Origin of the sequence: Simplicispira psychrophila DSM 11588 (assembly GCF_000688255.1) — a bacterium.
In the GTDB taxonomy this organism is placed as follows: Bacteria; Pseudomonadota; Gammaproteobacteria; order Burkholderiales; family Burkholderiaceae_C; genus Simplicispira; species Simplicispira psychrophila.
Genome location: NZ_JHYS01000006.1, coordinates 1 through 111,536 on the forward strand (window position 1 = coordinate 1; position 111,536 = coordinate 111,536).

At 61.0% G+C, this 111,536-nt stretch carries 110 protein-coding genes, 1 tRNA gene and 2 pseudogenes (1 of these 113 running past the window's edge); 52 read left to right on the plus strand and 61 right to left on the minus strand.

Annotation, left to right across the window (positions count from 1 at the left end):
- Positions 1-154: 154 nt before the first annotated feature.
- Positions 155-1,097, minus strand: a protein-coding gene (locus Q390_RS17945) for an IS5 family transposase (protein ID WP_156949847.1) whose coding sequence is annotated in 2 segments (ribosomal slippage) — positions 155-940 and positions 942-1,097 — 942 coding nt in all. Because the reading frame shifts where the segments join, the coding sequence is not laid out codon by codon here.
- 192 nt (positions 1,098-1,289) lie between these two features.
- Between Q390_RS17945 and Q390_RS17950 the strand changes: the two genes are divergently transcribed.
- From Q390_RS17950 to Q390_RS17955, 3 genes and pseudogenes are all read left to right on the plus strand, one after another.
- Complete coding sequence (locus Q390_RS17950; protein WP_051603123.1) at positions 1,290-2,537, plus strand: Y-family DNA polymerase; 1,248 nt, start codon at positions 1,290-1,292, stop codon at positions 2,535-2,537.
- 121 nt (positions 2,538-2,658) lie between these two features.
- Entirely contained in the window at positions 2,659-4,221 is a 1,563-nt protein-coding gene (locus Q390_RS0107700) for a methyl-accepting chemotaxis protein (RefSeq protein WP_027995532.1), read from the plus strand.
- Positions 4,222-4,314: 93 nt separating this feature from the next.
- Positions 4,315-5,899 (plus strand): annotated as a pseudogene (locus Q390_RS17955) (methyl-accepting chemotaxis protein).
- 12 nt (positions 5,900-5,911) lie between these two features.
- On the opposite strand, the gene queF reads toward Q390_RS17955, so the two are convergent.
- The 4 genes from queF to Q390_RS0107725 form a co-directional block, all read right to left on the minus strand.
- On the minus strand, positions 5,912-6,763 hold the full coding sequence (gene queF, locus Q390_RS0107710; RefSeq protein WP_027995533.1) for an NADPH-dependent 7-cyano-7-deazaguanine reductase QueF: 852 nt from the start codon (positions 6,761-6,763) through the stop codon (positions 5,912-5,914).
- 116 nt (positions 6,764-6,879) lie between these two features.
- Positions 6,880-8,868: a methyl-accepting chemotaxis protein gene (locus tag Q390_RS20505; RefSeq protein ID WP_027995534.1), complete on the minus strand. Its 1,989-nt coding sequence runs from the start codon at positions 8,866-8,868 to the stop codon at positions 6,880-6,882.
- Positions 8,869-8,929: 61 nt separating this feature from the next.
- Positions 8,930-9,718, minus strand: coding sequence for a peroxide stress protein YaaA (gene yaaA / locus Q390_RS0107720; protein ID WP_027995535.1), 789 nt, complete (start codon positions 9,716-9,718; stop codon positions 8,930-8,932).
- A gap of 278 nt (positions 9,719-9,996) precedes the next feature.
- On the minus strand, positions 9,997-13,257 hold the full coding sequence (locus Q390_RS0107725; protein ID WP_027995536.1) for an Rne/Rng family ribonuclease: 3,261 nt from the start codon (positions 13,255-13,257) through the stop codon (positions 9,997-9,999).
- A 577-nt stretch (positions 13,258-13,834) separates the two neighbouring features.
- Here Q390_RS0107725 and Q390_RS17960 point away from each other — a divergent pair.
- From Q390_RS17960 to tatC, 11 genes are all read left to right on the plus strand, one after another.
- Positions 13,835-14,866 carry an RluA family pseudouridine synthase gene (locus tag Q390_RS17960; RefSeq protein ID WP_425423941.1) on the plus strand — a complete coding sequence of 344 codons (1,032 nt, stop codon included), beginning with the start codon at positions 13,835-13,837 and terminating at the stop codon, positions 14,864-14,866.
- A gap of 9 nt (positions 14,867-14,875) precedes the next feature.
- Entirely contained in the window at positions 14,876-15,544 is a 669-nt protein-coding gene (locus Q390_RS0107735) for an HAD family hydrolase (protein WP_027995537.1), read from the plus strand.
- A gap of 8 nt (positions 15,545-15,552) precedes the next feature.
- Positions 15,553-15,954, plus strand: coding sequence for a Rieske (2Fe-2S) protein (locus tag Q390_RS0107740; protein WP_051603125.1), 402 nt, complete (start codon positions 15,553-15,555; stop codon positions 15,952-15,954).
- Position 15,955: 1 nt separating this feature from the next.
- Positions 15,956-16,996 carry a S49 family peptidase gene (locus Q390_RS0107745; RefSeq protein ID WP_027995539.1) on the plus strand — a complete coding sequence of 347 codons (1,041 nt, stop codon included), beginning with the start codon at positions 15,956-15,958 and terminating at the stop codon, positions 16,994-16,996.
- A gap of 46 nt (positions 16,997-17,042) precedes the next feature.
- Complete coding sequence (hisI, locus tag Q390_RS0107750) at positions 17,043-17,441, plus strand: phosphoribosyl-AMP cyclohydrolase (RefSeq protein WP_211250430.1); 399 nt, start codon at positions 17,043-17,045, stop codon at positions 17,439-17,441.
- Positions 17,442-17,449: 8 nt separating this feature from the next.
- The gene (locus Q390_RS0107755; protein WP_037472552.1) at positions 17,450-17,854 is read left to right on the plus strand and encodes a phosphoribosyl-ATP diphosphatase; all 405 of its coding nucleotides are present in this window, start codon (positions 17,450-17,452) and stop codon (positions 17,852-17,854) included.
- Entirely contained in the window at positions 17,851-18,243 is a 393-nt protein-coding gene (locus tag Q390_RS0107760; protein ID WP_027995542.1) for a DUF4870 family protein, read from the plus strand. The genes Q390_RS0107755 and Q390_RS0107760 overlap by 4 nt, the downstream gene beginning before the upstream one ends.
- 84 nt (positions 18,244-18,327) lie before the next feature.
- Positions 18,328-18,672, plus strand: coding sequence for a histidine triad nucleotide-binding protein (locus Q390_RS0107765; RefSeq protein ID WP_027995543.1), 345 nt, complete (start codon positions 18,328-18,330; stop codon positions 18,670-18,672).
- Between the two features lie 110 nt (positions 18,673-18,782).
- Positions 18,783-19,025 (plus strand): Sec-independent protein translocase subunit TatA, encoded by a 243-nt coding sequence (tatA, locus tag Q390_RS0107770; protein WP_027995544.1) that lies wholly within the window; start codon positions 18,783-18,785, stop codon positions 19,023-19,025.
- A 20-nt stretch (positions 19,026-19,045) separates the two neighbouring features.
- Positions 19,046-19,519 carry a Sec-independent protein translocase protein TatB gene (gene tatB, locus Q390_RS0107775; protein ID WP_027995545.1) on the plus strand — a complete coding sequence of 158 codons (474 nt, stop codon included), beginning with the start codon at positions 19,046-19,048 and terminating at the stop codon, positions 19,517-19,519.
- A gap of 53 nt (positions 19,520-19,572) precedes the next feature.
- The gene (gene tatC, locus Q390_RS0107780; RefSeq protein WP_027995546.1) at positions 19,573-20,358 is read left to right on the plus strand and encodes a twin-arginine translocase subunit TatC; all 786 of its coding nucleotides are present in this window, start codon (positions 19,573-19,575) and stop codon (positions 20,356-20,358) included.
- Between the two features lie 109 nt (positions 20,359-20,467).
- On the opposite strand, the gene Q390_RS0107785 is transcribed toward tatC, so the two are convergent.
- Positions 20,468-21,619, minus strand: coding sequence for a trypsin-like peptidase domain-containing protein (locus Q390_RS0107785; protein WP_027995547.1), 1,152 nt, complete (start codon positions 21,617-21,619; stop codon positions 20,468-20,470).
- 100 nt (positions 21,620-21,719) lie between these two features.
- Here Q390_RS0107785 and Q390_RS0107790 point away from each other — a divergent pair, with 100 nt between their 5' ends.
- Entirely contained in the window at positions 21,720-22,478 is a 759-nt protein-coding gene (locus Q390_RS0107790) for a Nif3-like dinuclear metal center hexameric protein (protein WP_037472515.1), read from the plus strand.
- A 128-nt stretch (positions 22,479-22,606) separates the two neighbouring features.
- Entirely contained in the window at positions 22,607-23,632 is a 1,026-nt protein-coding gene (gene pdxA, locus Q390_RS0107795; RefSeq protein WP_027995549.1) for a 4-hydroxythreonine-4-phosphate dehydrogenase PdxA, read from the plus strand.
- A gap of 67 nt (positions 23,633-23,699) precedes the next feature.
- On the opposite strand, the gene mscL is transcribed toward pdxA, so the two are convergent.
- The gene (mscL, locus tag Q390_RS0107800; protein WP_027995550.1) at positions 23,700-24,128 is read right to left on the minus strand and encodes a large conductance mechanosensitive channel protein MscL; all 429 of its coding nucleotides are present in this window, start codon (positions 24,126-24,128) and stop codon (positions 23,700-23,702) included.
- 168 nt (positions 24,129-24,296) lie between these two features.
- Between mscL and petA the strand changes: the two genes are divergently transcribed.
- The 6 genes from petA (at position 24,297) to Q390_RS0107830 (ending at position 28,523) form a co-directional block, all read left to right on the plus strand.
- Positions 24,297-24,896, plus strand: coding sequence for a ubiquinol-cytochrome c reductase iron-sulfur subunit (gene petA, locus Q390_RS0107805; protein WP_027995551.1), 600 nt, complete (start codon positions 24,297-24,299; stop codon positions 24,894-24,896).
- An 11-nt stretch (positions 24,897-24,907) separates the two neighbouring features.
- Positions 24,908-26,344 carry a cytochrome b gene (locus Q390_RS0107810; protein ID WP_027995552.1) on the plus strand — a complete coding sequence of 479 codons (1,437 nt, stop codon included), beginning with the start codon at positions 24,908-24,910 and terminating at the stop codon, positions 26,342-26,344.
- A gap of 15 nt (positions 26,345-26,359) precedes the next feature.
- Positions 26,360-27,118: a cytochrome c1 gene (locus Q390_RS0107815; RefSeq protein WP_027995553.1), complete on the plus strand. Its 759-nt coding sequence runs from the start codon at positions 26,360-26,362 to the stop codon at positions 27,116-27,118.
- Positions 27,119-27,215: 97 nt separating this feature from the next.
- Complete coding sequence (locus Q390_RS0107820; RefSeq protein WP_027995554.1) at positions 27,216-27,827, plus strand: glutathione S-transferase N-terminal domain-containing protein; 612 nt, start codon at positions 27,216-27,218, stop codon at positions 27,825-27,827.
- Between the two features lie 37 nt (positions 27,828-27,864).
- Positions 27,865-28,392, plus strand: a complete 528-nt coding sequence (locus Q390_RS0107825; RefSeq protein ID WP_027995555.1) for a ClpXP protease specificity-enhancing factor — start codon at positions 27,865-27,867, stop codon at positions 28,390-28,392.
- Positions 28,393-28,447: 55 nt separating this feature from the next.
- Positions 28,448-28,523 (plus strand) — tRNA-Thr (locus Q390_RS0107830).
- Between the two features lie 89 nt (positions 28,524-28,612).
- Here the strand turns inward: Q390_RS0107830 and Q390_RS0107835 are convergent.
- Positions 28,613-28,918, minus strand: a complete 306-nt coding sequence (locus Q390_RS0107835; protein ID WP_027995556.1) for a hypothetical protein — start codon at positions 28,916-28,918, stop codon at positions 28,613-28,615.
- Positions 28,919-29,161: 243 nt separating this feature from the next.
- Here Q390_RS0107835 and secA point away from each other — a divergent pair, with 243 nt between their 5' ends.
- From secA to Q390_RS0107855, 4 genes are all read left to right on the plus strand, one after another.
- On the plus strand, positions 29,162-31,921 hold the full coding sequence (secA, locus tag Q390_RS0107840) for a preprotein translocase subunit SecA (RefSeq protein WP_027995557.1): 2,760 nt from the start codon (positions 29,162-29,164) through the stop codon (positions 31,919-31,921).
- An 87-nt stretch (positions 31,922-32,008) separates the two neighbouring features.
- Positions 32,009-33,238 (plus strand): bifunctional glutamate N-acetyltransferase/amino-acid acetyltransferase ArgJ, encoded by a 1,230-nt coding sequence (argJ, locus tag Q390_RS0107845; RefSeq protein WP_027995558.1) that lies wholly within the window; start codon positions 32,009-32,011, stop codon positions 33,236-33,238.
- Positions 33,239-33,282: 44 nt separating this feature from the next.
- Positions 33,283-34,155, plus strand: a complete 873-nt coding sequence (locus Q390_RS0107850) for an ATP-binding protein (RefSeq protein WP_027995559.1) — start codon at positions 33,283-33,285, stop codon at positions 34,153-34,155.
- A gap of 4 nt (positions 34,156-34,159) precedes the next feature.
- Positions 34,160-34,609, plus strand: coding sequence for an NUDIX domain-containing protein (locus Q390_RS0107855; protein ID WP_027995560.1), 450 nt, complete (start codon positions 34,160-34,162; stop codon positions 34,607-34,609).
- 70 nt (positions 34,610-34,679) lie between these two features.
- Here the strand turns inward: Q390_RS0107855 and Q390_RS0107860 are convergent, their stop codons facing one another.
- The 7 genes from Q390_RS0107860 to Q390_RS0107890 all read right to left on the minus strand — a co-directional run bounded on the left by Q390_RS0107860 (position 34,680) and on the right by Q390_RS0107890 (position 41,263).
- Entirely contained in the window at positions 34,680-34,910 is a 231-nt protein-coding gene (locus Q390_RS0107860; protein ID WP_027995561.1) for a DNA gyrase inhibitor YacG, read from the minus strand.
- 20 nt (positions 34,911-34,930) lie between these two features.
- Entirely contained in the window at positions 34,931-35,686 is a 756-nt protein-coding gene (gene zapD, locus Q390_RS0107865) for a cell division protein ZapD (RefSeq protein WP_027995562.1), read from the minus strand.
- A gap of 84 nt (positions 35,687-35,770) precedes the next feature.
- Positions 35,771-36,391, minus strand: coding sequence for a dephospho-CoA kinase (gene coaE / locus Q390_RS0107870; protein ID WP_027995563.1), 621 nt, complete (start codon positions 36,389-36,391; stop codon positions 35,771-35,773).
- Positions 36,388-37,263 carry a prepilin peptidase gene (locus Q390_RS0107875; protein ID WP_027995564.1) on the minus strand — a complete coding sequence of 292 codons (876 nt, stop codon included), beginning with the start codon at positions 37,261-37,263 and terminating at the stop codon, positions 36,388-36,390. Before Q390_RS0107875 ends, coaE begins: the two co-directional genes overlap by 4 nt.
- Complete coding sequence (locus Q390_RS0107880; protein WP_027995565.1) at positions 37,263-38,480, minus strand: type II secretion system F family protein; 1,218 nt, start codon at positions 38,478-38,480, stop codon at positions 37,263-37,265. Before Q390_RS0107880 ends, Q390_RS0107875 begins: the two co-directional genes overlap by 1 nt.
- 23 nt (positions 38,481-38,503) lie before the next feature.
- Positions 38,504-40,243 carry a type IV-A pilus assembly ATPase PilB gene (gene pilB, locus Q390_RS0107885; RefSeq protein ID WP_027995566.1) on the minus strand — a complete coding sequence of 580 codons (1,740 nt, stop codon included), beginning with the start codon at positions 40,241-40,243 and terminating at the stop codon, positions 38,504-38,506.
- Between the two features lie 90 nt (positions 40,244-40,333).
- Entirely contained in the window at positions 40,334-41,263 is a 930-nt protein-coding gene (locus Q390_RS0107890; RefSeq protein WP_027995567.1) for a polyprenyl synthetase family protein, read from the minus strand.
- Between the two features lie 252 nt (positions 41,264-41,515).
- Here Q390_RS0107890 and rplU point away from each other — a divergent pair, with 252 nt between their 5' ends.
- The 4 genes from rplU to proB all read left to right on the plus strand — a co-directional run bounded on the left by rplU (position 41,516) and on the right by proB (position 44,613).
- A complete protein-coding gene (gene rplU / locus Q390_RS0107895) occupies positions 41,516-41,827 on the plus strand; it encodes a 50S ribosomal protein L21 (protein ID WP_027995568.1) in 312 nt (103 codons plus the stop codon).
- Positions 41,828-41,842: 15 nt separating this feature from the next.
- On the plus strand, positions 41,843-42,103 hold the full coding sequence (rpmA, locus tag Q390_RS0107900; protein ID WP_027995569.1) for a 50S ribosomal protein L27: 261 nt from the start codon (positions 41,843-41,845) through the stop codon (positions 42,101-42,103).
- Between the two features lie 170 nt (positions 42,104-42,273).
- A complete protein-coding gene (cgtA, locus tag Q390_RS0107905; protein ID WP_027995570.1) occupies positions 42,274-43,347 on the plus strand; it encodes an Obg family GTPase CgtA in 1,074 nt (357 codons plus the stop codon).
- A gap of 114 nt (positions 43,348-43,461) precedes the next feature.
- Positions 43,462-44,613: a glutamate 5-kinase gene (gene proB, locus Q390_RS0107910; RefSeq protein ID WP_037472519.1), complete on the plus strand. Its 1,152-nt coding sequence runs from the start codon at positions 43,462-43,464 to the stop codon at positions 44,611-44,613.
- Between the two features lie 107 nt (positions 44,614-44,720).
- Here the strand turns inward: proB and Q390_RS17965 are convergent, their stop codons facing one another.
- Positions 44,721-45,443, minus strand: coding sequence for an RNA pyrophosphohydrolase (locus Q390_RS17965; RefSeq protein ID WP_051603126.1), 723 nt, complete (start codon positions 45,441-45,443; stop codon positions 44,721-44,723).
- Between the two features lie 91 nt (positions 45,444-45,534).
- On the opposite strand from Q390_RS17965, the gene Q390_RS0107920 reads away from it, so the two are divergent.
- Positions 45,535-47,277 (plus strand): proline--tRNA ligase, encoded by a 1,743-nt coding sequence (locus Q390_RS0107920; protein WP_027995572.1) that lies wholly within the window; start codon positions 45,535-45,537, stop codon positions 47,275-47,277.
- The gene (locus tag Q390_RS0107925; RefSeq protein WP_027995573.1) at positions 47,274-47,927 is read left to right on the plus strand and encodes a lytic transglycosylase domain-containing protein; all 654 of its coding nucleotides are present in this window, start codon (positions 47,274-47,276) and stop codon (positions 47,925-47,927) included. The genes Q390_RS0107920 and Q390_RS0107925 overlap by 4 nt, the downstream gene beginning before the upstream one ends.
- Here Q390_RS0107925 and paeA read toward each other — a convergent pair.
- From paeA to hemA, 5 genes are all read right to left on the minus strand, one after another.
- Positions 47,924-49,234 (minus strand): polyamine export protein PaeA, encoded by a 1,311-nt coding sequence (gene paeA / locus Q390_RS0107930; RefSeq protein WP_037472557.1) that lies wholly within the window; start codon positions 49,232-49,234, stop codon positions 47,924-47,926. The genes Q390_RS0107925 and paeA overlap by 4 nt on opposite strands.
- A gap of 134 nt (positions 49,235-49,368) precedes the next feature.
- Complete coding sequence (gene grxD / locus Q390_RS0107935; protein WP_027995575.1) at positions 49,369-49,692, minus strand: Grx4 family monothiol glutaredoxin; 324 nt, start codon at positions 49,690-49,692, stop codon at positions 49,369-49,371.
- Positions 49,693-49,729: 37 nt separating this feature from the next.
- Positions 49,730-50,578, minus strand: coding sequence for a peptide chain release factor N(5)-glutamine methyltransferase (gene prmC, locus Q390_RS0107940; RefSeq protein WP_211250431.1), 849 nt, complete (start codon positions 50,576-50,578; stop codon positions 49,730-49,732).
- Between the two features lie 73 nt (positions 50,579-50,651).
- The gene (prfA, locus tag Q390_RS0107945; protein ID WP_027995577.1) at positions 50,652-51,740 is read right to left on the minus strand and encodes a peptide chain release factor 1; all 1,089 of its coding nucleotides are present in this window, start codon (positions 51,738-51,740) and stop codon (positions 50,652-50,654) included.
- 57 nt (positions 51,741-51,797) lie between these two features.
- Entirely contained in the window at positions 51,798-53,096 is a 1,299-nt protein-coding gene (hemA, locus tag Q390_RS0107950; protein ID WP_027995578.1) for a glutamyl-tRNA reductase, read from the minus strand.
- A 71-nt stretch (positions 53,097-53,167) separates the two neighbouring features.
- On the opposite strand from hemA, the gene Q390_RS0107955 reads away from it, so the two are divergent.
- Complete coding sequence (locus Q390_RS0107955; RefSeq protein WP_027995579.1) at positions 53,168-53,446, plus strand: hypothetical protein; 279 nt, start codon at positions 53,168-53,170, stop codon at positions 53,444-53,446.
- 9 nt (positions 53,447-53,455) lie between these two features.
- Here Q390_RS0107955 and ftsY read toward each other — a convergent pair whose 3' ends face one another.
- Positions 53,456-54,664 (minus strand): signal recognition particle-docking protein FtsY, encoded by a 1,209-nt coding sequence (gene ftsY, locus Q390_RS0107960; protein WP_027995580.1) that lies wholly within the window; start codon positions 54,662-54,664, stop codon positions 53,456-53,458.
- Positions 54,665-54,692: 28 nt separating this feature from the next.
- Between ftsY and Q390_RS0107965 the strand changes: the two genes are divergently transcribed.
- From Q390_RS0107965 to coaD, 4 genes are all read left to right on the plus strand, one after another.
- A complete protein-coding gene (locus Q390_RS0107965; protein ID WP_027995581.1) occupies positions 54,693-56,138 on the plus strand; it encodes a M16 family metallopeptidase in 1,446 nt (481 codons plus the stop codon).
- A gap of 22 nt (positions 56,139-56,160) precedes the next feature.
- Positions 56,161-57,513, plus strand: a complete 1,353-nt coding sequence (locus Q390_RS0107970) for a M16 family metallopeptidase (protein ID WP_027995582.1) — start codon at positions 56,161-56,163, stop codon at positions 57,511-57,513.
- Positions 57,510-58,178: a 16S rRNA (guanine(966)-N(2))-methyltransferase RsmD gene (gene rsmD / locus Q390_RS0107975; RefSeq protein ID WP_027995583.1), complete on the plus strand. Its 669-nt coding sequence runs from the start codon at positions 57,510-57,512 to the stop codon at positions 58,176-58,178. The genes Q390_RS0107970 and rsmD overlap by 4 nt, the downstream gene beginning before the upstream one ends.
- A 97-nt stretch (positions 58,179-58,275) precedes the next feature.
- Positions 58,276-58,764 carry a pantetheine-phosphate adenylyltransferase gene (gene coaD, locus Q390_RS0107980; protein ID WP_027995584.1) on the plus strand — a complete coding sequence of 163 codons (489 nt, stop codon included), beginning with the start codon at positions 58,276-58,278 and terminating at the stop codon, positions 58,762-58,764.
- 86 nt (positions 58,765-58,850) lie between these two features.
- On the opposite strand, the gene Q390_RS0107985 is transcribed toward coaD, so the two are convergent.
- The 5 genes from Q390_RS0107985 to Q390_RS0108005 form a co-directional block, all read right to left on the minus strand.
- A complete protein-coding gene (locus Q390_RS0107985; RefSeq protein ID WP_027995585.1) occupies positions 58,851-59,165 on the minus strand; it encodes a BON domain-containing protein in 315 nt (104 codons plus the stop codon).
- Between the two features lie 140 nt (positions 59,166-59,305).
- Positions 59,306-59,854 (minus strand): ferritin-like domain-containing protein, encoded by a 549-nt coding sequence (locus tag Q390_RS0107990; RefSeq protein ID WP_027995586.1) that lies wholly within the window; start codon positions 59,852-59,854, stop codon positions 59,306-59,308.
- 50 nt (positions 59,855-59,904) lie between these two features.
- The gene (locus tag Q390_RS0107995; protein ID WP_245606882.1) at positions 59,905-60,336 is read right to left on the minus strand and encodes a hypothetical protein; all 432 of its coding nucleotides are present in this window, start codon (positions 60,334-60,336) and stop codon (positions 59,905-59,907) included.
- A gap of 53 nt (positions 60,337-60,389) precedes the next feature.
- Positions 60,390-60,554 (minus strand): DUF1328 domain-containing protein, encoded by a 165-nt coding sequence (locus Q390_RS19435; RefSeq protein ID WP_027995588.1) that lies wholly within the window; start codon positions 60,552-60,554, stop codon positions 60,390-60,392.
- A 192-nt stretch (positions 60,555-60,746) separates the two neighbouring features.
- A complete protein-coding gene (locus Q390_RS0108005; RefSeq protein ID WP_027995589.1) occupies positions 60,747-62,084 on the minus strand; it encodes a sensor histidine kinase in 1,338 nt (445 codons plus the stop codon).
- A gap of 119 nt (positions 62,085-62,203) precedes the next feature.
- On the opposite strand from Q390_RS0108005, the gene Q390_RS0108010 reads away from it, so the two are divergent.
- Positions 62,204-62,836 (plus strand): response regulator, encoded by a 633-nt coding sequence (locus Q390_RS0108010; RefSeq protein ID WP_027995590.1) that lies wholly within the window; start codon positions 62,204-62,206, stop codon positions 62,834-62,836.
- 14 nt (positions 62,837-62,850) lie between these two features.
- Here the strand turns inward: Q390_RS0108010 and Q390_RS0108015 are convergent, their stop codons facing one another.
- The 4 genes from Q390_RS0108015 to gpmA form a co-directional block, all read right to left on the minus strand.
- Positions 62,851-63,252: a response regulator gene (locus Q390_RS0108015; protein ID WP_027995591.1), complete on the minus strand. Its 402-nt coding sequence runs from the start codon at positions 63,250-63,252 to the stop codon at positions 62,851-62,853.
- A 112-nt stretch (positions 63,253-63,364) separates the two neighbouring features.
- Positions 63,365-64,111 (minus strand): HesA/MoeB/ThiF family protein, encoded by a 747-nt coding sequence (locus Q390_RS0108020; RefSeq protein WP_027995592.1) that lies wholly within the window; start codon positions 64,109-64,111, stop codon positions 63,365-63,367.
- Between the two features lie 86 nt (positions 64,112-64,197).
- A complete protein-coding gene (locus Q390_RS0108025; protein WP_027995593.1) occupies positions 64,198-65,640 on the minus strand; it encodes a S41 family peptidase in 1,443 nt (480 codons plus the stop codon).
- Positions 65,641-65,772: 132 nt separating this feature from the next.
- Positions 65,773-66,516: a 2,3-diphosphoglycerate-dependent phosphoglycerate mutase gene (gene gpmA / locus Q390_RS0108030; protein WP_027995594.1), complete on the minus strand. Its 744-nt coding sequence runs from the start codon at positions 66,514-66,516 to the stop codon at positions 65,773-65,775.
- Between the two features lie 71 nt (positions 66,517-66,587).
- On the opposite strand from gpmA, the gene Q390_RS0108035 reads away from it, so the two are divergent.
- The 4 genes from Q390_RS0108035 to Q390_RS0108050 all read left to right on the plus strand — a co-directional run bounded on the left by Q390_RS0108035 (position 66,588) and on the right by Q390_RS0108050 (position 68,948).
- Positions 66,588-66,995, plus strand: a complete 408-nt coding sequence (locus Q390_RS0108035) for a rhodanese-like domain-containing protein (RefSeq protein ID WP_027995595.1) — start codon at positions 66,588-66,590, stop codon at positions 66,993-66,995.
- Between the two features lie 47 nt (positions 66,996-67,042).
- Complete coding sequence (grxC, locus tag Q390_RS0108040; RefSeq protein ID WP_027995596.1) at positions 67,043-67,303, plus strand: glutaredoxin 3; 261 nt, start codon at positions 67,043-67,045, stop codon at positions 67,301-67,303.
- 117 nt (positions 67,304-67,420) lie between these two features.
- Positions 67,421-67,891 (plus strand): protein-export chaperone SecB, encoded by a 471-nt coding sequence (gene secB / locus Q390_RS0108045; RefSeq protein ID WP_027995597.1) that lies wholly within the window; start codon positions 67,421-67,423, stop codon positions 67,889-67,891.
- A 49-nt stretch (positions 67,892-67,940) separates the two neighbouring features.
- A complete protein-coding gene (locus Q390_RS0108050; RefSeq protein ID WP_027995598.1) occupies positions 67,941-68,948 on the plus strand; it encodes an NAD(P)H-dependent glycerol-3-phosphate dehydrogenase in 1,008 nt (335 codons plus the stop codon).
- A gap of 126 nt (positions 68,949-69,074) precedes the next feature.
- Here the strand turns inward: Q390_RS0108050 and proX are convergent, their stop codons facing one another.
- The 15 genes and pseudogenes from proX to Q390_RS0108130 form a co-directional block, all read right to left on the minus strand.
- Positions 69,075-70,097: a glycine betaine/L-proline ABC transporter substrate-binding protein ProX gene (gene proX, locus Q390_RS0108055; protein ID WP_084153826.1), complete on the minus strand. Its 1,023-nt coding sequence runs from the start codon at positions 70,095-70,097 to the stop codon at positions 69,075-69,077.
- Positions 70,098-70,230: 133 nt separating this feature from the next.
- The gene (gene proW, locus Q390_RS17970) at positions 70,231-71,454 is read right to left on the minus strand and encodes a glycine betaine/L-proline ABC transporter permease ProW (protein WP_084153827.1); all 1,224 of its coding nucleotides are present in this window, start codon (positions 71,452-71,454) and stop codon (positions 70,231-70,233) included.
- Positions 71,455-71,469: 15 nt separating this feature from the next.
- Positions 71,470-72,735 carry a glycine betaine/L-proline ABC transporter ATP-binding protein ProV gene (gene proV, locus Q390_RS17975; protein WP_051603128.1) on the minus strand — a complete coding sequence of 422 codons (1,266 nt, stop codon included), beginning with the start codon at positions 72,733-72,735 and terminating at the stop codon, positions 71,470-71,472.
- Positions 72,736-73,191: 456 nt separating this feature from the next.
- Positions 73,192-73,491, minus strand: coding sequence for a hypothetical protein (locus Q390_RS17980; protein WP_245606883.1), 300 nt, complete (start codon positions 73,489-73,491; stop codon positions 73,192-73,194).
- A gap of 205 nt (positions 73,492-73,696) precedes the next feature.
- A complete protein-coding gene (gene rnk, locus Q390_RS0108080; RefSeq protein ID WP_027995600.1) occupies positions 73,697-74,107 on the minus strand; it encodes a nucleoside diphosphate kinase regulator in 411 nt (136 codons plus the stop codon).
- Between the two features lie 76 nt (positions 74,108-74,183).
- A complete protein-coding gene (locus tag Q390_RS0108085; protein WP_027995601.1) occupies positions 74,184-75,908 on the minus strand; it encodes a phosphoethanolamine transferase in 1,725 nt (574 codons plus the stop codon).
- Positions 75,909-75,964: 56 nt separating this feature from the next.
- Positions 75,965-76,831 carry an S-formylglutathione hydrolase gene (gene fghA / locus Q390_RS0108090; protein WP_027995602.1) on the minus strand — a complete coding sequence of 289 codons (867 nt, stop codon included), beginning with the start codon at positions 76,829-76,831 and terminating at the stop codon, positions 75,965-75,967.
- Between the two features lie 121 nt (positions 76,832-76,952).
- A complete protein-coding gene (locus tag Q390_RS0108095) occupies positions 76,953-78,062 on the minus strand; it encodes an S-(hydroxymethyl)glutathione dehydrogenase/class III alcohol dehydrogenase (protein WP_027995603.1) in 1,110 nt (369 codons plus the stop codon).
- A gap of 94 nt (positions 78,063-78,156) precedes the next feature.
- A complete protein-coding gene (locus tag Q390_RS0108100) occupies positions 78,157-79,467 on the minus strand; it encodes a citrate synthase (protein ID WP_027995604.1) in 1,311 nt (436 codons plus the stop codon).
- Positions 79,468-79,549: 82 nt separating this feature from the next.
- Positions 79,550-79,837: pseudogene (locus tag Q390_RS17985) on the minus strand (FAD assembly factor SdhE); the annotation flags it as partial.
- A 23-nt stretch (positions 79,838-79,860) separates the two neighbouring features.
- A complete protein-coding gene (locus tag Q390_RS0108110) occupies positions 79,861-80,565 on the minus strand; it encodes a succinate dehydrogenase iron-sulfur subunit (protein WP_027995605.1) in 705 nt (234 codons plus the stop codon).
- 26 nt (positions 80,566-80,591) lie between these two features.
- Complete coding sequence (gene sdhA, locus Q390_RS0108115) at positions 80,592-82,397, minus strand: succinate dehydrogenase flavoprotein subunit (RefSeq protein WP_027995606.1); 1,806 nt, start codon at positions 82,395-82,397, stop codon at positions 80,592-80,594.
- 36 nt (positions 82,398-82,433) lie between these two features.
- A complete protein-coding gene (gene sdhD, locus Q390_RS0108120; RefSeq protein WP_027995607.1) occupies positions 82,434-82,799 on the minus strand; it encodes a succinate dehydrogenase, hydrophobic membrane anchor protein in 366 nt (121 codons plus the stop codon).
- Positions 82,800-82,863: 64 nt separating this feature from the next.
- Positions 82,864-83,298: a succinate dehydrogenase, cytochrome b556 subunit gene (sdhC, locus tag Q390_RS0108125; protein WP_027995608.1), complete on the minus strand. Its 435-nt coding sequence runs from the start codon at positions 83,296-83,298 to the stop codon at positions 82,864-82,866.
- A gap of 155 nt (positions 83,299-83,453) precedes the next feature.
- Positions 83,454-84,245, minus strand: coding sequence for a GntR family transcriptional regulator (locus tag Q390_RS0108130; RefSeq protein ID WP_027995609.1), 792 nt, complete (start codon positions 84,243-84,245; stop codon positions 83,454-83,456).
- A gap of 224 nt (positions 84,246-84,469) precedes the next feature.
- On the opposite strand from Q390_RS0108130, the gene Q390_RS0108135 reads away from it, so the two are divergent.
- From Q390_RS0108135 to ccoG, 5 genes are all read left to right on the plus strand, one after another.
- Positions 84,470-85,456 carry a malate dehydrogenase gene (locus tag Q390_RS0108135; RefSeq protein WP_027995610.1) on the plus strand — a complete coding sequence of 329 codons (987 nt, stop codon included), beginning with the start codon at positions 84,470-84,472 and terminating at the stop codon, positions 85,454-85,456.
- A 5-nt stretch (positions 85,457-85,461) separates the two neighbouring features.
- Positions 85,462-86,451 (plus strand): HpcH/HpaI aldolase/citrate lyase family protein, encoded by a 990-nt coding sequence (locus Q390_RS0108140; protein WP_027995611.1) that lies wholly within the window; start codon positions 85,462-85,464, stop codon positions 86,449-86,451.
- A gap of 24 nt (positions 86,452-86,475) precedes the next feature.
- Complete coding sequence (locus Q390_RS0108145) at positions 86,476-87,102, plus strand: hypothetical protein (protein ID WP_027995612.1); 627 nt, start codon at positions 86,476-86,478, stop codon at positions 87,100-87,102.
- Positions 87,103-87,172: 70 nt separating this feature from the next.
- Positions 87,173-89,758, plus strand: a complete 2,586-nt coding sequence (gene acnB / locus Q390_RS0108150) for a bifunctional aconitate hydratase 2/2-methylisocitrate dehydratase (protein WP_027995613.1) — start codon at positions 87,173-87,175, stop codon at positions 89,756-89,758.
- 197 nt (positions 89,759-89,955) lie between these two features.
- On the plus strand, positions 89,956-91,401 hold the full coding sequence (gene ccoG / locus Q390_RS0108155; RefSeq protein ID WP_051603129.1) for a cytochrome c oxidase accessory protein CcoG: 1,446 nt from the start codon (positions 89,956-89,958) through the stop codon (positions 91,399-91,401).
- A gap of 6 nt (positions 91,402-91,407) precedes the next feature.
- On the opposite strand, the gene Q390_RS0108160 is transcribed toward ccoG, so the two are convergent.
- A complete protein-coding gene (locus Q390_RS0108160) occupies positions 91,408-92,823 on the minus strand; it encodes an aminotransferase-like domain-containing protein (protein WP_027995615.1) in 1,416 nt (471 codons plus the stop codon).
- A gap of 104 nt (positions 92,824-92,927) precedes the next feature.
- Complete coding sequence (locus Q390_RS17990) at positions 92,928-93,566, minus strand: DUF5610 domain-containing protein (protein WP_156949856.1); 639 nt, start codon at positions 93,564-93,566, stop codon at positions 92,928-92,930.
- 154 nt (positions 93,567-93,720) lie between these two features.
- On the opposite strand from Q390_RS17990, the gene Q390_RS0108170 reads away from it, so the two are divergent.
- Positions 93,721-94,347, plus strand: coding sequence for an FMN-binding negative transcriptional regulator (locus Q390_RS0108170; RefSeq protein ID WP_027995616.1), 627 nt, complete (start codon positions 93,721-93,723; stop codon positions 94,345-94,347).
- Positions 94,348-94,393: 46 nt separating this feature from the next.
- Here Q390_RS0108170 and trhP read toward each other — a convergent pair whose 3' ends face one another.
- The 9 genes from trhP to ribBA all read right to left on the minus strand — a co-directional run bounded on the left by trhP (position 94,394) and on the right by ribBA (position 102,071).
- Entirely contained in the window at positions 94,394-95,764 is a 1,371-nt protein-coding gene (trhP, locus tag Q390_RS0108175; protein ID WP_027995617.1) for a prephenate-dependent tRNA uridine(34) hydroxylase TrhP, read from the minus strand.
- Positions 95,765-95,825: 61 nt separating this feature from the next.
- Positions 95,826-97,004, minus strand: a complete 1,179-nt coding sequence (gene tolA, locus Q390_RS0108180) for a cell envelope integrity protein TolA (protein ID WP_027995618.1) — start codon at positions 97,002-97,004, stop codon at positions 95,826-95,828.
- Between the two features lie 24 nt (positions 97,005-97,028).
- A complete protein-coding gene (locus Q390_RS0108185; protein ID WP_027995619.1) occupies positions 97,029-97,454 on the minus strand; it encodes an ExbD/TolR family protein in 426 nt (141 codons plus the stop codon).
- A 16-nt stretch (positions 97,455-97,470) separates the two neighbouring features.
- The gene (gene tolQ / locus Q390_RS0108190; protein ID WP_027995620.1) at positions 97,471-98,175 is read right to left on the minus strand and encodes a protein TolQ; all 705 of its coding nucleotides are present in this window, start codon (positions 98,173-98,175) and stop codon (positions 97,471-97,473) included.
- Complete coding sequence (locus Q390_RS0108195) at positions 98,172-98,588, minus strand: YbgC/FadM family acyl-CoA thioesterase (protein WP_027995621.1); 417 nt, start codon at positions 98,586-98,588, stop codon at positions 98,172-98,174. The genes tolQ and Q390_RS0108195 overlap by 4 nt, the downstream gene beginning before the upstream one ends.
- A gap of 17 nt (positions 98,589-98,605) precedes the next feature.
- Positions 98,606-99,790: a pyridoxal phosphate-dependent aminotransferase gene (locus tag Q390_RS0108200; protein ID WP_027995622.1), complete on the minus strand. Its 1,185-nt coding sequence runs from the start codon at positions 99,788-99,790 to the stop codon at positions 98,606-98,608.
- Positions 99,791-99,871: 81 nt separating this feature from the next.
- Positions 99,872-100,483 carry a transcription antitermination factor NusB gene (nusB, locus tag Q390_RS17995; protein WP_051603131.1) on the minus strand — a complete coding sequence of 204 codons (612 nt, stop codon included), beginning with the start codon at positions 100,481-100,483 and terminating at the stop codon, positions 99,872-99,874.
- Complete coding sequence (gene ribH / locus Q390_RS0108210) at positions 100,480-100,944, minus strand: 6,7-dimethyl-8-ribityllumazine synthase (RefSeq protein WP_027995623.1); 465 nt, start codon at positions 100,942-100,944, stop codon at positions 100,480-100,482. The genes nusB and ribH overlap by 4 nt, the downstream gene beginning before the upstream one ends.
- 5 nt (positions 100,945-100,949) lie before the next feature.
- The gene (gene ribBA / locus Q390_RS0108215) at positions 100,950-102,071 is read right to left on the minus strand and encodes a bifunctional 3,4-dihydroxy-2-butanone-4-phosphate synthase/GTP cyclohydrolase II (RefSeq protein ID WP_027995624.1); all 1,122 of its coding nucleotides are present in this window, start codon (positions 102,069-102,071) and stop codon (positions 100,950-100,952) included.
- Positions 102,072-102,546: 475 nt separating this feature from the next.
- Here ribBA and Q390_RS0108220 point away from each other — a divergent pair, with 475 nt between their 5' ends.
- The 3 genes from Q390_RS0108220 to Q390_RS0108230 are packed head-to-tail and all read left to right on the plus strand — an operon-like array spanning position 102,547 to position 105,991.
- Positions 102,547-103,206 carry a response regulator transcription factor gene (locus tag Q390_RS0108220; RefSeq protein ID WP_027995625.1) on the plus strand — a complete coding sequence of 220 codons (660 nt, stop codon included), beginning with the start codon at positions 102,547-102,549 and terminating at the stop codon, positions 103,204-103,206.
- Positions 103,203-104,594 (plus strand): ATP-binding protein, encoded by a 1,392-nt coding sequence (locus tag Q390_RS0108225; protein WP_037472524.1) that lies wholly within the window; start codon positions 103,203-103,205, stop codon positions 104,592-104,594. The genes Q390_RS0108220 and Q390_RS0108225 overlap by 4 nt, the downstream gene beginning before the upstream one ends.
- The gene (locus Q390_RS0108230) at positions 104,591-105,991 is read left to right on the plus strand and encodes a phospholipase D-like domain-containing protein (protein WP_027995627.1); all 1,401 of its coding nucleotides are present in this window, start codon (positions 104,591-104,593) and stop codon (positions 105,989-105,991) included. The genes Q390_RS0108225 and Q390_RS0108230 overlap by 4 nt, the downstream gene beginning before the upstream one ends.
- Before the next feature lie 128 nt (positions 105,992-106,119).
- Here the strand turns inward: Q390_RS0108230 and Q390_RS0108235 are convergent, their stop codons facing one another.
- The 4 genes from Q390_RS0108235 to Q390_RS0108250 form a co-directional block, all read right to left on the minus strand.
- A complete protein-coding gene (locus tag Q390_RS0108235; RefSeq protein WP_027995628.1) occupies positions 106,120-107,421 on the minus strand; it encodes a tryptophan--tRNA ligase in 1,302 nt (433 codons plus the stop codon).
- Between the two features lie 76 nt (positions 107,422-107,497).
- On the minus strand, positions 107,498-108,166 hold the full coding sequence (locus tag Q390_RS0108240) for a site-2 protease family protein (RefSeq protein WP_027995629.1): 669 nt from the start codon (positions 108,164-108,166) through the stop codon (positions 107,498-107,500).
- 55 nt (positions 108,167-108,221) lie between these two features.
- On the minus strand, positions 108,222-108,857 hold the full coding sequence (locus Q390_RS0108245) for an L-threonylcarbamoyladenylate synthase (protein ID WP_027995630.1): 636 nt from the start codon (positions 108,855-108,857) through the stop codon (positions 108,222-108,224).
- Between the two features lie 25 nt (positions 108,858-108,882).
- Entirely contained in the window at positions 108,883-109,746 is an 864-nt protein-coding gene (locus Q390_RS0108250) for a 3',5'-nucleoside bisphosphate phosphatase (RefSeq protein ID WP_027995631.1), read from the minus strand.
- 177 nt (positions 109,747-109,923) lie between these two features.
- On the opposite strand from Q390_RS0108250, the gene Q390_RS0108255 reads away from it, so the two are divergent.
- On the plus strand, positions 109,924-111,536 hold the 5' portion of the coding sequence (locus tag Q390_RS0108255; protein ID WP_027995632.1) for a methyl-accepting chemotaxis protein. Its footprint extends 256 nt past the window's final position; the window shows 1,613 of its 1,869 coding nt (coding positions 1-1,613); the start codon lies at positions 109,924-109,926; its stop codon lies beyond the right edge, outside the window.

Genomic DNA, 111,536 nt, shown 5'->3' on the forward strand with positions numbered 1-111,536 from the left:
ATGGTCTGAAAAACTCATAACTGAGCGTGCTACAGGCACTGGATTTTTCACTGGATGCAATATTGCACTGAGCAGGCATGAATTCATGCTTTTTCGCTCCCCGCTGGGAGCGTTTCTGCCGCATTCGCAGCCCTCGCCCTGTTTTTGGGCGCACTCACCCCTGCGTCGCCATCAACGTATGGCGAAGCATCCACAGGTTTGACAGCGCAAACAGCGTCTTGAGTTGCAGCGTGTTCTTCTTCAATCCCCGGTAGCGCACCTTCTCGTAGCCAACTTGGCGCTTGAGCACTCTGAACGGATGCTCAACCTTGGCACGGATGCCGGCCAAGACCTTCTCCAGCAAGTCAGTCAGGGCATCGATGGGATTGTTTTCCTTGTCCAGCGCTTTGCGCTTACCCGGGCGCAGCGCCACATGCCAAGTGACTCCCTCTTTAGCATCAGCTCGCTTGTGCGAGCCCTGGTAGCCAGCATCACCGTAGACATCGGTTTCTGCGCCATGCAGCAAGCTGTTGCCTTCAGTGACGTCGGCCACATTGCCCGAGGTGCCGCGCACGGTGTGTACCAGCCCTGAGTCAGCATCTACGCCGATGTGTGCCTTCATCCCAAAATACCACTGCTTGCCTTTCTGGCTCGAATGCATCTCAGGGTCGCGCTCCTTGGCTTTGTTCTTGGTGGAGCGGGGTGCGGCGATCAGTGTGGCATCGACTGCCGTGCCGGCCCTGAGCAGCAGGCCGCGCTGCTCGAGCAGGTCATTGACGGTGGCCAGGAGCTGATCGGCCAATTTATGGCGCTCCAGCCGGTGGCGGAAACGCAGGATGGTGCTCTCATCGGGCAGCCGGCCATGGGCGTCAAGCTGGGCAAATTCGCGCAACAAAGGCGTATCGAAGAAGGCCTCTTCCATGGCCGACTCTGACAAGCTGAACCATTGCTGCATGAAATGCAACTCGCAGCATGGTCTCCAGCGCAAAGGGTGGGCGGCCGTTCTTGCCTTCGGGGTAGTACGGGGCGATGAGCTCGACCAGCGCAGTCCAGGGGACCACGCGTTCCATCTGGGCCAGAAACTCCTGCTTGCGGGTTCTTCTGGTGCTCAGGTTCAGATCAAGGCTCGATTACTTCATGGGCAAAGAGGATGCCATGGCAGGCTGACGCCTGCCAGACAACGGAGGAGGTTTTGCAGAGTTTCCTATAGGGTGTTTTACTATTAAAAAAAGAGCTATAAGCGCTTACTGAATAAGCACTTGAGGCACATTTGATGCTGAATTGAGGCGCCACGCCCAAGACCGCGCACAATGGCCACCGTGACCGATATCGCCCCTGAGGTAACCCTGCCGCGCCGCATTGCCCACTTGGACATGGACGCCTTTTTTGCTAGCGTCGAGCTGCTGCGCTACCCGCAGCTCAAAGGCTTGCCGGTGGTGATTGGCGGTGGGCGTCGCCAGGCCGACGACGCGCTGCTGCGCAGCCCCGATGGCCTGGGCTTGCGCGCGCCGCACTGTGTGCCGGTGGCGGCATTTCCGCTGCTGCGCGACTACGTCGGACGCGGTGTCATCACCACCGCCACCTACGAGGCGCGGCAGTTTGGCGTCGGCTCGGCCATGGGCCTGATGAAAGCGGCGCGGCTGTGCCCGCAGGCCATCGTGCTGCCGGTGGATTTTGATGAAGTGCGGCGGTTTTCCCGGCTGTTCAAAAGCACCATCACCGACATTGCCCCCGCCATGCAGGATCGGGGCGTGGACGAGGTCTACATCGACTTCACCGACGTGCCCGGCGGCCAGCGCGAGGGTGGGCGGGTGCTGGCGCGGTTGATCCAGAAAAGTATTTTTGATGCCACCGGCCTGACCTGTTCGATTGGCGTGGCACCGAACCGCCTGCTGGCCAAGATGGCCAGCGAATTCAACAAACCCCATGGTATCTCCATCGTCCAGGCGGCTGACTTGCAAACGCTGATCTGGCCGCTGGGCGTGCGCAAGATCAACGGTATCGGCCCCAAGTCGGGCGAACGGCTGGCGGCATTGGGCGTGCGTACCATTGGCGAGTTGGCGGCGCAGGAGCCGCAATGGCTGATGGCGCGGTTTGGCAAATCCACCGGTGCCTGGATGCACCGCGTCGCCTGGGGCCAGGACGACAGTCCGGTGGTCACGCACAGCGAACCCGTCAGCATGAGCCGCGAAACCACCTTCGAGCGCGACCTGCACGCGGTGCGCGACCGCGCCGAGCTGGGGCGCATCTTCACCGCGCTGTGCCAGCGCGTGGCGCAGGATCTGCAGCACAAGGGCTACGTCGGCCGCACCATTGGTGTCAAGCTGCGTTTTGACGATTTCAAAACTGCCACGCGCGACCACACTGTGTCGTGGCCCACGCAGGACGCCGCCGCCATCCGCCGCGTCGCCGGTCAATGCCTCAAGCGCGTGCCGCTGCAGCAGCCGCTGCGCTTGCTGGGGGTGCGCGTGGGCGCGCTGGTGCGTGTCGTCGACTTGGCGCAGTCGCCTGTGCACGCACCCTCATCCGACCCCTATACGGCAGCGCTTTTTGATTGAGCGGCCTATCACCCGGCGCAGGTGAGGGCATGTGAGAAACAGAAAATTCTTACTTGTTTCTGAATGTAGGATGGGTGTTATCCCCCGTAGAGGGAGTTTTTGAGACAAAAGGATTTTTGATATGCGCGTCAATTTGCCCGTTACGGCCGAGGAGTACGACTACCCGGCCGAGCACATGCTGGTGTCCACCACCGACCCGCAGGGCCGCATCACGCACTGCAATCCGGCATTCATGGATGCCAGCGGTTATTCGTATGACGAACTTATGGGGCAGCCGCACAACCTGATTCGCCATCCCGACATGCCGCCTCAGGCGTACAAGGATTTGTGGGCCACTATTGGCCGTGGACTGCCCTGGACCGGTTTGGTAAAGAATCGGCGCAAGAACGGCGGTTTTTATTGGGTGCGCGCCAACGTCACGCCGATCATGGAAAACGGTAAACCGCGCAGCTACATGTCGGTGCGCACCAAGCCGGCGCGTGCCGAGACGCAGCAGGCCGAGGCACTTTATGCCCTGCTACGCAGCGACCATGCCGCCGGGCGCGTCACCTTGCGCCTGCACCAGGGCCGTGTGATTTACCCCGGCCTACGCGGCGCCCTGCAGCGCTTGGGGCAGGTCTCTGCCACCCAGAGCCTGGGCTTGATGCTGCTGGGCGTGACCGGGGCGGGCGCGCTGCCGCACTTGCTGGGCGTGCAGGGTACGCCGGCCTGGATGGCGTCGCTGGCGCTGCTGCTGGTCGGCAACGCCGGCGTGCTGGCATGGTTTCACCGGCGTATCGTGCGTGGCCTGCGCACAGCCGAGCAATTTGCCAGCGATATTGCCGCCTGCAACCTGAGCACGTCTTTGAACCACGCTCAGTTCACCCCGTCGATGGCGCCCATGGTGCGCAACCTGCAGCAGATCCAGGTCAACTTGCGCGCCGTGGTGGGCGATGTCCGTTCTGAAATTGCCGGTTTCATGCGTGTCGCCGATGAAATCTCGCAGGGCGGCAATGATTTGTATGCCCGCACCCAGGCCCAGGCGAGCAGCCTGGAAGAAACGGCTGCGGCCATGGAAGAGCTGGCCAGCACCGTGCGCCAGACGGCGGCGACAGCCACGCAAGTGTCCGGGGACAGCGAACAAAGTGCCGCCGTGGCGCGCCGGGGTGGCGCAGCGGTGCAGCAAGTGGGCCAGGCCATGCACGACATCGAGCGCTCTTCGCGCCAGGTCGGCGACATTGTGGCGGTGATTGAAGGCATTGCCTTTCAAACCAATCTGCTGGCCCTGAACGCTGCCGTTGAAGCGGCGCGTGCCGGCGAGCAGGGACGAGGCTTTGCCGTGGTAGCGGGCGAAGTGCGCGCTTTGGCGCAGCGCAGTGCCAGCGCCGCACAACAGATCCGTACGCTGATCGGTACATCGGTCGATCAGGTGGCCCAGGGCTCGCAGCAAATGACCGAGGCCGCCCAGACCATTGCCGATGTGGTGGCGTCGGTCTCGCGCGTGAGCCAGCTGGTACGCCAGATCAGCTTGGCCACCGCCGAGCAGTCGATCGGCATTGAACAGGCCAACCAGTCTGTCACCCACATTGAAACCATGACCGAGCAAAACACCGCTCTGGTCGAGCAGACGGCAGCGTCTGCTGAGGGGCTCAAGGGCAACTCCAGTGCGCTGTGGAACTCGGTGCAGGTGTTTCGCATGATGTGACGTAAAACTAACACCTTGGGATATGTCGTGATGTTTTTACTGAAACACAACGAAACTTTTCTACACTTCCAGACCAGTCCCAAGGAGTTTTGCATGCGAACCAATCTGCCCGTGACGGGCAATGAGTACGATTTTCCCGGCGAAGAATTGTTGATGTCCACTACCGACCATAAAGGGGTCATGGTGCATTGCAATGCAGCGTTTGCCCGTGTGAGCGGTTACACAATGGAAGAGCTGATGGGCCAGCCCCACAGCATGGTGCGCCACCCCGACATGCCGCCAGAAGCGTTCAAGGACTTGTGGTCCACCATTGGTCACGGCCGCAGCTGGATCGGTTTTGTCAAAAATCGGCGCAAAAACGGTGATTTTTATTGGGTGCGTGCCCATGTCACGCCCATTATGGAAAACGGCAAGCCCAGGGGCTATATGTCGGTACGCGCCAAACCTTCGCGCGACGAGGTGCGCGGAGCCGAGGCGCTGTACGAGCGCATTAAGCGCCAGCGTGAATCGGGCAAAGCGCGTTTTCATTTGCACGCTGGCCGTGTGCGCCACACCGGTGCACGCAACCAGGTTGAGCGCCTGCAGCGCGCCTCGTTCACGCAGCGCTTATTGGTCATGATGCTGCCGCTGTGGGCGGCGGCACTGCTACCCCAGGCCATGGGCTGGGGTGGAAGTGCTGGCCCTGCAAGCGCTGGCGGTGGTGTTGTTATCGTGGCTCATGCTGTGGCGCTTTCATCGGCGCATTACCCAGGGACTGGACGATGTCAATCGCTTAGCGACCAGCATTGCTGGCTGCTCGGTAGCGCACAACGATGATTTTGAAAAACCTGTCTCCGGGCGCCACCCGCTGGCCATGCTGATGGAGCGCCTACAGCAAATCCAAATCAATACGCGCGCTGTGGTCGGTGATGCACGCGCTGAGATTGGCAGTTTTGGCGTTATCTCCACTGAAATCGCCCATGGCGCGCAAGACCTGTCCGAGCGCACCGAATCCCAGGCCAGCAGTCTGCAGGAAACCGCCGCCTCAATGGAGGAACTGTCCAGTACGGTGCGCCAGTCGGTCGATACCGTGAAGCAGGTGCTGCAGCAGAGCGCGCACAGCGCCGAACTGGCGCGGCGTGGCGGTCAGGCGGTGGCCGATATCAGCGCCGTCATGCAGTCGATTGAGCAGTCTTCGCGCAAGATGGGGCAGATCATCGCCACCATCGAGGGCATTGCCTTTCAGACCAATATCCTGGCGCTCAACGCTGCCGTCGAAGCGGCACGCGCCGGCGAGCAGGGTCGGGGCTTTGCCGTGGTGGCGGGTGAAGTGCGTGCGCTGGCGCAGCGCAGTGCGGCGGCGGCCGGTGAGATCCGTGGCTTGATCGGTGAGTCCAGTGCGCATATTCAGCGCGGCGCCGGGCAAATGCAGGCGGCGGGCCAGACCATTGACGAGGTGGTGCAGTCGGTGGCGCAGGTGAATCAGCTGATGGACCACATCAGCACGGCAACCCACGAGCAGTCGATTGGCATTGCGCAAGTCAATGAGGCCGTGGCCGATCTGGACCGGGTGACGCAGCAAAACGCCGCGCTGGTCGAGGAATCGGCCGCGTCGGCCATCTCAATGAGTGCCAACGCCGGGGTGCTGGGGCGCACGCTGGCGGTGTTTCGGCTCTCGCCCGGCGCTGCGGGCGTTTGAACCAGAGAAAATCTACTGCCGCGCTGTGCGCGTATGCGCTGGCAGCGCCTGCGGGTGGCTGGTGCGCCAGGGGTTGATGTCCAGGCCGCCCCGGCGCGTGTAACGTGCGTAGACCTCCAGCTTGATCGGCTTGCAGCGCGTCCACAGGTCCATGAAGATGCGTTCGACGCATTGCTCATGGAATTCGTTGTGGTTGCGAAAACTCACCAGGTATTGCAGCAGGCGCTCTTGGTCGATCTGCGGGCCGCTGTAGGCAATGCGCACGCTGGCCCAGTCGGGCTGGCCGGTGACCAGGCAGTTGCTTTTCAGCAGGTGGCTGACCAGTACCTCGCTGACCGGTGCTTCGTTGGTCTGCGCGGTCAGCAGCTCGGGCGCCGGGAGGTAGTGCGTGCATTCAATGTCCAGCCGGTCCAGGCTCAGGCCGTCGAGCTCATGCACTGGCTGGCGGTCAAACATTTCCGGCAGCAACAATTTCACACCCACGCTGCCGGCCACCGGCGCACCGCGCCACACGGTCTGGCTGAGGTCGCTGCGGATGCGCGCCTGCACTTCGGCGGCATCGGCAAAACGCGTCTGGTTGAAGCTGTTGAGGTACAGCTTGAACGACTTGCTCTCGACGATGTGGGGCGTTTCGCACGGCACCGTGATGTGTGCCAGCGCCACCTGCGGTTTGCCGCGCAGGTTCAGCCACGACAGCTCAAACGCCGTCCACAGGTCGGCGCCAAAAAAAGGTGCGGCCCCGGTGATACCGATCTCGGCGCGTTTACCAGCGCGGGGGAGCGCAAACAGCAGCGTAGCGTCGTACTGGTGGGCGTAGGCGGCAGCCTTGCCCAGCGGGGATTGTTCGGGCGTGGAGCTTGTCATGGCGCAGAGGGGCAGAGTGGCAGAGTGGGGTAATTTGCTATTAAAAAAATAGCTATTAGCGCAATACCAGAATGCGCTAGAGGCTATTTAGATGCTTATTTTAGGAGTTCTCCCAATCATCGTCCCTGAATGAGGTTTTGGGCATGGCCGCTGTCGAGCTGGAACACGGCCACGGTTTGCACCAGGTCTTGTGCCTGGGTTTGCAGGCTGCTGGCGGCTGCGGCCATTTCTTCCACCAGAGCGGCGTTTTGCTGCGTCACCTGGTCCATCTGCACGATGGCTTCGCCCACTTGGCCGACGCCGGCGCTTTGCTCGGCGCTGGCAGCACTGATCGCACTCATCAGGTCGGCCACCTGCTGGATCGACTGGACCACCTCGGTCATGGTGTGGCCGGCCTGATCGACTTGTGCAGTGCCGGCCTCGACGCGGTTGACGCTGGTGTCGATCAAGGAGCGAATTTCTTTGGCGGCATTGGCTGAGCGCCCGGCCAGGCTGCGCACCTCGCTGGCGACGACGGCAAAACCGCGCCCTTGTTCGCCTGCACGGGCGGCTTCGACGGCGGCGTTGAGCGCCAGGATGTTGGTTTGGAAGGCAATCGAGTCAATGACGCCGATGATGTCGGCGATCTTGTGCGAGCTGTCGTTGATGTCCTTCATGGTGTCAATCACCCGCGCCACGGCTGCGCCGCCCTGGGCCGCAACGCTGGAGGCGCTGCGTGCCAGCTGCGTGGCGTGGCGGGCGTTGTCGGCGTTTTGCGTCACGGTGGAGTTGAGCTGCTCCATCGAGGCGGCGGTCTGCTCCAGTGCGCTGGCCTGGCTTTCGGTGCGCCCCGACAGGTCGTGGTTGCCTTGCGCGATTTGCGCGCTGGCGGTGGCTACGCCTTCGGCGCCCTGGCGCACGCTGGCGACGACGCTGGCCAGGCTGCCCTGCATCTGCTGTAGTTGTGCCATCAGGCTGGTGCTGTCGTTGGCGCGCAGCTGGATGGGCTGGCTCAGGTTGCCCTGCGCCACGCGCGCCGCCATGGCGGCGGCATCGTCGGGCTCGCCGCCGATAGGGCGCAGCACCAGGCGGTTGAGCGCCCAGGCCAGGCCCAGCGACACCAGCAAGGTGCTTATCAAACCCAGGCCGATGGAGGACAGGCGCAGTTGTCGCACTTCCGCCAGGATGGTGTCGTTGGGCACCGTGGCAGCGAATGACCAGGGGGTTTTACTGGCGCCGATCTGGATCGGCACATAAATGCGCGTGACATCGGTTTGCAGGCGCTCGCTGAACAAATGGATTTCAATGCTGCGCCCTTGCGCGATGGCCGCGCGTGCCAGGTCCAGACTCTCGCCCCGGCCCATGTCTTGGCCGACGTTGTGTGGATCGTGGTCGCCAACCACCACCCCTTTGTTCGACAACAGGCTGGCAAAGCCGGTGTCATAGATGCGGATCGGCTCGACCGCCTGTTGCAGACTGGACAGGGCCAGGTCGATGCCGGCCACGCCGACAAAGCGGCCATCGATCTGGATCGGCACCACCAGGCTGGTCATCAGTACGGATTGGCCGGCCAGTGGGTAGAGGTAGGGCTCCAGCACCGTCTCTTGTCCGCTGGCCTTGGCCAGTTGGTAGAAGTCGCCGGCGCCGGGTTTGTCGTAATCGACCAGGGGCTCGACGTGCGAGGTGGCGCTGGCGTTACCGCGGTTCCAGTAGGGCACGTAGCGGCCGCTGGCGTCATGTCCGGGCTGGCCAGCGTGGGCACTGTCCTGACCGTCAAAAGCGTCCGGCTCCCAACCCGTCCAGACGCCCAGAAAGGCCGGATTGCCGCTCAGTACGCCCTTGAGCAGCGCATCGGCGCTGGCGCGATTGGCCAAGCCTGAGCTTTTCAGGCTGGACAGCCCCTGCGCCAGGGTGCGTGCTGCGTCCAGCGCCTGTTCCAAGTTGCGCGTGACTTTGTTGCCCTCACTGGTGGCCAGCTGGGTGGTGTATTGCAGTGCCGTGCGGTGTTGTAGCGCACTTGTCTGGCGCGACAGCAAGGTCAGGGTGATGGCAAAGCCAAATAGCACGATGCCGGTGACCAGCAGCTGTAATCGGAGACGTAAAGACATTTTTTTGTCGCGGGTCATGAGAGTGTCCTTCTCAAAAAGGGAAAAATTCCAGATGCAGGCGGGTTGCTGCGGTCAGGGGTCAGGCCGTGCGGCGCCGAAACAGTAGCCGTTCGGGCTTGGACGCGCTGGCGTCAAAGGCATAGCCCTCGGCGTTGAAGCTTTCCAGCTGCTGCGGCGCCGTGGCGCGCTGGACAATGCAGTAACGCGCCATCAGGCCCCGCGCGCGTTTGGCGTGGACGCTGATGATCTTGTAGGCGCCGCTGTGGTAGTCCTCAAACACGCACTCAACCACGCGCGCCTGCAGCACTTGGCGGTGGATGGCCTTGAAGTACTCCTGCGACGCCAGGTTCAGCACCACCGGTACCGTCCCGGCGTGTATCGGCGCATGGAGTTGGGCGTTGAGGTACTCGGCAATCTGCGTGCCCCAGAACTGGTACAGGTTCTGTCCCTGGGGGGTAGCCAGGCGTGTACCCATTTCCAGCCGGTAAGGCCGCATTGCATCGAGCGGACGCAGCACGCCATACAGGCCGCTCAGGATGGCCAGGTGTTGCTGCGCCCAGTCCAGGTCGGCGCGGCTCAGGCTGCGTGCCTGCAGGCCTTCGTAAACGGCGCCGTTGAACGCCAGCAGGGCTGGGCGTGCCGCGGCGCCGTGGTCGTCGAGTGTCCACGTCTGGTAGCGCGCTACGTTCAGCGCTGCCAGCGGGTCGCTGATTTTCATCAGCATTGCCAGTTCTTGCGGCGATTTTTGCTGCAGCAGCGCGATCAGCGTGCTGGCCTGGGGGAGGAACTGTGCCCCGGTGTGCGGCAGATCGGCGGCAACCGGGGTGTCGTAGTCCAGAGATTTGGCGGGGGACAACAAAATCAGCATGAGCGCGACACAGGTAGAAAAGCAGCCATACAGAGCAGGCACTGACAACAATATATTCAAAAAAGTGAGCTATAAGCGCTTGCCGCGATTGGTTTTCAAGTTGTTTTAAGCTTGAGAATCAATTAATAAGGGCGCTATAAGCTATTTATTTAGTATAGATGTAAGGATTGTTGCGCCACCGTTTCTGGCCGACGGTCTGCTGGCCGAAGTAGGGCATGGTAAAAAAAAGCGCCGACCCGCTGCTAGAGCGGGTCGGCGCAGAGGCTACTATCGCGTCTTTACGCGGCTGGCGGCTGATCAAAGGGCAGGTGCAGTTCGCTCAGGTCACGGCGTGTTTCCACCAGCACCAGCGGGCCGTCGTCCAGCGCTACAGCCGGCTGGCGTTCGCGCGGTATGTGGATGGGGCGCGGCTCAGCGGCAATGGCGGCTTGCACGGCCGCAATTTTTTCAGCGTCCGAGGCGACCCATTGCAGTCCGACGTTCTGCGCGACCTGGTGCATTTGCTCTTCAGGCAGGACAAACGTCTGCACGCGCGGCATGCCGCTGGCGGCAGGCGCAGGTGCTGCTGTCACTCCAGGCGCTGGCTTGGGTGCTGGGGTTGGCATGGGGGCTGGCACTGGCGCAACCACTGGTGTCACCGTTGCCACAGAAGCGACAGGGGCCGGCGTGGGCGCAACAGGTATTGCCGCCTCCACAGGCGCTACAGGCGCTACAGAGACTGCCGCCGCCCTTTCGACGGCAACGGTTTGCGGGGCCGGGGCGGCTGTGCCAGTCGCCGCCGGTGTCGGTGCCGGGGCAAAGTAGCTGCGGCGGACCGGTTCTTGCTGCTCTGGCGACTCTGGGGCTGCCATGGATGCGTGCTGCGCAGGAGCTGCGCTGTCGGCATCCACAGGGAGGTCCTGCAGGGCTGCCGTGGGGGCGTCCTGGCGTTGCGAGCCTCGGCCAGCGCGTTCACCGCGTTCACCCCGGTCGCGGCCATAGCGGTCACGCGAGCGGCGCTTGGTTTCGCCGTCAGCAGGCGTTGGCGCAGGAGTCTGCTCGTTGCCGGAGAGGTCCAGGTCGGGCAGGGCGGTCAGCGGGGCGGTATCGACAAAATCGCCCGCTTGCGTCTGTACCTGGCTTTGCTCAGTCGCAGCGCGGGGTGCGCGCTCACGACCATCGCCACGCGGTTCGCGCTCACGGCGGGCATTGCCGTTGGCGTTGCCTTCGCTGCGGTCATTGCGGTCATTGCGTTCGCGGCGTGGTCCGCGCTCGTTGCGCGTTTCCTGCGCAGCGGTATCGGAGGACGGCAGGGATACATCGTGCTGGACGACGTGGTTGCCCTGCTGTTCGTCCTGTGCCGGGCGTGCGTCGTTGTCGCGCGGTGCACGGCCTCGGCCCTCACGGATTTCACGACCTTCACGCAGGTCGGGACGCTCCGCATCGCGCGGTGCACGGGGTTCCATCGCGCGGCCTTCGGAGCGGGTATCGGAGCGGCCTTCGGCGCTGCGATCAGGGCGCTCGTTACGGCGGCCCCGGTTGTCAGCCGGGGGATTGCCCGCGCTGTTGCCATTGCCGTTGCCATCGCGTGGTGCGGCATCGCGGTGGCCATCGCGGCCATTGCTGCGGGGGCGACCACGACCAGCTTCGCTGCCGCGTCCATCACGGCCATCACGGCCATCACGGCGTGGTTCGCGCTGCTGCACGGGTGCGGGTGTGGGAGCTGGGGCCGGTGGCGGCACCGGGGCTGCCATCGGTGTCGGTGCGCCGCCAAAGCCGAGCAGGCCTTTCAGCCAGGCAAAGAAACCCTGTTCTTGCGGTGCTGGGGCTGTCTGCGCTGGAATGGGCCGTGGTGTTGCCGCTGCTGGTGCGGGTTGCACTGCGGGGGCCGGCTGCGCGGCTGTGTGGCGCGGCTGGCGTACCTGGCCTTCAGCGCGGGGTGCCGCTTGCGGCGCTGGAGCGTCGGGCAGCACCCCCTTGATGATGGGGACCTGCTTGTTGGTTGGCTCTTGCGAGCGGCGCGTCACGGCGGTCGGGTCTTCGATCTCTTCGGCCAGCTTGTAGCTGGGCTCGATGCCTTCCAAGCGCGGGTCGTCGTGCTTCAGGCGCTCCAGCTTGTAGTTCGGCGTTTCGAGTGCTTTGTTCGGCACCATCAGCACGTTGACGCGCTGTTTCAGCTCGATCTTGGCGATTTCGGTGCGCTTTTCGTTCAGCAGGAAGCTGGCCACTTCTACCGGCACTTGGCAGTGCACGGCGGCGGTGTTGTCCTTCATCGACTCCTCTTGGATGATGCGCAGGATTTGCAGCGCCGACGATTCGGTGTCGCGGATATGGCCGGAGCCGCCGCAGCGTGGGCATGGAATCGACGAGCCTTCGCTCAGTGCCGGCTTCAAGCGCTGGCGGCTCATTTCCATCAGGCCAAATTTGCTGATGGTGCCGAACTGCACGCGTGCACGGTCTTGGCGCAGTGCGTCGCGCAGGCGGTTTTCGACCTCGCGGCGGTTCTTGCTCTCGTCCATATCGATGAAGTCGATGACGATCAAACCGCCCAGGTCGCGCAGGCGCATCTGGCGCGCCACTTCGTCAGCGGCTTCCAAGTTGGTGCGGGTGGCAGTCTCTTCGATGTCGCCGCCCTTGATGGCGCGGGCCGAGTTGACGTCCACGCTGACCAGCGCTTCGGTGTGGTCAATCACGATGGCGCCGCCGGAGGGCAGTTGTACCGTGCGGGCGTAGGCCGATTCGATCTGGTGCTCGATCTGGAAGCGCGAGAACAGCGCGGCGTCGTCGCGGTAACGCTTCACGCGGGCGGCATGCTCGGGCATGACATGCGCCATGAACTGCTGCGCCTGCTCGTAGATGTCGTCGGTATCGATGAGGATGTCACCGATGTCGTTGTTGAAGTAATCGCGGATGGCGCGGATTACCAGACTGGATTCCTGGTAAATCAGGAACGCGCCCTTGCCGCCCTTGGCCGCGCCGTCAATGGCGCCCCAAAGTTTCAGCAGGTAGTTCAGGTCCCACTGCAGCTCGGGCGCGCTGCGGCCAATGCCGGCGGTGCGCGCAATGATGGACATGCCGTTGGGGTATTCCAACTGGTCCATGTTCTCTTTGAGCTCGGCGCGGTCTTCGCCCTCGATGCGGCGCGACACACCGCCGCCGCGTGGGTTGTTGGGCATCAGCACGACATAGCGGCCGGCCAGCGAGATGAAGGTGGTCAGGGCCGCGCCCTTGTTGCCGCGTTCTTCTTTTTCGACCTGGATCAGCAGCTCCTGGCCTTCGCGGATCACGTCATTGATGCGCGCTTGGCTGGGTGCTACACCAGGGGCAAAGTACTGCCTGGAGATTTCCTTGAATGGCAAAAAGCCGTGGCGGTCTTCGCCGTAATCGACAAAACAGGCTTCCAGCGACGGCTCAACGCGCGTGACGACGGCCTTGTAGATGTTGCCTTTGCGCTGCTCGCGCCCTTCGATTTCGATTTCGTAGTCGAGCAGTTTTTGTCCATCGACGATGGCCAGACGGCGTTCTTCAGGCTGGGTGGCGTTGATCAGCATCCGCTTCATGATGCGTTTCCTTTAAATTGTGCAGGGTCGGCAGCGCGCAGCGCTCTGGCTGCAAGGCTGGGGACCGTGATTCCAAACAAACAACAGGCTCGCTAGGAGCCAACAATGCCTGGACTGACGCTTTGAAACGAAGGGAATTGCCGGGTATGCCAAGTGCCGCAGGGCTTTAACTCTGCGGGGGTGGCAAGGGCGCGTGGAGGGGGGCGAGCCTGGGAGAGTGCCTTCTTGCTACTGGATAAATAGCTGATGGCGCAGGCGTGGAGGGCGTCAGAGTCAAATGCATAGTCCATTGGAGCAGCGCAGATCGCTGCCACAAAGGCTGAACCATCATCATGAGCATCCACATATTCGCTTTGGTCCGCCGGCAGTCGTGGCCCGGAGTGGGCGGACTGCCAGCTAGGGTATTCCGTATCAGTGTTTCAATGTGTCAGCTTGGCGTGCGGCATACAGGCCATGACAGGCAACCGGCCTGTTATCTGCGTGTACGACACCCGCTGGCATCGACCGGCCTGCGCTGGGCGAAGGGCTGTGTGGACTAAACTCCAGACAAATCAACCACTTACAAAACGCTGCGCAGGTGAAACATATTATAGAGGCCAAAGCGCCATATCCCCGGGCTGCCGTCCCGGCTGTCCCCTCGACTGCCATGGCTCCTCCCACTGCCCGCATGGTCGAGGTGGATGCTGAATCGGACGGCCAGCGGCTGGACAATTTTCTGATTCGCCAGCTCAAGGGCGTGCCCAAAACCCACGTCTACCGCATCATCCGTAGCGGCGAGGTGCGCGTCAACAAAGGCCGTGCCAGCGCCGATACGCGTGTACACAGCGGCGATCTGATTCGCCTGCCGCCGGTGCGTGTCTCGGAAAAGATGGCTGAAAAAGCCGAACGCCCGGCGCCAGCGCGCGAATTTCCGCTGCTGCTCGAAGACGAGCACCTGATCGCCATCGACAAACCCGCCGGCGTGGCGGTGCATGGCGGCAGCGGTGTCAGCTTTGGCGTCATCGAGCAATTGCGCCAAGCGCGACCGCAGGCGAAATTTTTAGAACTGGTGCACCGGCTCGATCGCGATACCTCGGGGCTGCTACTGGTCGCCAAAAAACGCTCGGCGCTGACGCACCTGCAAGACCAGTTCCGTGAGCGTGAAACCGGCAAAACTTATCTGGCGCTGGTCAGTGGCACTTGGCCGGCCAAGCTCAAGGTGATTGACACGCCGCTGCACAAGTTTCTGCAAGCCGATGGCGAGCGCCGTGTGCGGGTCACCACGCCGGAGGACCCCGAGGGGATGCGCTCTATCACCTTGGTCAAGGTGCGCCACACGCTGCCGGCGCGTCCGCTGCAGGGCTTGCCAGCAATGAGCTTGCTGGAAGTGACCATCAAAACCGGGCGCACGCACCAGATCCGCGTCCACCTGTCCAGCAGCGGTCACCCGATTGCCGGCGACGATAAATATGGCGACTTTGAGCTGAACAAGCGCCTGTATAAATTCGGCTTCAAACGCATGTTCCTGCACGCTTGGCGCCTGCAATTTACCCACCCCGCTACCGGACGGCGCACTGAATTGAATGCCGAGCTGCCGCCCGAGCTGGCCGACTTTATTGTCACTGTATGACGATTTTTTATGACTGACATCCGCCCCCGCCGTTTTGACCTGATTGCCTTTGACTGGGACGGCACGCTATTTGATTCGACACAAATCATCGTGCGCTGCATTCAGGCAGCGGTCAGCGATGTCGGCGGCGCTGTGCCCACTGACGAGGCTGCTGCCTATGTGATTGGCATGGCGCTGACGCAGGCACTGGCCCACGCCGCGCCAGATGTGCCGCCCGAAAAATACCCCGAACTGGGAAACCGCTACCGCTACCACTACGTGCGTCTGCAAGACGAAGTCAGCCTGTTTAAGGGTGTGTTACCGCTGCTGGATGACTTGCGCGCGCGCGGCCATTGGCTCGCCGTGGCGACTGGCAAGAGCCGGCGCGGCTTGAACGAGGCGTTGCACAGCGCGGCGCTGCGTGGTGTTTTTGACAGCTCGCGCACCGCCGACGAAACCGCTGGCAAACCGCATCCCCTGATGCTGCAAGAGTTGATGGCTGAATTCGATGTGGCGCCGCAGCGCGTGCTGATGATTGGCGACACCACCCACGATTTGCAGATGGCGTTGAGCGCCGGTTGCCCCAGTGTCGGCGTCAGCTATGGCGCCCACCCGGCAGATGCCTTGACCGGATTGCAGCCGCTGGTCATCGCGCACTCGGTGGCAGAGTTGCATGCCTGGCTGGTGCGCGAAGCTTGAACTGGCCTATGCCCACGCCACCCGCTGATCTTTCGCCTGCGACTGACGCTGCTCTGGTGCCCCTGTGTGCCAGCAGCGACTTGGTCAACAGCGGGCTGGCCGTTCCTTTTGATGTGCGCTATGGCCGCCAGACTTGCCGTGCCTTTGCCGTCCGCTTTGAAGGTCAGGCGCATGCCTATCTGAACCGCTGCACTCACATCGCCATGGAAATGGACTATCAGCCCAACCAATTTTTCGATGACAGCGGGCGTTGGTTGCTGTGTGCCACGCATGGCGCCACCTACGCTCCAGACACGGGCGCCGGGGTCGGCGGGCCATGCCGGGGTGGTCTGGTGAAGATCGCCTTGTCCGAGGCAGCAGGTGTGGTGCACTGGCATACTGCGCACAACCTTCAACCCGTCGAATTCTGAAATGACCCAGCCGAACCAGTTTCCCTCCAGTGGATCTGAACAAAAACCGCCTGTAACGCCCGATTTGTGGGCGCAAGCAGCTTCTGTTTCAGGAGCAAAAAAACCTGCGGACACACCTGGCTGGGAGCGCAGTGTGCTGGAAAAACTGGCTTTCTCCACCTTGACCGAACAGCGCAGCGCACGCCGCTGGCGCACCTTCACGCGCCTGGCGTGGCTGGTGTTTCTTATTTTCATCGTCTGGTGGGGCCTGTCGCGCGATATGGCCACCACCAGCAAAAGCGGTCCACACACCGCCGTGGTGGATATCAAGGGCGAAATCGCCTCGGGCGCCGAAGCCAGTGCCGAGTACGTGGTGGCGGCGCTGCGCAGTGCTTTTGAAGATGAAGGCTCCAAGGCGGTGGTGTTGCTGGTCAACTCGCCCGGCGGCAGCCCGGTGCAGGCCGGCATCATCAACGATGAAATCATGCGCCTCAAGGTCAAGCACGGCAAACCGCTGTATGCCGTGGTCGAAGAAACCTGTGCCTCTGCTGCCTACTACATTGCCTCTGCCGCCGACGAGATCTATGTTGACAAAGCCAGCATCGTCGGCAGCATTGGCGTGCTCATGGATGGCTTTGGCTTCACCGGTACCATGGAAAAATTGGGTGTTGAGCGCCGTCTGCTCACGGCTGGCGAGAACAAGGGGTTTCTGGATCCCTTCAGCCCGCAAACGGAAAAGCAGCGCGCTTATGCCCAAGCCATGCTCGACCAGATCCACCAGCAATTCATTGCCGTGGTCAAGGTCGGCCGCGGTGATCGCCTGAAAGAAACCCCTGAAATCTTCAGCGGCCTGTTCTGGACCGGTCAGCAGGCGATTGAGCTGGGGCTGGCAGACAAGCTGGGCAGCCTTGATTTTGTCGCGCGTGAAGTGGTGCACGCCGAGGAAATCATCGATTACACCCGCCGCGAAAATGTCGCCGAACGCTTGGCCAAGCGTTTTGGCGCCGCCATGGGCGGGGGCGCAGCGCAGGCTTTGCAATCGACAATGGCGCGTCTGCGCTGAAATACGTTGGCACGCGCTTGGCGCGCCAACGCTGAAATCACTGACAATGCGCCCCATGAAATGGCTTAATGAAGTGAAATGGGATGCGCAAGGCCTGGTGCCGGTGATTGCGCAGGAGCAGGGTACGGGCGACGTGCTGATGTTTGCCTGGATGAACCGCGAGGCACTACAAAAAACAGCCGAGCTCGGTCGTGCGGTGTATTTCAGCCGATCGCGCAAAAAGCTCTGGTTCAAGGGCGAAGAATCGGGCCATGTGCAAACTGTGCACAGCATCCGTGTTGATTGCGATCAGGATGTCATCTTGCTCACCGTGACGCAGCAAGGCCACCAGCCCGGTATCGCCTGCCATACCGGACGCCACAGCTGTTTTTTCAGCGTGCTGCGCGGCGGTGTCTGGCAAGCCACCGAGCCGGTCTTGAAAGATCCGCAAACCATCTATAAGTAATGCCGATCATGTCCTTGAATTCTTTGCCCCTTTCCGCCCCGCTGTCGCAAGACACGCTCGCTCGCCTGGCCGCCATCATTGAAAGCCGCAAGCCCAGCCAGGGTGGCGATCCGCAGACCAGTTATGTCTCGCGCTTGCTGCACAAAGGGCCGGATGCATTTCTGAAGAAAATAGGCGAAGAGGCCACCGAAGTGGTCATGGCGGCCAAGGATGTGGACCATGGGGCTGATCCGGCCAGTCTGGTGTATGAGGTGGCAGATCTGTGGTTTCACTCCATGATCGCTCTGGCCCACTATGGCCTGACGCCAGGCGATGTCTTGGCCGAACTGGAGCGCCGCGAGGGCACCAGCGGTATCGAAGAAAAAGCCTTGCGCAAGGCGGATGCGCGGGCCGTACAGGAAGCCTCGCCATGAACGATATCGATATCGTGGACGTGCAGACCCATGCCGAGCGGGCCGAAGGCCTCAAGGCGTGGGGCTGGGCGAGCTATGTGCTGCATCTGATCGTCGCTGTCGGCGCCGTCATTCCTAGCGCCCAGCCTGGTGCGGCGCTGCTGATCATTGCCCTCATCATTGATTTGGTGAAAAAAAGCGATGCCCAAGGTACATGGCAGGCCAGTCATTTTTCGTGGCGCATCCGCACCGTGTTGTGGGCGGGGCTGCTGTATGTGCTGACGGCGCCGTTGTGGCTGCTGTTTGTCTTTCCCGGTTGGATCGCCTGGGGCTTGATCTCGATCTGGTTCCTCTACCGCATCGTGCGTGGCATGGTCGCCATGAACCGCAGCGAGGCCCTTGCCGCCTGAGATGGCAGACGGGCCGATATGGGCCTGTCAGACGTCCCGTTCCTGCCCAGTGGCATGCCCTTCTCCCCCTTTTTGGACTGACCTATGCATGATGCCGATTGTATTTTTTGCAAAATTATTGCGGGTCAGATTCCCTCCCGCAAAGTGTATGAAGATGAAGAGATTTTTGCCTTTCACGACATTCATCCTTCAGCGCCCGTGCATTTCCTGATGGTGCCCAAAGTCCATCTGCCGTCGTTGGTACAAGCGCAGCCGGCGCAGGCCGCTCTGTTGGGGCGCATGCTGCTGCTGGCACCGCAACTGGCGCAAGAGCAAGGTTGTGCGCCTTACCCTGAGGGTGGGTGTCGGCTGATGATCAATACAGGTACCCAAGGGGGGCAAGAAGTCGATCATTTGCATGTTCATGTGCTGGCCGGTCCACGTCCCTAGCGCAAGGGCTAAAAGTGCGGACAGCAGCCACTGACATGGTTGTTGCAAGGGCTATAAAAATCGTGTCATATCCGCCGTCTAAAATGGATGGTATTCGTTAGGAGATTCTCATGGGCTCGTTTTCTATCTGGCACTGGTTGATTGTGCTGTTGATTGTGGTGATGGTGTTTGGCACCAAAAAGCTTAAGAACATGGGTTCTGATCTGGGCGGTGCTGTCAAAGGCTTTAAAGATGGCATGAGAGACGGTGGCGCCACCGACAGCGATGCCGTCACACCGCCGCCCAGTCAGGTAGCCAATCAGGCGGCAGTGGACAAGACCACGATCGACGTCGAAGCGCGGCAAAAGAGCTGACCCGTTGAGTTGGCACACGCATGATTGATATTGGCCTGTCTAAAATGGCGCTGATTGGTGCGGTGGCGCTCATTGTCATCGGACCGGAAAAATTGCCGCGCGTCGCCCGCACCGTGGGCACGCTGCTGGGCAAGGCGCAGCGCTATGTGGCCGACGTCAAGTCCGAGGTCAATCGCTCGATGGAGCTCGATGAGCTCAAGAAAATGAAACAGACCATGGAAGGCGCGGCGCGCGACGTCGAGCAGTCCATTCGAACCAATGCCAGCGAGTTTGAAAAAGACATGAACCATGCCGCCGGTCTCGGCCATGGGGACGTCAGCAATGATTTCGGCGACCCGTATAACGTGGTGCCCGCGTACCACAACCCGGGTAAAAAATGGCGTCTCAAGCGCGGTGCTATGCCCCAGTGGTACAAGTCGCGTAACGGTGTGCGCACCAAAGCCCTGTCGGGCGCGGCGCGCGTAGCGCGCTACCGGCCACAGAAATTCCATTGATGCGGGCGCGCTCTGCGCCGCATGGGCGGATGTGAGATCCGCAGCACTTCAACATGTCCGATACCCCCTCCAAAGACGACGAACTCTCGGGCACTGAGCAGCCGTTTGTGCAGCACCTCATGGAGCTGCGCGACCGCTTGGTCAAGGCGGCTATCGCCATTGGTATTGCAGCAGCCCTGCTGTTCTTTTTTCCGGGCCCGGGCGCACTTTACGACCTGCTGGCAGCACCGCTGGTAGCGCATTTGCCCAAAGGCGCCACGCTGATTGCCACCTCGGTGATCTCGCCTTTCATGGTGCCTTTGAAGATTTTGCTGATGGCGGCTTTTTTGCTGGCCTTACCGGTGGTGCTGTGGCAGATCTGGGGCTTTGTCGCTCCCGGGCTGTACGTGCATGAGAAAAAACTCGTATTGCCCTTGGTGGTGTCGAGCACTTTACTGTTTCTGGTCGGCGTGGCGTTTTGCTATTTTTTCGTCTTTGGCCAAGTGTTCAGCTTTATCCAGAGCTTTGCGCCCAAAAGCATCACCGCCGCGCCAGATATCGAGGCCTACCTGGGTTTTGTATTGACCATGTTCATAGCCTTTGGCATGGCCTTTGAGGTGCCTATCGTGGTGATCGTGCTGGCCCGCATGGGGCTGGTGAGCGTCGAAAAGCTCAAAGCTTTTCGCGGTTATTTCATCGTCCTGGCTTTCATCATTGCCGCCGTCGTCACCCCTCCCGATGTGGTGTCGCAGTTGGCACTGGCCGTTCCCATGTGCCTGCTGTATGAGGTGGGCATCTGGGCGGCGCAGATCTTCATCAAGCATACCCAGGCGCCCGAGGACGCTGATCAGACGGCCTGAAATGCTCTTGGAGTCGTTGTTTCGATATTGAGGATAAAAACAGCGCTTGTCGCTTACGGTATAAGCGCTAGATGCTATTGATTTTATAGTGATTGTATGGCGGTGCAGGTCAGCGCCGCGCCGGGCGTCGGGCCACCGGGCGCAGTCCGGGCGTGACCTTCAATTCCAGCATGCGACCCGCGCGCTGTACCTCGAACGTGGCCGCTATATCCGGTTTGAGCGCGGCCACGGTGGACAGCAGGGTAGGCACCGTATTGGTGCTGGTACCGGCGACGCGTACGATCACATCGCCGGGACGTATGCCTGCCTTGGCGCCCGGGCCATCTTGCAGCACGCCAGTGACAATTACACCCTCGGTGGCCTTTACGCCAAAGGTTTCCGCCAGTTCGGGTGACAACTCGCTCGGCTCCACGCCAATCCAGCCGCGTGTCACCTGGCCATCCTTGACGATGCCGTCCAGCACCATCTTGGCCGTCGATACCGGAATGGCAAAACCAATCCCCATGCTGCCGCCTGAGCGCGAATAAATGGCGGTGTTGATGCCCAGCAGGTTGCCATTGACATCGACCAGCGCGCCGCCTGAGTTGCCCGGGTTGATGGCGGCATCGGTCTGGATGAAATTTTCAAAAGTGTTGATGCCCAGTTGCGTGCGTCCGAGTGCACTGACGATGCCGCTGGTCACGGTCTGTCCGACACCAAACGGGTTGCCAATGGCCAGTACGCGGTCGCCCACGGCCAGCGCGTCAGAGTTGCCCAGCACGATCACCGGCAGCTTGTCGAGCTCGACTTTCAGGATCGCCAGATCAGTTTCCGGGTCGGTGCCAATAACGCGGGCGCGGGCGTGGCGACTGTCAGTCAGCGTGACCTCGATCTCGTCGGCGCCTTCCACCACGTGGTTGTTGGTCAGAATGTAGCCATCGGGGCTGATGATGACGCCGCTGCCCAGCCCCGCTTGGGCCTGCTGATCGCCCTGGTCGCCAAAGAAAAACTGAAACCACGGATCGTCACTGCGTGGGTGGCGCACGGCGGCCTTGCTGGTGTTGATACTGACCACCGCCGGCGCTGCCTTGCGTGCGGCCCCACTCAGGCTGCCGGACGCCGGCTGTGCCACGGAGGCGGGTGGGGCTTCGATCAGCGCGATGCCTGCGCTCGAAAGGCTGGTGCCACGGCGTATCCAGTCGGGCTGCAGCGTGGCCACGACGAAATAAGCCGCGACCAGAACAGTCACAGTTTGGGAAAATAGCAGCCAGAGGCGTTTCATGGAGTCGGTCAATCGTTGAGCCTGAGTGGGGGCTCATTGTCGCGCAAGCACCGCAGCCGTGCAGGGTGCAGGGCTGCGGCGCTGATAGGACAATAAAACCATGCACACCACCCGAGACACCCTGCGGCAGGCTTTTGATGCGCTGCTGCAACCCGAACGCTTCAAGGACTACAGCCCCAACGGCTTGCAAGTTGAAGGCAAATCGCGCATTGAGCGCCTGGTCAGCGGCGTCACCGCCAGCCAAGCGTTGATTGATGCCGCGATTGCCGAGCGTGCCGATGCCATTTTTGTCCACCATGGCCTGTTCTGGCGCGGTCAGAACGGGTGCGTCACCGGCTGGATGAAGCAGCGTCTGCAGCGCCTGCTCGTGCACGACATCAACCTGTTTGCCTACCACCTGCCGCTCGATGCCCACCCACAGTGGGGCAACAACGCACAATTGGGCCAGCGGCTGGGCTGGGTGGCGGACGCCCATTTTGGCGAGCAAGACCTGGGCTGCATCGCCAGTGCACCATACGACAGCGCGCAAGCGGTGGCGCAGCAGCTAGAGCAGGTGCTGGGTCGGCCCACTACATTGGTGCAGCCGCCACATGCCCAGGAGCGGCCGGTGCGGCGTGTGGCTTGGTGCACGGGTGGCGCACAGAGCTATTTTGAAGCCGCCATTGCTGCAGGAGCCGAGGTGTTTGTCACTGGCGAAATTTCTGAGCCTCAGGCCCACTTGGCGCGTGAGATGGGTGTCGCCTTCATCGCTGCCGGTCACCATGCTACCGAGCGCTATGGCTCCCCTGCGGTGGCAGCGCATGTGGCACAGGCGCATGGCTTCAGTCATGTTTTTATTGATATCGACAACCCGGCTTGAGAGCGCGTCCTGAGCGCAGTGCACAATATTTTGCTATTTTTTACCTAGCTAAAAGCGCTTGCATTTAAAGGCTTTGAAGCCATTTTTACTACAACTCTTTCATTTTGCTGCCCGCAGCAATCCGCTCCATGACTCTTTTAGCCATCACCCAGGGCGATTGCGCTGGCATCGGTCCCGAAATCATTGCCAAAGCGTTTCGCGATGCGCCCGACGATCTGCGCGGCTGCTTTGCGGTGGGCGATCTGGCCACGCTGCGCCGTGCGGCACAGTGCATCGAGCGTCCGGGTATGCCGGCCTTGCCGGTGGCGTTGATCACCGAGCCAGCGGCTGCGCTGTCGGTGCCGCTGCGCTGTTTGCCGGTGCTCCAGCTGGACGGCATCGCCGGTCCCCAGCCTTTTGGACAGATCAGTGCTGCTGCCGGCCAAGCGGCGGCGCAATGTGTGGTGTGGGCTGCGCAGGCGGCGCTGCGTGGCGCGATTGCCGGCCTGGTCACGGCGCCACTGCACAAAGAGGCGCTGCACGCGGCGGGCGTGGCTTACCCCGGTCACACCGAGTTATTGCAGGCCGAAGCGGCAGCGTGGCGTGGGGTGGTGCTGGCAGACATGCCGGTGCGCATGATGCTGGCCAGCGACGAGCTGCGCACCGTGCTGGTCAGCATCCATATGTCGATGCGTGCGGCGCTCGATGCCGTCACTTTCGACAACGTTTTGCAGACCTTGCACATCACCCACGCCGCCTTGCTGCGCAGCCTGGGGCACGCGCCGCGCATCGCCGTGGCGGGACTCAATCCGCACGCGGGCGAAGGCGGTCTGTTTGGGCGTGAAGAACTCGACGTGATTGCTCCGGCCGTGGCGCAGGCGCGCGCCCAGGGGCTGGACGTGACCGGGCCGTTGGCGCCGGATACGGTGTTCATGCGCGCCCGCCACACCGCTGGCAAACCTCGTGAATTTGACGTGGTCCTGGCTATGTACCACGACCAGGGATTGATCCCGGTGAAGTACCTGGGAGTCGACAAGGGCGTGAATGTCACCCTGGGCCTGCCGCTGGTGCGCACCAGCCCGGACCACGGCACAGCGTTTGATATTGCCGGTCAAGGTGTCGCCGATGCCTCCAGCTTGATCGAGGCTGTGCGCATGGCCAAAAAACTGGCATAAAGTGCCTCTAGCCCTTATGGGGTAAGCGCCTTAAGCTCTTGAATTTAGAGTGTTTTGGTGCTTGGAATCAGCGCTTGAGGCTGTCGCGGATTTCGCGCAGCAGTACGATATCTTCCGGGGTCACGACGACGGCGACTGGCACCACCGGCTGATTGCGCTTGAGCCGGTTGATTTGTCGCACCATCATGAAAATGATGAACGCCAGAATGAAAAAATTAACCGCCACAGTGATGAAATTGCCGTAGGCAAACACCGGTACGCCAGCTTTCTTCAACGCATCCAGCGTCCGGGGGATATCTGGCGGTACGCTGCCCAGCGCCACAAATAGGTTGGAAAAATCGAGCTTGCCAAACACCAGGCCGACGATCGGCATGATGAGGTCGCTCACGATGGAATCGACGATCTTGCCAAAGGCTGCACCAATGATCACGCCCACAGCGAGATCCAGCGCGTTGCCCTTGATCGCAAATTCCTTGAATTCTTGCACCATGCCCATGGCATTCCCCTTCAAAGTGATGGATGCGCAGAGTATCCGTCAGCAGGCACTTATGCGGTTGAACGCGGCGCACATCGGTCTGTTTGCAGAAAATGCAAGAGGTACTATTCACTCCGCTACAATTTGCGGTTGTCTCCCCAACCCTAGCGATGTTCATCGAGGACCCCCATGAGTGACAATCCAATCGACTCCAGTAAGCGGACGTGGCTGATCGCGACCGGCTGTGCGGGCGCCGTGGGCGGCGTGGCAACCGCCGTTCCTTTTGTAAGTTCTTTCCAGCCCTCCGAGAAGGCCAAAGCCGCTGGTGCTGCCGTCGAAGTGGATATTTCCGCTCTCAAGCCCGGTGAAAAAATGACCGTGGAATGGCGCGGCAAGCCTGTCTGGATCGTCAAGCGCACGCCCGAACAACTGGAGATACTGCCGACGCTGGATGGCCAATTGGCCGATCCCCGCTCCGAGCGCAAGCCGGATGAATTTACGCCCGTCTATGCTCGTAATGAGCATCGCTCGATCAAGCCCGAAATTCTCGTGGCTGTGGGTATTTGCCCGCACCTGGGGTGTTCACCTTCCGATAAATTCGCAGGGGGTCCACAACCGTCGCTTCCCGACGATTGGAAAGGCGGCTTTCTGTGTCCTTGCCACGGCTCTACCTTCGACATGGCAGGTCGCGTCTTCAAGAACAAGCCTTCGCCAGACAATCTGGAAGTGCCGCCGCATGTCTATCTCACAGACTCGCGCCTGCTCATCGGCTCCGATAAGAAAGCCTGAGGGACTGCACTATGGCTACATTCAAGGAAATTTCTCCCAATGCTTCGGGGGGCGCAAAGCTCACGAACTGGTTTGAAAACCGTTTTCCCACGGCATTTGACGCTTACCGCGTCCACATGTCCGAGTACTACGCGCCCAAGAATTTCAATTTCTGGTACATCTTTGGCTCGCTAGCGCTGTTGGTGCTGGTGATCCAGATCGTTACCGGCATTTTCCTGGTGATGCACTACAAGCCCGACGCTGCCAAGGCGTTCGAGTCGGTCGAGTACATCATGCGCGACGTGCCCTGGGGCTGGTTGATCCGCTACATGCACTCCACGGGTGCTTCGGCGTTCTTCATCGTCGTCTACCTGCACATGTTCCGCGGTCTGCTGTATGGCAGCTACCGCAAGCCACGTGAGCTGGTCTGGATTTTCGGTTGCGCGATTTTCCTCGCTCTGATGGCCGAAGCCTTCATGGGTTACCTGCTGCCTTGGGGCCAGATGTCGTACTGGGGCGCCCAGGTGATCGTTAACCTGTTCGCTGCCATTCCATTTGTCGGTCCTGACCTGGCGCTGCTGATTCGCGGTGATTACGTGGTCGGTGACGCTACCCTGAACCGCTTCTTCAGTTTCCACGTCATTGCCGTGCCGCTGGTGTTGATTGGTTTGGTCGTGGCGCACTTGCTGGCTCTGCACGACGTGGGTTCAAACAACCCTGATGGCATTGAAATCAAGGGCCCCAACGCCCCCAGGGACGCTCAGGGCCACCCGCTCGATGGCATTCCCTTCCACCCTTATTACACGGTGCATGACATCCTGGGTGTCTGCCTGTTCCTGATGGCCTTCACGGCGGTGATCTTCTTTGGTCCTGAGCTTGGCGGTTACTTTCTGGAGTACAACAACTTCATACCGGCCGATCCGCTGAAGACTCCGCTGCACATCGCTCCCGTCTGGTACTTCACGCCGTTCTATTCGATGCTGCGTGCCATTACCAGCGAGATGATGTATGCCCTGATTGTCTGCGTGCTGCTCGGTGCCGGTCTGGGCGTCCTCAAAGGTCGTATGCCTGCCATCATCAAGGGCGGCATCATGGTGGCCGCGCTGGTTGGCGTGGCGTTGATGCTCTCGATCGATGCCAAGTTCTGGGGCGTGGTCGTGATGGGTGGTGCTGTCGTCATCCTGTTCTTCCTGCCTTGGCTTGACTGTAGCCCGGTCAAGTCGATCCGCTACCGCCCGACATGGCACAAGTACATGTACGCCGTCTTCGTTTTCGTCTTTTTTGTCCTCGGCTACTTGGGTATCAAGGCACCCGGGGCTTGGGGCGAACTGGCTGGCCAGGATATTGCTCAGCGCGTATCCCAGATATTTACGCTGTTCTATTTCGGCTTCTTCCTGTTGATGCCGTGGTGGAGCCGTATCGGTGAGCCCAAGCGGGTTCCTGACCGCGTGACGTTCGCGGCGCATTGAGTGGAGATGCACACCATGAAAAAAATATTTCTCTCGATCATTGCCGCTCTGGGTCTGGTTGCAGGTGCTGCACACGCATCTGGTGGCTCCATGCCGCTGGATCAGGCGCCCAACAAGATCAATGACCAGGGTGCATTGCAAAATGGCGCCAAATTGTTTGTCAATTACTGCATTGGCTGCCATTCGGCGGCGTACATGCGCTACAACCGCCTGACCGACATTGGCCTGACCGAAGCCCAGATCAAGGACAACCTGCTGTTCACCACCGACAAAATCGGTGAAACCATGAAGTCCGCCATTGATTCCAAGCAAGCCAAGGAATGGTTTGGTGCCAATCCTCCTGACCTGACGGTGATTGCTCGTTCGCGCGCCGGTTTGGGTGGCACAGGTTCTGACTACCTCTACACCTTCTTGCGCACGTTTTATCGTGACGAGACCAAGGCTACCGGCTGGAATAACCTAGTCTTCCCGAGCGTTGGCATGCCGCACGCGCTGTGGCAATTGCAAGGTGAACGCCGTCCTATTTTTGAGGCCCACGAAAGCCATGGCAAGACCACCCAGGTGTTCAAGGGCTGGGAGCAAACTGCTGCTGGCACCATGACGCCCTTGCAATACGATGAAGCGGTCGGTGATCTGGTGGGTTATCTCCAGTGGATGGGCGAGCCCATACAAAACACCCGGGTTCGCATTGGCGTATGGGTTTTGATTTTCCTGGCCTTCACCACGGTGCTTGCTTGGAAACTGAATGCGTCTTTCTGGAAAGACGTCAAATAAAGTATTTTTTGCCAAGCCGCACCTTTGGGTGCGGCCCCGTTTCTAGAGTGGGCGCGCAATGCGTTCCACTCTTTTGGTTTTTTAGGAGTCTCTTGCCATGATGGTGCTTTATTCGGGTACAACTTGCCCTTTTTCCCACCGCTGCCGCTTTGTCTTGTTTGAAAAGGGTATGGATTTTGAAATCCGTGACGTTGACCTGTACAACAAGCCTGAAGACATCAACGTGATGAACCCATATGGCCAGGTGCCTATCTTGGTCGAGCGCGATCTGATCTTGTACGAATCGAACATCATCAATGAGTACATTGATGAGCGTTTTCCGCATCCGCAATTGATGCCCGGCGATCCAGTTGACCGTGCCCGCGTACGGCTGTTCTTGCTGAACTTTGAAAAAGAGTTGTTCGTACACGTCAATATCCTTGAGTCCCGCGTGACCAAGGGCAACGAGAAAGCACTTGAAAAAGCACGCGCTCACATACGAGATCGCCTGACTCAGCTGGCCCCAGTGTTCCTGAAAAACAAATACATGCTGGGCGAGAGTTTCTCTATGCTCGACGTCGCCATTGCACCACTGCTGTGGCGCCTGGACTACTACGGCATCGATCTGAGCAAGAATGCGGCGCCTTTGCTGAAATACGCGGAGCGTATTTTTTCGCGTCCTGCTTATATTGAAGCACTCACGCCTTCCGAGAAGGTCATGCGCAAATAAGCAGCGTACGTTTGTCTTTAACTTGTAGATCTGCACCATGAATGCACAGGAATCGACCACCACCCGTCCCTATCTGATCCGGGCGCTACATGAGTGGTGTACGGACAATGGCTTTACGCCGTATCTGGCCGTGCGCGTTGACGACTCCGTGCAGGTGCCGCGTGAATACGTCAAGGACGGTGAAATCGTGCTCAACGTGGGTATCGATGCTACCAATGCCTTGCAATTGGGTAACGATTTCATTGAATTTACAGCGCGTTTTGGCGGCAAGCCGCGTGACATCATGGTACCTGTGGGGCGGGTGATTGCCATTTATGCACGTGAAAATGGCCAAGGCATGGCATTTCCGCCGCCGCTGGATGTACTCACAAATATGGATGAATCGTCTTTTGGTACGGCACATATGCCGCTGCATGAGGTCGGAGCAGCCGATGCCGACGGTGCCGACGACGAGCGCGTGGTGCAATTGGTGCCCACCGAGACGGCGCCTGGGGATAGCGGCGATGCGCCCCGTCCACCGCCACATGCAGGTCCAAAGCGAGCAGCCTTGAAGCGGGTGAAATAAACGCAGTAGAGATGCAATAAATTTAGGCCAATTTCGCTATTAGAATATGGCCTTCGCCGATTTAGCTCAGTTGGTAGAGCAACCGCCTTGTAAGCGGTAGGTCGTCAGTTCGATTCCGACAATCGGCACCATCACAAAGCCCAAGGCCGCTGACTGCTATGCAGTGAGCGGCCTTTTGCATTGTTGACTGAGGCAGCGCTGCCGACTACTGCAGACCGCGTCAGTGAGAGGTTTGAACTTTCAGCCGGATGGTGTTGACGTTCCAGCCCTTGGTGCGCAAATGTGCTGCCAAGGCGGGCAAAAGTTGGCGCAGTTTGGCCGCTGCTGCGTTGTTTTTCACCAGCAAGCACCAGCTATCACCCTCAATGGGTCCGGCCTGGATGGCAGCGTGGAGGCCGATGGGAATTAATGCCTGCACCACGCGTAGGCGCTCGCTAGAGTCGCGCGTCAATGCCACCAGTTTGGCCAGCATGGGGGCTTCTTGTGAGGCTTGCGCTAGCGTGATGGCGTAGTGGCGGCGATTCATGGCAAATAGCCCGAGGGGCAGAGCAAACAATGCATAGTGCTGCTGATTATGAGCGGCGCTCAGCCTCGCTTGATTTCGGTGCGCAAAGGCCAAGCTGCAGGCGGCTAAAATCATCGGCTCGGATCCCACCGGCACGCATTTGCCAAACTTGGAATGTCGCTTGGTGGCCCCAACTGAAATTACTTCTTTTTAGGGATTCTGGCCGCTGGCTGTGCCTTGCGCATGGAAAGCGGACCTATTCGCATGGCCACCAACTTCCTCACTAAAATTTTCGGTAGCCGCAATGACCGGCTGCTCAAGCAATACCGCAAGACCGTCGCCCAGATCAACGCCATGGAACCCTCCTTTGAGGGTTTGAGCGATGAGGCACTGCGCGCCAAGACGCAAGAATTCAAGGATCGCGTCGCCAAGGGCGAGACCCTGGATGCGGTGTTGCCTGAAGCCTTTGCCGTAGTGCGCGAGGGTTCCAAGCGCATCATGAAAATGCGCCACTTCGACGTGCAGCTGGTAGGCGGCATGGCGCTGCACTACGGCAAGGTCGCTGAAATGCGCACTGGTGAGGGTAAAACCCTGACCGCTACCTTGCCGGTGTACCTGAATGCCTTGTCGGGCAACGGGGTGCATTTGGTGACGGTGAACGATTACCTTGCCAGCCGTGACGCCAAATGGATGGGGCGTTTGTACAACTTCCTCGGGCTGACGGTGGGCATCAACCTGCCCAATCTGCCGCGCGAAGAAAAGCAGGCAGCGTACGCCTCTGACATCACCTACGGTACCAACAACGAGTACGGTTTTGACTATCTGCGCGACAACATGGTCTATGAAGCACACGATCGTGTGCAGCGCAAACTCAATTACGCCATCATCGACGAGGTCGATTCGATCCTGATCGACGAAGCGCGCACACCGCTCATCATCAGCGGTCAGGCGGAAGACCACACGGCCATGTACTTGGCGATGCACAAGGTGGTGCCGATGCTGGTGCGCCAAGAGGGCGAAGCCGACCCACGCACCGGCGAGGGCGTGACCAAGCCAGGCGACTTCACATTGGATGAGAAAACCCACCAAGTCTTTCTGACCGAGCAAGGCCACGAAACCGCTGAGCGCGTGCTGGCTGCGCAGGGCTTGATTGCGTCCGGAGCCTCGCTGTACGATCCGTCCAACATCTCGCTGATGCACCACTTGTACGCAGCGCTGCGGGCCACGAACCTGTACCACCGCGACCAGCATTACGTGGTGCAAGAGGGTGAAATTGTCATCGTGGACGAGTTCACTGGCCGCCTGATGGCAGGTCGGCGCTGGAGTGAAGGCCTGCACCAAGCCGTGGAAGCCAAGGAAGGCGTGCAGATCCAGGCAGAAAACCAGACGCTGGCTTCCATCACCTTCCAGAACTATTTCCGCTTGTACAACAACCTCGGTGGCATGACCGGCACGGCGGACACTGAAGCCTACGAATTCCAGGAAATCTACGGCTTGGAGACCGTGGTCATTCCACCCAACCGTCCGAGCAAACGCGAAGACCAGCTCGATCGCGTCTACAAGACCACGCGCGAAAAATATGAAGCTGCGATCAAGGACATCCGCGAGTGCTATGAGCGCGGCCAGCCGGTGCTGGTGGGTACCTCGTCGATTGAAAACTCTGAAATCATCGACCAGTTGCTGAACGAGGCCAAGCTGCCGCACCAAGTGCTCAACGCCAAGCAGCATGCCCGCGAGGCCGACATCGTGGCCCAAGCCGGGCGCGCCGGCATGATCACTATCGCTACCAACATGGCGGGCCGGGGCACGGACATTGTGCTGGGCGGCAATATTGAGAAAGACATTTCGGCTATTGAAATGGATGAGTCGCTGGACGAGGCTACGAAGCAGTCGCGCATCGCCCAATTGCGTGCCGACTGGGCCGTGGACCACGAAAAAATCAAGGCGCTGGGCGGCTTGCGCATTATTGCGACCGAGCGCCATGAATCGCGCCGTATCGATAACCAGCTGCGCGGGCGTTCCGGCCGCCAGGGTGACCCGGGTTCTTCGCGTTTTTATCTGAGCCTGGACGATTCCTTGATGCGTATCTTCGCGGGCGACCGCGTCAAGGCCATCATGGACCGACTGAAGATGCCCGATGGTGAAGCTATTGAGGCCGGCATCGTCACGCGCAGCATCGAGTCGGCACAGCGCAAGGTCGAGGCGCGCAACTTTGACGTGCGCAAGCAGTTGCTGGAATACGACGACGTCGCCAATGACCAGCGCAAGGTCATCTACGAGCAGCGCAACGACATTCTGGATGCCTCCGATCTGTCGGAGGTGCTTGCCGCCATGCGCGAAGACAGCTTTACCGACCTAGTGCGCCAATACGTCCCCGCCGAATCGGTGGAAGAGCAATGGAACCTGCCGGCGCTGGAAAAGGTACTGGCTGAAGACTGGCAGATGACGCTGCCGTTGCAATCGTTGTTGGAAGGGGCACAGTCGATTACCGACGATGAGATTCTGGAAAAGGTCGTCCAGGCCGGACATGCCATTTTTGATGCCAAGGTCGAGTTGGTGGGCCATGAAAACTTCACCCAGTTCGAACGTGCGGTGCTGCTGCAAAGCTTTGACTCGAACTGGCGCGACCATTTGAGCGCGCTCGATTACTTGCGCCAGGGGATTCATTTGCGCGGCTATGCGCAAAAGCAGCCCAAGCAGGAATACAAGCGCGAAGCGTTCGAGCTGTTCCGCCAGCTGATTGACATGGTGAAAAATGAAGTCACCAAGACACTGATGACGGTGCAGGTGCAATCGCCGACGCAATTGGACCAGGCGGCGGAAGACATGGAGCAGCGTGCCGAAAGCATCGCCAACCTCACTTACAGCTCGCCGACCGAGACCGGTGAAGTGGAAACGGTAGTCGATGAGAGTACGCTGCGCCATGCCCAGCCAGCGATGCCGGGTGCGCGTACCGGGCGCAACGACCCCTGCCCGTGCGGCAGCGGCAAAAAATACAAGCAGTGCCACGGTAAGCTGGCGTAATTTCTGCGCGATCAATACACGGGCTGCGGCCCGTGTTGTCATTTTCAAACCCGGTGTTGTGTGCCTCCGATTTTTTGAAAGAAATCCATGCCAGTGAATCTCCCTGTTCCCGTTGCCGCTGATCTCCATGCCATCGCCGGTGTCCGCATCGGTGTCACCGAAGCAGGCGTGCGCAAGACGCAGCGCAAGGACTTGACGGTGTTTCTGCTCGATGAAGGCACCGCTGTGGCCGGTGTATTCACGCAAAACCGCTTTTGTGCCGCCCCAGTGCAGATTTGCCGCGAGCACTTGGCGGGTGGATCGGCCATCCGCGCCATGGTGATCAACACCGGCAATGCCAACGCCGGCACCGGCGCTGATGGATTGGCGCGTGCACGCCAGACCTGCGGCGCACTGGCCGAAGAGCTGGCGTTGGCGCCGGGGCAAATTCTGCCGTTCTCCACGGGCGTCATCATGGAGCCGCTGCCGGTCGAGCGCATCGTCGCCGGCCTGCCGGCCGCCATTAGCGACGCGTCGCCAGCGCATTGGGGCCGCGCTGCTGAAGGCATCATGACCACCGACACCGTGCCCAAGGCGTGCAGCGCTCAGGTGCAGATTGGCGGCGTCACCGTATCGATCACCGGCATCAGCAAGGGCGCCGGCATGATTCGCCCGAACATGGCGACCATGCTCGGTTTCATGGCCACCGATGCCCGCATTGCCCCCGCGCTGTTGCAGCAGTTGGCGAAGGAGCTGGCCGATCAGTCGTTTAACCGCATCACCATTGATGGCGACACTTCGACCAATGACTCTTTCATCGTCATGGCCACGCAGCGCGCCGCCCATGCGCCGATCACCTCGCTGGACAGCACCGAAGGGCAGGCCTTGAAGGCTGCTTTGCTGGCCGTAGCGCAACAGCTGGCCCAGGCCATCGTGCGCGATGGTGAAGGTGCCACCAAGTTCATCACCGTGCGGGTGGAAGGGGGCAAAAGCAGCGAAGAATGCCGCAAAGTGGCCTACGCCATTGCCCACTCACCACTGGTCAAGACGGCTTTTTTTGCCAGCGACCCGAACCTGGGCCGTATTTTGGCGGCTGTGGGCTATGCCGGCATCGACGATCTGGACCAGACTGGCATTGATCTGTATCTGGACGATGTAGCGGTGGCGCTGCAAGGTGGGCGCAACCCCGATTACCGCGAAGAAGATGGCCAGCGGGTGATGCAGCAAAGCGAAATCACCGTGCGTGTGCTGCTCGGGCGTGGCACGGCACAGGACACCGTCTGGACCTGCGATCTGAGCCACGAGTACGTCACCATCAACGCTGATTATCGCTCTTGAAATCATAGCTGTTAGCGCTTGCCGTATAAGGGCTAGAAGCCAAAATGAACCAAAAATTTGAACATTTGATGCTGCGTGCCGAACAGCTGATTGTGCGCATCGAAGCCGTCCTGCCTCAGCCTCTGGGCGCACCCGACTGGACGGCAGCCATTGCTTGGCGCTACCGCAAGCGCAGCAGCGGGCATGGTGCGCTGGAGCCGGTGCGCCATGTGGCGCCTCTGCAGCTGAGCGACCTGCAAGAAATCGACGGCCAGAAAGAAAAAATCCAGCGCAATACCGCACAATTTGTGCGCGGTGCGCTGGCCAACAATGTGCTACTGACAGGCGCGCGCGGCACTGGTAAATCATCGCTGATCAAGGCCTGCCTGAATGCCTATGCCGCACAAGGTCTGCGCCTGATCGAAGTCGATAAGGCTGATTTGATCGATCTGCCTGACATCATGGAGGTGGTGTCTGGCCGGCCCGAAAAATTCATCGTGTTTTGTGATGACCTGAGTTTTGACGAGGGCGAATCAGGCTACAAGGCCCTCAAGTCGATGCTGGATGGCTCGATTTCCGCTGCCACGCCGAACGTGCTGATCTACGCCACCAGCAACCGCCGCCACCTGCTGCCCGAGTACATGAAGGACAACCTGAGCTACACCCGTACGGAGGACGGCGAGGTGCACCCGGGCGAAGTCATCGAAGAAAAAATTTCGCTGTCCGAGCGCTTTGGCTTATGGGTCAGTTTTTACCCATTTAGCCAGGATGAATATCTGGCTATCGTGGCGCAATGGCTGTCGTCTTTTGGCGTGGATGCGCAGACCATTGCCCAGGCGCGGCCGCAGGCGCTGATCTGGGCGCTGGAGCGCGGCTCGCGCAGTGGCCGTGTCGCCTACCAGTTTGCGCGCGACTTTTCTGGGCGCAGCGGTGTCTGACGCTGTGTCACAGTCCGATGCGTCGCTGGTGCGACCGCACACGGAGGTGGCCGTCGGCATCTTGCTGCGCGCCGATGGCGCCTTGCTGCTGACGACCCGGCCAGCGGGCAAGGCGTATGCCGGGTACTGGGAGTTTCCTGGCGGCAAGCTCGAAGCGGGTGAGAGCGTAGCGCAGGCATTGCGCCGCGAATTGATCGAAGAGTTGGGTATCACCATCGGCCCAGCCGAGGTCTGGAAAGTGACCGAGCACGATTACCCGCATGCACTGGTGCGTTTGCACTGGTGCAAGGTGTACGAGTGGACCGGTGAATTGCAGATGCGCGAGGGCCAGCGCATGGCCTGGCAGCCGTGGCCACCGACGGTGCGACCGATTTTGCCGGGCGCCTTGCCTGTGCTGCAGTGGCTGGCACAAGAACATGGCCAGGATTTTGATCCGTTAATACTATTTATTTGATAGCTTTATCCGCAGGTTCCATAACCGCTTGAGGCCTATTTAACCCCTATCGGAAGCCATTCTGGGTGCTTTAGTCCTGCTGGCGTGGATCGCCATAGGGTGCGTCATCGGGCGGTGCCTCTGTCGGCACGCGAAAGCTCTCTGCCGCCCAAGCGCCAAAATCGATCTGTTTGCAGCGCTCACTGCAAAAAGGGCGCCACGGATTGGCCGGGCTGTACAGGCTGGGGCCACCGCAGCGCGGACAGACCACTTGCCTGGGGGCTGGGGTGTCGGAGGAGGGTGGTTTTTTGTGATTGCTCATGGACATGGGCCAGCCGTCATTCAGGCGCACAGCGTCAGTTCAAAAGAGGCATTTTCGGTGCTGGCTTGCAGATGGCCATCGTCCAGGGGGCGCATCAAGCGCACCGATACCATCAGGCGGTTGCCGCTGATTTCAGGAATAACGCCTTGTGCCGGGTCCATGCGCAAGCGCAGCAACTGAAAAGTGCGCCCAGAGGGCAGATTTTGCTGAAAATGCCCGCGTTCAGCCGCCACTTTTTGCGGTGCGCCAGAGTCGCGCAACAACTTGAGTAACACGTAGATGGCTTCAGCCAAAGGCGCCAAGCTGGAGGCCCAGCCTTCCAACGCTTGCTGGCGCAGCTCGGGTGCATGGTGCTGCCAAGCGTAGTAGCTTGGCAGGTCAAAGCCGCAGGTGCCGCCGGGAATACCGATACGACTGCGGATGCTCATCAGCCAATCGTTTTCTGTCAGGGTCTGGCCCGCCTTGCCAGCCTGGGCATTGAGGGCCTGAAAACACCGGTCCAATTGCGCAAAAATACCGTCCAGGGCCGTTTCGGAGATGGATGGATTGCCCCGGTAGCTGGCGAGCAGCTGCTTTTGCTTTTCGATGTCTTTGAGAATATCGGACTTGAGATCCGCACGCGCCGCCACATCCATGATTTCAAAAATCGTGGCCAGGGCGAAATGGTGGTCCAGCGCGTGGATGCGCGGGATGAGCTCACCCAACCGCAGAAGCAGCTGTTCCAGCCGCAGGTAGGTTCGGATGCGTTCGTTAAATGGATATTCGTAAAGAATCACGCTGCCGGGTTCCTGGAGGAGCGGTGGAAAAATGCGGGTGCGAACCAGGGAGGGGTTGAAAGAATGGTCAGTATGGGGGTCGAATCATAGCCCGAACTGCACGGCCACCTGGTGCACCTGAGCCTGCAGCGCCTGAAGTGACAGACCATCGTTATACAACACCACATCTGCCGCTGCGCGCCGTGCACTGCGGCTGGCCTGGGCGGTAATGATGTTTTCAATGGCTTCTGGCGCCAGCGCATTGCGTGCCATGACGCGGCCCATTTGTGTTTCTATTCGGCAGTCCACCACCACAACAGCGTCGAGCTGGCGTCGCCAGTGACCGGATTCGACCAGCAAAGGGATATCAAAAACTACCAGACGCTGGCCTGCAGCGACGGCGGCATCCACCTGGGCGGTAGTGAGCTGCCCCACCAGGGGGTGCACGATGGCTTCCAGTCGCTTGCGCGAAGCCGGCGCGGAAAATGCCAGTGCGCGCATACGGTCGCGATGGAGTGCGCCGTTGGCATCTATGTAGTCTGGCCCGAACGTCTGCGCAATGGCGGCCATGGCGGCGCCGCCAGGCCCGGTCACAGTGCGCGCCAAGCAGTCAGCATCGATCAGCACTGCGCCGCAGTGCACCAGTATTTGCGCCACTGTACTTTTGCCACTGCCAATGCCTCCGGTCAGTCCCAATCGGGTGGTGTGCTGCCTGTGGGTGCTCACAGACCGAGCGCTCCCAGAATGGTATTGAGGACTGCTTGTGGGCCAAATACCATGGCGATCAGTCCCGCACCCACCAGAAAAGGCCCAAATGGAATGTAGCCGCCTTCGCGCAGGCCGCTAGAGAATTTCATGGCGATGCCCACCACCGCGCCAACGACTGAGGCGAGCAGGATCAGAGGTACCAGCGCTTGCCAGCCAAACCAGGCGCCCAAGGCGGCATACAACTTGAAGTCGCCAAAACCCATGCCCTCTTTGCCGGTAGCGAGCTTGAATCCCCAGTACACCGTCCACAAAGATAGGTATCCAGCAGCAGCACCTATTACAGAATCAAACAAAGGAGCCTGAATCCATTGCAGCGCGGAGGCCAGCAATCCGGCCCACAAGAGCGGCAATGTCAGGTTGTCGGGCAGCAGCGTGGTATCCCAGTCAATCATTGCCAGGGTCACCAGTACGGCAGAAAAACCACACCACGCCAGACCGGTAGGCGTTGCGCCCCAGCGCTGGACGCAGAGGAAAAATAAGGCCGCTGTGACCAGTTCGATTACGGGGTAGCGGGCGCTGATGGGCGCAGTGCAAGAGGAGCAACGACCGCGCAGGAACAGATAGCTCAGGACGGGAATGTTTTCATGTGCGCGTAACTGGTGGCCACAGCTTTGGCACCGTGAACGCGGCATCCACAGGTTGAAGACTTCCGGTGCAGGCGCTGCGCCAGCTGGGGCAGCGCCCAGATCGGCAGCATAGTCGGCGGCTTCAGCCGCCCATTGGCGCTCCAAAATTTGGGGCAGGCGGTAGATAACGACGTTTAAGAAACTACCAATCAGCAGTCCAAAAATACCAGCCAAGGCGGCGTTCAGCCAAGGTTCGAGCCACATCAGACGACCTGACCGAGTTTGAAGATGGGCAGGTACATGGAGACCACGATGCCGCCAATCAGGGAGCCTAGAAAGACGATGATGATGGGTTCCATGAGGCTGGAAAGGCCGGCCACCATTTCGTCCACTTCTGCTTCATAAAAATCAGCTGCTTTACCCAGCATATGGTCGATGGAGCCGGATTCTTCGCCAATGGCGCACATTTGCAGCACCATCGAAGGAAAAATATTGGCATTGCCCATGGCGGCCGTCAGGCTGGTGCCGGTCGAGACCTCTTGTTGAATTTTTTCGGTGGCTATGGCGTAGACCGAGTTGCCGGCTGCTCCGCCGACTGAATCGAGTGCTTCCACTAGAGGCACACCAGCAGCAAACATGGTGGAGAGCGTGCGTGTCCAGCGTGCCACGGCTGATTTCTCAATCAGGATACCAAAAACGGGGATACGCAGCACCACCCGGTCCATGACCTGCTGCATTTTTTCACTGCGTCGCCAAGCCTGCATGAAAAAATAGAAACCGCCGCCGATGACACCAAAAATAAGCCACCACCATTGCACAAATACTTCGCTGATGGCCATCACGAAAAGCGTGGGAGCGGGCAGGTCAGCGCCGAAAGAGGAAAATACTTCCTTGAAAGCCGGAATCACAAAAATCATAATTACGGTGACAACGACAAAAGCTACGATCACCACAGAAATTGGATACATCAAGGCCGATTTAATTTTTGACTTGATAGCTTCGGTTTTCTCCATATAGAGCGCCAGCCGGTCGAGCAATGCCTCCAGAATACCGGCTGCTTCACCAGCACCCACCAGATTGCAATAGAGGCTGTCGAAATACAGTGGATATTTTCGAAAGGCACCACTCAATGAGGTGCCGGTTTCGACATCGGCTCGAATGTCATTGAGTAGTTTTCCTACGCTGGGATTGGTGTTGCCACGTCCCACAATATCAAACGACTGCAGTAGGGGTACGCCAGCTTTCATCATGGTGGCCATCTGGCGTGTGAACAGTGCAATATCCTTGGGCTTTATCTTTTTGCCCGCACGCATCCGGCGTTTTTTGATTTTTGTTGGAAAAACGCCCTGGCGGCGCAAGGTGGCCTGGACCTGATTTTCACCTGAGGCACGCAGTTCGCCGCGTACGATTTTTCCGTGGCGGTCTTTACCTTCCCATTCAAAGACAAAATCTTTGACGCTCCGTGATGCAGCCGTTGCCATAGCGCTTCCTCTTTGGATCGGTCTTATAAGTTGGTCACGGCCAGAACTTCTTCGATAGAAGTCATGCCCAGTTTGGCTTTATGCAGGCCGGCGTCGCGCAGTGATCGCACGCCTTCGAGTTTGGCTTGGGCAGCAATTTCAAGGGCATTGCCATCGCGCAAGATAATGCGCTGAATTTCTTCAGTAATGGGCATAACCTGGTAGATGCCCACGCGTCCTTTGTAGCCGTTGTTGCAGGCGCTGCAGCCTATGGGTTTATAAGGAGCCCATGAACCATCAATTTCTTCATCAGAATATCCGGCATCTAGAAGTGCCTCATGGGGAATGTCGGAGGGTGCCTTGCACTGCGGACACAAGCGCCGTGCCAGTCGCTGAGCGGTAATCAGAATGACGCTGGAGGCAATATTGAAGGGCGCAATCCCCATGTTGCGCATCCGTGTAAGTGTGGTTGGTGCGTCGTTGGTATGCAGGGTGGATAACACCAAGTGGCCTGTTTGCGCGGCCTTGATCGAAATATCTGCAGTTTCAATATCGCGAATTTCTCCGACCATGATGATGTCCGGATCTTGGCGCAGAAAGGACTTCAGGGCTACGGCAAAAGTCAGCCCGGCCTTGTCATTGACACTCACCTGGTTGACGCCTGGCAGGGTAATTTCACAGGGGTCCTCTGCCGTGGCGATATTTACGCCAGGCTTGTTTAGAAGATTAAGGCAGGTGTAGAGAGACACAGTTTTGCCTGATCCCGTAGGACCAGTGACCAAAATCATGCCGTAGGGCCTGGAAATGGCATCTAACAGACGTGCTTTTTCTATCGGCTCATACCCCAGTGCATCAATACCCATTTTGGCACTGCTGGGGTCGAGGATACGAATAACAATTTTTTCACCAAACAGTGTGGGCAGGGTGCTCACCCGAAAATCGATCACCCGATCCGGGCCGACTTTCAATTTCATCTTGCCGTCTTGGGGCACACGTTTTTCGGAGATGTCCAGACGTGAAATTACCTTGATGCGGGATGCCAGCTTGTCCTTGATGGCGATGGGCGGCGAGGCAATTTCACGCAGCTCTCCATCGACTCGAAAGCGCACCCGGTAATGGTGTTCATAGGGTTCAAAATGCAAATCGGAAGCACGCATGTTGAAGGCATCTACCAGCATTTTGTGCAAGAACCTGACAATCGGGGCGTCTTCGACTTCGGTGGTATTAGTCTCTGGTGCCTCGGGTGTGTCTTCTACCGGAGCATCATCAAATTCAAAATCGCCACCGCCACTGGTGAGGGTGTCGAGCGCTTCCCCGGCCGTCTTGCTGTTGCTTTCAACCAGTTTGGTCAGTTTGTCATATTCGGCAATGACCCAGTCCACACCCATTTGGGTAGAAAATTTTATTTTCTCCGCGGCTTCCTGATCAGTGGGATCGGCGGTGGCGACCGTCAGGCGATTATTACGTTTACTGAGTACAACAACTCGGTAAGACAGGCAGATTTTGGTGTCGAGTAAATCGCGCGGCAGCCGCAGCGGATCAATTGCGTTGAGATCCAGCAAGGGGGCGCCAAAAACCGCCGATACTGTGTGCGCTAAGTCGGCCGCAGAAACGACTCCAGAGCCAGTCAGCTCAGCTATGAAGCTGGTTTTGCTCGCCTGTGATTTTTTGTAAGTATCTTCGGCTGATTTTTGTGTCAGTTTGCCAGCAGAAATCAGCGCCCGACCTAAGCCTGGGAGGGCAGCTGTTGCCGGTTCTTTTTGAGTGTTATCAACAGCAGCCATAGAACCGGGAATGTATAAGATAGTAAATGAATCATCCTATCATCGTTGCCAGGTTGGCAACTGTAATCAAAGTCCCCCAGATGGCCCGTTTCAGGTGCGCCGGGCAAGAAGTTGGGCTGCCAACTGGAGCAACGAGGTGGTGTATTGGTTGGCCGGGAGTTGGTCCAGCGCAGTGATGGCGCGCCGTGCTTCAGCCGCTGCAGCCTCCCGGGCGACATCCAGCGCGCCTGTTTTACGGACGATCTGGGCGATGGTGTCAAGTTGCTCGGTGCTGCCGCTTTCAATGGCTTCGCGCACCGTCGCCGCGTCGGCTTCGGTGCCGCGTTGCATGGCGGCTATCAGGGGCAAGGTGGCTTTGCCTTCGCGCAGATCATCGCCCAGATTTTTTCCCATCTCGGCCGCATCACCGTCGTAGTCGAGTACGTCGTCAATGATCTGAAAGGCGGTGCCCAGTGCTTGACCATAGGTGGCGCAGGCCTCCTCGACCAAGGCGCTACTGCCGGCCAGCACTGCTGCCAGACGTGCGCTGGCTTCAAACAATTTGGCTGTCTTGGAGCGGATGACGTGCAAGTAGGCGGCTTCATCGAGAGATGCGTCATGCATGTTCATCAGTTGCATCACTTCGCCCTCGGCAATGACGTTGGTGGCGTCGGCGAGAATTTCCATGATGCGCATTTCTCCCGTCTCTACCATCATCTGGAAAGCACGCGAGTACAAAAAATCTCCAACCAGCACGCTGGCCGGATTGCCAAAATTTTCATTGGCGGTGGCGCGGCCGCGGCGCAGGGTGGACTCGTCCACTACATCGTCATGCAGCAAGGTGGCCGTGTGGATGAACTCCACCACGGCAGCCAGGGTGAAGCGCTTGTCCTCGCGGTAAGCCAATGCGCCGCACACCATCAGGAGCAGCGCCGGACGCAGGCGCTTGCCACCAGCCGCAATGATGTAATGGGAGATTTGCCCCACCAAGGGAACGCCAGACGCCAAGCGTTGGGCAATGATGCGATCCACTTCCAGCATGTCACTGGTGATGGGAGCGAGCGGCGAGTGGGCTGGGGGGAGGGCTGAGGCAGTCAAGGTAATGGTCGCAAATTGTGTTGCGAATTATAGGAAGCTGTGTGTGAGCGTCGATCAAGACGGCAGCTTGCAACTCACCAAGTTCTTGTGGCGTCGGCTAATGGTAGAATCCTGGGCTCTGCAGAAATTCTTCTGTGGAAACTCACAAAATGTACCTGGGTTTATCCTGGGTATGCAGAGTCATAAGAGGTCAACATGTACGCGGTCATAAAAACCGGCGGCAAGCAGTATCGCGTTGCTTCCGGCGAAAAAATTAAAGTAGAACAGATTGCTGCGGACGTAGGCCAGGAAATCGTCATCGACCAGGTTCTGGCCGTCGGAAACGGCGCTGAACTGAAAGTTGGTACGCCCCTGGTGTCCGGCGCAACCGTGACAGCCACTATCGTGGCACACGGCAAGCACGACAAAGTGCACATCTTCAAGATGCGCCGTCGCAAGCACTATCAAAAACGCCAAGGTCACCGTCAGCAGTTCACCGAACTGCAAATCGGCGCCATTGTTGGTTAAAGAAGGAGCTCAGTCATGGCACAGAAAAAAGGCGGCGGCTCTACGCGAAATGGGCGCGATTCCAAGCCCAAAATGCTCGGTGTGAAGGCTTTTGGTGGTGAACTGATCAGCGCCGGCTCCATCATCGTGCGCCAGCGCGGCACCAAGTTCCATCCCGGCAGCAATGTCGGCCTGGGCAAGGACCACACGCTGTTTGCTTTGGTGGACGGCCACGTGTCGTTTTCCCACAAGGGCGCGTTGTCCAAGCACATGGTCAACGTGACTGCTGCGGCCTGAGGCTTTACCGCTTCATCTGCATCTGAAGCCCCGCCTGGTCGGGGCTTTGTTTTTTGGGCGCGCAGCGCCGGTAGCACCGCCGCACGCCGTTGCCCCGCATTGCCGGGGCTTTGTGCTTTTTGGTAGGTAGCCCATAGGGGCGAGCCGCTGTTTTCTAAACGGGATATTCCATGAAATTCGTCGACGAAGCCTACATAGACATTTCTGCCGGTGATGGCGGCAATGGTTGCGTGTCGTTCCGGCACGAAAAATACAAGGAATTCGGTGGCCCCAACGGGGGTGATGGTGGTCGGGGTGGTCATGTGTTTGCGGTGGCTGACCCGAATCTGAACACCCTGGTGGACTATCGCTATTCCCGCCGCCACGATGCCAAGCGCGGCGAGCATGGCATGGGCTCGGACATGTTTGGTGCTGCGGGCGACGACATCACGCTCAAAATGCCGGTCGGCACCATCATTACTGACGCCGAAACCGGCGAGGTGCTGTATGAGTTGCTGGAGCCGGGCGAAGTCATCACCATTGCCAAAGGCGGTGATGGCGGCTTTGGCAACATGCGTTTCAAGAGCGCCATCAACCGCGCGCCGCGCCAAAAGACGCCCGGCTGGCCCGGGGACAAGAAAAATCTCAAACTTGAACTGAAGGTGCTGGCCGATGTCGGCTTGCTGGGGATGCCCAATGCGGGCAAATCCACCTTCATTGCCGCCGTTTCCAACGCCCGCCCCAAGATTGCTGACTATCCCTTCACCACCTTGCACCCGAATCTGGGCGTGGTGCGCGTGGCACCGGAGCAAAGTTTTGTCATCGCCGATATTCCTGGTTTGATTGAAGGCGCTTCTGAAGGCGCCGGCTTGGGTCACCAGTTTTTGCGCCATTTGCAGCGCACGCGTTTGCTGCTGCATGTGATTGACATGGCGCCGTTTGACGACAGCGTGGACCCGGTGGCACAGGCCAAGGCCATCGTCGGCGAACTGAAAAAATATGACAAGGCGCTCTACGATAAGCCGCGCTGGCTGGTGCTGAACAAGCTGGACATGGTGCCCGCCGAGGAGCGGGCCGAGCGGGTGGCAGATTTCGTCAAGCGTTTCAAATGGAAAGGGCCGGTGTTTCAAATATCGGCACTGACGCGCGAAGGTTGCGAGTCGCTGATCCACGCCATCTACGGCCATGTCAAAAGGCAGCAAGTGGCCGAGCAAGCCCCGGTGGTGGATTTTGATCCGCGCTTTGACAGTGATGCGCCGCAGTAAAAAGGTGAGTGTTTCAAGAGCATAGGGTCGGTTTTGACCTTGACTGATTTTTGCTCTTGATTGCTATATTTATAATAGCTATAAACGCTGGTACAGTAAGCGCTGCAAGCCAAAATGACTCAAAAAAATAATTCTGATGTGCTGCGCAATGCGCGCCGTATCGTGGTGAAGGTGGGTTCCAGCCTTGTCACCAACGAGGGCCGTGGCCTGGATGAAGCGGCCATTGGCGAGTGGAGCCGGCAGTTGGCGGCGCTGGTGCGCGCGCAAGGGGCGCAGCACCGCGAAGTCATCATGGTGTCCAGCGGTGCGGTGGCAGAAGGCATGAAGCGCCTGGGTTGGAGCACGCGCCCGCGCCAGATCCACGAATTGCAAGCGGCCGCGGCTGTCGGGCAAATGGGCCTGGCGCAAATGTACGAAACCAAGTTGCGTGAGCAAGGCATGGGCAGTGCGCAGGTGCTGCTGACGCACGCCGATCTGGCGGATCGCGAGCGCTACCTGAATGCGCGCAGTACGCTGCTGACGCTGCTGAGCCTGGGTGTGGTGCCGGTCATCAATGAAAACGACACCGTCGTCAATGATGAAATCAAATTTGGCGACAACGACACCCTGGGTGCGCTGGTGGCCAATTTGGTCGAGGCCGATGCGCTCATCATCCTGACCGATCAAAAGGGCTTGTACACCGCTGATCCACGGCGTGACCCGACGGCGCAGTTGGTCCACGAGGCCCGTGCGGGCGACGTGGCCCTGGAAGCGATGGCTGGCGGTGTCGGCTCCAGCATTGGCAGCGGTGGCATGATCACCAAGATCATCGCTGCCAAGCGCGCAGCCGGCTCGGGTGCTTCGACCGTGATTGCCTGGGGGCGCGAGCCGGATGTGCTGTTGCGTCTGGCGCAAGGTGAGAGCATTGGCACATTGTTAGTCGCACAAACGGCCAAGACACAGGCGCGCAAACAATGGATGGTCGATCATCTGCAGTTGCGTGGCGCCGTGGTGGTGGATGCCGGTGCAGCCACCAAGCTGCGCGCTGAGGGCAAAAGCCTGCTGCCGATTGGCATGACGGCGGTCGAGGGCGATTTCTCGCGCGGCGATGTGATTGCTGTGCGTGACCCGGCGGGCAGTGAAATCGCCCGTGGTCTGGCCAACTACGCCAGCGCCGAGGCGCGGCTGTTGTGCCGCAAACCCTCTGCCGAGTTTCAGAACCTGCTCGGTTACATGGCAGAGCCAGAAATGGTGCACCGCGACAACCTGGTGCTGATGGGCGGGTGAGCTTGCAGCGTTGCTGAGGAATCAAGCGAATCAGCGTAGATGAACGCTATCCGCTTTTTGTCATCCATCGTCTGGCATTGGCGTACCCCTTTGGTGCGCAGGTAGCCTTATTTCGTGGGGGTCGGCACGGTGTCCAGTGGCTTCGTCTTGGCATCCGCAGGCAGGTCAGGCCCCAGCGGGGCGGCGGCCATATGGCTGCCCTTGTAACTGGTTTGCGGGTCAGGATCAAAGCTCGCGCCCGGAGGCAACTCCACGTCAGGATGCAGCAGCAACTGCCCGGTGCGGTGCATGTACATCCCTGCTGTATCGTGGTCACGCGTGCGCATACCGCTACGCAGGTAGCGGTTGCGCGGTTCCTGGCGCGGCAAAAAGCGGGCGAGCTCAATTAGCGCCATTTCATAGACGCCGCGTTTGAACTCCACCACAGCCTCTAGAGGCACCCAATACTCGTGCCATCGCCAAGCATCGAACTCTGGGTGGTTGGTGGCACGCAGGTTTAAATCCCAGTCGTGTCCGACCAATTGCAGCAGATACCAAATTTGTTTTTGGCCTTTGTAGTGTCCCCGCGCATCGCGGCGGATATACCGGTCAGGCACCTCATAGCGCAACCAGTCCCGGGTGCGGGCGACCACGCGTACATGGGTTGGCTGCAAGCCCACTTCTTCGTGCAATTCACGAAACATGGCTTGTTCGGGGGATTCTCCCCGGTCAATGCCACCTTGCGGAAACTGCCAGCTGTGGGTGCGTATGCGCTTTCCCCAGAATACCTGGTTCTTCTGGTTGAGCAGGATGATGCCGACGTTCGGCCGAAAGCCGTCCCGGTCAAGCATAATCAAACCCCAAAATCTTTAATTGTGTCCATTATGCACGGCCCCTTGCGTGCGGCAAGGGAGCCCTATCCCTTGGCCTGACATTGATCCGATGAAAGCTTCACAGTTCTTTATTTCCACCCTCAAAGAGGCCCCGGCAGATGCCGAAATCGTCAGCCACCAGCTGATGACGCGCGCCGGCCTGATCAAAAAGCTGGGTGCCGGCATTTACAGCTACATGCCCATGGGCCTGCGGGTGGTGCGCAAGGTTGAGGCCATCGTGCGCGAGGAAATGAACCGCGCCGGTGCCGTCGAACTGACCATGCCCGTAGTGCAGCCAGCCGAGCTGTGGCAAGAAACCGGTCGCTTTGAAAAAATGGGCCCCGAGCTGCTGCGTATCAAAGACCGCCACGGCCGCGACTACGTGGTGCAGCCGACCAGTGAAGAAGTGGTGACCGACATTGCGCGCCAAGAGCTGCGCAGCTATAAGCAGTTGCCCAAAAACTTCTATCAAATCCAGACCAAGTTCCGCGATGAGCGTCGGCCACGTTTTGGTCTGATGCGTGGGCGCGAGTTCACCATGAAGGACGCTTACAGTTTCGACCGCGATCAAACCGCCGCCAAGGCCAGTTATCAGGTCATGGCCGATGCCTATCGCAAGATCTTTGACCGCTTTGGCCTGACCTACCGCGCCGTAGCCGCTGACAGCGGCGCCATTGGTGGTGATTTGAGCGAAGAATTCCAGGTGATTGCCGCCACCGGCGAAGACGCCATCGTTTACTGCCCGGGCAGCGATTACGCTGCCAATATGGAAAAAGCCGAGGCGCTGGCGCCCGCTGGTCCACGCGGCGGCGCCACCCAGCCTTTGACCAAGACCGCTACCCCTGGCAAAAGCACCTGCCCCGAGGTGGCCGAGTTACTGGGCGTGCCGCTCGCCACCACCGTCAAATCGCTGGTGCTGGCCACCGATGAAACCAATGAGACGGGCGAAATCGTCAAAACCCAAGTCTGGCTGCTGCTGCTGCGCGGTGACCATGACATGAACGAGATCAAAGTCGGCAAAGTGCCGGGTCTAGCAGCGTTCCGTTTTGCTACGCCGGCTGAAATCGACACGCACTTTGGCTGCAAGCCGGGTTACCTCGGCCCCATCGGCCTGCAAAAACCACTGCCGATGGTGGTTGATCGTGAAGTGGCGGCGATGGCCGATTGGATTTGTGGCGCCAATGAGCCTGATTTCCATAGGGTCGGCGTCAACTGGGGCCGCGATCTGCCCGAACCCACGTTGGTGGCGGACATCCGCAACGTGGTGGCTGGCGATGCCTCGCCCGACGGCCAAGGCGTGCTGGCGATTGAGCGCGGCATTGAAGTCGGCCATGTGTTCTATTTGGGCACAAAATACAGCCAAGCCATGAACGCCACCTTCTTGGGTGAAAACGGCAAACCCACCTTCTTTGAAATGGGCTGCTACGGCATTGGTATCACGCGTCTGCCCGCGGCGGCGATTGAGCAAAACCACGATGAGCGCGGCATCATCTGGCCCGATGCGATCGCACCGTTCACGGTGGTGCTGTGTCCGATCACGCCGGAGCGTTTCCCAGACGTCAAAGCCGCTGCCGAATTGCTTTACGGCCAATTGATGGCCGCCGGTGTCGATGTGATTCTGGACGACCGGGGTGAGCGCCCGGGCGCCATGTTTGCCGACTGGGAACTGATCGGCGTACCGCACCGCGTCACCATTGGCGATCGGGGCCTGAAAGAAGGCCAAGTCGAATACCAGCACCGCCGCGACAGTGCCGCCACCAAAGTGGCTACTTCTGACATCCTGGCTCTGCTTAAGGGCCGCTTGGCAATATGAGCGCAGCAGGTCTTTCACGGCGCTCCTGCCTGGTTTCGCTGGGCTCGTTCAGTGTGGCCCCGGCGGCTTGGCTGGGTATGCCCACGCAAGCCCACGCAGGCAGCCAACTCGAAGAGCCGCTGATGGACTCGGTGCGTACGGCGCTGAACTCTGCCGTTTCCAATGCCGCGCCACCTGAGCCGGATTTTCCCAATACCGAGACGCGTCTGGTGTATTTGCGCTGGCTGGGCACCATGAGCGACCGCCTGCGCAAGCGCAAGCCCGAGTGGGAAGTACGCCGTGATTTTTTGCAGACCGTCTGGTACGAGAGTCGGCGCGCGGGCCTGGATGTGTCGCTGGTGCTGGGTTTGATCCAGGTCGAGAGCGCTTTTCGCAAGTTTGCCGTCTCCAGTGTGGGCGCGCGTGGCTACATGCAGGTCATGCCGTTTTGGACGCGCGTGATTGGCGACGGTGATGCTGGCAAGCTGTTCCATATGCAGACCAATTTGCGTTTTGGCTGCGTCATCTTGCGCCACTACTTGGACCGCGAGCGCGGCGATTTGTTTCTGACGCTGGGCCGCTACAACGGCAGTCGGGGGCGTGATCCGTATCCGAATGCCGTCTTTGCTGCCCAGCGCAACTGGTTGTTTGATGGGCGCATGACGGGTTAAGCGGCACTATCCGCAACACCCGTGTCTTGCGGCAAGCGCGACACCATCACTTGATCGATGCGGTAGCTGTCCACGTCCAGCACCTCAAACTTGTAGCCGCTCCACGTCACGCTGTCAGTGCGCCGGGGTACACGGCGCAGCATCACCATCAGAAATCCGGCGATGGTTTCGTACTCGTCATCGTGCGGCAACGCGTCGAGCGACAGGGCGTGCAGCACTTCTTCAATCGGTGTCATGCCATCGATTAGCCAGGAGTTTTCGTCGCGCCGGACGATGCGCTCTTCATCGTCCGGGCCAATCAGGTCGCCCATGACGGTGCTCATCACATCGTTCAGCGTGACCACGCCAACCACGCGGCTGTATTCGTTGACGATGACGGCAAAGTCTTCGTGCGCTTGGCGAAACTGCTCCAGCACTTCGGACAGCGTCAGCCGGTCAGGCAAGATCAACGCTTTGCGCACTAAGCTGTCGCCGGCCAGCGAGATGGGTTGGTTGTTCAAAATGCGCTGGAACAGGTCTTTGGCGTCCACATAGCCGACCACATGGTCAATATCGCCCTCACATACCGGGTAGGTCGAAAACGGCTCCGCAGCAATGCGTACGCGAATGACATCGTCCGGGTCGTCGCGCAAAAAGAAGGCGACGCGCTCGCGGTGTGACATGGCGCTAGCCACTGTGCGCGTGTCGAGCTCAAACACGTTGGTAATCACCTGCTGCTCGCGCTCGGGCAGTACGCCGGCGCGTGCACCGGCTTCCATCATCGCCAGCACATCGTCCGAGGTGATGCGGTCGTCGCGCAGCATCGGCAGGCCCAGCAGACGAAACAATGCGTCCGCCATGCGGCTGTAGATCCACACCAGCGGACGCAGTGCGCTGATGCTCCAGCCCATCGGCCGCGCCACTACCAGCGCCAGGCGCTCGGGGTTGGTCATGGCCAAGCGCTTGGGGAACAGGTCGGCAAACAGGATGAACAGCGAAGTGATGATGAAAAATGACGCCAGAAAGGCGGCAGTCTGGGCCCGCGCAGTCTCCAGCCACAGGGAGAACAGCGAGAAAAAATACGGCGTCAGCGCGCCTTCACCGACGATGCCGCCCAGGATGGCGACAGCGTTCAGGCTGACCTGCACTACGGTGAAATAGTCGCCCGGCTGCTCTTGCATCCGCAGCACACGGTCGGCGCGGCTGTCCCCCTCGTCAGCGATCTGGCGCAGACGCAGGCGGCGCGAGGCGGCCAAGGCAATTTCAGCGACCGAGAAAAAGGCGCTGGCAGAAATTAGGGACAGGATGAGGAGGGTGTTTTCGAGCATGGAGCAGTAGCGCACGCGCAGAAGGGTGGGCGCCATGTTTCAGTGTAGCGGTGAACTTCAGCCCCTCAAGCCGGTATGCGTCAGACGCAAAAAAGCCGCCTCACAAGGCGGCTGTGGGGAGCGAAACGGGTCGATTAAACCGTGGTGCCGAGCGCCTGCTTGAGTTCACCCGACTCGTACATCTCCATCATGATGTCCGAGCCGCCAATGAATTCGCCCTTAATGTAGAGCTGTGGAATGGTGGGCCACTTGCTGTAGTCCTTGATGCCTTGGCGAATTTCTTCGTCTTCCAGCACATTGACAGTGACGATAGCCTTGGGATCTACGCCGCAGGCCTTGAGCACCTGGATGGCGCGGCCGGAAAAACCGCACTGAGGGAAGCTGGCCGTGCCTTTCATGAACAGCAGCACGTCGCTGGATTTAACGAGATCGTCGATGCGTTTCTGGGTATCGCTCATGAAAACTCCGGTAGGTAAAAAGAGAACTATGCCGTGATTATTTCACTGTCGGCCATTGCCCGCCTGAGCAACGCGCGATGCCGGCGAGGTCTTTGCGGCTTTGTACCTGCACGAATCCGGCGGCGCGCAGCAGCGCTTGCACCGCCTCGGCCTGATCCCAGCCGTGCTCCAGCAGTAGCCAGCCACCGGGGTGCAGGTGCGCCGGCGCTTGGGCGACGATGTGGCGGATGTCGTCCAGCCCATCAGCGCCGCTGGCCAGCGCCTGCAGCGGCTCGTGGCGCAGCGCAGCCAAGTGCGGGTCGGCAGCGGCAATGTAGGGTGGATTGGAGACGATGGCGTCAAACCAGCCGGTGACACCGCGCAGCCAGTCGCCGTGCGCAAACTGCACCGCCAAGCCCAGCTGCGTAGCGTTGGCCTGCGCCACCGCCAACGCATCGTGGCTGGCATCGATGGCCCTGACCTGTGCATCCGGGCGCTGGTGTTGCAGGGCGAGGGCGATAGCGCCGCTGCCAGTGCCCAAGTCGAGCACGCGCGGCGTGTGTACCGGTGCCAGCAGCTCCAGCGCCCAATCGACCAAGGTTTCGGTGTCGGGGCGCGGGTCGAGCACGCGTGCGTCAATGTGCAGTGGCAGGCCGTAAAACTCTTTCGTGCCGCGCAGGTAGGCCACGGGTTCACCGGCAGCGCGGCGCTGGCACAGGGCGATAAAGCAGGCGTGCTCAGGCGGCGCCAGGGCGTCGTTGTCGTGCGCCAGCAGCCAGGCGCGGCCGGCGTCGGCGCGATTCAGCACGTGCAGCAGCAGCAATTGGGCGTCGATGCGCTCTAAACCCAGCGTCTGGGCTTGCGCCAAGGCATCGCGCAAAGTCAAAAGTGTAGGCAGTGCAGACATTTTGCTCTGTTTTTAATAGCTACTGGCGCACGTTTTTAAAGGGTTACAGGCCAATTTCACTATAAATTGCCAGTTATAGCTGCCCGCTACGCTCCAGATCGGCCAGCAACTCGGCTTCGCGGGCGTGTTGCAGCGCTTGCAGCACCTCGCCCAAATCACCTTCCATCACGTACAGCAGCTTGTACAGCGTCAGGTTGATGCGGTGGTCGGTTAGACGGCCTTGCGGAAAGTTGTAGGTACGGATGCGATCCGAGCGGTCGCCGCTGCCAATCAGCCCCTTGCGCTCGGCGGCTTCTTTGGCGGCGCGTTCGCTGCGGTCTTTTTCTTGGATGCGTGCCTGTAGCACTTGTAGTGCTTTGGCCTTGTTGGCGTGCTGGCTGCGCCCGTCTTGACACTCGGCGACGATGCCGGTCGGCAGGTGCACCACGCGCACGGCGGAGTCAGTTTTGTTGATGTGCTGGCCACCGGCGCCGCTGGCGCGGAAGGTGTCGATGCGTAAATCGGCCGGATTGAGCTTGATGGCCTCCTGCGCGTCCGGCTCGGGCATGACCGCCACGGTGCAGGCGCTGGTATGGATGCGGCCTTGGGTCTCGGTCGTCGGCACGCGCTGCACGCGGTGGCCACCGGACTCAAAACGCAGCTGGCCGTAAATATCGTCGCCGGCCACGCGCAGCACGATTTCTTTATAGCCACCCAACTCGGCGGCGTGCTCGCTGACGATTTCGACGGTCCAACCGACACGGTCGGCGTAGCGCATGTACATGCGCGCCAAATCGCCGGCAAACAGCGCGGATTCGTCGCCGCCGGTGCCGGCGCGGATTTCGACAAACGCATTGCGCGCGTCTTGCGGGTCTTTGGGCAGCAGCAGGCGCTGCAGTTCGTCTTCCAGCGCCAGCAATTCGGTTTGGGCGCTGTCGATTTCTTCTTGCGCCATCTCCGCCATGTCGGGGTCACTGAGCATGTCCTGCGCGCCCGCCAAATCGCTGCTGCGCTGGCACCAGCGCGCGTAGCGGCCGGCAATTTGTGTCACTTCGGCGTGCTCGCGCGACAGCAGGCGGTACTGCGCCATGTCGCCCATGATGTCTTCGCGCGACAGCAGAAAGTCAAGCTCGCCCAAGCGCCGGGCGTAGCGCTCCAGCTGGTTTTGGAGGAAGGGTTGCATGGAAATAGAAATTTTTAGCTACTGAAATAGTAGCTATTAGCGCAAGCCAGGTGGCCGCTAGAGGGTTTTTTTGCCCTGCGAACGCAGGAACAGGCGCGAAGCAGTGTGTGCGGTCTGGGCGCGTGCGGCGCCGTCGGCGTTGCGCAGCTCGGCCAGGGTGCCATGCAGCATTTTTTTGGCGACACCGCGCGACAGGGCTTCCAGCACCGATTCGATGTCTTCGCCTCGTGCAATGCGCCGGCGGGCGCGTGCCAGTTCGGTGGCGCGCCAGGCATCAGATTGGCCCTGCAATTGCTGGATCAACGGCACCACACCGTGTTGCGGGTCGCGCTGGTCCATCCAGTGCAGAAAGCTTTGCACACCGGCGTCGATGATGGCCTCGGCCTGTTCGACCGCGGCCTGGCGGCTGGCCTGCGCGGTTTGCACCACGCTGGCCAGGTCGTCCACGGTGTAGAGGTAAACGTCTTCGAGCTGTTTGACTTCGGGCTCAATATCACGCGGCACGGCTAAATCGACCATGAACATCGGGCGGTGGCGGCGTTTTTTCAGCGCACGCTCCACAGCGCCCAAGCCGACAATGGGCAGGCTGCTGGCGGTGCAGCTGACGACGATGTCGAATTCGTGCAGACGATCGGGCAGCTCGCTCAGGCGCAGCACTTCGCCGCCAAAGCGGGTGGCGAGCTTTTCGCCGCGCTCCAGCGTGCGGTTGGCGATGGCGATGGCTTTGGGCATACGCGCGGCAAAGTGCGTGGCGGTCAGCTCAATCATTTCGCCGGCGCCAACAAACAGCACGCGTGTTTGGCTTAAATCTTCAAATAACTGGCTGGCTAAACGCACCGCAGCGGCGGCCATGCTGATGCTGTGCGCGCCAATCTCGGTGGAGGTGCGGACTTCTTTGGCGACGGCAAAACTGCGCTGAAACAGCTGGTTCAGTGTCGAACCGAGTGCGCCGGCACTGTCGGCGGCGCGCACGGCGTCTTTCATTTGGCCGAGGATTTGTGGTTCGCCCAGCACCATCGAATCGAGTCCGCTGGCGACGCGGAAAGCGTGGCGCGCCACCGGGCCGTCTTCCAGGGTGTAGGAATGGGCGCGCAGCACGTCGGTGCTGACGCCGCCGCTTTGGGCGAGCCAGCCTAGGGTGTGATCGAGCGCGGCGTGGTCACCAGCGCAATAAATCTCGGTGCGGTTGCAGGTGGAGATGATGGCCGACTCGACGCGGTGGTGCGGGCTGCCCTGTCCCAGCGCTTGGCGCAAGCCTTGCAAGGTGGGTGGTATTTGATCGACCGCGAACGCAAAACGACCGCGCAGATCAAGCGGCGCGGTGGTGTGGTTAATGCCTAAAGCCCAGACTGCCATTTTCGAATTATAAAATTTGTTGCAGCTGCGCGCCGCTGGTGCGGGCACAAACCTTGATCTGCGTTAGTTTTATGACTCCTTTCGTTGCTTTTAACCACCTGCTCAATTTTGTCGGCCCAGCCGCTGTGGTGGCACTGGTGCTGTGCATGGGGACGCTGATTTTTTGGTCAAAACGACCGCTAGCGCTTTCCTGGTCTGCGCAATTAGCTCTTAATTTTATAGTGGGCTGCGCAGTACTGCTGGCTGGCTTGTGGTGGGGCGGACGCGACGGCAAGATGCTCACCTACGCCGCGCTGGTGCTGGCGTGTGCCAGCTGCCAGTGGATCGTGCTGCGCGGCTGGCGCGGCTGACAGCAATCGTCATGCCAGCAGCGCCTGGGCAAATTCGCGCGCGTTGAAGGTTTCCAGGTCTTCCAGCTTTTCGCCGACGCCGATGAAATACACCGGAAACGGTCGCTCTTGGGCAATCGCCGCCAGCACGCCGCCCTTGGCCGTGCCGTCGAGCTTGGTGATGATCAGTCCGGTGAGTTGCAGCGCATCGTCAAAGGCGCGCACTTGGGCCAGGGCGTTCTGACCGGTGTTGCCGTCGATCACCAGCAGCACTTCGTGCGGCGCGCTGGCATCGGCCTTGGTGACGACACGGCGGATTTTTTTCAGCTCTTCCATCAGGTGCAGCTGCGTCGGCAGGCGCCCGGCGGTATCGACCAGCACTACATCCTTGCGCCGTGCCTTGCCGGCGGTGACGGCGTCAAAGCTCACGGCCGCCGGATCGCCGCCTTCCTGGCTGACGATTTCGACCAGATTGCGGTCGGCCCAGACATTGAGTTGCTCGCGCGCAGCGGCGCGGAAGGTGTCGGCGGCGGCCAGCAGCACGCTGGCGCCGCCGTTGGCCAGGTGTTTGGTCAGCTTGCCGATGGAGGTGGTTTTGCCGGCGCCGTTGACGCCGGCCACCATGATCACGGTGGGCTGGTGTTGGCCGATGACCAGCGCCTTTTCTAGCGGTCGCAGCAATTCGGTCAGTGCCTGGGTCAGCAGGTCTTTCACGGCAGTGGGGTCGGTGGTCTTGCTTTCCTTGACGCGGCGCTTGAGGTCGTTCAGCAGCCACTGTGTGGCCTTGACGCCGGTGTCGGCCATCAGCAGGGCTTCTTCCAGTTGCTCATACAGCGCGTCATCGATTTTGGTACCGGTGAACACCGTGGTGATGCTGGAGCCGGTCTTGCGCAGGCCGGTTTTCAGGCGATGGAGCCAGCCGCTGCGCCCGTCAGCGGGCGCGGGCGGCGCCCGCAGTGCCGCTTCTGGCGCAAGGGGAACGGTAGGGGCGGTCAGGGTGACGGGAGCCTTGAGCGCGTCCAGCGGTGCCGGTGGTGCGGGCGGTGTGGCTTTGGCGCCAAAGGGCTTGCGCAGCCAGTCCAGCGCCGCATTGGCGCCCGTCGGCGTTGCAGCGGGCAGTGGTGCGGCGGTGTCAGGCGACTGGATCTGCACCGGAGCAGCAGCAGGGGAGGCGAGCGGTGCCGACAGCGTGTCGGCAGCGGGCGGTAGAGGGGGTTTCTTTTTGAAAAAGCTGAACATTGCAGGGTTCTTAGAATCACTGCATTCTATGAAACACGCTATCACCTTATTGGGCCTGCTGGCCTGCCTCACCGCCGCAGCCCAGCCTGCGGCGCTTTCTAGTCCGGCGCTGGCGCCGCCAGCCGTGCCCTCTGGTGCGGCCACCGCCTCGGGCGCCCAGCAGTTCACGCTGTCCAACGGCATGACGTTGCTGGTGCAGCCCGACCGGCGCGCGCCCACGGCGATGCACATGGTCTGGGTGCGTGTGGGCGCTATCGACGAGGTCGATGGCACCTCGGGCGTAGCCCATGTGCTGGAGCACATGCTGTTCAAGGGCACGAAGAAGGTGCCCACGGGCGAGTTTTCCCGCCGTGTCGCGGCGCTGGGTGGCCAGGAAAACGCCTTTACCAGCCGCGATTACACCGGCTATTACCAGCAGATCCCGGCCAACAAGCTGGAAGACGTGATGCGCCTGGAGTCCGACCGCTTTGCCCACAACCAGTGGCCGGACGAGGAGTTTCGCAAGGAGTTGGAAGTGGTCAAGGAAGAGCGCCGGATGCGCACCGACGACCAGCCGCGCGCACTGCTGATGGAGCAGTTGCATGCGGCGGTGTTTGTGGCCTCGCCTTATCACCGCCCCATCGTCGGCTGGATGAGCGACCTGGACGCCATGACGCCCGACGACGCGCGCCAGTTCTATCAGCGCTGGTATGTGCCGGCTAACGCCGCCATCGTGGTGGCGGGTGATGTCGATGTGCCGCGCGTGCGCGCACTGGCTGAAAAATACTATGGCCGTATTCCGGCCCGTGCCGTGCCGGTGCGCAAGCCGCGCACTGAGCCGGTGCAGCCGGGCCTGCGCCGCATTACGGTCAAGGCGCCGGCCGAGCAGGCCTATGTGGCGCTGGCGTTCCGTGCGCCGAGTCTGGAACGGCTGGAAGCCTTGACGGGCAGTGACCAGGATGCGCTGGCGCTGGTGGTGCTGTCGGCGGTGCTCAGTGGTTACGACGGCGCCCGTTTGGAGCGGGCTCTGAGCCAGGGCGCTGATCGCGTGGCCGACACCTCGGGCAGCAGCGCCGACGTGATGGGGCGCGGTCCGAGTCTGTTTTATTTGAACGGTGTGCCAGCCCAGGGCAAAACCGCCCAGCAGGTCGAAGATGCCCTGCGCGCGCAAGTGGCGCGTGTCGCCAGCGCGGGCGTCAACCCGGCCGAATTGGAGCGCGTCAAGACGCAGTGGGTGGCCAGCACGGTGTACCAGCGCGATTCGCTCACCAGCCAAGCCAGCGATCTGGGCAGCAACTGGGTGCAAGGGCTGCCGCTGGATGCCGAAGAGCGCCTGTTGGCTTTGCTGCGCGGTGTCACGCCGGAGCAGGTGCAAAGCGTAGCGCAGCGGTACTTTGGCGATGACCAGTTGACGGTAGCCACCTTGGCGCCGCAGCCGCTCGATCCGAACCGCAAGCCCCCGACAGCCCCGGCTGCGGGCGATCGGCTGCACTGAACTACGCTCCAGGGATTGATCCATGTTTAATTTTAAAAAGATAGCTGCTCGCGCTGTATTCATCAGTGCTGGGGTGGTTTTTTATACCCAATCGGCTTGGGCCTTGCTGCCCATCGAACACTGGAGCGAGCCCAGCGGCGCGCAAGTCTGGCTGGTGCAAAGCCCAGGCATTCCGATGGTCGATGTGCAGATCGACTTTGACGCCGGCGACCGGCGCGATCCAGCAGAGCAAGCCGGCCTGGCCAGCGCCGTGGCCACCATGGCCAGCAAGGGCGTGCGCGCGGTCGGTGATGCACCGGCGCTGGACGAAAACCAGCTCGGCGAGGCTTGGGCTGATCTGGGTGCCAACCTGGGTATGGGCGCTGGAAACGATGCTTTCAGCTTGTCGCTGCGCTCGCTAACCGAGCCGGACTTGCTCGGTAAAGCGGTGCAACTGGCAGCGCGCCAACTGGCCGAGCCGTCCTGGCCCGAAGATATTTGGCAGCGCGAACGGTCGCGCTGGGATGCCGCCATCCGTGAGTCCAACACCCGCCCGGGCACCGTAGCCGGGGATGCCTTTGCTGCTGCCGTGTATGGCAGCCACCCCTATGGCCAGCGCGTGACCGAAGAGACGCTGGCGCACATCAGCGTGGCCGATATGCAGCAATTCCACGTGCACTATTTGCAGGCGTGCCGTGCGCGCGTGGCCATCGTCGGCGCGGTGGACCGCGCCCAGGCGCAGGCGCTGGTGACGCAGTTGCTGGCGCGTCTGCCTGCCACCACGCCAGCGCAGTGCGCGCCGCTGCCAGCGGTGCCGGAGGTGGCGCCTTTGACGGCGGCAGTGGAAAAAGACATTCCGTTTGCTTCGGCGCAGGCCTATGTGCTGATTGGCCAGCCCGGCTTCCAGCGCAAAGACCCGGACTTTCTGGCGCTGCTGGTGGGCAACCACATTTTGGGCGGCGGCGGCTTTACTTCACGCCTGACCAACGAGGTGCGCGAAAAGCGCGGCCTGAGCTACAGCGTCTACAGCCATTTTTCGCCCGGACTGAACGCCGGCGCTTTTCTGATTGGCCTGCAAACGCGCCCCGACCAGGCCGCCCAGGCGCTGCAAGTGGCGCGTGAAACGCTGATGCGCTATGTCGCCGACGGCCCTACCGAGACCGAGCTGCGCGCTGCCAAGGACAACCTGATTGGCGGCTTTGCCCTGCGCATTGACAGCAACCGCAAACTGCTGGGCAACGTGGTCAACATCGCCACCAACGGTTTGCCGCTGGACTATCTGGAGCATTGGACCGAGCGCGTGCAGGCGCTGACGGCGGCGCAGGTGCGCGCTGCGATGCAGCGCAAGCTGCAGTCTGAGCGCATGGCCACCGTGGTGTTGGGAGCCCAGCCATGACGCGCCGTCTGACCCCCGCCCAAGCCGTAGCCGCACTGCGCACGCCGCCGGCTGCTGCGGCCCCGGCCCCGAAAGCCCCGACCGCCAAAACCACCCCCAAAGCGCCGACCGGCGCCGGCCAGATCCGCATCATTGGCGGCCAGTGGAAACGCACGCGCTTGTCGGTGGCGCAGCGCCCCGGTTTGCGCCCGACGCCGGACCGCGTGCGCGAGACCTTGTTCAACTGGCTCGGCCAAGACTTGGTCGGCTGGCGCTGTTTTGATGCCTTTGCCGGCACCGGGGCGCTGGGCCTAGAAGCGGCTTCGCGCGGCGCGGCGGCGGTGCAACTGGTCGAGAACGACGCCGCGTTGGTGGCGCAGCTGGGTGTGCTGTGCCAGCGCCTGCAAGCCACCACGGTGCAGCTGCGCCGGGGCGATGGTGTGGCGTTGCTGCGCCAGTGCGCCCCGGCCAGCCTGGATCTGGTGTTGCTCGACCCGCCGTTTGGCAGTGATTTGTTCGAGCCCGCCCTGCAAGCTGCAGCGCGCGCCATCGGGCCGCAAGGCTTTATCTATCTGGAGGCCGCCAGCACCTGGAGCGACGAAGCGCTGGCGCCGCTGGGGCTGGTACTGCAGCGCCACCTGCGTGCTGGGGCCGTACATGCGCATCTGCTGCGCTTGGCAGGCTGAGCCACTTCTTTTTTAATAGCTGTTAGCGCTTTCCCCATAAGCGCTTGAGGCACTTTTTGCTTAAATTTTTGATCTCGCCCCCTAGGAGAGCTTCCCCATGACCCGAAACGTGCTTGCCGTCTATCCCGGCACCTTTGACCCTTTGACACTGGGACATGAAGACTTGGTGCGCCGCGCCGCGCAGATGTTTGACCAGGTCATCGTGGCTGTGGCGATGGCCCACCACAAAAAAACCCTTTTCAGCCTGGAAGAGCGCATGGAAATGGCGCGCGAAGCGCTGAGCGATTGCCCACAAGTGCGGGTCGAGGCGTTTGAGGGGCTGGTGACCACCTTTGCGGCGGCGCGCGATGGCAACGTGATGGTGCGCGGTCTGCGCTCGGGTACCGACTTTGATTACGAGTTTCAGCTGGCCGGCATGAATCATGCATTGGTGCCCGAGTTGGACACGGTCTTTTTGACGCCGTCCAGCCAGTACCAGTTCATCAGCAGCACGCTGGTGCGTGAAATCGCCACGCTGGGGGGCGATGTGGCGCAGTTTGTCTCACCCACGGTGCTGCAGTGCTTGCTGGCCAAGGTGCAGCTATAGAATTTTTTCTTCTTTAGCAGCACCACGCAAAAGGCCGTGGCCTGCACAGTACGTGCGGGCCACGGCCTTTTTAGCGATGTGCTGGATCAGGGGCGCACAACAATGCTGTTGCGCACTTCGCGTACGTGCTTGCTGCTGCGTGCAATGGCTTCAGCTTGGTTCTTTTCAGCTTGCGATTTGGCAAAACCCGACAGCTGTACGGTACCGTTCAGCGTTTCCACGCTGATGGCGGCAGCCGAGACGTTCTTGTCTTCAGCCATCTTGGCCTTGACGGCGGTGGTGATACCAGCGTCATCGACATAAGAGCCGACAGTTTGCTGGTCGCGGGTCACCGAGCAACCGGTAGAGACGATGGTGATGCCGGCAATAGCGGCAAAGGCAAGGGCGCGTGCGTATTTCATGGTTCTTTTTCTTTCTGGATAGTGTGCTGCATGAGCACGGGTGCTGGGCTATTTGCAGTCGGCCGATCTGTTGCACCCCCCGGATCGGCTGGCTGTTCAAAAAATGGCTGGACAGGATGGAGTGCTATTGAGCACGCCTTTTACTGCGCCAACCAATCCTTTATTTCGTCGGCATGTTCTTCTTCATCGGCCAAGATGCTTTCGAGCATGCGCTTGGTAGTCGGGTCTTTGTCACCAATCAAAGCAATCATTTGCCGGTAGGCCTCGACCGCTACACGCTCGGCTGCCAGATCGGCGCGCAGCATGGCTTTGAGGTCGCTCGAGTCATCGTAGGGCGCATGGCTGCGCTGTAGCAGGCTGTTAGGCTCAAAGTCTGGCTCGCCGCCCAGCTGCACGATGCGCCGCGCCAGCAAGTCGGCATGGGCAGTCTCTTCGTTGGCATGTACCAGCAACTCAGCGGCAATGGCGGGTGAAGCCAAGCCATGGGCCGTGAAATGGTGGCGTTTGTAGCGCAGTATGCAGACCAGTTCCGTTGCCAGCGCGCCGTTGAGCAAGCCCACGATGGCGTTGCGGTACGGACTGGAGGCCGGCGTAATGGCCCCTTCGTCCAGATCGTGCGTGGCAGCGGCCTTGAGTGCCGCTTCATCCAAGGTCAAGTTGAAGCTGGAAGAATCGGGGGGCGAGGTCATGGCGAGTCTTTTCAAAATACCAGGAGGAGGGTGCGTTGGCGAACTGGTTTTCAGTCGCGGCGGCGCAGCAAGGCCAGGGTTGCCAGCGTCACGGCGGCGCCGGTGGCGGCGGCGATAGCGATGGCTTTGCCTGGCTGCTCCGTCACGTAGCGTGTGGTGGCTTCGGTGCACTTGTCCATCTGCTCGCGCATTTGTGCGCCGGTTTCGGCACAGTAATTGATGCTGCGTTCGGCCAGGGCTTGCGCCTTGGCGGTCAGGTCCGCTACGGCCGGCTCGGCTTCGCTGCGCCACTTTTCGACGCGTTCTTCGGCCTTGTCGATGGAGGCAGTGGCTGCGTCACGCGTAGCGTCCACAGCGCTTTTTGCGCCCTGCAACACGCCATCGGTCATATTGCGAGCCTTGTCGGCCACTTTGTTGATGGTGTCGGTGGCAGCGTTTTCCGTGCTGTTCTTGATGTCGGCGGCAGAAGTAGGGGTGGTCATGGTGGCGTCCTTAAGAGGTAAAGCGTAAGAGGGGAGAGGAAAGCAAGCTGGGCTTATCCGCGCTTGATGAGGCCGATGACGAAGGTCACTATGGCCATCACCACGAAGACGAAAAACAGCACCTTGGCAATACCCACGGCGCCTGCAGCAATGCCGCCGAAGCCAAACACGGCAGCTATCAATGCAATCACCAGAAAAACAACTGCGTAATGCAACATAAAAATCTCCTTGGCTGATCCGGTATCGGATCGGTAGTGGCGAGCGACCTTTTTTACATGGTGCGCTTGGGATCCACTGTAGATGCCAGGCCGTGATGAGTGCGCCGGTGTCAGGCGCTTGCGACTGTCAGTGCTGCGGCTGCTGCCCTGTAGGAGATACCGCACAAAGCCCGCTTACAGCGGGGATCGCTTTCACGCCAGGGGCAGAATCGCCGACACCAATGTGCCCTGGCCACGTTGCGATGCCACCGTCAGGCGGCCTCCGGCTGCCTCCACGCGCTGGCGCATTCCCACTAGGCCGTGGGAGCTGCGGGCGATGCCTGCCACGTCAAATCCCTTGCCATCGTCGCGAATCTGCACGGCGACATGGGAGGGGTAGTTGTGCACTGTGATGGTGATTTTTTGTGCATCGGCATATTTGCCAATGTTGGTCAGCGACTCCTGCACCATGCGGTACACGGTGAGTTCGGTGGCCTCGGGCAAGGTGACGGTTTCAAAGTCGGTTTCTACCTGAATGCCGGCGGTGTCGGCGTATTCACGTGCCAGTATCTCCAGCGCTGCCGTCAGCCCCAGGTGCGCCAGCGACGAGGGACGCAGATTCTCGACAATGCGTCGTTTGAGCGCGATGCCACTGTTGAGCATTTCGACCAGGTGGCTCAGACGCTCGGCGATGTCGGGAGTATTGACATCTATTTTTGATTTCAGCCGTGCCACGTCGAGTTTGGCCGCCGTCAGCAAAGCACCCAATTCATCGTGCAGTTCGCGTGCCAGGTGGCCACGCTCGTCTTCACGCACCGCTTGCAGGTGGTTGGCCAGCTCGGACAACGACAGGGTGCGCTCGCGCACCAGCTCTTCAAGTCGTGCCCGCTCGGCCTCCAGTACATCCTGTTCACGCTCGGCAGCGCGCCGCAGCGCCGTGGCCTGGCGCAGGAACATATAAAACCCCAGCAGCCCCAGGGCGGTGCCGGCGGCGATGCCGGCCCGTGCCAGCCATAAGGAGCGGTTGACCTGGATTTGGCTTTCCAAGGTTTGTTTCTCTTGTGCTTGCAGCAAGCTACCCGCCAGGGCGCGGATCGCATCCATATTTTTTTTGCCGACATCGGTGGACAGGACAAACTTCCAAGCATCTTCGTTGCCTTGGCGGCGAAATTGCAAGCTCAGATCCATTTCTGAGAGCTTGCGCGCGACTTGGCGCGCGAGTTCCGAAAACTGCGACAGCTGGACGGGATCGTTGATGAGGGCGTCGCGCAATTGATCCAGTTGGGCACTGATGGTGGCGATGGATCGGTCATAGGGCACCAGATAGGGCTGTTCGCCGGTGAGCAGATAGCCGCGATGGCTGGACTCGGCGTCCAGCATGGTTTGCAACAATTTGCTCAGCAGTGCGTGGGTGCTTTGCACATGGGCCATGCCAGTCATGGCAGCGCTGGAGCGCTGGTAGCTGGCTTCGTTGATACCGATCAGCAAGATGGCCGTCAACACCGCCAATGGCAGGCTGAGTGTGATTTCTTTGAACTGAGACCAGCGCATGATTTTTCCTTGTCGTGGGATATGGTGGTTTCGTGATAATGCACACTAAGTCGCGTACACCCCACAGCGGGGTAGTTGCCCAAAAAGGGCGTCAGACCTGTCTTTTGAAAGTAGATTCAATGATAAAAATCGGCATTGTGGATGACCACGCCATCGTTCGTTCCGGCCTGCGGCAGTTTCTCGCGGAACATGTGGACTTGCGCGTGGCGGGCGAAGCATCGAACGGGCGCGAAGCGATTGACTTGGTGCGCAACACTGAGATTGACGTGTTGATCATGGATCTTTCGATGCCCGGACAAAGCGGGCTGGATGCCTTGGCCATGTTGCGTGCCAAGGCGCCCGATATGGGTATTTTGATCTTGAGTGGCTACCCGGAAGAGCATTACGCCATGAACCTGATCCGCCAGGGTGCCAGCGGCTATCTGAACAAGGAGTGCGAGCCCAAAGAGATCGTTGAGGCCATTCGCACCATTTCCCTGGGCCGGCGTTACATCACACCGGTAGTAGCCGAACTGCTGGCGCAGCAACTCAACCGCAAAGACAACGCATTGCCGCATGAGCAACTGTCCGAGCGTGAATTCCAGGTTTTTCTGAAGCTCGCCAAAGGCGAAACCGCCGGTGACATCGCCAAAACATTGTCTCTGAGCGTCAAGACCGTCAGTACCTATCGGACGCGGCTGATGGAAAAAATGGCGCTATCGTCTAATAGCGACCTGACCTATTACGCACTGAAAAACAGTTTGATTGATTAAGTGGCCGCTAACGCTCAGGCCGCTTCAGGAGGGACATCGACTGCAGCATTGCTGCGGTCAATGCAGTAATCCACCAAGGCCTCGATTTCATTGGATTTGTCAAACACGGCGTCTACCCCCAGTTGCGCGCAGCGCATCCGTACATCGGGGGTGGCGTAATTGCTCAATACCACCATGCGCTGGTGCGGGTGGCGGGCACGGCAAGCGGCCAGCACCCCCAGGCCACTGCCTTGGCGCAAAAACAGATCCACGATGGCCAAGTCCCATTGGGTATTGTTGGTCGTGAGCCAGGATTTGCCGTCGTCTTCGGTTTCGGCTATGCCGACGGATTCAACGCTGGCCAATTCTTCGAGAGTGGCAATCAGATTCTCTCGAATGGTCGCGTTGTCTTCAACGATATAGGTTTTGAGTTTCACTCTGGAGTCCATTGCATGGCGGGCACAAGGGAGCGCCGACTTGACATTCAATGTAAGTGTAATTGTGTCTAAATTTTGCCAGTCAGTGCATGAGCTCAGCGTCAGTCAGTTCCTACGCTGCACAGACGGCACAATTTGTATCACGCCGCACCTGCAGCGCGCTCCACTCCATGTTGCGCGCATCCAGCATCAGCAAACGCCCGGCCAGCGACGGGCCTGCACCCGATACCAGTTTGAGGGCTTCTGCCGCCTGCATGGCGCCGACGATGCCCACCAGCGGCGCAAACACCCCCATGGTGGAGCACTGCACTTCTTCAAATTCGGCGTTCGGGGCAAAAATGCAGGCATAGCACGGTGCATTTGCCTGGCGCGGGTCCACTACGGTGATCTGTCCGTCAAAGCGAATTGCTGCACCCACCACCAGCGGTTTGGCATGGCGCACGCAGGCGGCATTGATGGCGTGGCGCGTGGCGTAGTTGTCGGTGCAGTCCAGCACCACGGTGGCCGTGGCGACCAGGCCATCCAGCAAAGTCGCATCGGCACGCGCCTGGATGCAGGTGATAGCCGCGTCCGGGTTGATGGCGAGCACCGCTTCGGCTGCCGAAGTCACCTTGGGCTGACCGACGCGCGCGCTGGTGTGGGCAATCTGGCGCTGTAGATTGGTCAGATCGACGGCGTCATCATCGACCAGCGTGATGTGGCCGATGCCGGCAGAACCCAAGTACAGCGCCGCGGGTGAGCCCAGGCCACCGGCGCCAATGATCAGCGCGTGCGCTGCCAGAATGCGTTCCTGCCCTTCAATGCCGATCTCGTCGAGCAGGATGTGGCGCGAGTAGCGCAAGAGCTGTTGGTCGTTCATGGGGAATAAAAAATGGAAAAGGGCCGGGCTCCTGCGAGTCCGGCCCCTGGGATGAAGGCGCTGGCGCCCTGCAGACACCGCGTGGCTTACTGTGCGTCGTCTTTCTTTTCTTCCTTGCGCTCGGTCTGCGTCTTGCTGGCCAGCACCGTGGCGCCCTTGAGCTGGTTGATGGCCTGCGCCAACTGGAAGTCCTTGTCCGTGCCGAACTCGGGCAGTTTGCGTTCCGCCAGCGGTTTTTTCGATTCTTCTTCCAGGCGCTTGCGTGCGTCTTCGCGGGCCTTTTCGCGGACTTCGTCCTTGACCTCTGCCCCTTGGCCGCTGCCCAGGTGCTTCTCCAGATCGGCCTCGCGCATCCGCAGGGCGGCAAACGGGCTGCCCTCCAAGGTTTCATCGACCATTACGTCGGGCACGATGCCCTTGGCCTGGATCGACTTGCCGCTGGGGGTGTAGTAGCGCGCCGTGGTCAGCTTGATGCCGGTGTCTGGTCCCAGCGGGCGCACCGTCTGCACCGAGCCCTTGCCAAAGGTCTGGCTGCCCATGATGGTGGCGCGCTTGTGGTCTTGCAGTGCGCCAGCGACGATTTCGCTGGCCGAGGCCGAGCCTTCGTTCACCAGCACCACCAGTGGCACGGTTTTGAGGGCGGCGGGCAGGCGCTTGAGCGGGTCGCCGGCACCGCGTCGGGCATAAAACTCGGGCGCCGCCTTGTAGGCTGCCTTGCTTTCGGCCAGTTGGCCGTTGGTGGTCACCACGGTGACGTTTTCGGGCAGGAAGGCAGCCGACACGGCGACAGCAGCGTCGAGCAGACCGCCCGGATCGTTGCGCAGGTCCAGTACCAGACCCTTGAGGCGCGGGTCGGCCTTGTACAGTTCTTCGGCCTTGCGCACAAAGTCGTCCACCGTGCGTTCCTGGAACTGCGACAGGCGAATCCAGCCGTAGCCCGGCTCGATGAGCTTGCCCTTGACCGACTGGGTCTTGATCTCTTCGCGCGTAATGGTCACCGGGAAGGTGCGGCTCTCGTCCTTGCGCAAAATGGTCAGCGTGACCTTGGTAGCGGGTTCACCGCGCATTTTCTTGACCGCATCGCTGAGCGACAGGCCTTTGACGGCGGTGTCGTCGATCTTGGTGATCAGATCGTTGGTTTTCAGGCCAGCCCGGAAGGCGGGTGAGCCTTCAATCGGCGAAACCACTTTGATCAGGCCGTCTTCCTGCGTGATCTCGATGCCCACGCCGACAAAGCGGCCGGTCGTGCCTTCCCGGAATTCGGCAAATGATTTTTTGTCGAAATACTGTGAGTGCGGATCCAGGCTCGCCACCATGCCGGTGATGGCATCGGTGATGAGTTTCTTGTCGTCCACCGGCTCGACGTAATCGGTCTTCACCAGCCCGAACACCGCCGAGAGTTGCTGAATTTCTTCCAGCGGCAAAGGCGCCATGGCGCCGCGTGCCATGGTTTGCAGGGACACCGTGGTCATGGCCCCAGCTAATACACCGACGGATACCCAGCCTGCGATCTTCAATTTTTGGCCCATACAAAATACCTTTACCGATTCATTCAATAGGCACCTTGGAAGGGTGCTGCCCGCCGCAGTTCCGCGGGGGTACTTAGTTATGTGCCAGTGCGGCGAATTGGAAGACCGCTTTACCGCAGCTTTACTGCAGTTTCAGGCTTTGCCCTGAGAAGCCACCGCGGCCGCCGCTGCTGCTGCGGCCGCTGCATCACCCAGATAGTAATGGCGCAGCGGTTTCAGATCGTCGTCCAGTTCATACACCAGTGGAATCCCGTTGGGAATGTTCACGCCAACGATGTCTTCGTCAGAAATATTGTCCAGGTATTTGACCAGCGCACGGATCGAGTTGCCGTGCGCCGCCACCACCACGCGCTGGCCGCTGCGAATCGCCGGTGCCATGGTGTCGTTCCAGAACGGCATCACGCGCGCCACGGTGTCTTTCAGGCACTCGGTCAGCGGCACGCTCTCGGGCGCCAGGCCGGCATAACGCGGGTCGCTGCGTTCGCTGCGCGGATCATCGGCCTGCAGCAGCGGTGGTGGCGTGTCATAGCTGCGGCGCCACACCAGTACCTGCTCGTCGCCGTATTTTTGTGCCGTCTCGCCCTTGTTCAAGCCTTGTAGTCCGCCGTAATGGCGCTCGTTCAGGCGCCAGCTCTTGTGCACGGGCAGCCAGGTGCGCTCCATCTCATTCAGGCAAAACCACAGGGTATCGATGGCGCGCTTGAGCACGCTGGTGTAGGCGACGTCAAACTCGTAGCCTTCGGCCTTGAGCAGCTTGCCGGCCGACATGGCTTGCGATACGCCGGTGGGGGTCAAATCGACATCGGTCCAGCCCGTGAAACGGTTTTCAAGGTTCCAGGTGGATTCGCCGTGGCGGATCAGAACAAGTTTGTGCATGGTTTCACCAGAAAAAGCAGAGCAAATCTTGCCATTCTAAAATTGCTCTGTTTGCCAACCCAAGGAATAACGTGAAATTCATTGTCGATAACTGGTATTTGATACTTCTGGCCCTGGTTGCGGGTGCCATGCTGCTGGTGCCCATGCTCAAGCCCGGGGCTATGGGCGGTCTGTCTGCGGCCATGGCGGTGCAACTGATCAACCGCGAAAAAGCCGTGGTGATTGACGTCTGCGGCGCGGCCGAATACGCCGCCGGCCATGTGGTGGGCGCCAAGAATGTCCCGCTCGACGAGCTGGAAGCGCGCCTACCGGCCGTGGTCAAGAACAAGGCCTTGCCGTTGGTGATCGTCTGTGCCAGCGGCGCGCGGGCACAGCGCGCCACTGCTGTGGCCCAAAAATTGGGTTATGCCAACGCCCAGGCGCTCAACGGTGGCCTCAAGGCCTGGGCGGATGCCGGCATGCCGGTGGAAAAAGCCTGAAATTTGTCACCGATTCCCTGTCTTTTTTTTCTACTCCAAGGAGTCCCATGCCAGCCGTAAAGATGTACACCACGGGCTATTGCCCTTACTGCACCCGCGCCAAGCAATTTTTGCAGGCCAAGGGCGTTCTGCAGATGGAAGAAATTCGCATTGATACCGACCCTGCTGCGCGCATCGCCATGATGGAAATCACCCAGCGGCGCACGGTGCCGCAGATTTTTATCGGCAGCACCCATGTGGGCGGCTATGACGATCTGGTGGCGCTGGACAAGAGCGGTGCCCTGCAGCCGCTGCTGGATGCCGCCTGACGCCTGACGCCTGAAATGCGCGCTGCATAATGCAGCCCCATGTGCCCGCTGCCGGATCACCCCCTTCAGCGGGTTTTGTTTTGCAGAAACTGCGCTTCGCGTTGAAAGACCCTCACCATGGCCGACCAAGAAAACTCCGCAAACCCCGTGTTCCAGATCCAGCGCGTCTACCTCAAAGACCTGTCGCTGGAGCAGCCCAACTCGCCCGGCATCCTGCTGGAGCAAGAGCAGCCCAATGTGGACATCCAGCTCAGCGTGGAAGCCACACCGGTGGCCGACGGTATTTTTGAAGTCGCCGTCACGGCCACCGTGCACACCAAGATCAAGGACAAGACCGTGTTTCTGGTCGAAGCCAAGCAGGCCGGCATCTTCGAGATCCGCAATATCCCGGAAGACCAGATGGGCCCCGTCATGGGCATTGCCTGCCCGCAAATCGTTTACCCCTACCTGCGCGGCAACGTGGCTGACTTGGTCAATCGCGCTGGCTTCCCGCCCGTGCACTTGGCCGAACTCAACTTCCAGGCGATGTACGAAGAGCAGCAAGCGCAAGCCGCCAACGCTGCACCTGCCTCCACGCTGCCGCAGTAAACCCAGGTCTTTTAGGTCTCTAAGGCACATGGGGTAAGCGCTGATAGCTATGAAAATAATAGTGATTGGTGCCGGTGCCTTTGGCACGGCGATGGCCGTCAGCGCGGCCGCCCATCCGGCCGGCCACGCGGTCACGCTGTGGGCGCGCGATGCGCAGCAACTGGACACCTTGCAGGCGACGCGCAGCAATGCGCGCTACCTGCCTGGGGTCGTCCTGCCGCCGGCATTGGCGCTGGTTGGCGGCGATATGGCGGCGCTGGTTGCCACGGCCGATCTGGTCATCGTCGCCACACCGATGGCGGCGCTGCGTACCGTGCTGGCGCAGTTGCGCCACTGCCGCGTACCGCTGGCTTGGCTGTGCAAAGGTTTTGAGACCACGCAGGGGCCGGATGCCGTCGGTTTGATGGCGCACGAGGTTTGCGCGCAAGCCGCGCCGGACTTGGCGGCTGGCGTGCTCAGTGGCCCCAGCTTTGCGCTGGAAGTGGCGCGGGCCCAGCCGACCGCGCTGGTCGCCGCCAGTGCCCACGCCCACGTGCGCAGCGCTCTGGTGCAAGCCTTTCACAGTTCCAGCCTGCGCATCTACGCCAACGACGACATCGTCGGCGTCGAAGCCGGGGGCGCCATCAAGAACGTGCTGGCGATTGCCACCGGCCTGTGCGATGGCCTGCAATTGGGACTGAACGCCCGCGCCGCGCTGATCACGCGCGGCTTGGCGGAAATGACCCGCCTGGGCCTGGCGCTGGGCGCGCGCACCGAGACTTTTATGGGTCTGTCGGGCGTTGGTGATCTGGTGTTGACGGCGACCGGCGATCTGTCACGCAATCGCCGCGTCGGTCTGCTGCTGGCGCAGGGTCAGACGCTGGAGCAAGCCGTGGCCTCGCTGGGCCATGTGGCGGAGGGCGTGTACTGCGCGCGCACCGTGGTGCAGCGCGCGCGCCATCTGGGGGTGGACGTGCCCATCAGCGAAGCCGTGGTGGGGCTGCTCGATGGCCAGCTGCAACCGCTGGAGGCCCTAGCCGTGCTGATGGACCGAGGTCCCAAGGGCGAGGCCGATTGAGCCGCTGCCGGCCACGCCATTCACAAAAAAGCCACTGGCACACGATAAGTGTGTACAGTGGCTGTTTACTATGTTAATAGTAGCTGCAAGCGCTTTATAGATAAGGGCTAGAAGCCTATTTAGCTATTATTTCGCAGCCGCCATGGCTTGGGCGATCCAGCGGTCAAAGGTCTGTTGGTGCGCCTTGATCCAGCCGTTCACATGGCGCTCGATATCTTTTGGCTTGTTCTCGCCGTTGTTCATGCGCAGATTTTGGGCATTGATGTCGCCCACCGGCAGCTGCATCACTTCAAACAGTTTGGTTGCGGCCGGGTTTTTTTCGGTAAACGCCTTGTTGGCGACGATGCGCTGCACATTGGGGACAAAGCCATAGTCACGGCCATCGGGCATTTGTGTGCTGGTCTTGGAGGGATCGCCCTTTTGTGCCGAAAACGGCACTTGCAAAAAGACCACGTCCTTGCCTGGGCGCAGCACGCTGCTGAGCCAGTAGGGCGTCCAGGTGTAATAAAAGATCGGCTGGCCCTGCTTGTAGCGCGCCAGGGTGTCGGCCATCAGCGCGGAGTAGCTGCCCTGGTTGTGCGTGATGCGGTTGCGCAGCTGGTAGGTGTCGAGGTGGTATTCAATCGCCAGCTCGCAGCCCCAGCCGGGGTTGCAGCCGGTCAGGTCGGCCTTGCCATCCCCATTGGTGTCGAACAGTGCGGCAATTTTGGGATCGGCCATTTGGGACAGAGTGGTGATCTTGTATTGGTCCGCCGTCTTTTTGTCGATCAGATAGCCCTGTAGCGCGTTGCGGATGTAGGTGCTGTTGCGCCACATTTTGGCGTCGCCCCCGGCGTTGGTGAAGAAGGCGGCGTGCAGCGGATCCCAGTGGCTGGACAAGTAGGTGGCATCGCCGTTGGCAATCGCCAGGTGGCCTGTGGCGTATTCAATTTCTTGCGGTGGCTTGACGCTGTAGCCGAGCTTTTCCATGGCACGCGAGATCAGCAGTGTCTGGAACAATTCTTCGGCGACCGAGCCTTTGATGGGCTGCACGGTGATGCCTTTGCCGGGGAGGTCAGCGGCCGCAGCCGGGCTGGACAGGCCCAAGGCCAGCAGGCTGGTGGCCAAAAGAGTGCGTGTCATGTGGGTGAAGGTGAAAGTTTTCTTCATCGTTGATGTCTCCTGAGTGGGTAAATCAATAAATCTGCACGCCAGTTGGGTTGAGTACAACCCAACCTGCGGGTGACGGATGATTTGTGCTATTTTTGGCCTATAGCCCTTTAAATACATGCGCTACTAGCTATCATTTTTGATGGGCCATATTGGTGGATTGGGTTGTACCCAACCCAACATCTGCCCTAGAGCGCAGCAGTCGCAGCAAAAAGCCCGCCGGGCCGGTGTGCCACCAGTGGCGCACGCCCCGGCGTGGCTGGCCGAGCGACTGAGTGATGCGGTCGAGCGTGATGGCCAGCAGCACAATGCCCAGGCCGCCAACGGTAGCCAGACCCATGTCCAGACGGCCAATGCCGCGTAGCACCATCTGGCCCAGGCCACCGACGGCGATCATCGAAGCGATCACCACCATCGACAGCGACAGCATCAGTGACTGGTTGACGCCGGCCATGATCGACGGCATGGCCAGCGGCAATTGCACCTTGCGCAGCATTTGTAGCGGCGAGGCGCCGTAGGCGCGCCCGGCCTCGATCAGATCGGGGCGCACTTGGCGAATACCCAGGTTGGTCAGGCGCACCAGCGGCGGCAGGGCAAACACAATGGTGACGATGACGCCGGGCACGTTGCCAATGCCAAACAGCATCACCACCGGCACCAAATAGACAAAGGCTGGCGTGGTCTGCATGGCGTCCAGGAAGGGACGCATGAAGTTTTGCGCCCGGTCGCTCGATGCCAGCACAATCCCCAGCGGCAGCCCGATCAGCAGACAGAACGCCAGTGAGGTCAGCACCAGCGATAGCGTGACCATGGCCTCGGGCCAGACGCCCAGCACCGTCACCAGCAGCAGCGACACCACGGTGCCCAGTGCGATGGCGCGCCCGGCAAATTGCCAAGCCAGCAGTCCCATGAGGGCGATCATCGCCCACGATGGCGTGCTCAGCAGCAGGCTTTCAACACCGCGCAAGGTGCTGTCGATGGGCCCGCGCACGGTCTGGAAAAAGGGGCGGAAATGGGCTACCACCCATTCCAAGCCATGGTTGATCCACGACTCCATCGGCAGCGAGCCGTCCCACAACTGGTGCAGCTCAAAGCCGTTGCTGTGGGGCGTACTGAGGGCGGCTGCTGCACCATCGAGGCTGTCGGTGGGTGTGCTCAGCCAGTCGGCATCAGCAGCCGGGCCGTCGTCCGAGGGCGTCAGGGCGGCCCAGGGGTCGCTATGGCTGGCGGTGCTGGATGGCGGCTCGGCAGCTGTTTCAAACTGGCTGGCCAAAGGATTGGCGTCAGTAGGGAAAGGCAAAGGAGCGGCGCTAGTGCCGCTCAGTGCCAGATCGGCGCCAGGGAGGGGTTCGTTCATAGTCAAATTTTTGGGTCAGTGCGCCGGGGCGCTGGTGTATGGTGCGGCGGTGCCGCTGGGTTGCTGGGCTGCCGGGTCGATGTGCGGCGTGTCGCGGTCAAGAAATTTCAGCAGCGTGGTCTTGCTGATCACGCCACTCAGCTGGCCATCGGCCTGCACCACCGGCACCGCACAAGGCGCCTGGGCCACTTGGCCAAACAGACCGGCCACGGGGGCGTCAAAGGCAATTGGTTCCAGGCCGTTGATAAATGCGTGTTGCAGACCCAGCGGCCCTTGGTGGCCATGGAGCGCGCTGCGCAGCGAGTCGGCCGAGACGGTGCCCAAGTAGCATTTGTTCGGGCTGACGATGTAGGCAAAATCGCGATCGTCCTCTTCGATCAGCCGCAGTGCGGCGCGGCTGCCGCGGTCGGTGTGTTCGGAGACGATGGTCAGTGGCTTGCGCACAATGTCGCCAGCCTTGAATACAGCGGCGGCATCGACGCCGCGCACAAAGCTGCGCACATAGTCGTTGGCCGGGTTGCGCAAAATCTCGTCGGGCGTGCCCACCTGCACCACTTGACCGTCTTTCATGATGGCGATGTGGTCGCCAATGCGCATGGCCTCGTCCAGGTCGTGCGAGATGAAAACGATGGTGCGCCGTTTGACCTGCTGCAGGCGCATCAGCTCGCTTTGCATCTCGGTGCGGATGATCGGATCGAGCGCTGAAAACGCTTCGTCCATCAGCAAAATCGACGGGTCCGACGCCAGCGCCCGCGCCAAACCGACGCGCTGCTGCATCCCGCCCGATAGTTCATCGGGGTAGCGGGCGCCCCAGCCTTCGAGGCCCACCTGGGCCAGCGCTTGGGCGGCGCATTGCTGGCGCTCGGCGCGACCCACGCCGGCCAACTCCAGACCGAAGGCGGTGTTGTCCAGCACTGTCATGTGCGGCATCAGTGCAAACGACTGGAACACCATGCTGATGTCCTGGCGCCGCAGCACGCGCATTTGTGCATCCGACAGTTGGTTGATGTCCACGTCATCGACCAAGATGCGCCCGGCGGTGGGCTCGATCAGGCGGTTGAGCATCCGTACCAGTGTCGATTTGCCCGAGCCCGACAGCCCCATGACGACAAAAATCTCGCCGGGGGCGATGGTGAAACTGGCGTCGAATACGCCAATCGACTGGCCGGTGCGCGCCAGGATGTCTTGTTTGCTAATGCCTTGGCGCACCAGTTCCAGGGCAGTTTGCGGCGCGTCGCCGAACACCTTGAACACATTTTCAATAATGATTTGTTTGGCCACGGGGGCAAATCTCCTGGGTGGGGGAATAGCGTTGCCTCAGAAAAACCGATGCAGCGGCCACGCCCGGTGGTGCGGCTGCACGCGGGACGATAAAAGGTGGACACATCGGGGTGCCCAGGGGGTGCTGCCCGCTCAACAGGGGGGGCGATGCAGGACCGGGGGAGCGCTTCAAAAGAGGTCTGGACAGAGGACTCTTGATGCACGCTTCAATAAGGTCGGCATCAAGCAGAAACTGCAGCGGCGCCGGGTTCTATCCGTGCCGAAAATTCGGCAGGGCGCAAGGCCCATTTGGCAATTCCCAAGCTCTGGGAAAGTTCGATTACCTTCATTGAAGGTTGTAAAACACCGGCAAAGTATAGAAATACAAATTGTTTAAGTCAAAACACAGGTTTTTCAAATTGTGGTATTTAAAAAACCATCTGTTGGCGCCCAACTGCTGCAGGTCGCGGGGCGTTTTCAAGGGATTTCTGGCGGAATGCTGCCTTTGCGCCGGTGGTCAATGAACCACGCCAAAAACGGCAGCAGCAGCATCGAGCCGGGGACCACCCAAATTAGCAAATACGGACTGACGGAGGAGGCGCTGCGCATGACGCTGCGCAGGTGCGCGCGCTCGTGCGCTGTCCAGTGGCCTTGGCGGCGTTGGCGCAGCAGCCACACCACCGAGCCTTTGAGAGTGGCCATTTCGCGCTTGAGGCGGGTTTTTTCACGGCTGTTGCCGGCCAGAAAGGCGCTGAACCACTCGGGCGCGCGCTGCATGCGTTGCTCAAAGCGGCGTTTCAGGCGTGATGGGTGCGCTGCAGACGCAGGCGACCCCCCGGGGGCTGCAGGTTCGGGTTCAGGATCCTGTGCCACGGGGGACTGAGGCAGATCAGAAGACGGGGGCGTTGTCATGGCGCTTGGCAGACGGTGGCGCCCAGGAAGAAGGCGAAGCCCGGACCCGCAGACACCCGGGGCTGCGTCTTCAGCGGTGCAGTTCGCCAGCGCGTTCGGGTTGATAAACGATTTCTGTCACGCGCACCGTCATGGCTTTGCCGCCGGGACCTGGCCAGACCAGTTCGTCACCGACAGACAGACCCAGCAGGGCGGCGCCCACCGGGGCGAAGATGGAGAGGCGATCGGCGCTGCCGTCGATGTCGCGTGGATAGACCAGCGTCAGGCAGAACTCTTTGCCGGTCTCCAGAATGGAGAACTTGACGGTGGAGTTCATCGTCACCACGGTGGCGGGCATTTCTTCGGGCGACAACACTTCAGCCCGATCCAGTTCGGCCTGCAACTCAGCTTTGCCGGCCAGGGCACTGGCCGGCAAAGCGGCCAATAGGGCTTCAATCCGATCCAGATCCTGGGACGACAAAATGATGGGGGGTTTGGACACGGTAACTACCTCAAAGCTATTCTTGATCGCCTTGAATGTAGCCCATCGGTAATGTTGTAGCGTCTGGAGCGGTCAATCAGGACGGTTGCGGCGGGTGGCGACAGGCGGCGTAGATGTCTTGTTCCGCTTGGTAGGCGCTGCTGTGCACGTCCAGCAGGCCGAGCACCGAGTGGAAGTACGCATCGTGCGTGATGCGCCGCTCGCTCAGGTCTTTTTGCAGGCAGGTGGTGCTGACGCCGCTGCGCGCCTGCAGGCCGGGCGAGAGCCAGGTGATCCACGGCACCTGCTTTTGCACGTCAGGGGCGATGGCGTAAGGCAGGCCGTGCAGGTAAATGTTGTTTTCGCCCAGCGATTCACCATGATCAGCTACATAAATCATAGCTGTTTGCGCTTTTGCTGATTGGGTTTCAAGCCACTTTATCGTCGATTGCAGTAGCTGGTCGGTGGCCAGAATGCTGTTGTCATAAGCGTTCACAACTTGCTGCTGCGAGCATTCCTGCAATGCGCTGGAGGTGCATTCGGGCTGAAACTGCTTCAAGTCCGGGGCCGAGCGTTTGTAGTAGGCCGGCCCGTGGCTGCCCATCTGGTGCAGCACCACGACGGTGCCGCGTGCGCGCTGCTCGGGTGGCAGGGCGGCAATGCGCTGGTCCAGGTCTTGCAGCAAGATCGGGTCGAGGCACTCGCCACCAGAGCAGAGCGCGGGGTCTTTTTGCGCGCTGGTGCTGGCGTAGTGCACCCGGTCGCAAATGCCTTTGCAGCCGGACTGGTTGTCCACCCACAGTACGGCCAAGCCGGCGTGTTGCAGCACGTCGAGCAGGTTTTCATCGTTGCCACTGCGGCTCTCGAATCTGGATTTGCCGAGGTGCGAGAACATGCAGGGCAGCGAGGCGGCCGTGCTGGTGCCACACGACCAGGCGTTGCGCGCACTGCTCAGATCAGTGCGTGCCGACAGCCGTGGCGTGGTCTGGCGGGTGTAGCCGTTGAGACCAAAGTTGCCGCTGCGCCCAGTTTCGCCCAGCACCAGCACCAGCAGCGGCGCCTGGGTCTGTCCGGTGTAGCTGGCGCCCAGCTGGGCGTCGCGTCCCAAGGGATGCAGGGTGTGGTTTTCCGGGTTCAGGGTCCGGGTGGCGACCAGGCTCAGCGCATACACGCTGTTGAGCGGATTGATCAGGTAGCGCAGCTGGGTGTGGTTGCGCATGGTGGAAGAAAAATCCTGGAACACCAGCAGCAGACTGGCGACGATGACGCCGATGGTCACGACCAGCAGCAGGGCGTTGTGCCCCAGCTGGCGCAGCACGCCCAAGCGCCGCAGCGGGCGCGAGTAGAGCCAAAGCAGGGGCGGCGCGGCCAAGACCAGCACCGTCACTGGCAAGCGCCAGTTCAGCAGGTCAGCGGCTTCGCGCGGGTCGGTTTGCAGTACGTTGGTCAACATGCTGGCGTCGATGACGATGCCGTAGGCCATCATGAAATAGGCGCCAAACGCTGCCATGAGCAGCAGCACCGTCACCGCCGGTTTGAGGGTCAAGCGCCAGCTCAGCAGGCTGAGCAGCGCTGCATTGCCCGCCGCCACGATCAGCGCAAAGGCCAAGGCAAAGCCCCAGCCGCGCAGGCTGCCCTGCCCCGGCAGTGCGGCCACCGCGCGCCATAGCGGCACATTGCACACCGTGGCCAGCCAAGTGCTGATCAGCAGGACCACCCAAGCCGGGTGCAGGACGCTGGCGGCGGGAGTGAGCACAGGGGCGGACAAGGGGGCGGACAAAGAGGTGGCCGAGGGCCGCAGACGTCGAAGGAGCAAAGACATGGCGCCATTGTTCCTCATTGCACTGAAGCCAGCATTAAACGCAGTGCAAATGCGACTCACGCTTCCAGTTGGCTGGCGTGGTGGCGCAGGTGGACTTCTATGAAGCTTTGGATGAAGTAATAGCCGTGGTCGTAGCCGGAGTGGCGGCGCAGCGTGAGCGGCTGCCCGATTTTTTTGCAGGCAGCCTCGAAGACCTCGGGCAGCAGCTGTTGTTCGATAAGAAATTTGTCGGCCAGACCCTGGTCGATGAGGATGCCGCCGGGGTAGGGCGCGGTTTTCTGCGCCGCCATCAATGCACTGGCGTCATGGTTCAGCCAGTCGGCCTCGTCGTTGCCCAGGTAGCCAGCGAATGCCTTGCGCCCCCACGGGCACTGCGTCGGCGCGGCAATCGGCGCGAAGGCCGACAGGCTCTTGAACAGACCGGGGTGGCGCAGCGCCAGCGTCAACGCGCCATGGCCGCCCATCGAGTGGCCAAAAAGGCCAACGCGCTCCAGGTCGATTGGCAGTTTCTGGCCCAAGAGCGGCAGCAACTCGCGCGTCAGGTAGCTCTCCATGCGCCAGTGCGACTCCCACGGCGCCTGCGTGGCGTCGAGGTAGAAACCGGCGCCGACGCCAAAGTCCCAGCTCTCGGCCTCACCGGGCGCGTTGGCACCGCGTGGGCTGGTGTCCGGGGCGATCAGCGCCAAGCCCAATTCCGCCGCCAGGCGCTGGGCGCCGGCCTTGGTCATGAAGGTTTCTTCATTGCAGGTCAGACCGGCCAGATAGACCAGCGCCGGCACCTTGGCGCCGTGCAGCGCTTGCGGCGGCAGATACACCGAGAACTTCATCGGCAGGCCGATTTCGCGCGCATGGTGCTGGTAAAAGCGCTGCGCGCCGCCAAAGCAGGCGTGGGCGTTTTGCAGTTCTAAGGTGGTGTTGACCATAACCATGGTAATTAAAACTCCTAAAAAAATAGCTGCAAGCGCATGTATATAAAGCGTTTGCAGCTGTTTTGATACGCAAATCTTTGTGGCGATTGCGCTATGTGCTCATCTTTTATTTAACTTAATAAATGACCACCGAGCGGATCGATTGGCCGGAGTGCATCAGATCGAAGGCTTTATTGATGTCGGTGAGCGGCATGGTGTGCGTGACAAACGGCGCCAGCTGGATCTTGCCGCTCATGGCGTCTTCCACCATGCTGGGCAATTCGCTGCGGCCCTTGACGCCGCCAAAGGCCGAGCCCAGCCATTTGCGCCCGGTGACCAGTTGGAACGGGCGGGTCGAAATCTCTTTGCCGGCCCCGGCCACGCCAATCACCACCGACTGGCCCCAGCCGCGGTGCGCGCACTCCAGCGCGGCGCGCATGACATCGACGTTGCCGATGCACTCAAAACTGTGGTCCACACCCCAGTCGGTCATCTCGACGATGACTTGCTGGATCGGTTGCTCAAAATCTTTCGGGTTGACGCAGTCGGTGGCGCCAAAGGTTTTGGCCAAGTCGAACTTGCCGGGGTTGGTGTCGATGGCAATGATGCGGCCGGCCTTGGCCAGTTTGGCGCCCTGGATGACAGCCAAGCCAATGCCGCCCAGGCCAAACACCGCCACGCTGTCGCCTTCTTGCACTTTGGCAGTGTTTTTGACGGCGCCGAGGCCGGTGGTGACACCGCAGCCGAGCAAACACACTTGTTCGGGGTTGGCGTCGGGGTTGATTTTGGCCAGCGACACGGCAGCAACCACGGTGTATTCGCTGAAGGTGCTGCAACCCATGTAGTGGTAAATCGGCTCGCCGTGGTAGCTGAAACGTGTGGTGCCGTCGGGCATCACACCCTTGCCCTGCGTGGCGCGCACGGCGACGCACAGGTTGGTCTTGCCGGATTTACAGAACAGGCACTCGCCACATTCGGCGGTGTAGAGCGGAATCACGTGGTCGCCGGGTTGGACGCTGGTCACGCCTTCGCCCACTTCGATGACGATGCCCGCGCCCTCGTGGCCAAGCACGGCGGGGAAGATACCTTCAGGGTCGTCACCGGACAACGTGAACGCATCGGTGTGGCAGACGCCGGTGTGGGTAATTTTGACCAGCACTTCGCCGGCTTGTGGTGGAGCGACGTCGATTTCGACGATTTGCAGAGGTTCTCCGGCTTTGAAGGCGACGGCGGCACGGGATTTCATGGTGGGGTGTCTTTCAGAAAATAAAAAAAGCCCGCCGGGGTGGGGCGGGCTTAGTGTGCGGCAGGGCGCTGGTGAGCGCCACTGCTGCCGGTGCTTAACGCTTTTCGAGCGGCTGCACGTCGCGTGCGGTCGCGCCGACAAAGAGCTGGCGTGGGCGGCCGATTTTGTACTCGGGGTCGCTGATCATTTCGTTCAGTTGGGCGATCCAGCCGACGGTGCGGGCCAGAGCGAAGATGCCGGTGAACAGGTTCACTGGAATGCCCATGGCGCGCTGCACGATGCCGGAGTAGAAATCGACGTTGGGGTAGAGCTTGCGCGAGACGAAGTAGTCGTCTTCTAGGGCAATGCGCTCGACTTCCTTGGCCAGCTTGAACAGCGGGTCGTTTTCTAGGCCCAGTTCGGCCAGCACTTCGTTGCAAGTTTCTTGCATCAGCGTGGCGCGGGGGTCGTAGTTCTTGTAGACGCGGTGACCAAAACCCATCAGCTTGACGCCAGAGTTCTTGTCCTTGACCTTCTCCATGAACTCGGCGACCTTGGAGATGCCGCCGCTGGCCTGGATTTCTTCCAGCATGTTCAGACAGGCTTCGTTGGCACCGCCGTGGGCAGGGCCCCACAGGCAAGCCACGCCGGCAGCGATAGCGGCAAACGGGTTGGTACCCGAAGAACCACACAGGCGCACCGTCGAGGTCGAGGCGTTTTGCTCGTGGTCTGCGTGCAGGATGAAGATGCGGTCGAGAGCGCGTTCCAGCACCGGGTTGACCACGTACTCTTCGCACGGCGTCGCAAACATCATGCGCAGGAAGTTACCAGCGTACGACAGGTCGTTGCGTGGGTACACGTAAGGCTCGCCCTTGCCGTACTTGTAGGCCATAGCGACCAGGGTCGGCATTTTGGAGATCAAGCGGATGGCGGCGATTTCACGGTGCTGCGGATTGTTGATGTCCGTGCTGTCGTGGTAGAAGGCCGACATCGCACCGACCAAGCCGGTCAACACGGCCATCGGGTGCGCGTCACGGCGAAAGCCTCGCAGGAAGAACTGCATCTGCTCGTTCACCATGGTGTGCTTGAGCACCATTTTGTGGAAGTCACCGCGCTGAGCGGTATTGGGCAGTTCGCCATTCAGCAACAGGTAGCAGGTGTCGAGGTAGTCGCACTGCGTCGCCAGTTGTTCAATGGGGTAGCCGCGATAGAGCAGTTCGCCCTTGTCGCCGTCAATGTAGGTGATGGCCGACTGGCACGCGGCCGTCGAGAGGAAGCCGGGGTCGTAGGTAAACAGACCGGTTTGTCCGTACAGCTTGCGGATGTCGATGACGTCCGGGCCGATAGTGCCGTGGTACATCGGCATTTCCACACTGGGGCTGCCATTGCTAAATGACAGGGTGGCTTTGTTGTCAGCTAACTTCATTGCTACTTTCCTTGGGTAGGTTTCCGATGATCGATGGGGTGGCTGCTTCTGCAAGTGAACTGCGTGGCCGGGCAACCTCTGGACGCAGCATAGTGAGCATTTCGCGCACGTCTTCGGTGTCCAGCGCGTCTTGCGGCTCCTTGCGCCGCAGCAGCAAGTCCATCAAGTCGTGATCGCCGAGGTCCATCAACACCATCAGGGCGTCGGCATGGCGCTCGGTCAGCTGGTGCTCGTAGCGCGCGAAGAAGTCTTTAATAAAAAGATCGTTTTCCAGCAGGCCGCGCCGGCAGCGCCAGTGCAGCTTGCTCCGTGCGCGCTCATCGAGCAGCGGCGAGGCCGCTGCATCGGCAGGGTGCGGGGTGTGGCCCATGGTGGTACGTGCGCTTCTGGGGTCTAGATAGTGCGACGCACCATCAGCTCTTTGATCTTGCCAATGGCGCGGGTTGGGTTCAGACCCTTAGGGCACACGTCCACGCAGTTCATGATCGAGTGGCAGCGGAACAGGCGGTACGGGTCTTCCAGGTTGTCCAGACGCTCGCCAGTGGCTTCGTCGCGGCTGTCCGCCAAGAAACGATACGCCTGCAGCAGGCCCGCCGGGCCGACGAATTTATCGGGGTTCCACCAAAAGCTGGGGCAAGAGGTGGAGCAGCTGGCGCACAAGATGCACTCGTACAAGCCGTCCAGCTCTTCGCGCTGTTCAGGCGACTGCAGGCGTTCTTTTTCAGGTGGCAGGTTGTCGTTGATCAGGTAAGGCTTGATCGAGTTGTACTGCTTGAAGAACTGCGTCATATCGACGATCAGGTCGCGGATCACCGGCAGGCCGGGCAGCGGCTTGAGCACGATGGTGCCGGGCAGCGTGTTCATGTTGGTCAAGCAGGCCAGACCGTTTTTGCCGTTGATGTTCATGGCGTCGGAGCCGCAAACACCTTCGCGACACGAACGGCGGAACGACAGCGCCGGGTCTTGCTCCTTGAGCTTGATCAGTGCATCCAGCAACATGCGTTCGTGGCCGTCGAGTTCGATCTCGATGGTCTGCATGTAGGGCTTGGTGTCTTTGTCCGGATCGTAACGGTAGATTTGGAATGTGCGTTTTTGCATGGGGCTTCTCTCGTGGGGCGACCTGATTAGAACGTCCGGACCTTGGGCGGGATGCTGTCCACAGTCAGTGGCTTGAGGGTCACTGGCTTGTAGGTGAGGCTGTTGTTGGCGCTATGCCACAACGTATGCTTGAGCCAGTTCACATCGTCACGGCCCAGCGGTGCGGTGGGGTGATCGGCGGGGTGCTCATAGTCGTACACCGTGTGCGCACCGCGGCATTCGCGGCGGGCGGCGGCCGAGACCATGGTGGCCTGCGCCACTTCGATCAGGTTATCCACTTCCAGCGCTTCAATGCGTGCGGTGTTGAACACCTTGGACTTGTCTTGCAGCGTGACGCTGGCGACGCGCTCACGCAAGGCGGCAATCTTGGTGACGCCTTCGTCCATGCTGGCCTGGGTGCGGAACACGCCGGCGTGTTGCTGCATGGTGGCACGGATGTCGCCGGCCAATGCCTGCGAATAGGTGCCGGAAGTGGAGTTTTCGAGTTGGTTCAAGCGCTCCAGCGTGCGGTCGGCTGCATCCTTGGGTAGCGGCTTGTGCACCTTGTTCTGGTTGTTGAACTCGACGATATGGCGACCTGCGGCCTTGCCAAACACCAGCAAGTCCAGCAGCGAGTTGGTGCCCAGGCGGTTGGCGCCGTGCACGCTGACGGCGGAGCATTCGCCCACGGCATACAGACCATTGACCACCTTGTTGCTGGTGCCATCGTGAGTGACGACTTGGCCGTGGATATTGGTTGGCACGCCGCCCATCTGGTAATGGATGGTAGGAACGACGGGAATCGGCTCGCGCGTGATATCGACGTTAGCGAAGTTGACGCCAATTTCATACACCGAGGGCAGGCGTTTGTGGATAGTCTCGGCGCCCAAGTGGTCGAGCTTGAGCAGCACGTAGTCTTTGTTCGGGCCGCAACCACGGCCTTCCTTGATTTCTTGGTCCATCGAGCGCGAGACGAAGTCGCGTGGTGCCAAGTCTTTCAAGGTGGGCGCGTAGCGCTCCATGAAGCGTTCGCCATTGCTGTTGAGCAAAATCGCGCCTTCGCCGCGACAGCCTTCGGTCAGCAGCACGCCCGCGCCGGCCACGCCGGTCGGATGGAATTGCCAGAATTCCATGTCTTGCAGCGGAATGCCAGCGCGCGCGGCCATGCCCAAACCGTCACCGGTGTTGATGAAGGCGTTGGTCGAGGCAGCAAAAATGCGGCCGGCACCACCGGTGGCCAGCAGCACGGTTTTGGCTTCGAGGATGTACAGGTCGCCGGTTTCCATTTCCAGCGCCGTCACGCCGACGACATCGCCGTCTTCGTCACGGATCAGGTCGAGTGCCATCCATTCGACGAAAAAGTTGGTCTTGGCCTTGACGTTTTGCTGGTACAGCGTGTGCAGCATGGCGTGGCCGGTACGGTCAGCCGCAGCGCAGGCGCGTTGCACGGCTTTTTCGCCGTAGTTGGCGGTGTGGCCGCCAAACGGGCGCTGGTAAATGGTGCCGTCGGCGTTGCGGTCGAACGGCATACCGAAGTGTTCCAGCTCATACACCACCTTGGGTGCTTCGCGGCACATGAATTCGACCGCGTCTTGGTCGCTCAGCCAGTCGCCCCCTTTGATGGTGTCGTAGAAGTGGAAGTGCCAGTTGTCTTCGCTCATGTTGCCCAGCGAAGCGCTCACGCCGCCCTGCGCAGCCACGGTGTGCGAGCGGGTGGGGAAGACTTTGGACAGCGAGGCCACGTTCAGGCCGGCGCGCGACAGTTCGAGGGCGGCGCGCATGCCGGAGCCACCGGCACCGATGATGACGACGTCGAACTTGCGCTTGGAAATATTGGCGTTGGTATAGCTCATGGATTTAGCCTTTGTTCGCAAAATAGGAAGCAGGAATTACAGGCGCCACAAGACCTGTACCGCCCAGCCAGCGCAGCCGACCAACCAGACGATGGTGAAAATTTGCAGCAGCAGACGCGTGCCCACGGGCTGGATGTAGTCCATCCACACGTTGCGCATACCGACCCAGGCGTGGTAGGCCAGCGACAGGACCACGGCGAAGGCCAGTGCCTTCATCCACTGCGGTGCAAACAGTCCGGCCCACGAGTCGTAGCCAATCGGACCACTGGAAAGCAGCAGACGCGCCAGTACCAGCAGGGTAAAGAGAGCCATCAGAGCGGCGGTGATGCGCTGGCTGAGCCAATCGCGCACGCCATAGTGCGCGCCTACGACAAGGCGTGCGGAGCCATAATTTTGAGCCATGGTATTTCTTCCTAATCAGTAAAAATTGCGCTGCAGGCCGGTGACGGCCAGGATGGTCAAAATCTTAATAAGCGCCGAAAAGCTTCAGCCCCAGCACGAAGGTGAGGGTCAGGCTCAGGACGAGCACAGTCGCAGCCGACTTGCGGCCAAAGTCCTTGTTCACAGCGGCGTGGTTGATATCCATGATCAGGTGGCGAATGCCGGCAATGAAGTGGTGCAGATAAGCCCAGATCAGCACCAGGGTCATCAGCTTGACCAGCCAGCCGGGCGCAAAGCCCAGGTGGCTGTTGAAGGCGGCCTTGAATTGCCCAAACGATATTTCGGACGACAGCGAGGTGTCGAGCATCCAGACAATGAAAGGCAGCAATAAAAACAGAATCACGCCACTGGCCCGGTGCATACCTGAGACCAGGGCGGCCAACGGCCATCGGTAGGTGGGCAGGTCGGACAATGCGTTGATATTGCGAAATTCAGGCCTTTTTTTGGCTATCTCGGTCATGGCAAGGGCTTTCGTGGAGGTAACTGCTTTGTAATTCGAGCGTCGATGCAGGGCAAAATTTTATTGCACTGCAGCAAGTCGGCGCGCGGCTCGGGGGACATTCTCGTTTTTTTGTGCCCGCTAGGCCAGCGGAATGTCAGGGTTTGTGGCTATTTTCAATTCAATTCGTTGCGGTAGTAGTGCGTATCGGTGCGGTAGAGGCCACGTCGTAACTCCATGGGAACATCGTTATATGTGTAAGCAAGGCGTTCGACGCTGAGCAAAGGCGTGGCAGGCGTCACCTGTAGCAGGGTCGCCTGCGCCTGGTCGGGCAGCACGGCCCTGATTTTTTCTTCGGCTCGCACCATGCGCACGCCAAAATCCAACTCAAGCATGGCATAGGTCGGCCCCGGGTAGTTGGCCATGTGGGCTGCGTTGAGGCCTTTGAAGGCCTGGCCAGGCAGCCAGATGTCTTCCAAGATGGTGGGAATACCCTGAAACGAAAGCACGCGGCGCGCCTGGATGACCGATTCACCGGTGCGCAGGCCGAGGGTGCGGGCCACATCGGCCGGGGCGCGCACCAGCTTGCAGTCAATGATGTGGCGTTCGGCCGGTCCTTCCACGCTGGCGTCGCCGCTATCGGGCAACAAACGCAAAAAACGGTATTGCACTTGGTGTTCGGCATGGGTGGCGACAAAGGTGCCTTTGCCCTGGCGCCGTATCACTAGGTTTTCTGCGGCCAAGTCGTCAATCGCCTTGCGTACCGTGCCCTGGCTGACGCGAAAGCGCGCCGCCAGTTCAATCTCGCTCGGAATGGCTTCGCCTGGTTTCCATTCGCCCGATTGCAGGCTTTGCAGGATCAAGCCCTTGATCTGCTGGTACAGCGGACTGAATGCGGGAACTGACAAGCCTACCGTGCCGGTGGGCGAGGCGGGAGTGTCAGCGGCAGAAGAAGGCGTGGAGGGCATGGTGTGCAACGGAATGCGAGCGTTTGTTTTGCAGCGCACAAACGGCATCGTGAACCTCTTCATCATATCTTATATAAGACATAAGACAAATTGACGTAGCGCGGATTTCGGCAGTAAAATTGAAAGCTGCTGGCGGAGCACATGTAGCTGATGACAGGTGCAGGTGGTAGCCGCTGTATTCGCACTTGTTTTCCTTTTTTCCTTCACTGTCTGGAGTTTTCTACATGAGCAAAAAACCCGTCCGCGTAGCTGTTACTGGCGCTGCAGGTCAAATTGGTTACGCCCTGCTGTTTCGTATTGCCTCTGGCGAAATGCTGGGCAAAGACCAGCCGGTCATTCTTCAGCTGCTCGAAGTGCCTGTCGAAGGCCCACAGAAAGCGCTCAAGGGCGTGATGATGGAACTGGACGACTGCGCTTTCCCGCTGCTCGTCGAAATGACGGCCCACGACGACCCGATGACCGCCTTCAAAGACGCCGACTACGCCCTGCTGGTCGGTTCGCGTCCCCGCGGTCCTGGCATGGAACGTGCTGAGTTGCTGGCCGTCAATGGCGCCATCTTCACGGCCCAAGGCAAGGCACTCAACGCCGTCGCCAGCCGCGACGTGCGTGTGTTGGTGGTGGGTAACCCCGCCAACACCAACGCCTACATCGCCATGAAGTCGGCGCCTGACCTGCCACGCAAAAACTTCACCGCCATGTTGCGCCTGGACCACAACCGCGCTGCCAGCCAAATCGCTGCCAAAACTGGCAAGGCTGTGGCTGACATCGAAAAATTGACGGTGTGGGGCAACCACTCGCCAACGATGTACGCCGACTACCGCTTTGCCACCATCAACGGCGAAAGCGTGGCCCAAATGATCAACGACCAAGAATGGAACGCCAACACGTTCTTGCCTACGGTTGGCAAACGCGGCGCGGCCATCATCGAGGCACGTGGTTCTTCGTCGGCTGCTTCGGCTGCCAACGCTGCCATCGACCATATGCGCGACTGGGCGTTGGGCACCAACGGCCAATGGGTCACCATGGGTATTCCTTCGGACGGCCAATACGGCATTCCCAAGGACGTGATGTTCGGCTTCCCCGTCACCTGCGAAAACGGCGAATACAAAATCGTTGAAGGTCTGGAAATCGATGCCTTCTCGCAAGAGCGCATCAACAAGACGCTGGAAGAGCTGCAAGGCGAGCAAGACGGCGTCAAGCACCTGCTGTAAGCGCCATGAAGCATCCGCGCGACATTTTGCTCGGGGCGCAAGCGGCTAGCGCTGCTTTGCCGGTCTGCGACCACTACAGTGGCGCGCCGGCGCGGATGCTGAAAAGCCTGCAATTGCAGGCTGAAATGACGCAGGAGTTGGGTGCCTGCGTGTTTGACGTCACCCTAGATTGCGAAGACGGCGCCCCGGTGGGCGGCGAAGCCCAGCACGCCCAGCTGGTGGCGCAACTGGCCCGTGACGCCGCTCCCGGCGCGCGCGTTGCCGCTCGCGTCCACCCGGTCGATCACCCCGCCTTTGCCAACGACATGGCCACCATTGCCGGTCAAGCCGGCCATCGCCTGTGCCACATCATGCTGCCCAAGGTCGAGTCGGTGGACGATGTTTTGCGGGCTGAAAAAGCCCTGGAGCGCGCTGGTGCTGGGCATTTGCCGCTGCATGTATTGATTGAATCTGCCGCTGCAGTACAGCGCGCCTTTGACATCGCTGCGCACCCGCGCGTGCAAAGCCTGAGTTTTGGGCTGATGGACTTTGTCTCGGCCCACGGCGGCGCCATTCCGGCCAGCGCCATGGGTTCTGCCGGACAGTTTTCGCACCCGCTGGTGGTGCGCGCCAAACTAGAAATATCCGCCGCCTGCCACGCCCATGGCAAAGTGCCATCGCACTGCGTCGTCACCGAATTCAATGACAGCGCCGCTTTACAGGCGTCTGCCACTCGGGCCGCGCGTGAGTTTGGCTACACGCGCATGTGGAGCATCCACCCGGCCCAGATCCGTCCCCTTTTGGCCGCGTTTGCGCCGACCCGGGACGATATTGAAATTGCTTCTAAAATAATAGCTAATGCCGCTTTAGCTGATTGGGCTCCGATCAGTTTTGAGGGTGCATTGCACGACCGTGCCAGCTACCGCTACTTCTGGCAGGTGCTGGAGCGCGCACACCACACCGGCCAGGCCTTGCCGAGTGCCGTGCAACCCTGGTTCTCTTCCTCCTGTTCCTGACCGTATTTCACCGCTGGAGCTCCTATGAAAACACTGTTTGTTTCTGCCCTGATGGCACTGGTTCCCGGTTTGGTGATGGCCCAGGCCACACCGGCTGCAGCCAAGACGTCTACTAAAAAAACCGCCAAAAATGCTGTCAAGGCGCCTGTGGCCAAAGCCAAGGCGCCTCACAAGGTGCTGGTTGCCAAGGCCCAGCCCACCAGCCGCCGCGCGCGTATTTCCAGTGCCGCACCCGTGGTGGCTGTGGGCGCAATGGCTTCGGGCGCTGCAGGCGCAGCCGGTCAGGGTGGGCTCTCCCCGGCTGAAATGGCGATTGCCGAGCGTGTGCATGTCGGCCGCATCGCCTGCGAATTGGGCGCGCATGTGACGGTGGCCGCCGATGCCAGCGCGCCAGGTCATTTCCATGTGGAAGGCAAAGGCTTCAAGTACTACATGACCCCGGTGGCCACCAGCACTGGTGTGGTGCGCCTCGAAGACGCCAAAGCCGGCGCAGTCTGGCTGCAGATTGCCAACAAATCCATGCTGATGAACCAAAAAATGGGCCAGCGCCTGGCCGACGACTGCATGAGCTCCGAGCAGGTGGTGGTGGCCGAGTCCATCAAGCACAACCCGCCAGCCAGCGTGTTTGAGCCCTTGCCTGCTGCCAAATAAATACAACGATCAGGGATGCCCTGTCGGTCCCTCTGCCCCACTTTAGAACGTAACCCTGGAAAGAGAATTCATGTTGAAAGCCTACCGCGACCATGTGGCCGAGCGCGCCGCCTTGGGTATTCCTCCGCTGCCACTCACGGCTAAGCAAACTGGTGAACTGATCGAGCTGCTGAAAAATCCACCGGCTGGTGAAGAAACCACCCTGGTCGAGCTGATCACCCACCGCGTGCCTGCTGGTGTGGATGACGCTGCCAAGGTCAAGGCCAGCTACTTGGCCGCTGTGGCCCACGGCACGGAAAAATGCACACTTATCGGCCGCGAGCGGGCGACCGAATTGCTGGGCACCATGCTCGGCGGCTACAACCTGACACCGCTGATTGACCTGCTCGACGACGCCGCTGTGGCCTCCGTTGCCGCTGAAGCGCTGAAAAAGACGCTGTTGATGTTCGATCAGTTTCACGACGTCAAGGAAAAAGCCGACAAGGGCAACACCTTTGCCAAGGATGTGGTGCAAAGCTGGGCCGATGCCGAGTGGTTCACCAGCCGCCCTGAAGTGCCGCAGAGCATCACCCTGACCGTGCTCAAGGTCACCGGCGAAACCAATACCGACGATCTCTCACCCGCACCCGACGCCTGGAGCCGGCCGGACATTCCGCTGCACGCCCTGGCGATGCTGAAAAACAAGCGCGACGGCATCACACCTGAAGACGACGGCAGGCGCGGCCCCATCAAGTTCATTGAAGACCTGCGCGCCAAGGGCAACTTGGTGGCCTATGTCGGTGACGTGGTCGGCACTGGCTCTAGCCGTAAGTCGGCTACCAACAGCGTGCTGTGGTTCACCGGCGAAGACATTCCCTTCGTGCCGAACAAGCGCTTTGGCGGTGTCTGCCTGGGTAGCAAAATTGCTCCGATCTTCTACAACACCATGGAAGACGCCGGCGCGCTGCCGATCGAGCTGGACGTGAGCCAGATGAACATGGGCGACACCATCGAATTGCTGCCCTACGCCGGCAAGGCGCTCAAGGACGGTCAGGTGATTGCCGAGTTCGAGGTCAAGAGCGACGTGCTGTTCGACGAAGTGCGTGCCGGTGGCCGTATTCCGTTGATCATTGGCCGTGGTCTGACCGCTAAGGCACGCGAAGCGCTGGGTCTGGCTCCTTCCACCCTGTTCCGCCTGCCCCAAGTGCCTCAAAGCCATGGCAAGGGCTTCACTCTGGCACAAAAAATGGTCGGCCGCGCCTGTGGTCTGCCGGAAGGCCAAGGGGTGCTGCCCGGTACCTACTGCGAACCCAAGATGACCTCGGTCGGCTCGCAGGACACCACCGGCCCGATGACGCGCGATGAACTGAAAGACCTGGCTTGCCTGGGTTTCAGCGCTGATCTGGTGATGCAATCGTTCTGCCACACGGCGGCTTACCCCAAGCCGGTGGATGTGAAGATGCACCACGAGCTGCCTAACTTCATCAGTACCCGTGGCGGTATTGCGCTGAAGCCCGGCGATGGCATCATCCACAGCTGGCTCAACCGCATGTTGCTCCCTGACACCGTCGGTACCGGCGGCGACAGCCATACGCGTTTCCCTGTGGGTATCAGCTTCCCTGCTGGCTCCGGTCTGGTAGCGTTCGCTGCTGCCACCGGCGTGATGCCGCTGGACATGCCTGAATCTGTGCTGGTGCGCTTCAAGGGCCAGATGCAGCCCGGCGTGACGTTGCGCGATCTGGTGCACGCGATTCCGCTGTATGCCATCAAGGCCGGTTTGCTGACCGTGGCCAAGCAAGGCAAGAAGAACATTTTCTCGGGCCGCATCCTCGAAATCGAAGGACTGCCCGACCTGAAGGTCGAGCAAGCATTTGAGCTGTCGGATGCCTCCGCAGAGCGTTCGGCTGCCGGTTGCACCGTGCACCTGAACAAGGCCCCGGTCATCGAGTACCTGCAGTCCAACATCGTGTTGCTGAAGAACATGATTGCCCAGGGTTATGCCGACGCGCGCACTATTGGCCGCCGTATCCAGGCCATGGAGGACTGGCTGGCCAATCCCCAGTTGCTGGCGCCTGACGCTGACGCTGAATACGCTGTCGTGATCGAGATCGACCTGGCCGAAATCACCGAACCGATTGTGTGCTGCCCCAATGACCCTGACGACGCCAAGACGCTGTCGGACGTGGCTGGTACCGCGATCGACGAAGTGTTCATCGGTTCGTGCATGACCAATATCGGTCACTTCCGTGCTGCTTCCAAGCTGCTCGAAGGCAAAAAAGACATCCCCGTCAAACTGTGGATGGCACCACCGACCAAAATGGACGCGCAGCAACTGACCGAAGAAGGCCACTACGGTGTCTTCGGTGCAGCTGGCGCACGCATGGAAATGCCCGGCTGCTCGCTGTGCATGGGCAACCAGGCGCAAGTGCGCGAAGGCGCGACCGTCATGTCCACCAGCACGCGCAACTTCCCCAACCGTTTGGGCAAGAACACCAACGTGTACCTGGGCTCGGCTGAGCTGTCGGCCATCGCTTCCAAGATCGGCCGCATCCCTACCAAGGCTGAGTACCTGGCTGATATTGGTGTCGTCAACCAGAACGGCAACAAGATCTATCAATACTTGAACTTTGACCAGATCGAAGAGTACGCTGACGTAGCCAAGGGCCTAGCCGCTTGAAGCGCTGCTTCCTGACATGAAAAAACCCGCTTCGGCGGGTTTTTTCATGGGCTGGCGACAAAGGGTTGCTCCGACACCATCTGATATGCCCCAGATTGCAGCATCTGCTGCTGTTATTGCAGTCCCAGGGGTTCCATAGTCAAGGTCTTGGCACAGGGGCGCTGCGTGCGCCCGCTGGCTGTTGTTTTGCTCCTTCCATGTCCCACATCCCCCTCGCACCGCACGGAAAATCGCCGCGCAAAGTCATTCCCATCGCCCCGGTGCCCGCCGCAGGGTCGCTATATGAGGCCCAGGTCAAGATCCAGGCGCGCTCCATGCGCGGTGTGTTCGCCAACTGGCGCTGGGCCCTGGTGTGGGCCACGCAGCTGTTCTTCTACGTGATTCCCTGGCTGCAGTGGAACGGGCGGCAAATGCTCCTGTTTGACTTGGAGCAGCGGCGCTTTTACCTATTCGAGCTGCTGCTCTTCCCGCAGGATTTCATCTACCTCACGGCACTGTTGATCATTGCGGCGTTGTCGCTGTTTTTGTTTACGGCGGTGGCGGGGCGGCTGTGGTGCGGCTTTGCCTGCCCGCAGACGGTCTATACCGAAATTTTCATGTGGATAGAGCACCGGGTGGAGGGCGACCGCAGTGCGCGCTTGCGCCTCGATGCTTCGCCCTGGTCGAAAGAAAAGCTGCGCAAGAAATTCCTCAAGCAGCTGTTGTGGCTGGCCGTGGCGCTGTGGACCGGCTTCACTTTTGTCGGCTACTTTGTGCCGATTCGCACCCTGGCTGTGGAGGTGATGGCGCTGCAAGGCGGCTGGCAGATTTTCTGGGTGCTGTTTTATGGTTTTGCCACCTATGGCAACGCCGGTTTTTTGCGCGAACAAATCTGCAAATACATGTGCCCGTATGCGCGCTTTCAGAGTGCGATGTTCGACCAGGACACGCTCATCGTCACCTATGACGCCGTGCGCGGCGAGATGCGCGGGCCACGCACCAAGGCGGTGGATGCCAAGGTGCAGGGCCTGGGCGACTGCATTGACTGCACCCTGTGCGTGCAGGTCTGCCCGGTGGGCATCGATATCCGTGAGGGCCTGCAGTACGAGTGCATTGGCTGCGGCCTGTGCGTGGACGCCTGCAACTCCGTCATGGACAAGATGCAGTACCCGCGCGGCCTGATCCGCTACACCACGCCCAACGCCCTGGCCCAGCGTTGGAGCCTGCGCCAGGTGCTGCGCCGCGTGGCCCGCCCGCGCGTGCTGCTCTACAGCGCCGCGTTGCTGGCGCTGACAGGGGCCATGGTGAGCAGTCTGGTGCTGCGCACGCCCCTCAAGGTGGACGTGATCCGCGACCGTAGCGTGCTGGCGCGCCTGGTAGAAGGTGGGCAGATCGAGAACGTGTACCGCCTGCAAATCGCCAACGCCACCGAAACACCGCAGCGCTACCGTTTGGTAGCCAGCGGGCTGGAGGGGCTGCACGTGGCCTCGGACACCGAAGTGGACGTGGCCGCTGCCGAGTCGCGTTGGGTGGTGGTGCGCCTGCGCGTGCCTGCCGGTGTGGTGGCTGCCGTTGGCTCGCACCCTGTGGGGCTGGAGATCTCTGCCACGGGCGATACGGCGGTGCAACTGCGTGAAAAAACCACCTTTCTGATGCCGCGCTGAAGCGGCTTACCCCGACGCTGCAACGATCTGGCCCAGCGTGGCCAGCGCCTGCTCGGTGCGGGTATTCCAAGCGTGGCCATAGTTCAGGCGCAGGCAGTGGCTGAAGGCGTGCGAGGCGGAAAAAATCGGCCCTGGCGCCACGCTGATGCCCTGCGCCAGCGCTTGGCGGTGGATGTGCAGCGCGTCACAGCCTGCGGGCAGCTCGACCCATAAAAAGTAGCCGCCCTCGGGCCGCGTCGCTCGCGTGCCGGGGGGAAAATAATGGCCCACCGCCTGGGCAAAGGCCGTTTGCTGCATGGCCAGCGCCGCGCGCAGTTTGCGCAGGTGCTTGTCAAAACCGCCGCGCTCCAGGTACAGCGCCAGTGCTGCCTGTGCCGGTACCGAGGCGCTCAGCGTACTGGTCAGCTTGTGCCGTGCCACGGCCTGGGTAAAGCGCCCCGGCGTGGCCCAGCCAATGCGGTAGCCTGGCGCCAAGGATTTGGAGAACGAGCTGCAGTGCAGCACCAGCCCTTCGGTGTCAAAGGCCTTGGCGGGGGGTGGGCGCTGCTCGCCCAGGTACAGCTCGGCGTACACGTCGTCCTCGATCAGCGGCAGGCCGTGGCGGGTGATCAGCGCCACCAGCGCTTTTTTCTTGGCTTCGGGCATCAAACTGCCCAGCGGGTTTTGGAAGGTGGTCATCAGCCAGCAGGCCTGGGGACGGTGGCGCACGATGGCGGACTCCAGCGCGGCCAGATCAATGCCCTCGCGCGGATGGGTGGGCACCTCGATGGCGTGCAGCCCCATGCGCTCCAGCGCCTGCAAGGCGGCGTAGAACGTGGGCGATTCGACCACCACCGCACCGCCCGGGCGCGTCACGGCGGCCAGGCACAGGTTCAGCGCTTCGAGTGCGCCGTTGGTGATGACGATGTCCTCGGCCGACACCGGTATACCTGCCGCCAAGTAGCGCAGCGCAATCTGGCGGCGCAGGCCGGCATGGCCGGGGGTGAGGTCGTCCACCGTGCTCCAGGGGTCGAGCGACTTGGCGCTGGTGGCCAGGCACTGGCCCAAACGTGCCAGCGGGTACAGCAGCGGGCTAGGGAAAGCTGAGCCCAGCGGCACCACCTCGCGTGCCATGCTCGATTCCAGCACCTCGAAGACGCGCTCACTCACATCAACGGCAATCGACTGGCCTGCGGGCTGCGAGGCTTGCTCGGGCTCGGGCGGCGCACTGCGCAGGCCTGCGCGCACAAAGTAGCCCGAGCGCTCGCGCGCCTGCACCAAGCCGCGCGCTTCCAGCAGGTAATAGGCTTGGAACACGGTGGACGCGCTGACGCCCCGGCTGGCGCAGGTGTGGCGTACCGAGGGCAGCTTGTCCCCCGGGCGCAGCACGCCAGCGCGGATGGATATCTCGATGTCGGTGGCAAGGATGTCATAGCGCTTCATGGAGCTAAAAACAGGCAGTGTCACGGATCTACTGGCGTACTTGTGCTGCGCAGAAGGCGGCAACACCAGCGCGGGATTCGGTAGCGCTGTTGGGGCCGTGGTGCTCAGGCGGCGCTGGTGTCTTTGGGCGCTTCGTTGGCAGTTGCCTTGGTGCCTAGTTTGCTGGCCAGAAAATCGTCAAACCCTTGCATTACCAAGGCATAGGTTTTGCTGATGCCTTGCTCAATCGGACTGTCCTTGCCCATGACACCCAAGCCGGTGAGGATGTCTTTGGCTTCGCCAAAACCCTGCTCAAAACCGCCCCGAATTAGATCGACAAAATTGCGCGCCACGGTTTCTGCATCTTTGTCTTTGTTCTGACTTTGTGCGGCGTAGGCATCGTAGAAGGCAGTGGACAGCGACAGGATGCGACCTGCAGTGGCCTCGGGTGTTTGCACCGGGGCAGCGGTGTCGCCAATGGCGTTGGGCCCCAGCTCTGGCTCTAGCAGCGTGTTGATGCGGTCAATGGCCGTGCGGTACAGCAAGGCCAGCGAGGTGTTGGCCGATTTGATGGATACGTCCATCGAGGCTTGCAGAATTTGCGAATTTTGCTCCGCGCGTCGGGTGCTGGCCGAAGTGCTGATTGACGCCGAGGTTTTAGCTTCTTCCGTAGATTCAGCAGTTTTTACGGGCTGAACGGTACGCGTCGAATCAGGAGCTGCCGGTGTGGCAGAGCGGGGGAAGCCGATGGAAGGGGTAGCCATGTTGTTCTCCGGTAGATGTTGTAGGGGGGTCTCTTCAATCATCGACCAATTCAACTGAAAGTTAAATTAAGCTGGTAATAGTGGCTCTATTTAAGCTTTAGAAAAATGTTTAGCTGCCGACCCGAGCGTTATTTGTTAACCAAGAGGCCCCGAAATGTATTCGCCCCCATCATTTGCCGAGACCGAAACGAGTGCACTGCACCACCTGATTCAGACGTGTCCGTTCGGCGCGCTGGTGACCCACTCGCCCCAAGGCTTGAACGCGAACCACATTCCGTTTGAGCTGGATGCACAGCGCGGTGAGTACGGCACGCTGGTGGCGCATATCGCCCGCGCCAATCCGCTGTGGTCTGACCTCTCCCGCGAGGCGGAAGTCATGGTAATTTTTCAGGGCGCGCAGGGCTACATTTCGCCCAATTGGTACCCGAGCAAGCAGGAGACGCACCGCCATGTGCCGACTTGGAACTACGAAGTCGTGCACGCCCATGGCCTGCTGCGGGTGATCGAGGACGAAAAATTCTTGCGCGCCATCGTCGGTCGTCTGACACAGCGCCATGAGGCCACGCAAGCACGCCCTTGGAAAATGGCCGATGCGCCGCGCGACTACCTAGACCAGATGCTGAAGATGATTGTCGGCATCGAGATCGAGGTGACCCGTTTGGAAGGCAAACGCAAACTCGGACAAAACCGCGAGCTGCGTGACCGTGATGGAGCGATTCACGCTCTAAAGGAGCGCGGTGACTTGGCGTTGTCGGCCGCTATGGAACGGGTGAAATATTAAAAATGATAGCTGTTAGTGCACGTATCTAAATGGCTACAGCCATATTTTATTCAAAAATACGCGCCAGCAATGCCCCTTCGGCCGGGGCGCCCAAAGGAATGCGCACGCGCAGCGGACTGCCCAGCGCTTCGGTGACGGGCTGGTTGTCGAGGTTGTGCATCTCGGTCAGGCGCAGCGTGCGGTTGCCGCTGGGGTGGATGACTTCGATCAGGTCTCCGACGGCAAAGCGGTTCTTGGTTTCGACCTCGGCCCAGCCGTTGTCCAGCAGGGTTTTGACTTCGGCGACGAACTGACTGCGCCGCGCGATGGAGCTGCCGGTTTCGTAGTTTTGGTAGTCGTTGGCCGGGCGGCGCTCTAAGAAGCCGGCGGTGTAGCCACGGTTGGACAAGCCTTCCAGCTCGGTGATCAGCTCGGGGTTGAATGGGCGGCCGGCGACCGCGTCGTCGATGGCGCGGCGGTAAACCTGCGCGGTGCGCGAGACGTAGTACGCGCTCTTGGTGCGGCCTTCGATCTTCAGCGAATCGACGCCGATCTCGACCAAGCGCTGCACATGCTCGACCGCGCGCAGATCCTTGCTGTTCATGATGTAGGTGCCGTGCTCATCTTCCATGATGGGCATCAGCTGGCCGGGGCGCTCTTTTTCTTCCAGCAGATAGATGTGGTCGGCTTTGGGGTGGCGCGCGCCGTCACCGCAGGCAGCAAAAGCAGAGTTTTCGTCCTCTTGCGCTTGGTTGAAGTGGAAGTCACCTTCCATGCGCACCGCCATCGCTTCGCCGGTGTTGGGATCGACCGCCGCCTCTTGCGTGGCGTAGTTCCAGCGGCAGGCGTTGGTGCAGGCGCCCTGGTTAGAGTCGCGCCGGTTGAAGTAGCCCGACAGCAGGCAGCGACCCGAGTAGGCAATGCACAGCGCGCCGTGCACGAACACTTCGATCTCCATGTCCGGGCATTCTTGGCGGATCTTGGCGATCTCGTCTAGGCTCAGTTCGCGCGACAAGATGATGCGCTGTACCCCCATCTTTTGCCAGAATTTCACCGCCATAAAGTTGGTGGTGTTGGCCTGTACCGAGAGGTGAATGGCCACCTCGGGCCACTTCTCGCGCACCATCATGATCAGGCCAGGGTCGGCCATGATCAGCGCGTCCGGACGCATGGCAATGATGGGTTCGATGTCACGCAAATAGGTGCGCACCTTGTCGTTGTGCGGCAGCAGGTTGCTGGTCAAAAAGAATTTTTTACCGCGCGCGTGGGCCTCTTGTATGCCTTGTTGGATTTGCTCGACGCGGAATTCGTTGTTGCGCGCGCGCAGCGAGTAGCGCGGCTGGCCGGCGTAGACGGCGTCGGCACCAAAGTCGTAGGCGGCGCGCATCTTGTCGAGTGAGCCGGCGGGCAGCAGCAGTTCGGGGCTTTTGTGTGTCATGGGGGGCTTTGCCAGCGGTCTGGCGGTGCGGGGAAAAGAGGTGGCGGCGCGTCGGAGTGGGTCAGCCGTTGGGTCGGAAGCCGATTTCAATCATTGGTGGCACCCGGCCATCGACGTCGCGCGGCAGGGTGTCGGTTTTTTCCAGGGCGCGCAGCACGGCGTCGTCCCATGCTTTGTTGCCACTGGACTGGATCAGTTTGGTGCCAATAATGGTGCCGTCGGGTGCGGCGCGCACCTGCACCACGGCGTGCGGGTTGCCGCTCACTGCGTCGGGATAGACGATGTTGGGCTTGACCTTGGCCGCCACTTTGCCGCCATAGGCGCCCGATGGGCCGGCGGTCGTTTTGTCTTTGCCAGTAGCGTGTTCGCCACCGGTAGCGTTGGCCAAGCCTTGCATGCGGCGCAGGGCTTCTTCGCGGCGTGCATCGGCGGCTTTGGCGCTGGCTTTTTCTAGCGATTCTTGCTTGCGTTTGGCTTCGGCAGCTTCAGCGGCCTCGGCGGCCTGCTTCTTTTTATTTTCCGCAGCCTGCTGTTTTTTGTCTTCGACCGCTTGTTGCTTTTTCTCTTCAGCGGCCTGTTTTTGTTTTTCCAGTTTCGCCAGACGTTCTTTTTCGCGCTCGGCCTTATCGGCTTTCTCGCGTTCGGCTTTTTGCTGCTCTGCCTTGTCGTGCTGGGCGCGTTTTTCTTTCTCCAGCCGCTCTTTTTTCTCCTGCTCCACGCGCTCTTTCTTTTCTTCTGCCTTGCGCTCTTTCTCGCGTTTTTCACGTTCCAGCTGTTGCTGGTGCTCTTTTTTTTCTTTTTCCAGGCGCTTTTTCTCGCGCTCGATGGCGATATCCGCTTCGCGCGTGTCTGGCTCGGCCTGACGGGGAGGTGGTGGCGGTGGTTTAGGTGCTGGGGGAGCCGGTGCTCGAACGGGCCGTGGTGGCGGTGGCTGCACTGGCTGCGGCTTCACTGGCGGTGGTGGCTTCACTGGCACCGGCGGCACCGGCGCTGGTGGCGGTTGTATGGCAGGTGTCGACGCTGTAGGCGCAGCGGCGCGCGGTGCGGCCTGCTGTGGCACGGCGGCCCACAGTTCGGCTTCGACGGCCGGCGTGTCGCTGCTGCTCTTCCAGTTCACGCCCCAGGTTAGAGCTACGATCAGCAGCACATGCGCCAGCACCGCCAGCACCACCGCGCGCAGGCGTGCCGGCTGCTCGGGTGGAGAAAACTGGTCGCGATCTGGGGGCGTGGTGGTGTGCATGAAGGCGGGCAGGGGTGCAGCGGTTTAACCGCCTTGCTTGACGGACAGGCCGACACGCTGGACGCCGGCTTTTTGCAGGGCGCTCATGGCCTTGACGACGGACTCGTAGGCCACCGATTTTTCAGCGGCAAGGATGACGGCTGCCGTGCCGTCGGGCTGGTTTTTTTGCCAGCGCAGCGCGGCTTCAGCGGCTTCTTTTTCGGAAACAGTGCGGGTGTTGCCATCGGTCTGGATCTGCAACTGCCCATCCTTGCCGACCGTGATGGTGGCGAACTTGGCTGGTTGCTTGCTGGCTTTGCCCACCGAGGGCACATTGATCACTCCGGGGGTCAGCATGGGGGCGGTCACCATGAAGATGATCAGCAGCACCAGCATCACGTCGATGAAGGGCACCATGTTGATTTCGTTGATGGTGCGGCGGCCGCGGCCGCGCGATCCCATGGCAGGCATAGCGTGGTCCTTGGGGTCAGTGGCCGGAGGCCGAGGCGCCGGGCTGGGCGCCCAGGTTGCGCTGCAGGATGTTGGAGAACTCTTCGATGAAAGTCTCCTGGTGGATAGCGACGCGGTCGATGTCGCGGGCAAAGCGGTTGTAGGCGATGACGGCAGGAATGGCCGAGAACAGACCCAGGGCCGTAGCCACCAACGCTTCGGCAATGCCGGGCGCCACAGTGGCCAGAGTGACCTGCTCCATGCCGGCAAAGCCGGTGAAGGCGTGCATGATGCCCCACACCGTGCCAAACAGACCGACGTAGGGCGAAACCGAACCGACCGAAGCGAGGAAGGACAGACTGGATTCGATCACGTCCATCTCGCGCTGAAAGCTGGCGCGCATGGCGCGTCGGGCACCGTCGAGCAAGGTGCCGGGGTCGCTGATACGGCGTTCGCGCAGCTTTTGGTGCTCGCGCATGCCGCTGGCAAAAATGCGTTCCATCGGGCCGCAGTGCTTGGCGTTTTGCGCGGCGCTGGCATACAGGTCGTTCAAGCTGGTGCCCGACCAGAATTCGTGCTCAAAGTCGTCGTTCAGCGACTTCACCTGTTTCAGTGCAAACAGCTTGCGGAAGATCGCTGCCCAGCTGGCGATGGACACGCCCAGCAGCATCAGCATGACGAGTTGCACCACCCAGCTGGCGTGCAGCACCAGGGTCAGAATGGACATGTCTTGGGAGTTCATGAGAGTTTTTCTAGAAGAGAACTTGGAATGCGTGTTGGGGCCAGGGTGGCCGCATCGACCCAGCCGATGCGGATACTGCCTTCGCTGAGCAGGGTGCCCGGTGCGGTAGCAGTGTTTGCTGGCTTGAGGAAGGCTTGCTGGGCGATGGTCAAAGAGGCGCGGCCCGCTTGTTCGAGTTGGGCGGTGACGATGAGTTCATCGTCTAGGCGCGCGGGGCGCAGGTAGCGCAGGCGCGCATCGGTGACGACAAACATGCCACCGGCCTGCTCGCGCAGCGCCTGTTGGCCAATGCCCAGCGAACGCAGCCATTCGCTGCGGGCGCGCTCAAAAAATTTCAGGTAATTGGCATAGAACACGATGCCGCCGGCATCGGTGTCTTCCCAGTAAATACGCAGGGGGAAAGCAAAGGCCATGGGCGTGCGCACGCTTGTCAAGCCAACAATTGGCGCAGCCGGGCGATGGCTTCTTGCAGCTGTTCCATCGAGTTGGCGGTGGAAAAACGCACAAAGTGGCCCGTCTCAAAGCTGCCGAAATCGCGTCCCGGCGTGATGGCGATATGCGCGCGTTGCATCACCGCCAGCGCAAAGTCCCAGCTCCCCTGCACGCCGAGCTTGTCGCACAATTGGCTGCAATCGGCCCAAGCGTAAAAAGCGCCATCGGGCTGCACCGGAATGTCAAAACCCAGCACTTGCAGTGCGGGAATGAAGTAGTCGCGCCGGGCCTTGAATTCAGCACGGCGGCGTTCGTATTCGGCCAGGCTGTCTGGGTCAAAGCAGGCCAGCGCGGCGTGTTGTGACACGGTGCTGGCGCAGATGAACAGGTTTTGCGCCAGGCGCTCGACCACCGGCACCAAGGCTTCGGGCACCACCATCCAGCCCAGGCGCCAGCCGGTCATGTTGAAGTATTTGCTGAAGCTGTTGATGCTGATGATCTGGTCATCGATGGCCAGCGCGGTGTGGCCAAAGGTTTCGTCGTAGCTCAGGCCCAGATAGATTTCATCGATGATGGTCACGCCGCCATGCTCTTGCACCACTTGGTGGATGCGGCGCAGCTCGTCCGGCGCGATGGAGGTGCCGGTCGGATTCGATGGTGAGGCCAGCAACACGCCGCGCGTTTTGTCCGTCCAGGCGGCGCGCACCTTGTCGGCGCTCAGTTGGTAGCGCTCGGCGGCGGTGGTCGGGATCAGCACGGCGGTGCCTTCGGCGGCGCTGACGAAGTGGCGGTTGCACGGGTAGCTCGGGTCGGGCATCAGCACTTCGTCACCCGCGTCGATCAGCGCTAGGCAGGCCAGTTGCAGCGCGGCGGAGGCACCTGCGGTGATGACGATGCGCTGCGCCGGCACCTGCACGCCAAAGCGCTGCGCATACCAGCCGCTGATGCGCTCACGCAGTGCATCCAGGCCGAGCGACGGCGTGTACTGCGTGGCACCGCTGTGCACGGCGCGTGCGGCGGCGTCTTGCACCCGTGGCGGCGCGGTGAAGTCCGGCTCGCCAATGTTCAGGAAAATCATCGGCGTGCTGCCATGCGCCACTTCGCGCGCCAGTTCTTGGGCGGCTTTGGCCACTTCCATGACATAGAACGGTTCAATGCGCTCGGCGCGGCGGGATATTTTCATGCAGTGGTCTGGGCCGCACGCGGCGGCAGAAGGTCAGGGGCGCGCCATGCCATTTGGTTCCAGCACAGCGCAGGGTTTACTTCAGGCGGCGGGGGTGTCCAGCGCGTCCGCCTCGCCTGTGTCGCTGGCTGGGGGAGGCGCTGCACGGCTGGAGGCTGACGGCACGCCCGGCCGGCCTTTGTCGGCCGCTACTTCCGTGGCGCGCAATTGGGGCGCCAGGCCACCCAGCACGGCGTTGACGTATTTGTGGCCGTCGGTGCCGCCAAAGTCCTTGGTCAGTTCGATGCACTCGTTCAGCACCACGCGCCAGGGCACGTCGGGGCAATGCTGAAATTCAAACACGCCCATCCACATGGCGGCGTGCTCCACCGGCGAGATTTCCTCCATCTTGCGGTCGAGCAGCGGTGTGATCAGCGCGTCCATATAAGCGCCGGTTTCGATGCAGCCGTGCAATACGGTGTTGTAGTGCGCCGCATCGGCCTTGTGAAAGCCCGACAGGTCGCGCGTGAAGGCGTCAATGGCCTCGGCGCTGTTGCGACCCACCAGATGCTGATAGAGCGCTTGCAGCACAAATTCGCGGGCGCGGCTGCGGCTGGATTTGGACGCTGTCTTGCGCGCGCCGGCGCTGGCGGGGACGCGGCGCTGGGGGCCGGAGGCCGACGGGGTAGGGGCGGAGGGGGCGTTGTCGCTCACGAAAGTTCTTTCAGCAGGTTGGCCATCTCGACCGCCACATAGGCCGCGTCGCGGCCTTTTTCGGTTTGCCGCTCGACCGCTTGGTCGAGGTCTTCGGTGGTCAGAATGGCATTGGCCACCGGGATGCGGTAGTCCAGCGCAATGCGCGAGACGCCGGCGCCCGATTCATTGGCCACCAATTCAAAGTGGTAGGTTTCGCCGCGAATGATGCAGCCTAGCGCAATCAGCGCATCAAACTCGTCGCGCTCGGCCAGGGCTTGCAGGGCGGTGGGTATTTCCAGTGCGCCGGGCACCACCACATGGGTGATGTGCTCTTCGCGCACGCCCAACTCCAGCAGCTGGCTGCGGCAGGCGTCGGCCAGAGCGTCGGTGATGCTTTCGTTGAAACGCGCCTGCACCAGGCCGATATGCAAGTCGCTGCCATCGCAGCGCTCAGCGCTGCCTTTTTCTGCATCAAACATTTTTATTATTCCTTCGGGATATAGCCAGTGATTTCAAGTCCGTAACCCGCCATGCTGGGCATGCGTCGGGGCTGGCCCATGAGCTGCATTTTTTGCACGCCGCAGTCGCGCAGGATTTGCGCGCCGACGCCGTAGGTGCGCAGATCCATGCGGCCGCGTTCGGGCGCCTGGGCGGCGCGTGCCTTGCCTTCAAATTGTTCTAACAGCTGGGCTGCGCTTTCGCCGCAGTTGAGTAGCACGGCTACGCCGCGCCCTTGCTCGGCGATGTATTGCAGGCTGGTGTCCAGCCCCCAGGAATGCATGGCGCGGTTGACTTCGAGGGCGTCGAGTACCGACAGCGGCTCGTGGACGCGCACCGGAATGGATTCGTCTGCTTGCCATGCGCCCTTGACCAGCGCGATGTGCACGGCTTGGCTAGGGCCGTCGCGGAAAGCATGGGCCATGAATTCGCCAAAAGCCGTGTGCAGCGGGCGCGAGCCGACCTTTTCGACCAGCGATTCGGTGCGGATGCGGTGCTCGATCAGGTCGGCAATGGTGCCAATCTTCAGGCCGTGCTCTGCAGCAAACAGCTGTAAGTCAGGCAGACGGGCCATGGTGCCGTCGTCTTTCATGATCTCGCAGATCACCGAGGCGGGGCTGCAGCCGGCCAGTGCCGACAGGTCGCAGCCCGCTTCGGTGTGGCCGGCGCGCATCAGCACGCCGCCGTCCACGGCTTGCAGGGGAAAAATATGCCCTGGTTGCACCAAGTCGGTAGCTTGGCTGCCTGCCGCCACGGCCGCCTGCACGGTGCGCGCGCGGTCGGCGGCCGAGATGCCGGTGGTTACGCCCTCGGCCGCTTCAATCGAGACGGTGAACGCGGTGCTGTAGACGGTGCCGTTGCGCGCTGCCATCGGCGGCAGCTTTAAAAATTCGCAGCGCTCACGCGTCAGCGTCAGGCAGATCAGGCCACGGCCAAAACGGGCCATGAAGTTGATGGCCTCGGGCGTGACATGGTCGGCGGCCAGTACGAGGTCGCCTTCGTTTTCGCGGTCTTCTTCATCGATGAGGATGACCATGCGCCCGGCGCGCATTTCGGCCACGATGTCTTGCACCGGCGAGATGGGTGCGGGGGTAAGGGGGGAGGTCATGGACGCTTTCTTGGGTAAACCACAGTGGGCCGCAGTGGTGCGCAGCGTGTCATGCAAGCTCCCCGGTGCTGGCGCCAGACGGCAAGACCGGCTGTCGCCAACGCCCCAAAGAACATGCGATGCGGCGCTGCCGCACGGTGAACCGGTGTGCTGCACAGCACGTCGATGCAAAAAGGCACAATTTTAGTGCAGCAGGGCACGGTGTGTATCCAAGGCCCTGCGGCCAGCCACGCTGACGGTGTCAGAGGCGCCCGCTTGAGCCCCGGCGGGCCAGATCTCTCTGGAGGGTATGCAGGGATATGAAATACAGGTCAAAATGGCCTCTAGACCAATGAATATAAGCGCTTTTAGCTATATATTTTAATGTCCTGTGGCGCCAGCGCTGCAGCCGCTGCCAGTCGCGCTATGCTGGCACCAGACGCCCAACTGCGGCCTGGCAGGCCCCCCGAGTACGGGTGCCCTACGAAAGGAAGCCATGCGATTGCTGCTGGTCGAAGACGACACCATGATCGGTGAGACCGTGCAGGACTTGCTGCGCGCCGAGCACTACGCCGTGGACTGGGTGCGCGACGGTGACGCCGCTGATACGGCGCTGCGCACGCAGACCTACGACCTGGTGCTGCTCGATTTGGGGCTGCCCCGGCGCGACGGTCTGGAGGTGCTGCGCGCCTTGCGTGCGCGCAAGAACCGCACGCCGGTGCTGGTGGCGACGGCGCGCGATGGCGTGGCGCAGCGCATCGCCGGGCTGGACGCCGGGGCGGACGATTACGTGCTCAAGCCGTATGACCTGGATGAACTGCTGGCGCGCATCCGCGCCCTGCTGCGCCGCGCCGCCGGGCGCGCCGAGCCGGTGTACGAGCACCGCGGTGTGAGCATTGCACCGGCCACGCGCGAGGCCAGCGTCAATGGCTCGCCGGTGCAGCTGTCGTCACGCGAATGGGCGGTGCTCGAACCTTTGCTGGCACGCCCCGGCAGTGTGCTGTCGCGCGCTCAGCTGGAAGAAAAGCTCTACGGTTGGGGCGAGGAAATCAACAGCAACGCGGTTGAGGTCTATATCCACGGCCTGCGCAAAAAGCTGGGTGCCGAGCTGCTGCTGAACGTGCGCGGTGTCGGCTACATGGTGCCCAGGCAATGACGGCGCGGCGGCCCTGGCTGCCCCGTGCGCCGCGCTCGCTGCGTGTGCGTCTATTGTTGTTTCTGCTGGGTACGGTGCTGCTGTCGGCGCTGTTGCAGGGCGCTCTGGCGTATCGCAGCGCGCTGGCCGAGGCCGATGTGCTGTTTGACTACCAGATGCAGCAAATGGCCTTGGCCCTGCGTGCCGGCCTGCCAGTCAACGCCACCGGGCTGGCTGCCGAAGGGCGCGGCGAAGAGGGGGACCCGGAGTTTGTGGTGCAGGTCTGGAGCAACGAGGGGCTGCGGATTTTTGAATCGGCGTTTGGCACCACGCTGCCGCAGGTGGCGGTGCTGGGTTTTACCAAGGTGCATACGCACGGTCAGGACTACCGCGTTTTCTCCTTGCAGACCCGTGCGCAGGTGATCCAGGTAGCGCAGGCCATGGTGGTGCGCCAAGCCATGGCGCGCACGCTGGCCTGGCGCACCATGGCCCCGGTGGCGCTGATGGTGCCGCTGCTGGTACTGGCGGTGTGGTGGGTGGTCGGGTCTTCGCTGGCGCCGGTCGAACGCGTGCGCCGCCAGCTGGCGCAGCGGCGTGCGCCCGACCTCGGGCCGGTGATGGCAGAAGACCTGCCTGACGAAGTGCAGCCGCTGGTGCAAGAGCTCAATCTGCTGTTCTTGCGCGTGCAGCAGGCCTTTGTGGCACAGCAGAATTTTGTTGCCGACGCCGCACACGAACTGCGTTCGCCGCTGGCGGCGCTCAAGCTGCAAGTGCAAGGCCTGCAGCGCGCCGCCGATGCCGACACGCGCCACGTCGCTGTGGCGCGCCTGTCGGCCGGCATTGACCGCGCCGCCCGTCTGGTCGAACAACTGCTGGAGCTGGCGCGCCACGAAGCCAGTGCGGCGGCGGGCGCGCCGCTGCACGCCGTGCCGCTGTTGGAGGTAGTGCAGTGGGCACTGGCCGATGCGGCGCCGGCCGCCCAGGCGCGCCAGATCGACTTGGGCCTGGGCACGGCAGACGCAGCGAGCGTGCCGGGTCAGCCTGAGGCGCTGCGCATTTTGCTGCGCAACCTGCTGGACAACGCCCTCAAATACACGCCGCCGGGAGGCCGTGTCGATGTGCACCTTGACGCAGCGCCAGACGCGGTGACGCTGGCGGTCGAGGACAGCGGCCCGGGCATTGCGCCCTCAGAGCGCACGCGCGTGCTGGATCGTTTTTACCGCGTGCCCGACGCTCCAGCCGCTGCTGGCAGCGGCCTGGGGCTGGCCATCGTGCGCTCGATTGCGCAGCAGCATGGCGCCGCGTTGTTGCTGGATGCCTCGCCACAGCTGGGCGGCTTGCGCGTGCGCCTGCAGTTTGCGCCGCCCTCGCAGCCGGTACCGGCACTGCCGGCTGCGGGGGCGGCATGACGCGGCTGGCGCTGCTCTCGGGCCTGGGCCATGCACTGCTGGTGGCGGCCAGTTTGCTGGTGTATGTGCTGGCCACGCGCATTGGCCACCAATACCGCCATCCGTCGGCGGCACTGGCCTGGGTGTTGGGCATGGTGGCCTTTCCGTATGTCACGCTGCCGTTGTTTCTGTTCTTTGGCACGCGCAAATACGCCCGTCCGCCGCGCCACCGTTTTGCGTCCGAGCCTTTGTCCGCCGCGGTGCCGACCGGTGCGCCGCCCTGGGCTACGCGCTTGCTTGCCGGCATGGAGTTGGCGCCGGCCGAGCGCAATGGCCCGATCACCTTCCAGGAGGACGGCGTTGCCTCGTTGCAGGCGCTGCTGGATTTGATCGATTCGGCCGAGCACACGCTGGAGTTGGGCACTTTCCTGTATGGCAACGACGCCGTCGGTCGCACCATCACAGCGGCGTTAGTGCGTTGCGTGCAACGCGGTGTCACCACCCGGCTGCTGCTGGATGCGGTGGGCAGCTTCCAGACGCCCCGGCGCCAATTGCACCAGTGGCTGCGCGCGGGGGTGCGGGTGCGCCGCTTCATGCCGCTGCTGCGCAACCCCCTGCGCGGGCGCACCAATCTGCGCAACCACCGCAAGGTGGCGGTGGCCGATGGCGTGCGGCTGTGGAGCGGCGGGCGCAACCTGGCGGTGGAGTATTTCACCGGGGATACGGGCCAGAGCGCCTGGATTGATTTGAGTTTTGTCGTGCATGGACCGCTGGCAGCGCAGGCGCAGGCGCAGTTCCGTGCCGACTGGCACACCGCCGGCGGGCGCCCTTTGCGTTTCAACCGTGTGCCGCTGTTGCCCGATGCTGGCGCACCGGCGCAGGGCGCGCTGGTGCAGTGGGTGCCCAGCGGCCCTGACCATGCCGACGACACGGTGCACGCCTTGCTGATGTCGGGCGCCTACCAGGCGCAGCAGCGCATCCGCGCCGTGACGCCGTACTTTGTCCCGGACGACGCTCTGCTCGACGCCTGGTGTCTGGCGTGTCGGCGCGGTGTGCAGGTCAGCGTGCTGCTGCCAGCACGCTCCAACCACCGCCTGGCCGATTGGGCGCGTGAGCGGGCGCTGCGCCAACTGGTCGCTGCCGGTGTGCAGGTGTGGCTGGCGCCCGGCATGTTGCACGCCAAGGCGGTAGTGATGGACGAGGAGCTGGCGCTGTGCGGCTCACTGAACCTGGATGGACGCAGTCTGTTTTTGAACTACGAATCGATGGCGGCGTTTTATGGCGCCACCGAAGTGCAATGGCTGAGCGATTGGTTTGATCGCCAGATGGCGCAGGCTGTGCCCTATCACGCGCGCCGGCCTTCGTGGCTGCGCGATATTTTTGAAGGCGTGGTGCGGGCGGTGGCGTTTCAGTTGTGACGAGATTTTCCCCGCCGGTGCACCGGCCATAAATAGCAGTGTTTTATGGCTCAAGCCCTTATCCAGTCAGCGCTTACAGCTATAAAAAAGAGCGCCTGGGCGCTCTTGTCAGGGCGGCTGCAGTGCGCTCAGGTGGCCGCTGCGTCGGCCAGGATTTGCAGTGCGTCGCTGACATCGCTGGCGGACACGCCTTCGGTTAGCTGCAGGTGGGCGGCGCTGTCTTGCCATGCCGCCGGTGCGGCTTGTTGCAGTTGGGCAATGGCTTGGCCTGCGGCCTTGGGGGCGTCAAAGCCGGTACTTTGCAGCAGCAGACGGCCTTCGGCTGAGACCAGCTTGAAGTAGAACTTGCCGTCTTGCTCGCGGTACTGCTTGAATGCGGGCAGGGCGGTTTTGCTGGTTTTGGCCGCTTTGGGGGTGGCCACCTGTACCAGACTGCGCAGGCCGACGGCAGTGCGCAACTCGCGCAAAAACGGTGTGGCCAGGGCACGCGCACGCTCGGCGCCGGCCAGCAGGGTCTGCTCGATGTGCGCCGGGTTCTGGATCAGTTCCTGGTATTGCGCACGCATCGGGGCGATCACCCCATCGACACGCTCCAGCAGCAACTGTTTGGCATCGCCCCAGGCCATGCCGTCGGCGTATTGCTGGCGCAGGGCGGCAGTTTCGTCGCTGCTGGCAAAGGCCTGGTAGATCTGGAACAGCGCTGAGCCTTCGGTGTCTTTGGGCTCGCCCGGCGCGCGCGAGTCGGTGACGATGCCGCCAATCAGCTTGCGCAATTGTTCGCGGCTGCTGAACAACGGGATGGTGTTGTCGTAGCTCTTGCTCATCTTGCGCCCGTCTAGGCCGGGCAGCGTGGCCACATGCTCGTCCACCGCCGCTTCGGGCAGCACGAAGTGCTCGCCATACAGGTGGTTGAAGCTGGCGCCCATGTCGCGCGCCATTTCAATGTGCTGGATCTGGTCGCGCCCCACGGGCACTTGGTGCGCCTTGAACAGCAAGATGTCGGCGGCCATCAGTACCGGGTACATGAACAACCCAGCGGTCACGCCGTCGTCGCCATCGCGACCAGCGGCTTGATTTTTGTCTTGCGAGGCCTTGTAGGCGTGCGCGCGGTTGAGCAGGCCCTTGCCGGTGACGCAGGTCAGCAGCCAGGTCAGCTCCGGGATTTCAGGAATGTCGGACTGGCGGTAAAACGCTACCCGCTCCGGGTCCAGACCGGCGGCCAGCCAGCTGGCCGCAATCTCCAGTGTCGAGCGCTGGATGCGCGCCGGGTCTTCGCACTTGATCAGGGCGTGGTAGTCGGCCAGAAAATAAAAACTCTCCACCCCCGGCGTTTGGCTGGCGGCGACAGAGGGGCGAATGGAGCCGACAAAATTGCCCAGATGGGGCGTGCCGGTGGTGGTGATGCCGGTGAGGTAGCGCGTGGTGCTCATGAAAACAGGATCTGAAGGGGTCTGCAAAAAAAATCAGCAAGAACGGCCAGGGGCCAGCGTCAAGCCAGCGTAAAAACTAGCGCAACAAGGTGGCCAGCGGGCTCATCAGCAGGCTCAGTGCGCCGTAGCCCAGCGACATCAGCGGGCGCAGCCACAGTGTGCTGACGACGCCGGCCAGCACCAGCGCCATGACGATGAAAAAGCCCCAGGGCTCGATGCGCGACACCAGTTGTGCCTGCTTCCACGGCAGCAGGCCGACCAGAATACGCCCACCGTCCAGCGGTGGCAGCGGAAACAGGTTGAACGCCCACATCACCAGATTGACCAGCACACCGCCCTGCGCCATCTTGATGAAAAACGGCTCCTGCACGCCCATGCCGATCAGCAACACCAGCATCAGCGCCCAAAAAACAGCCTGGGCAAAGTTCGATGCCGGCCCGGCCAGGGCGACCCAGACCATGTCGCGCTTGGGATTGCGCAGGTTGTCAAAATTGACTGGCACCGGCTTGGCGTAGCCAAACAGAAAGGCGCCCGAAGTGGCGAAGTACAGAATCAGCGGCATCAAGATGGTGCCGACCGGGTCAATGTGCTTGAGCGGGTTGAGGGTGACACGACCGAGCCGGTAGGCCGTGTTGTCGCCATAGTGGCGCGCAGCATAGCCATGGGCGGCTTCATGCACGGTAATGGCAAACAACACCGGCAAGGTGTAGATCAGAACGGTTTGGATGAGATGAGAGATGTCCACCGGCGGCATTGTCGCATTGCCTTTGGCGCTGCGCTGACACTGTCTTCAAACGTGTTTACAGACCCAGCGCCGACAGGCTGCCGCCCCCTTCGCGCAACACCAGCGGATCGCCACCGTTGTCCATGGGCGTCAGATCAATGACAGTGGTGGGTTGGAGCGGGCAGGCGCCGGCATCAAGGATGCCGTCAATCAGGCGTTCGTAGCGGCTGCGGATGTCCTGCGCGTCGTTCAGCGGCTCGGTCTCGCCGGCCGGAATCAGCGTCGTCGCCAGCAGCGGGCCGCCGTGCAGCTCCAGCAGCATTTGCAGACCCTTGCGGTCGGGCACGCGCAGGCCGATGGTTTTGCGCGACGGATGGCTCAGGCGCCGCGGCACTTCCTTGGAGGCTTCCAGAATGAAGGTGTACGGCCCCGGCGTGGCCAGTTTCAGCAGACGAAACTGCCGGTTATCGACACGTGCGTAGTTGGCCAGCTCCGACAGGTCGCGGCACAACAGTGTCAGGTGGTGTTTTTCGTCCACCTGGCGGATGCGGCGCAGCCGGTCCACGGCGGCCTTGTTATCCAACTGGCACACCAGGGCGTAGCTGGAGTCGGTGGGTACGGCCAGGATGGCGCCCTTTTGCAGCAGCGCAGCAGCTTGCTTGAGCAGGCGCGGCTGTGGGTTATCAGGGTAGATTTCAAAAAGCTGTGCCATGGCCTGCAGTCGTCAGATGTTGTTGTTAAGGTGCGTGTTGGATGCGCTCGGCCAGCAACTCCCACACTGGCGTGACCCCACTGGGCAGGGGCGGCAGGCTACCCAGATCGGTGTGCGATTCATCCGGGCTGTGAAAGTCGCTGCCGCGCGATGCGGCCAGGCCAAATTCGCGCGCCATGTCGGCGTACTCGGCATATTCCGCCACTGAGTGGCTGCCGGTCACCACTTCCACCCCCTGACCACCGTGCTGTTTGAACTCCGAGAACAGGGCAAATTCTTCGTTCGCTGTCAGCCGGTAGCGCGCCGGGTGCGCAATTACCGCCATGCCGCCGGCCTGCGTGATCCAGCGCACTGTATCGCCCAGAGCCGCCCAGCGGTGCGGCACAAAGCCAGGTTTGCCCTCGATAAGGTACTTGCGAAATACCTCGCCGGTGTCTTTGCACACCTTGGCGTCGATCAGGAAACGGGCAAAGTGCGTGCGCGAGATCAATTCTGGGTTACTGACATATTTCAGTGCGCCTTCATAGGCGCCGCCGATACCGACGCGGGCCAGGTCTTGCGCCATCTCTTGTGCGCGGGTGTCGCGCCCGCCCCGGGTGGCGGCCAGGCCTTGCGCCAAGGCGGCGTTGTTGGCATCAAACCCCAGCCCGACGATATGGACAGTGGTGTTGGCAAATGAGACAGAAATTTCGGTGCCGGTCAAGTAGTCCATGGCGTGCGCTTGCGCCGCCGCCGCCGCACGCTGCTGGCCGCCAATTTCGTCGTGGTCGGTCAAGGCCCACAGCTGCACGCCATTGCGCTGGGCGCGGGCCGCCAGTGCTTCGGGCGTCAAGGTGCCGTCTGACACGACAGAGTGGCAGTGCAGGTCGGCGTTGAGAGAGGTAGGCACGCCTGGATTGTAGGTCGCAGGGGCAGGGTTTGCCGCGCCACGATGACACGGGGGTGGGTCTCTACCAACAAGAAAATAAGTGTTTTATGTGTAAGATAAATGTAATTAAAAGTTCTGCGCACGCATAAGCTCACCTGAAAAAAGCAGGCGTTGGCAGTTTATTTTTTGAAAGCAACCATGAATTTCAACAACATCCCTGTCGCGCACAAGCTGTGGGCGATCATTCTGGGTCTGATGCTGACCTTGCTGGGTTTGGGATCGGGCCTTTTCTATTTCGTTGAAAAAACCGGCGATGACGTCGCTCAAACCATCCAGTTCAACGAAGACCGCATCTCTTTGGCACTGCGCTGGAAGGGTCTGAGCCAGCTGAACATCGAGCGCGCCTACGTCATTGCAGTCTCCAGCGATGATGAATTGATCTTGCATACCCAGACGCTGGTCGAAGCCAGCCAGAAAGATGTCGCTGCGCTGCAAAAGCAACTCGAAGCGGCGGCTTTTTCCGAGCAGGACAAGGAGCTGCTGGCGCGCATGAATGGGCAGCGCCAGCAGATGCGCGAATTCAGCCTCAAGGCCCAGGACGCGCGGCAGGCCGGCGGCATGGAAGGTGCGGTGCAAATCATTCAAGAAAAATTCAAACCCGTGGCGGTGCAATACGCAGCGTCCCAGGACACTTTCGTGCAATTGCAGGAAGGTCAGCGCGACCAAGCCAAGCTCGCTGGTGATCGCCAGCGCACCCTGGCCCACTGGATAGGTGCGGGGTTGGCATCGGTGCTGCTGATACTTGGTATGTTGCTGGCCACGCTGTTGGTGCGTTCCATCACGCGGCCGCTGCAGCGCGCGGTTGAGCTGACCGATCACATTGCCGCGGGCGACCTGACCGCCAGCGCCCACGACGACCGCAAGGACGAGCTGGGCCATCTGCTGCGCTCGCTGTCGGCCATGGCGGCGCGCCTGCGCGGCGTAGTGGGAGAGGTGCGCTCGGGGGTGGAATCAGTGTCCACCGCCTCGACGCAAATTGCCATGGGCAACCAAGACTTGTCGGCACGCACTGAGCAAACGGCCGCCAATCTACAAGAAACCGCTGCCAGCATGGAGCAACTCACTGCGACCGTGACCCAGTCTGCCGACACCGCACGCCAGGCCAATCAGCTCGCCGGTACTGCTGCGCAAGCCGCCACGCGCGGCGGCGAGGTGGTCGGGCAAGTGGTGGCCAGCATGGAGCAGATCACCAGCAGCTCGCGCAAGATCGCCGACATCATCAGCGTCATTGACTCGATTGCCTTTCAGACCAACATCTTGGCCTTGAACGCCGCTGTTGAAGCAGCACGCGCGGGCGAGCAGGGACGCGGTTTCGCCGTCGTTGCCAGCGAAGTGCGCAGTCTGGCTGGGCGCTCGGCCGATGCGGCCAAAGAGATCAAGGCGCTCATCAACGCCTCAGTGCAGAACGTCGAATCAGGCTCGCAGCAGGTGGCGCAGGCCGGCGCCAGCATGACCGAGATCGTCAGCAGTGTGCAGCGCGTCAGCGATCTGATCGGCGAGATCACCGCTGCTGCCACCGAGCAGCGCGACGGCATTTCGCAGGTCAACCAGGCGGTGACCAACCTCGATCAGATGACCCAGCAAAACGCCGCGCTGGTGGAGGAGTCCACCGCCGCTGCCACCGCCATGCGCGACCAGGCCCAGCATCTGGCGCAGGTGGTGTCGGTCTTCAATGTCGGTGCCGGCACAGTGACAGCTCCTGTGACCGATGCCGCCCTAGCGCGCACGCGGCTCACTTCAGCCAAAGCCGC

Excerpts from the sequence above, each read along its gene's own strand:
- Q390_RS17950 (WP_051603123.1), top strand. The coding sequence starts at position 1,290 with ATGGCCACCGTGACCGATATCGCCCCTGAGGTAACCCTGCCGCGCCGC.
- Q390_RS0107700 (WP_027995532.1), top strand. The coding sequence starts at position 2,659 with ATGCGCGTCAATTTGCCCGTTACGGCCGAGGAGTACGACTACCCGGCC.
- queF (WP_027995533.1), bottom strand. The coding sequence starts at position 6,763 with ATGACAAGCTCCACGCCCGAACAATCCCCGCTGGGCAAGGCTGCCGCC.
- Q390_RS20505 (WP_027995534.1), bottom strand. The coding sequence starts at position 8,868 with ATGACCCGCGACAAAAAAATGTCTTTACGTCTCCGATTACAGCTGCTG.
- yaaA (WP_027995535.1), bottom strand. The coding sequence starts at position 9,718 with ATGCTGATTTTGTTGTCCCCCGCCAAATCTCTGGACTACGACACCCCG.
- Q390_RS0107725 (WP_027995536.1), bottom strand. The coding sequence starts at position 13,257 with ATGAAGCGGATGCTGATCAACGCCACCCAGCCTGAAGAACGCCGTCTG.
- Q390_RS0107735 (WP_027995537.1), top strand. The coding sequence starts at position 14,876 with ATGACTGACATCCGCCCCCGCCGTTTTGACCTGATTGCCTTTGACTGG.
- Q390_RS0107740 (WP_051603125.1), top strand. The coding sequence starts at position 15,553 with ATGCCCACGCCACCCGCTGATCTTTCGCCTGCGACTGACGCTGCTCTG.
- Q390_RS0107745 (WP_027995539.1), top strand. The coding sequence starts at position 15,956 with ATGACCCAGCCGAACCAGTTTCCCTCCAGTGGATCTGAACAAAAACCG.
- hisI (WP_211250430.1), top strand. The coding sequence starts at position 17,043 with ATGCGCCCCATGAAATGGCTTAATGAAGTGAAATGGGATGCGCAAGGC.
- Q390_RS0107755 (WP_037472552.1), top strand. The coding sequence starts at position 17,450 with ATGTCCTTGAATTCTTTGCCCCTTTCCGCCCCGCTGTCGCAAGACACG.
- Q390_RS0107760 (WP_027995542.1), top strand. The coding sequence starts at position 17,851 with ATGAACGATATCGATATCGTGGACGTGCAGACCCATGCCGAGCGGGCC.
- Q390_RS0107765 (WP_027995543.1), top strand. The coding sequence starts at position 18,328 with ATGCATGATGCCGATTGTATTTTTTGCAAAATTATTGCGGGTCAGATT.
- tatA (WP_027995544.1), top strand. The coding sequence starts at position 18,783 with ATGGGCTCGTTTTCTATCTGGCACTGGTTGATTGTGCTGTTGATTGTG.
- tatB (WP_027995545.1), top strand. The coding sequence starts at position 19,046 with ATGATTGATATTGGCCTGTCTAAAATGGCGCTGATTGGTGCGGTGGCG.
- tatC (WP_027995546.1), top strand. The coding sequence starts at position 19,573 with ATGTCCGATACCCCCTCCAAAGACGACGAACTCTCGGGCACTGAGCAG.
- Q390_RS0107785 (WP_027995547.1), bottom strand. The coding sequence starts at position 21,619 with ATGAAACGCCTCTGGCTGCTATTTTCCCAAACTGTGACTGTTCTGGTC.
- Q390_RS0107790 (WP_037472515.1), top strand. The coding sequence starts at position 21,720 with ATGCACACCACCCGAGACACCCTGCGGCAGGCTTTTGATGCGCTGCTG.
- pdxA (WP_027995549.1), top strand. The coding sequence starts at position 22,607 with ATGACTCTTTTAGCCATCACCCAGGGCGATTGCGCTGGCATCGGTCCC.
- mscL (WP_027995550.1), bottom strand. The coding sequence starts at position 24,128 with ATGGGCATGGTGCAAGAATTCAAGGAATTTGCGATCAAGGGCAACGCG.
- petA (WP_027995551.1), top strand. The coding sequence starts at position 24,297 with ATGAGTGACAATCCAATCGACTCCAGTAAGCGGACGTGGCTGATCGCG.
- Q390_RS0107810 (WP_027995552.1), top strand. The coding sequence starts at position 24,908 with ATGGCTACATTCAAGGAAATTTCTCCCAATGCTTCGGGGGGCGCAAAG.
- Q390_RS0107815 (WP_027995553.1), top strand. The coding sequence starts at position 26,360 with ATGAAAAAAATATTTCTCTCGATCATTGCCGCTCTGGGTCTGGTTGCA.
- Q390_RS0107820 (WP_027995554.1), top strand. The coding sequence starts at position 27,216 with ATGATGGTGCTTTATTCGGGTACAACTTGCCCTTTTTCCCACCGCTGC.
- Q390_RS0107825 (WP_027995555.1), top strand. The coding sequence starts at position 27,865 with ATGAATGCACAGGAATCGACCACCACCCGTCCCTATCTGATCCGGGCG.
- Q390_RS0107835 (WP_027995556.1), bottom strand. The coding sequence starts at position 28,918 with ATGAATCGCCGCCACTACGCCATCACGCTAGCGCAAGCCTCACAAGAA.
- secA (WP_027995557.1), top strand. The coding sequence starts at position 29,162 with ATGGCCACCAACTTCCTCACTAAAATTTTCGGTAGCCGCAATGACCGG.
- argJ (WP_027995558.1), top strand. The coding sequence starts at position 32,009 with ATGCCAGTGAATCTCCCTGTTCCCGTTGCCGCTGATCTCCATGCCATC.
- Q390_RS0107850 (WP_027995559.1), top strand. The coding sequence starts at position 33,283 with ATGAACCAAAAATTTGAACATTTGATGCTGCGTGCCGAACAGCTGATT.
- Q390_RS0107860 (WP_027995561.1), bottom strand. The coding sequence starts at position 34,910 with ATGAGCAATCACAAAAAACCACCCTCCTCCGACACCCCAGCCCCCAGG.
- Q390_RS0107875 (WP_027995564.1), bottom strand. The coding sequence starts at position 37,263 with ATGTGGCTCGAACCTTGGCTGAACGCCGCCTTGGCTGGTATTTTTGGA.
- Q390_RS0107880 (WP_027995565.1), bottom strand. The coding sequence starts at position 38,480 with ATGGCAACGGCTGCATCACGGAGCGTCAAAGATTTTGTCTTTGAATGG.
- pilB (WP_027995566.1), bottom strand. The coding sequence starts at position 40,243 with ATGGCTGCTGTTGATAACACTCAAAAAGAACCGGCAACAGCTGCCCTC.
- Q390_RS0107890 (WP_027995567.1), bottom strand. The coding sequence starts at position 41,263 with ATGCTGGAAGTGGATCGCATCATTGCCCAACGCTTGGCGTCTGGCGTT.
- rplU (WP_027995568.1), top strand. The coding sequence starts at position 41,516 with ATGTACGCGGTCATAAAAACCGGCGGCAAGCAGTATCGCGTTGCTTCC.
- rpmA (WP_027995569.1), top strand. The coding sequence starts at position 41,843 with ATGGCACAGAAAAAAGGCGGCGGCTCTACGCGAAATGGGCGCGATTCC.
- cgtA (WP_027995570.1), top strand. The coding sequence starts at position 42,274 with ATGAAATTCGTCGACGAAGCCTACATAGACATTTCTGCCGGTGATGGC.
- proB (WP_037472519.1), top strand. The coding sequence starts at position 43,462 with ATGACTCAAAAAAATAATTCTGATGTGCTGCGCAATGCGCGCCGTATC.
- Q390_RS17965 (WP_051603126.1), bottom strand. The coding sequence starts at position 45,443 with ATGCTTGACCGGGACGGCTTTCGGCCGAACGTCGGCATCATCCTGCTC.
- Q390_RS0107920 (WP_027995572.1), top strand. The coding sequence starts at position 45,535 with ATGAAAGCTTCACAGTTCTTTATTTCCACCCTCAAAGAGGCCCCGGCA.
- Q390_RS0107925 (WP_027995573.1), top strand. The coding sequence starts at position 47,274 with ATGAGCGCAGCAGGTCTTTCACGGCGCTCCTGCCTGGTTTCGCTGGGC.
- paeA (WP_037472557.1), bottom strand. The coding sequence starts at position 49,234 with ATGCTCGAAAACACCCTCCTCATCCTGTCCCTAATTTCTGCCAGCGCC.
- grxD (WP_027995575.1), bottom strand. The coding sequence starts at position 49,692 with ATGAGCGATACCCAGAAACGCATCGACGATCTCGTTAAATCCAGCGAC.
- prmC (WP_211250431.1), bottom strand. The coding sequence starts at position 50,578 with ATGTCTGCACTGCCTACACTTTTGACTTTGCGCGATGCCTTGGCGCAA.
- prfA (WP_027995577.1), bottom strand. The coding sequence starts at position 51,740 with ATGCAACCCTTCCTCCAAAACCAGCTGGAGCGCTACGCCCGGCGCTTG.
- hemA (WP_027995578.1), bottom strand. The coding sequence starts at position 53,096 with ATGGCAGTCTGGGCTTTAGGCATTAACCACACCACCGCGCCGCTTGAT.
- Q390_RS0107955 (WP_027995579.1), top strand. The coding sequence starts at position 53,168 with ATGACTCCTTTCGTTGCTTTTAACCACCTGCTCAATTTTGTCGGCCCA.
- ftsY (WP_027995580.1), bottom strand. The coding sequence starts at position 54,664 with ATGTTCAGCTTTTTCAAAAAGAAACCCCCTCTACCGCCCGCTGCCGAC.
- Q390_RS0107965 (WP_027995581.1), top strand. The coding sequence starts at position 54,693 with ATGAAACACGCTATCACCTTATTGGGCCTGCTGGCCTGCCTCACCGCC.
- Q390_RS0107970 (WP_027995582.1), top strand. The coding sequence starts at position 56,161 with ATGTTTAATTTTAAAAAGATAGCTGCTCGCGCTGTATTCATCAGTGCT.
- rsmD (WP_027995583.1), top strand. The coding sequence starts at position 57,510 with ATGACGCGCCGTCTGACCCCCGCCCAAGCCGTAGCCGCACTGCGCACG.
- coaD (WP_027995584.1), top strand. The coding sequence starts at position 58,276 with ATGACCCGAAACGTGCTTGCCGTCTATCCCGGCACCTTTGACCCTTTG.
- Q390_RS0107985 (WP_027995585.1), bottom strand. The coding sequence starts at position 59,165 with ATGAAATACGCACGCGCCCTTGCCTTTGCCGCTATTGCCGGCATCACC.
- Q390_RS0107990 (WP_027995586.1), bottom strand. The coding sequence starts at position 59,854 with ATGACCTCGCCCCCCGATTCTTCCAGCTTCAACTTGACCTTGGATGAA.
- Q390_RS0107995 (WP_245606882.1), bottom strand. The coding sequence starts at position 60,336 with ATGACCACCCCTACTTCTGCCGCCGACATCAAGAACAGCACGGAAAAC.
- Q390_RS19435 (WP_027995588.1), bottom strand. The coding sequence starts at position 60,554 with ATGTTGCATTACGCAGTTGTTTTTCTGGTGATTGCATTGATAGCTGCC.
- Q390_RS0108005 (WP_027995589.1), bottom strand. The coding sequence starts at position 62,084 with ATGCGCTGGTCTCAGTTCAAAGAAATCACACTCAGCCTGCCATTGGCG.
- Q390_RS0108010 (WP_027995590.1), top strand. The coding sequence starts at position 62,204 with ATGATAAAAATCGGCATTGTGGATGACCACGCCATCGTTCGTTCCGGC.
- Q390_RS0108020 (WP_027995592.1), bottom strand. The coding sequence starts at position 64,111 with ATGAACGACCAACAGCTCTTGCGCTACTCGCGCCACATCCTGCTCGAC.
- Q390_RS0108025 (WP_027995593.1), bottom strand. The coding sequence starts at position 65,640 with ATGGGCCAAAAATTGAAGATCGCAGGCTGGGTATCCGTCGGTGTATTA.
- gpmA (WP_027995594.1), bottom strand. The coding sequence starts at position 66,516 with ATGCACAAACTTGTTCTGATCCGCCACGGCGAATCCACCTGGAACCTT.
- grxC (WP_027995596.1), top strand. The coding sequence starts at position 67,043 with ATGCCAGCCGTAAAGATGTACACCACGGGCTATTGCCCTTACTGCACC.
- secB (WP_027995597.1), top strand. The coding sequence starts at position 67,421 with ATGGCCGACCAAGAAAACTCCGCAAACCCCGTGTTCCAGATCCAGCGC.
- Q390_RS0108050 (WP_027995598.1), top strand. The coding sequence starts at position 67,941 with ATGAAAATAATAGTGATTGGTGCCGGTGCCTTTGGCACGGCGATGGCC.
- proX (WP_084153826.1), bottom strand. The coding sequence starts at position 70,097 with ATGAAGAAAACTTTCACCTTCACCCACATGACACGCACTCTTTTGGCC.
- proW (WP_084153827.1), bottom strand. The coding sequence starts at position 71,454 with ATGAACGAACCCCTCCCTGGCGCCGATCTGGCACTGAGCGGCACTAGC.
- Q390_RS17980 (WP_245606883.1), bottom strand. The coding sequence starts at position 73,491 with ATGCAGCGCGCGCCCGAGTGGTTCAGCGCCTTTCTGGCCGGCAACAGC.
- Q390_RS0108085 (WP_027995601.1), bottom strand. The coding sequence starts at position 75,908 with ATGTCTTTGCTCCTTCGACGTCTGCGGCCCTCGGCCACCTCTTTGTCC.
- fghA (WP_027995602.1), bottom strand. The coding sequence starts at position 76,831 with ATGGTCAACACCACCTTAGAACTGCAAAACGCCCACGCCTGCTTTGGC.
- Q390_RS0108095 (WP_027995603.1), bottom strand. The coding sequence starts at position 78,062 with ATGAAATCCCGTGCCGCCGTCGCCTTCAAAGCCGGAGAACCTCTGCAA.
- Q390_RS0108100 (WP_027995604.1), bottom strand. The coding sequence starts at position 79,467 with ATGAAGTTAGCTGACAACAAAGCCACCCTGTCATTTAGCAATGGCAGC.
- Q390_RS0108110 (WP_027995605.1), bottom strand. The coding sequence starts at position 80,565 with ATGCAAAAACGCACATTCCAAATCTACCGTTACGATCCGGACAAAGAC.
- sdhA (WP_027995606.1), bottom strand. The coding sequence starts at position 82,397 with ATGAGCTATACCAACGCCAATATTTCCAAGCGCAAGTTCGACGTCGTC.
- sdhD (WP_027995607.1), bottom strand. The coding sequence starts at position 82,799 with ATGGCTCAAAATTATGGCTCCGCACGCCTTGTCGTAGGCGCGCACTAT.
- sdhC (WP_027995608.1), bottom strand. The coding sequence starts at position 83,298 with ATGACCGAGATAGCCAAAAAAAGGCCTGAATTTCGCAATATCAACGCA.
- Q390_RS0108130 (WP_027995609.1), bottom strand. The coding sequence starts at position 84,245 with ATGCCCTCCACGCCTTCTTCTGCCGCTGACACTCCCGCCTCGCCCACC.
- Q390_RS0108135 (WP_027995610.1), top strand. The coding sequence starts at position 84,470 with ATGAGCAAAAAACCCGTCCGCGTAGCTGTTACTGGCGCTGCAGGTCAA.
- Q390_RS0108140 (WP_027995611.1), top strand. The coding sequence starts at position 85,462 with ATGAAGCATCCGCGCGACATTTTGCTCGGGGCGCAAGCGGCTAGCGCT.
- Q390_RS0108145 (WP_027995612.1), top strand. The coding sequence starts at position 86,476 with ATGAAAACACTGTTTGTTTCTGCCCTGATGGCACTGGTTCCCGGTTTG.
- acnB (WP_027995613.1), top strand. The coding sequence starts at position 87,173 with ATGTTGAAAGCCTACCGCGACCATGTGGCCGAGCGCGCCGCCTTGGGT.
- ccoG (WP_051603129.1), top strand. The coding sequence starts at position 89,956 with ATGTCCCACATCCCCCTCGCACCGCACGGAAAATCGCCGCGCAAAGTC.
- Q390_RS0108160 (WP_027995615.1), bottom strand. The coding sequence starts at position 92,823 with ATGAAGCGCTATGACATCCTTGCCACCGACATCGAGATATCCATCCGC.
- Q390_RS17990 (WP_156949856.1), bottom strand. The coding sequence starts at position 93,566 with ATGGCTACCCCTTCCATCGGCTTCCCCCGCTCTGCCACACCGGCAGCT.
- Q390_RS0108170 (WP_027995616.1), top strand. The coding sequence starts at position 93,721 with ATGTATTCGCCCCCATCATTTGCCGAGACCGAAACGAGTGCACTGCAC.
- trhP (WP_027995617.1), bottom strand. The coding sequence starts at position 95,764 with ATGACACACAAAAGCCCCGAACTGCTGCTGCCCGCCGGCTCACTCGAC.
- tolA (WP_027995618.1), bottom strand. The coding sequence starts at position 97,004 with ATGCACACCACCACGCCCCCAGATCGCGACCAGTTTTCTCCACCCGAG.
- Q390_RS0108185 (WP_027995619.1), bottom strand. The coding sequence starts at position 97,454 with ATGCCTGCCATGGGATCGCGCGGCCGCGGCCGCCGCACCATCAACGAA.
- tolQ (WP_027995620.1), bottom strand. The coding sequence starts at position 98,175 with ATGAACTCCCAAGACATGTCCATTCTGACCCTGGTGCTGCACGCCAGC.
- Q390_RS0108195 (WP_027995621.1), bottom strand. The coding sequence starts at position 98,588 with ATGGCCTTTGCTTTCCCCCTGCGTATTTACTGGGAAGACACCGATGCC.
- Q390_RS0108200 (WP_027995622.1), bottom strand. The coding sequence starts at position 99,790 with ATGAAAATATCCCGCCGCGCCGAGCGCATTGAACCGTTCTATGTCATG.
- ribH (WP_027995623.1), bottom strand. The coding sequence starts at position 100,944 with ATGTTTGATGCAGAAAAAGGCAGCGCTGAGCGCTGCGATGGCAGCGAC.
- ribBA (WP_027995624.1), bottom strand. The coding sequence starts at position 102,071 with ATGACCTCCCCCCTTACCCCCGCACCCATCTCGCCGGTGCAAGACATC.
- Q390_RS0108220 (WP_027995625.1), top strand. The coding sequence starts at position 102,547 with ATGCGATTGCTGCTGGTCGAAGACGACACCATGATCGGTGAGACCGTG.
- Q390_RS0108225 (WP_037472524.1), top strand. The coding sequence starts at position 103,203 with ATGACGGCGCGGCGGCCCTGGCTGCCCCGTGCGCCGCGCTCGCTGCGT.
- Q390_RS0108230 (WP_027995627.1), top strand. The coding sequence starts at position 104,591 with ATGACGCGGCTGGCGCTGCTCTCGGGCCTGGGCCATGCACTGCTGGTG.
- Q390_RS0108235 (WP_027995628.1), bottom strand. The coding sequence starts at position 107,421 with ATGAGCACCACGCGCTACCTCACCGGCATCACCACCACCGGCACGCCC.
- Q390_RS0108245 (WP_027995630.1), bottom strand. The coding sequence starts at position 108,857 with ATGGCACAGCTTTTTGAAATCTACCCTGATAACCCACAGCCGCGCCTG.